The organism is Wolbachia endosymbiont (group B) of Eucosma cana, assembly GCF_947250645.1.
Taxonomy (GTDB): domain Bacteria; phylum Pseudomonadota; class Alphaproteobacteria; order Rickettsiales; family Anaplasmataceae; genus Wolbachia.
In genome coordinates this window covers 749,727-865,069 of record NZ_OX366334.1, presented here as the reverse complement: position 1 = coordinate 865,069, position 115,343 = coordinate 749,727, and the positions used below count along the sequence as shown (strand labels likewise).

Below are 115,343 nucleotides of genomic sequence, written 5' to 3'. Positions count from 1 at the left end.
ATTTACATTTTATGCATTTATCCGTAATAAAATGCGTCATAAAACACTGTATATTTGCATTATCTTGGGTACACTAAATTAATAAGAAATTCAAGCCTTTTATGAAGATAAATAAATTAAATAACGAAGAACTAGAAATATGGCTAAGCTTGGCTAGAACTGTGGGACCAGTAAAGTTCTTTAGTATACTTAGAGCATGTGGGTCGCTATATGAAGTGCTTAAATATCTTAATAAGTTGACTAACAAGGATTATGGAATTCAAAATGCACGAGAAGAAATTAAGAATGCAGAAAAAATTGGAGCCAAAATAACACCAGCATGTGATCCAGATTACCCTGACATTTATAATGCACCCCATAAACTAGACCAAAAAAAAATGGTTGATCCGAGTAGGAAGGTAAAGGGGTAAAAGTATGGCAACAAAAAAATATGAACCAGAGTTAAAAGCAAAGATAGCTTTGGAAGCAATAAAAAATCAAAAAAGCACAGCTGAGATATGTAGTGAATATAAAATACCATCAACAAATCTATATGATTGGCGTGATAGAGTATTGGCAAGGTTAAAAGACCTATTTGTTGAAGAAAGTGAAAGTGCGAGAAAACAAAGAATCTTAGCGCAAGAAATAGAAAGTTTACATAAAGTAATAGGAGAATTGACAGTGGAAAATAGCTATTTGAAAAAAAAATTACTGAAATAAGCAAAAAAGATAGAGTAAGGTTTATAGAAAAAGATTCTGATCTGTCAATTAGGAAACAGGCTGATTTATTGGGGATTTGCAGATCTAGCCTATATTATAGGCCTATAATTAATAACGAAAGTGAAGTAGCAAATTTGATTCAAGAAGTATATTTGGCTTCTGATTGCCGTTATGGATATCGTAAAATTACTGCTGAAATCATAGCGAGTGGAGTAGTAGTCAATCACAAAAAAATCTTAAGAATTATGAAAAAAATGAAGATTAGTGGGCTGTATTGTAGAAAAAGATGTAATACAAGTATTAAAGAAAAAAAGCATAAAATATATCCTTATTTACTCAAAGATTTGATTATTTGTAGAGTTAATCAGGTATGGGCTACTGATATAACATATATTATGGTAGAAGGTAAGTTTATCTATTTTGTGGCAATAATGGACTTGTATAGTCGCTATATTATTGCTCATTCATTATCACCATATCTCGATGCTGGATTTTGCCTTTATACTCTCAAAGAAGCTCTAAAACAAGGTAAACCTGAGATTTTTAATAGTGATCAGGGGGTGCAGTTTACTAGCTACAACTTTATTATGGAATTAGAGCGTGCTAATATTAAAATCAGTATGGACCATAAAGGACGTTGCTTCGACAATATATTTGTTGAGCGCTTATGGAGAACTTTAAAGCAAGAAGCTATATATTATTATAGACCAAATAGTATCAGAGATTTAAATCTTATAATAAATGATTTTGTTGCTTGGTATAACTATAGAAGGCGACATCAGACTCTACATTATAAAGTTCCTGCTGATCTTTATTATCATAAACAGTAAATGAATATATTGATAAATACTTTAAATGTGTGTCGACGTATTTATCAACATATTCATTTTAAAAATCGGATCACTTTGAAAAAAATGGTCTAGACAAATGGGTGCATTATAATTTTAAGAAATATACCGAGTTGTCCAGCTGTAATAACTGTACTTGGTGATGTATCATTATTAAGTCGTGAGATAATTGCAATAATCGGTGGACGTAATTCTTCAATGAATGGAAGAAATTTTGCCAGTAAGTTGGCGTTTGACTTAAGTGAAGCTGGTTTCATCGTAATTTCTGGACTTGCAAGAGGAATCGACACTGCAGCAAACAGTGTAATATACAAAAATTACCCCACTATTGCTGTTACAGCAAGCGGAATTGATGTGGTGTATCCAAAAGAGAATTTTGATCTATACAAAAAAATCACTGAAAATGGCGGATTAGTAATTACTGAGCTTCCATTTGCTACTAAACCAAAGCCTCAGTATTTTCCTCAAAGGAATCGAATTATATCTGGTCTATCGCTGGGTGTTGTAGTGATTGAAGCATCGAGACGTTCTGGCTCTCTAATAACAGCAGATTTTGCTTTAAATCAAGGAAGAGAGGTATTTGCAGTTTCTGGTTTCCCTCTAGATTCACGCTGTAGTGGTAGCAATTATCTAATTAAAAACGGCGCTAAACTTGTTGAATCCGCTGATGATATAATAGAGAGCGTGAGATTTAGTTTGCCTCTTCAGCAAAAAAGTCTATTTGATACCGTTGCTGACTATAATGCACCCATTTGTCTAGACCATTTTTTTCAAAGTGATCCGATTTTTAAAATGAATATGTTGATAAATACGTCGACACACATTTAAAGTATTTATCAATATATTCATTTACTGTTTATGATAATAAAGATCAGCAGGAACTTTATAATGTAGAGTCTGATGTCGCCTTCTATAGTTATACCAAGCAACAAAATCATTTATTATAAGATTTAAATCTCTGATACTATTTGGTCTATAATAATATATAGCTTCTTGCTTTAAAGTTCTCCATAAGCGCTCAACAAATATATTGTCGAAGCAACGTCCTTTATGGTCCATACTGATTTTAATATTAGCACGCTCTAATTCCATAATAAAGTTGTAGCTAGTAAACTGCACCCCCTGATCACTATTAAAAATCTCAGGTTTACCTTGTTTTAGAGCTTCTTTGAGAGTATAAAGGCAAAATCCAGCATCGAGATATGGTGATAATGAATGAGCAATAATATAGCGACTATACAAGTCCATTATTGCCACAAAATAGATAAACTTACCTTCTACCATAATATATGTTATATCAGTAGCCCATACCTGATTAACTCTACAAATAATCAAATCTTTGAGTAAATAAGGATATATTTTATGCTTTTTTTCTTTAATACTTGTATTACATCTTTTTCTACAATACAGCCCACTAATCTTCATTTTTTTCATAATTCTTAAGATTTTTTTGTGATTGACTACTACTCCACTCGCTATGATTTCAGCAGTAATTTTACGATATCCATAACGGCAATCAGAAGCCAAATATACTTCTTGAATCAAATTTGCTACTTCACTTTCGTTATTAATTATAGGCCTATAATATAGGCTAGATCTGCAAATCCCCAATAAATCAGCCTGTTTCCTAATTGACAGATCAGAATCTTTTTCTATAAACCTTACTCTATCTTTTTTGCTTATTTCAGTAATTTTTTTTTCAAATAGCTATTTTCCACTGTCAATTCTCCTATTACTTTATGTAAACTTTCTATTTCTTGCGCTAAGATTCTTTGTTTTCTCGCACTTTCACTTTCTTCAACAAATAGGTCTTTTAACCTTGCCAATACTCTATCACGCCAATCATATAGATTTGTTGATGGTATTTTATATTCACTACATATCTCAGCTGTGCTTTTTTGATTTTTTATTGCTTCCAAAGCTATCTTTGCTTTTAACTCTGGTTCATATTTTTTTGTTGCCATACTTTTACCCCTTTACCTTCCTACTCGGATCAACCATTTTTTTTTGGTCTAGTTTATGGGGTGCATTATAGTACCTGTTGATATAGATGAACTTATATTAGCAAGTGGACTTTCTACCAACATAGCTCTAATGGCTCTTTTGGAACTAGAGTTGGAAAACAAAATAGAGCGTTCACCGGGAAATAAAATATCGTTAATTTTCTAAGCTATAAGCCCACAACCGTACGAACATTGTGATTTGAGTTCACCAAGAAAGATGTCATTCCAGCGCGCGACGCTGGAATCCAGCCTTTATTATTTGGTTGAAATTAAGTCTTCTGGATCCCAGTGTCACTCTGACAACCGACATCTCGCTACGTGTTAGCGGATACCGTGACGTTATGACGAGGGATACGCGTTAGCGGAATCTGCTGAGACGCCCGTGATAGCCCTATTCCTATAGTAAGTAATTCCCTTTTATCTACTTTTAGAATTGATAAGAGAAAATTTTTTCTCAACTTGTTGTATAACTTTATAAAAGTGATCAAAATCTAAGCTTGCACTACCAATTAAAACTCCTAATAAATTTGGAATACTGAGCAAGTTTTCTATATTTTCTGAGCTGACTGAGCCACCATATATAATGTGTTTTTTACCAGTACAAAATTTTATTATCTCTATCACCTCAGCAATTGCGTCATTATTTGGCACATTTCCTGTTCCTATTGCCCATATCGGTTCGTATGCTATGGTATATTCACCTTGTGTTGGCAAACGGTTTTTGCATTGATATTCTATTACTTCTTTTGTTTTTTTATTTTTATAATCTTCTAAATTTTCACCTACACAGATGATTGGGTGTAATCCTGATTCTATTGCTGTTTTCGATTTGAGTTTTATTTCACTATCTTTTTCATGAGCCCTTTCAGAATGTCCAAGTATTACGTAACTACATCCTAGTTCCTTCAACATTCCTGCACTAATTTCACCTGTGTAAGAACCGAACTCTTTATGATGGCAATTCTGTCCTCCTATTTTAATATTATTGTTCAACTCTATACTGCTTGGAAATGATGTAAAAGGAGGGCAAATTACTAATTTAGAGGTAATTTCGTTGCTCTTGTTGTTAAGTTTGCCTATAAAGTCAACAAATGAAGAACGTGTTCCATTCATTTTCCAATTTGCTACTATTAAAAAGGACATCAACTTTACTTGTATGGATAAGAGTGCCGGCTGTCGGACTTGAACTGACAACCTACTGATTACAAGTCAGTTGCTCTACCAATTGAGCTAAGCCGGCATTAAATACACTAACAATATACAATTATTGATGAATTTTCGTCAACTAATTTTTAAAATACTGCATACTAAGATCATATGAAAAAATTTTCACTGAAGCCAAAAAAGAGTCTAGGGCAAAATTTTATTTTATCGAATGAGATAACAAAAAGAATAGTTGCCTTAGCTGGTAGCCTGAAAGATTTTAATGTTATTGAAATTGGTCCTGGGTATGGTGCGTTAACAAGAGAAATATTAGCGTATAATCCAAAGTTTCTACTTTCTATAGAAAAAGATAGTAGTTTAGTGAAACATCACGAACAATTGCTAAATGAGCATCAGGGAAAATATAGAATTATAGAAGCGGATGCACTTAATGTTGTAGAAAAAGAGCTGGTAGAATGTCCAGTCAAAGTCATTGCTAACTTGCCTTACAATATCTCAGTAGCGTTATTTTTAAAGTGGTTAAATAATATAAAATTTTTTACGAGTTTGACGTTAATGTTCCAAAAGGAGGTAGCAGAGCGTATTACAGCAGAACCTAGTTCTAAAGATTATGGTTCCCTATCAGTGCTAAGCCAGTTACTATGCGACATAAAAAAGGAATTTGATATTGAACCTAAGGAATTTTTTCCAAGACCAAAAGTATATTCTTCAGTAATTACAGTAAAACCTTTACCCACTCCAAGATTTGCAGTAAATTTAGAAACCTTAACAAAGCTAACACGTGCTGTGTTCGCTCAAAGAAGAAAGATGCTGAGAAATAGCTTGCAAAGTATAACTAGTGATGTCTCAACTACTCTTGAGAATGCTAAACTGAGTGGAGACGAACGTCCAGAAAGCTTAACTATTGAGCAGTTCTGTTTGCTAGCAAATAATGTAATTTTGCGATAAATATATTAGGAGCTACATACCTCTTCTATCCTATTTTGATCTAAAAATAGCTGTAGCCAGGCTAATTTTGCAAAAGCTCTATTGCAATTTCATTAATTGGCGTATAAGCTTTAAATAAAGCATATGAAAAAAATGGAAGCTTGTTATTCGTTTGACGATGTACTTCTCTTACCGGCCTATTCTGATGTATTGCCTCGTGATGCAGACACAAGAACTTATCTAACAAATAATATAGAACTAAATATCCCTCTCATATCCTCTGCAATGGACACTGTCACTGAATCAGGTTTTGCAATAGCTATTGCCCAACATGGTGGAATAGGTTGCATACATAAGAATTTATCAATAGATGAACAAGTGTTAGAAGTAAGAAGGGTGAAAAAATATGAAAGCTGGATCGTGTATAACCCAATTACAATTTCCCCAGATAAAACGGTTGCAGAAGCAGTTTCATTAATGAGAGAGTATAATTATTCCGGAATTCCTGTAGTTGATCAACGCAAGTTAGTGGGAATTTTAACTAATCGAGATGTGAGGTTTATTGAAGACCAGAACATGAATATAAAAGTTTCCGAGGTAATGACAAAAGATAAGTTAGTAACAGTTCGAGAGCAGGCAGTAAACAGCGCCTCAGCAATGAAATTGTTGCATGCAAATAGAATAGAGAAGCTTTTGGTTGTTGATGAAAATTCTTGTTGCATAGGTCTAATCACAGTTAAAGACATCGAAAAATACAATAGATATCCAAATTCATGTAAAGACAGTAAAGGTCGACTCAGAGTTGCCGCTGCAATTGGTACTGGTAAAAAAGACGGTATAGAAAGATGTGAAGCTTTGATCGAAGAAGAAGTTGATGTGGTTATTGTAGATACCGCTCACGGTCATTCCCAGAACGTTATCAGCACTATTAAGGAAATAAAAAAGATGTATCCGAATACTCAATTAATCGGTGGAAATATCACAACAAAAGAGGCTGCTGAAGCGTTGATTGATGCTGGTGTTGATGCAGTGAAGGTTGGAATAGGGCCAGGGTCAATTTGTACTACCAGAATAGTTACAGGTGTTGGTATGCCACAATTCTCTGCGATCAAGAATATTGCAGAGGTTTGTAAAGAAAAAGAAGTCAGACTAATTGCTGATGGTGGAATAAAATATTCGGGAGATGTTGCAAAAGCTATTGCAGCTGGTGCTGATACTGTGATGATAGGTTCAATCTTTGCTGGTACTGAGGAAAGCCCAGGTGAGATTATCATGTATAAGGGTAGAGCATATAAGGAATATCGAGGAATGGGATCTATTAGTGCAATGAAACGAGGGTCAGCTAGCCGTTATTTTCAAGATTCAAAACTTGATTTAGTCCCACAAGGAGTAGAAGCAAGAGTTCCTTTTAAAGGTCCAGCTTCAGGAGTGATCTGTCAGTTAATTGGTGGGTTGCAAGCTGCAATGGGCTACACTGGCAACCGTAATATAGAAGAGATGAAAAAAAACTGCAAATTTATCACTATTACTTCATCAGGATTAAGAGAAAGTCATGCTCATGATATAATCATTACACAGGAAGCTCCAAATTACGCTTACCAAGCATCTAATTTATCATCTGATTCAGAGTAGATACAATCCCCTTCTGAGGGTGTCATTTCAACACTGGTACACAATTGTATAAACATAGCTTTTTTGCTCCATCAGAATTGGCTTACTTTTAGTGATTCATGGAGTTAAAAAAGTCAGCATTGCTCTTTGTTAAAAGTAGTTTGTCACGTAAAAACTCCATTGCTTCAACAGACCCCATAGGATTAAGTATCCTACGCAATACCCATATTTTATTTAGTATGGCCTTATCAACTAATAGCTCTTCCTTCCTTGTTCCGGATTTTGTAATATCAATAGCAGGGAATATACGTTTATCAGCAAGTTTTCTATCTAGTATAATTTCAGCATTACCTGTGCCTTTAAACTCTTCAAAAATAACATCATCCATTTTTGAACCAGTTTCTATAAGGGCTGTAGCGATGATTGTCAAAGAACCACCATTTTCAATATTACGAGCTGCTCCAAAAAAGCGTTTTGGTCTTTGCAGCGCATTTGAATCTACACCGCCGGTTAGAACCTTTCCAGACGAAGGAATGACTGCATTATAAGCACGTGCAAGACGAGTTATAGAATCAAGCAAAATCACTACATCTTTTTTGTGTTCAACCATTCTTTTAGCTTTTTCTATTACTATTTCAGCAAGTTGGACATGACGGTAGGCAGGTTCATCAAATGTAGAGCTTACCACTTCACCCTTTACAGAGCGTATCATATCTGTCACCTCTTCGGGTCTTTCATCTATAAGTAATACTATTAGTTCTATTTCAGGATGATTTGTAGCTATAGAGTGAGCCATTTGCTGAAGCAATATCGTTTTTCCTGTACGAGGTGGAGCAACTATCAATGCTCTTTGTCCTTTTCCAAGAGGTGTAACTATATCTACAGCACGCATGTTTATATCTTTTTTATTATCTCCGCTACTGTTGTTTTCAAGGATGAGGCTTTTTTCAGGATAAAGTGGAAGCAAATTATCAAAATGTACGTACTTTCTTAATTCACTGATTTCAGTAGAGTTTATACTGTGAACCTTAGTTAAAGTAAAATATCTTTCCTTATCACCAGGTGGCCTTATTTCTCCACATGCCATATCTCCTGTACGTAAATTAAACTTCTTTATTTGGCCATTGGAAATATAAACATCATCGGTACTTGGAGCATAATTTGCACTTGATGAACGTAAGAAGCCAAAACCATCAGGCAATATTTCCACTACTCCACTTCCTGTGGTTATGCCTCCTTCTTCACTCATTTTCTTCATTAAACTGAATATCATTTCCTGTTTTAGCATCCTGCCATTGCCTTTACCACTAGTTGAAATTTTTCTTTCTTCAGCTAGCTCTAACAATTCTTCTGCTGTTTTTTCTTTCAATTCGCTCAGGTCCAATGTTTTCTTGTGTTTTTCAGCACCTTCACTGGTTATTTGTTTTACTGCGTTAGCATTATGAATTTGTTCACTTTTTTCAGGTTGATCTACAACCTTTTCTTTTGCTAAGACATCTTCATTGATTGTTGTCATAATCCTCCAAAAATTTTAATTGATGCTTACTAACCTAAAATGTGACTATAAAACAATAAATCAGGCTGAGCTAGTTTTTAGTGCGTATTTAGGTTTAATTATTAAACTAGATACTTTACTTACATTATACTGATAAAAACTAACAAGTCAAGTCAATTTAATGTTAACAAAGTACAAGAATTTGAGAATCATCAATAGCTATTATTTATATTTTTTAATCTTTGTTTCTTCTCTTCTTCTATTTCCGCTCTTTCTACTTCCACTTCTAAATTTTCCTGGCTACATAAACCAAGTAGTACAGGATCTTGAGGTTTGATATTGAGCATGTTATGATGAGATCTATCTCTTACCTGCTTAACTGTGTAATTTGTTGTACTAACTAGCTTAGCTATAACATGATTGTTCAAGATAGGAAATTTTCTTACCAAATAACAAATTGCATTAGGTTTATTTCTACGCCTTGCTGTAGAAGGAAAGCCAAGAATGCTAACCGTCTTTGCCCTTTTTTTTATATTTTTTATAATCAAATTTGGTACACGATTTGGATTTTTTTTGCAATCATCGATTTCTTTTTCAGTAATTATTTCAGAAATAATAGGGTCATACTTTTCAACTTCTATTTCCTCATCAGCTATGTCTTGTACTTTTTCAAGGGATAACTTGCAACATTTTGCTATTTGATCAAAAGTTAAGCTAGTGTTATCAACCAACCAAGCAGCTACTTGCATGAGAAATTGTTCATTTCTATCTTTATTGTCTTTAGAAGATTCCATTGACATCGAAAAAACATCTCCCATTTTAATATTCCTTTACTGTTATAGAAATAAAATATAAACCATTAAAACTAAAAAAGCATTAACTTTGTCATCCAATGGCTTTTTAGTTTATATTTCTCATCCCTTAGGTTAATATAAGCTCCCATTTAATTTAATATACTGCAATATTACACATATTAGCTAATTTGTTAATAGATTTACAAAGATTAAATTATTGCTATTCTAAATTTAAGTGTTAGTTAACTGAGTTTACAATGAGTATTAGAAATTTTTTTACCAAGGCAATCGTTCTCCTTTTAGTTTGCTTATTAATCTTTATGGGGATTGGCAATCTTTTATCAAATGATGATGAAAGGAAAGAATTAGCTAAAGTAGGAAAGGAAGTGATAACATCAGATGAATATAAATTACTATATCAAAATTATGAAAAGCAAATTTCTGGATCTGATATAAGTAAAGAACAAGTAAAAAAGCTGAAATATGATTTACTTAACGCACTTATAGAGCAAAAACTATTGTTTAACCTAATTAGCGAACTTGGATTAAAAGTTGGAGAAGAATCTATCAAAAGCCATATAAAAAATACCAAGTACTTTCAGGACGATAAAGGAGAATTTGACCATAATAAATTCCATCAAACTCTAAATAGCCTGCATATAACAGAAAAGGAATATATAGAAAAACTAGAGAAAATCCTGCCTGCAATGATGTTCATGACTTCGTTATTTAAAGATAATTATCCGATAACTTTTGGTGAGAGTGTTGATGAGCAGATATACAAAAATCGCTACCAAACTAGAGTAATTGATATTGTTAAAATAACTGGGGATGCAATTACAAACGTTCCTGAACCAGATGATCAAGCCTTACTTGATTTGTATGAAAGAAATAAGTCCAATTTTTATTACCCTGAGTATCGAACTGCGCAATACATTTCTCTGGATCAAAAATATTTTGAAGATCAAATCAGAATTTCAGATGAAGAGGTTGATAGTATAATAGAACATCAGGAACTTAAAAATCAAAGAGACATATTCAATGTGATATTTCCTACCAAAGAAAAAGCTGAAATAGCAAGAAGAGCGCTTGAAGAAAGTAAAGCAAGCTTTGAAGACATAATAGAAGAGTTCAGTAAAGTAAAACTTGAAGAAACCAGAGTAAATAATATAACTAAGGATTTCTTACCTGAAAATATGAGAGAAAAGGTATTTGCTCTCAAAACAGGTGAAGTAAGTGAAGTTTTAACAAGCAATTTTGGATGGCACGTAATAAAGGTAGAAAGCATACATCAAATCTCTGATGAAGACTTGGTTGATTTAAAAAAAGACATAAGGTCAGTTTTAACCAATCAAAAGTCTTTTGAAAAAGTCAATGATTTCATAAATCAAGTGAATTATAAGATATACAATGGTGCAACGATTGAAGAAATCTCCAATAATTACAATTTACCTATACAAACCATTGGTCCAGTAGATGCTAGTGGAAAAGACCAAAGTGGTAATGAAGTAGGAAATTTCAGTGATTTCATTTCTTTCATTTTTTCACGCGAGAAAGATCAGAAGAGTTATTTTAAGGGTGTTGGAGATACTGTTGTTGGTGTAAAAATCACTGATATTATTCCTCCTAAATTACAAAGTTTTGAAGAAAGTAGGGAATCAGCCATAAAGCTTTGGCATAGTGAATTTATAAAAGAAAAAATGTTTAAAATGGGACAAGAAGTAGCAGTTCAACTAAGAGAAAAGACAGATTTGGAAGAAATGCAAGGTATAAAATTGGTTAAAGGCCAGCAAATACAACGCAATGAACAAAACTACCCTTTTTCTTTCATAGAAGAAATTTTCAATATGAAAACAACTAATTCGGTAACAGATCCTATTCAATACAATAATGAAATTATAATAGGCGTTCTAAAAGAAATGCATTCATCAAATGGTAAATTAAACATGCTTGACACCGGAAAACGTGTGATGATATCGCTAAAGGAACAGTTAATTAGCTATCTAAAATCAAAGTATAGAGTAGAAGTTAATCATGCTATGATTGATGATATATAAAAAAGTTTATTATCTTCCTTTTATGAGTGATTGGAGGGGCTATATTGTATTTTTAGGTAAAAGAGGTACAATTAGTTTGACTTGAGCTGTTTATTGTATTTAAATTGTAATTAATATATGAACAAAGGTTGACATGGCAGTTAAAATAAGGTTAGCAAGGTTTGGGGCAAAGAAACGTCCTTTTTATAGGATAGTTGTAGCCGACTCACGAGCACCAAGAGATGGACGCTTTATTGAGAGAATAGGACAATATGATCCAATGTTGCCAAAAGACAATAAAAATCGTGTTGTGGTAAAAGCTGATAGATTAAAACATTGGCTAAGTGTAGGAGCGCAAGCAACTGAAAGGGTAATGTGGTTCATTAAAAAAGGCATAGTAGATTTAGAAACAGAATCGAAAAAAATAGAAAAGAAAAAAGTTGAGAAAGTACAAGGGCAAGAAGCATAAGTCCTCTTAAATGCTAAACACTGATTTAACAAAAAGTAGTAAATTAGATGATATTGTATCTTCTGATTTATTGGCTATGAATGACTTTATCTTCAAAAATGTCAATGATGAAGGTACTAAGCTTGCTACCGATATTACATCTCATCTTATTAATTCAGGAGGAAAAAAGATAAGGCCTAAGCTCATTTTTATTATATGTAAAATGCTGAATTACTCTGGAGAGAGTAGGGTCAACATTGCTGCATCGGTAGAATTTATACACAACGCTACTTTACTTCATGATGATGTGCTTGATGAAAGTAAGTCACGCCATGGAGTTGCAACAGCAAATAAAATTTGGGGGAATAAATCAAGCATTTTAGTTGGTGATCTATTATTGACCTTAGCATTTAGATGGCTTATAGAATGTGGGAATTTAAGTGTTCTCTCTATTTTATCTAAGGCATCTAATTTGCTTGTCAAGGGTGAGATAAAGCAGATGACAACGCGTTTTGACCCTAACACAATTAGGAAAAATTATTTTAATATCATTGGAGAAAAGACAGCATCTTTATTTTCTGCATGCTGCGAGGCTGCATCAGTAGTATCTGGAGCCACAAGTGATGAAACAGAGAGGCTAAGGAATTTCGGGTTTAATTTTGGCATGGCATTCCAAATAATTGATGACGTGCTAGATTATACTGCTAATCAATGCACTTTAGGAAAGCAACTTGGAAAAGATTTCTTTGAAGGTAAAGTCACTTTACCTTCTATTATAGCATATGAAAAAGGCAGCTCATCAGAACAAAAATTCTGGGAGAAATCTTTTTCTTCAGCTAGACACAATTTTGACCAAGCATTACAATATATTAATCATCATAATGCCATTCATGTTTCTATGGAAGAAGCTAAACACTATATTAATATGGCGCAAAGTAATATTGATACTTTTTCTGATTCTCTTTATAAAACTGCTTTGATTGACTTTTTAAATGCAAGCATAGAAAGACAAGGATAGCTAACGCTTGATATTTTTAGATTGATTGTTATATATTTATTAAGTTTGTAAGGGTGAATGATATGTCAGATAGTAATAAAGAGAAAAAAAAGAAATTTGCAGATATGGTCAGTAAACGAAAAGGGGATGACCAAGAAGATCAGCAAACAGGTGATTTAAGTGAAGAGCTTAATATATTAAAAGAACGTGCAGTTCAGCTTGAAGATCATTTACGCCGTGCTGTTGCAGATAATGAAAACGTTAAACGTATAATGCAAAAGCAAATTAGCGATGCAAGTGATTATGCAGTCACAAAATTTGCACGTGATATGATCGACTCTTGTGACAATTTAAAAAAAGCAATGGAAAACTTGAAAGATGATGATCCTATTCATGAGGGAATAAAAGTGGCGCACCAAAAGATTGTGAGTGATCTAAAAAAACATGGAATAGAAGAAATAGATCCAATAGGTAACTCTTTTGACAGCAATTTACATCAAGCTGTTGTGGAAAGAGAAGATAATGAAAAAGAGCCTGGCACTATTGTAGAAGTACTACAAACTGGTTATACCATTAAAAATAGGTTGCTTCGTCCTGCAATGGTTATTCTTTCTAAAAAATCTGCTGATTGCGAAAGTAACTAATAAAACACTCAAGGTATGGAAGAAGTTGTCTTCTCAGGTATTCAGCCAAGTGGAGTATTACACTTGGGCAATTATCTTGGTGCAATTAAGCAGTGGATAGGGTTGCAGGATAAATATAAATCTCTTTTTTGTGTTGTTGATCTGCATGCAATCACAGCAAATAAGCTTCCCGCAAATGAATTAAAAAATAATATTTTTAAAGCAGCAGCAACTTATATTGCATGTGGAATAGATCCGGAAAAGTCGATTATTTTCAATCAATCCGCAGTTAGTGGTCATGCAGAATTGGGCTGGCTGCTAGGGTGCTATACACCAATTGGTTGGCTTAATCGTATGACTCAATTTAAAGATAAGGCTGGAAGCGATAGACAAAAAGCTTCTCTTGGGTTATATAGCTACCCAGTACTTATGGCTGCGGATATATTGCTGTATCAAACTAAATATGTTCCTGTTGGCGATGATCAAAAACAGCATTTAGAACTTGCACGTGATATTGCATCAGCTTTTAACAATCATTATAAATGTAGTCATTTCATCATACCTGAAATCTTAACTTTGGATTGTACATCAAGGATAATGAGCTTAAGAGATGGAGCAAGCAAGATGAGCAAATCTGATTCTTCAGAATACTCATGCATTAACCTTGACGATACAGATGACTTGATTGTCAGGAAAATAGAAAAAGCAAAAACAGATTCAATTCTAGGCTTTGATTTTGCTACTTTAAAGTGCCGTCCAGAAGTAAACAATTTGGTAAACATTTATTCAGTGCTTAGTGATTTAAATGTGGAAAAAGTGTGTGAAGAAGTGAATAAACATGATATGAAACACTTTAAAAAAGAGTTAGCTGGCTTAATCATCAGTGTTATATCACCCATACGTGAGAAGATGAACGGTCTTTTGGCGGATCAGCTCCATTTACATAAAATATTAAAAGAAGGTGCAGAAAAAGCAGCAGAGATTGCAAATAACAATATAAAAGAGATCAAGGATATTATAGGGTTTGTTCAATAAGTTACAACTATTTCTTCCCATGGCTTTCAAATCGTGCAGCTATTTTCTTTACACTAACATGAGTGAGAAGAGGTTTTTTACTAACCGGAAGTTTACAATCGGACTTTGCTGTTATGGGGTTCATTTTAGATCTTTTATTTCCTACCGGAAATGAGTGAGATTGGGAGGATGTTTTTTGCGATGGTGCAGGATCTTTCTTCATACCAATATCTGCTTGTGTTGCAGGGGTGGCTTTGCTCTTAGCAATTTGATTTTGCTCAAATTTTTCTACCATTGACTTTACTCTACCGTCCTTCTTGCTATTTACTTTTTCTTTTATAATAACCGCTTTTACTTCTGATGCTGCTTTATCAGCAGATTTTTTCAGGATTGGTTTACTTTCAGCTGATTTTTGCGAAGTCACTTCTACTATTATTGGTTTCGTGCTCACTTGTTGATCAACAATATCTAGCCTTTTAGGATTTGACAGTATTTCAGATTTATCTTCTTTAGTTTCTTGCCTAATTTCTTGATTGGTAGCGTTTAGCGCTGGTGGCTCTGGAGCTTGTCTCTTTTTATATCCTCTTCTTGTTCCTGCATTTTTCTTAGGTTTCGTTTTGTGAATTGGCTCCTCTTTAGGCAACTTTGAGTGCCGCGAATCTTTCGTTGACGCTTTACTCTTTTTCTCTTGATAATTTGATATTTCCTCATGTCCAGACTCTTCACTTAATGAACTTTCATAGCCTGAATCTTCAGGAGATACATTCTCTATTTCTGTTTTAAAGTGTACCTTTTTTGAGTCAGTAGGAGGTGGTGGAGGTGCCGTTGTTGGCCGTTTTATTTTCTTTTTTCCTGCCGGCTGTTTTCCTTTTTGCAGCTTGAAAGTATCTTCCTTCTGCTTTGATGTTGTTTTATTTTTTGAGCTTACTTCATATGATTTATGTTCTTTATTGTTTTTTCCACTCTGCTTCGAATCTAAAATTTCTTTAAGTCCTTTCTTGAATAGATTAATTGTACTTAAAATATTTGAGTACTCGGCTGCTTTTTCTATAGTGAAACCTGATAATTCATCACCAACAAAATTTTTTATGTCATTATCATTAGTTGGAATATCTTTTCCCAAGACTCTATCTAATATTCCTTTTAATGTTCCAATAAAACCGAGTGGCTTTGTGCTCAAAGGTTCTACATAATTATTCAAGTCACTATATATAACAAACTTAGCTACATCTTTTGCGTTGTTTGTAAAATTCTTCAGAGCTTGAGATAAATCTTTCAGTGTTTCATCATATTGTTCATTAATTTTTTTTGTATCCTTCAGCTTTATGACTCTTATCAAAGAATTGAGATTTTTATCATAATTGTCACTTTTAAATAGATCACTCATACCAATTACTGTTTATCGTTTACTCAAATATAAATTCAAAGTATTAAGACCGAGTAAATGTTATATGACTTATCCTCTGACTCATAAACGCTTGCACTCCTAGGTTCTGTAAACAAAATATACTGTGAGAAAATAAAGTAAAGAAAAAGTAGGAGAAATAAGGAAAAAGAGACCGTGAATAATATAGAGAAACTATCAATGGAATATTACATAGAAAAAAGAAAATGGGAACAAACTTTTGAATTCTTAAAGGGAGTCAAAGGAATACACAGCAAAAATGAGAAGAGGTTGAGAATATTTATGGAAGCGGTTTGGTATATGGTTCGGAGTGGCTGTAAGTGGCGTCTTTTGCCAGAAATTTACGGCAATTACAGGAGTATACATAGGAGGTTTAAAAGGTGGTGTGAAAAGGAAGTTTTGGCAAAAATATATGCAACAAAATCCAGATTTAGAAGTTGCGGTAATCGATGGAACGATAGTTCGAGCTCATGCTTGCTCTGCCTGATACAAAAAGGATTCCAAAGCTCTTAGGAAGGAATAAAGGTGGCTTTACTACTAAAATTCATGCATTTGTTGATGCATTGGGAAATCCTTTAAAATTTATACTTATACCAATTCTCATTGTTGTGGAGTCAAATAGGAAACAGAGCAGAGTTGTTTAATTGTAGAAGTAGCAAGAGAGGTAAGAAATTTGCATAAAGTGCTCTCAAGCAAAGCAATAGTACTGTATATTTTATTGCGCAAAATGTTCTGTTTTATATATAACCAAAGCCTCTCAACAGGATTAAGTTCAGGTGAATATGGAGGTAGGTATATAATCTCAATGTTTTTAGGTACCTTTAAATTTTTTGACTTATGCCAACTAGCACAGTCCATAACAAGAACAGCTTCTCTTGTCCCTAGATATTGCAACATTTGCTCAAGAAATATATTCATGCAATCAGTGTTAACATTTGGTGCAAATAAGCTAAAACTCTCTCCATTTTTAGGATTAACTGCACTGTAGAGATAAAAATTATGCCTACCTAACTTTATTTTAACCCGAGTTCTAGTACCTTTTTTAAACCATCCATGCCCAACTTTCGAATGTGTGCCAAACCTTGATTCATCAAAGAAAAATAGCTCTTTTTCAGGATACTTTCCAATAACTTCATTGAGATTTTTTTTTGAATTCCTCTTGTTTACTTTTATCTTGTACGTTGTGTACTGGTCTTGGTGTAATATATGAAAATTTCATCTTTTGCATATGGCGGTGTACTGTAGATTTGCTAATATTTAAGTCGAACTTTTCCTGTATTCTTATTCTCATTTCTTTAATGGTAATATTAGGGTTTTCTTCTATCCATGCTTCAATTTGCTGTAGTTGAGCCTGATTTAATTTAGTTTTTCTTCGGCGTGATCGAGGAGCAAACAGTTTTTCTTCTCTGCCAAATTTCAAGAGTTTTATCCACGAAGTTAGTGCCTTTCTTGAAATGCAATATATTTTTGCTACAGACGTTATACTGTACTTTTTTGCTGCAATTACAGCGTTTAGTTTTTTTGAAACATATGCATTATTCCTTACTTTCTTCAGCATCTCTTTTGCTGATTTTACTACTTCTTCATCCAATAATTTTGATCTGAGTGCCATTTATACCTAAACTATTTCACTTATTTCATTATGGCTTTTCTTCCATTATTGTCTATCTGTTTCCCGTGTAACGGGAATTGGTATTACTCCTGGCCAGAGGAATGAAATTACACAAGTTAATGAAAAATATCTATAACTCCACTATAGTGGCTGATAAAGGATATATGCTTTTGTTTGAGAGCAAAGGATGTGAAGTTGTGATTCCATCGAAAAGTGAAGAGCTTCTATGATAAGCATATTTATAAAGAACGGGAATGTTTTTTCAGTAAAATCAAAAATTCTATAGCTAACCGAAGTAAGATTTCCCCGAGCACTGAAAGACAAAATCAATAGCCGAATTAATATTGGGCCAAAAGCTTGGCAGCACTTGGGAATATTCAAAAAAGCATAAGCATCAAGTTAAGAGATTGCGAGCAAATTTAGGGAAGTTAAAGTAGATACTCTAGTTTTTCTGTACTTGTCTTTTAATGAAAATCATGACCAAGTTATTGTAATCTTTTTAAGAAAAATTTTCAAACTATTAACTCTATTCTTTAGTGCTAAAAATAACTCTCTAATCCGCCTTTTTAGCTCAATAAATGCCTTTGTTAAACTGAGTTCTGTATTCTTTTTTAATTTTGTACAACTCATGAAATATGAGAATTGCACATAATTTAGCATATAATTCACACAATACTCTGTGTGGCTTCCCTTTTAAGTCTTATGTAGCTCTTGTATAGTTTAAAAACAACTCAATTTGCCACCTTACTCTGTAATACTTGCTCAGCACTAATTTTATCCTCTGGAATATTAGTTTTGACCAGTTCAACAATTTCTGATTCCTTTTGGAAGATCATGTGATTTTGCCAATTTATTAGCTTTTCTTCTTCTGGCTAGAGACTGCTCTTCAGTTAATTTATGACATATCATTCTTACTCTAATCTTTGCTTCTTTTCCCAACAACACCTTCATTTCTAAAAATAGCTTGTCTCCTAAACATTCCAATAATTCCATTTTTTGATTTGTTTCTATAGCATATACATTGGTATCAACGACTTATAAAATAAGCTCCCGTTCCATTGATCTGTTTAAAAGAACTTGAACCAAGGTCAGATATTAGCAACTTCTCCCTATAACCTTCTTACTCCCTCCGTTATGTTAAGTTGATCCAATGTCTGATTTAGGTAATCAAAAACTAATTTTAACTTTATTCCACACTTAGTGTTACTCTCATAACCTTTGTCCATAACCTTTATATAGATTTTCCATGCTGTTAGGCAAAGCTACTATCCAATGCTTTTAAATTGCTGCAAGATTCTACAATCAATTTGCAGGGTATTTTAAATAAAGCCATTGTACATTCTTTTCATAAATTCTACTGCTTCTTTAGTAAACCTGAAATCTAAACCCTGTTTCGTTATTATCACAGATTCTTCATTTAATAATTGGCACATTGTATCTATGATTCAGTTTGTAACCCCTATATTACCCAAAATTATAGCTTTTATGAATCATCAATTACTCAATTTTCTTTTCCTTTTCTGTTTCAATTATTTGCCATTTCATTGAAAAATTTGTTGAGGTAATTTGATAAGCAAGTTATTTTATTCATCATTAGTTCTCTCACTAAAATATATCCGAGAGAATTTTATATCTTCTTATCCTATCTTCTTCATACCTTTATTTCCTTAACTTGACCCTTATGCTTCAAAAAACTGCGTCAAAGCGAGAAGTAAAAATAAAATAGAAACAAAAAATGGAGATTTGACATGAGTCAAGTAAATGGAACTACTGGATTGGTAGACTATAAAGAATTAGAAACAAATATTCTATCATCTATACGGGACCATTGATGGGGAGAGATGGTAACAAGGCTACTGGAAGCGAGTCTGGAAGGTACCATTTACCCACTGAAAGAGAAGAGAAGAAACGGAAAAAACTTTGAGGACAAATATTTGAACTTTTGACACCAAGAGATAGAGAGCGAACCACAGATAGTGAAAAAAAAGGTAAACAACTGAACTTGAGGCAAAAAATATCTGCAGCAGAGATATCTGGAATTACAGATAAATTACTACCTATAATCAATGAATGGTGTAGTCGTCCACTACAATCAATATATCCGATAGTATTCATGATTTTTTAAGGTGAAAGAAGACGGTTGTTGTGTAAGTAAGTGCATGTATAACATATTGGGTATAGATCAAGAAGGCAAAAAGGATGTATTGGGTTTTTATTTGGCTGAAAGAGAAGTTCTGGTTGGGGGTATTAAATGAGCTAAAAGAAAGAGGAGTAGAGGATATTCTAATAGCTTGTATTAAAAAGTTTTCCTGCTGCTATAAATAGCTAAAGCAGAAATGTATAGTACATCAGATAAGAAATTTACTGAAGCAGCAAAAACTTTCATAAGTGATCTGAAGAAAGTATATCAGGCTTCAAGCAGAGAAATTGCTGAAAATTATTTACTCGAGCTGATGGAGCGAAAAATATCCTTTGGTCATAAAATCGTGGCAAAACAATTGGGAAAATTTATTTTAAGTATTTCGGGCCAGTTAGGCGGCTCCACTAATCCTATCGAGGAGACATTTACTAAAACCAAAGGTTCATTTACCAGCTTGTACAAGTTGGTATATTGTGCTATAAGGAAGGTGGAGGAAAAGTGCTGTACATATTAACTATATCTCAGCTCAACATTTTCTTTCTCCACAGATTGAAAATTGAGTTGAACTAAAAATTCGCTTTGACGCAGTTTTTTGAACATTACCAGCTCAAGAGGGCTTAGAGTGGAACTAAAATGCATGGGCTTGTTGACGCGCGTAATTAATTTCTTTTTTTTAAGTTAATTAATGTTAACAAGCCACGTCTGCCTGTAATCATGTTAATACCAAAATATAATGTAAGAGAAGAAATGAGCAGGGCTATGGTTAAATACAACAATTTTTGTTTCTTTCTAACCATGCTTCCATATGAAAAACATATGACATAAAAAGGCAAACAAAAAGCTAAGAACCTTGACGCGCTTTACATCTTGGCTTTACCTTATTTATAATATAAACTTTACCACCCCTTTTCACAACTTTACAATTTTTATCTCTGTTACGATGAGATTTTAGTGACCCTTTAACTTTCATATCTATAGTAAGAATAGAATTACCTTACATTATGATCACTGACAGAGAGTTAGTCAATTGATAAATTTTTCACATTTTATTAAAATATTGTATAATTGTTGCTGATACTTCTTCGATCGACCTTTGCGTAACATCAATAATTGGCCAGTTATTTTGCTTAAAGAACTCCTCTGCTTCTTTAATTTCCTTTTCTACTTTTTCAGAATCAGCATATATATTATTATCTTTGTTATTAATTGAAGTAAGTCTGTTTTTGCGTATTTCTACTAGTCTACTTGGGTTGATTGTTACTCCTATAGTCAGTTTATTTTTTAATTTTGCTAAGTCGATATAAAAGGGTACCTCACTAACAAAAGGAACATTCGCAACCTTGTAGCCTCTATAAGCTAAATACATACTAGTGGGAGATTTTGATGTGCGTGAAACTCCAACCAAAATTATATCTGCTTTATCGATTTGAATACCTTGTCCATCATCGTGATTGATGGTATAGTTTATTGCCTCAATACGCTGAAAATACTCGTTATTTATTTCAGTATACAGGTCAAGTTTTTCATCCTTTTCAATTTCAAGATAGGATGAGATTTCTCTAATAATATGTGATAGTATTGCTCGATATGGAATTTTTAACTTGATACAATTATCTTTTAGATATTTTCTGAGCCCATCATCAGTAATAGTGCATATAACAAAGTTATGCTCATCACTTTTTCTCTCAATTTCCTCCAGAATTTTATCGATCTGCTCTTCTCCTTTTACAAAAGACCAAACATATTCGATAGTTTCTACAGAACGAAAATGTTTCAGGGCTGATTTTGCAACTGATATAACAGTTTCACCACTTGAATCTGACACTAAGTGTAGATTAAGCTTTTTAATGGTCATATGGCAAATAAGCAATCTGTTACTCAAATTATGCTAATTTGTTGACCTACGTAAATACAGAAAAACTATCCTGTTGATAAAACTCAAACTAATTGGTAAATTTTTAATACAATTATTCTCAAAACAAATGTTTTTATTAAAGCCTACAAATTTCTCCCATTTTTCTAAGAAAGCCCTGCCTTGGCTTGGGGTTATTTGTCTTGCATATTTTTTAATTGGAATGTTCTTAGCATTATTCTTCTCCCCAGGAGATTATAAACAAGGAGAAATCGTACGAATTATGTATCTTCATGTGCCTTCTGCATGGCTTGCTCTTGGAATATACGGACTCATTGCATCACTTAGTTTCATTTCATTGGTATGGAACAATAGTATTGCCAGTGTCTTGGCACATGCTGCTGCTCCTGCAGGGACAGTTTTTTCGGCAATATGCTTAATCACAGGTAGCATCTGGGGAAAAGGGACATGGGGTACTTGGTGGGTATGGGATGCAAGGCTTACTTCAATGCTGATTTTGTTTTTTCTGTATGTTGGTTATCTTTCATTGTGGAGTGCTTTTGATAATCAAGCAAGAGCAGAGAAATCATCAGCAGTATTTGCCATTTTTAGTGCTATAAATATTCCCATAGTAAAATTTTCTGTGAATTTATGGTCTACTCTTCATCAGCCAGCAAGTATTTTTAGAAAAGGTGGAGTAGCAATAGAAGGTTCTTTACTGCTGCCACTCATTGCAATGTTTATATTTTGTACCACACTTTTTTTAGTAGTGTGGATACTTAATGCCCTTCATTTAATTAATTTGCAGAAGATAAAGAGAGAAATCAGCATGCGATATTAGGCATATAATTCCAGAGTGTAATGTTGTGAACAGCGACAGAGATTAAAATGTAGAGCAATCATCCATTGGCAAGTTCCAGAACTAATTACGTACAAACCACACTTCAAGATTATAGTGATTAATCACATGCAAGTAGAAGAATCATGATTCTCTAGTGAATAAAGATGTGCTCTATGTAAAGCTGGTGAAGATAAGATAGAAATTGAAAGAAAATCTAATTATTGGTTATTATGCTATATTTATAATGCAAGTTATTAAATTTTTAATTACTTTAGCTTATAATAATTTCTGAGTTAACCTGAGATTTCTTGAACTGTGGTTTCTTTATATTCAGGTAGATACTTATACTTTTATGTAATTCCAGTTTTGACTGTAGAGGAGGTTCCTATGTCAAAAAACACCTATAGTGACCAAATTAATAATAGTTATTTATATAACAACAAACTTTTTTATGGTAAAGAGGATATAGATGAGATGACTGAGGGTGAAACTACGACTGAGAAGCGATTTACAAATCCAGTTCCAATAGTAATAGAAGCTTTTGAACTCGCAGTATAATGCACCCCATAAACTAGACCAAAAAAAAATGGTTGATCCGAGTAGGAAGGTAAAGGGGTAAAAGTATGGCAACAAAAAAATATGAACCAGAGTTAAAAGCAAAGATAGCTTTGGAAGCAATAAAAAATCAAAAAAGCACAGCTGAGATATGTAGTGAATATAAAATACCATCAACAAATCTATATGATTGGCGTGATAGAGTATTGGCAAGGTTAAAAGACCTATTTGTTGAAGAAAGTGAAAGTGCGAGAAAACAAAGAATCTTAGCGCAAGAAATAGAAAGTTTACATAAAGTAATAGGAGAATTGACAGTGGAAAATAGCTATTTGAAAAAAAAATTACTGAAATAAGCAAAAAAGATAGAGTAAGGTTTATAGAAAAAGATTCTGATCTGTCAATTAGGAAACAGGCTGATTTATTGGGGATTTGCAGATCTAGCCTATATTATAGGCCTATAATTAATAACGAAAGTGAAGTAGCAAATTTGATTCAAGAAGTATATTTGGCTTCTGATTGCCGTTATGGATATCGTAAAATTACTGCTGAAATCATAGCGAGTGGAGTAGTAGTCAATCACAAAAAAATCTTAAGAATTATGAAAAAAATGAAGATTAGTGGGCTGTATTGTAGAAAAAGATGTAATACAAGTATTAAAGAAAAAAAGCATAAAATATATCCTTATTTACTCAAAGATTTGATTATTTGTAGAGTTAATCAGGTATGGGCTACTGATATAACATATATTATGGTAGAAGGTAAGTTTATCTATTTTGTGGCAATAATGGACTTGTATAGTCGCTATATTATTGCTCATTCATTATCACCATATCTCGATGCTGGATTTTGCCTTTATACTCTCAAAGAAGCTCTAAAACAAGGTAAACCTGAGATTTTTAATAGTGATCAGGGGGTGCAGTTTACTAGCTACAACTTTATTATGGAATTAGAGCGTGCTAATATTAAAATCAGTATGGACCATAAAGGACGTTGCTTCGACAATATATTTGTTGAGCGCTTATGGAGAACTTTAAAGCAAGAAGCTATATATTATTATAGACCAAATAGTATCAGAGATTTAAATCTTATAATAAATGATTTTGTTGCTTGGTATAACTATAGAAGGCGACATCAGACTCTACATTATAAAGTTCCTGCTGATCTTTATTATCATAAACAGTAAATGAATATATTGATAAATACTTTAAATGTGTGTCGACGTATTTATCAACATATTCATTTTAAAAATCGGATCACTTTGAAAAAAATGGTCTAGACAAATGGGTGCATTATATTTTGCGCAATAAAATATACAGTACTATTGCTTTGCTTGAGAGCACTTTATGCAAATTTCTTACCTCTCTTGCTACTTCTACAATTAAACAACTCTGCTCTGTTTCCTATTTGACTCCACAACAATGAGAATTGGTATAAGCACTGGGATGATATCGAAGGGGCTACTCGGATGACACCATCTGTTGTATCTGCTATTGAATGACAAACAGGAACTACAAAACAACCTTTGGTTCGCGAAATGGAGAATACACCTTCTTTACCTCAGATAAATGGCTACTTACTTCTGATTCACGATTTTTATAGAGAGCAGAAACATGCTGCATAATACCTAGCTTTATTTGCTCAGGAACGCTGTCATAGCCAGCTTCGTATACAACATCAGCCCTTATTATGTTCAAATAATTGAAAAATTCAATATAGCTTCCTATATCACTAAAATAATAACTAAGTTTTCTATTCTTATCAGTAGCCAATATTATTTTATTCACAGGACCATAGCTTAAATATATTCTACGAGGTATATAACCTTCATATGAAACTTGCCACGTTTGCTTTACTAGAGACTTTTCCATATGCCACTGAGCATAATCAGTTGCCATAAAAATAAAACTTGAAATCAACTTATCATCTTGATCATTTTCAATTCGTAAAAAAGATTTAACCTCTCCTAAAGTTACTGGAAAAGATTTAGGCTTAGACTTACGTTGTATATTTATGATTGGATACTTTAGTCTTGTTGACATAACAACCCTCCTTTTCTATATATAGCTAAAATAAGTAAGACTTATCTATAAAAAATCTTACTTATTTTAGTTATCACTTAATATTAAATTGCAGCAGCAACTCTATCGTACAAGTATATTGAGAAGAGAACGTATTAACGCTGTTTCTCCTTTTTTTAGGCCGGATTTTAGTAGATTGACATTCTGAGAATGAATGTTATTGAAAGTGAAGTTTAGCTCTTTAGCAAGTAGACTGCGAAATTTCTGCACACTTTCATATGCGATGTTTTCAAGTTCATGCGCAAACTTATCTTGAGCCGCAGCTGCTATGTCTTCTATTTCTTCATTGAACTCTTCTAGCTTTCTTTCCTTACCTTTAAAATTTTTTGCAAAAGTTTTCATATTAATTGGCCTCAACTATTCTTGTAATTATAATGACAATAAAAAAACTACCGAAGTAAAAAATTCGTACTATGAAACTGCAAACAAAATCAGCACACCAAATCGGTTCGCTTTATAGCGTAAATCCTATCATCCTGATACTCTTTACTGTCATTCAAGTACCCCTTTTTTGTCATCCCAGTGCCCAGACACTGGGATCCATGTTGCTCACAAGCAAACTAGCATAGAAAGGTGGTACAACGTTTTCGATGAGATTGCAGAAAGGCTGGATTCCAGCATCAAGTGCTATCTCTATAGGACTCCTCACTAATCCAAAATATTAATAAATTTACTAATTATAAAAAAGGCAAAAGGATCCCCACTTAGTGAGTTTGACCCTATAATAATTTAAACTGGCGCTGTAATAATGTGCTAACGCTTAAAATAAGCGCGTTTTGGCTGAATGTAGAAAAAATAAAAAAGACATGCAGCCGCTATAATTTTATGTAATCCGCCAATAAGTACCTTAAGTTTTTTACTGAATTTTTGTTATTGAGCCTGCAGGTCAAAAACAAGTTTTGAGTCATAAATACCCTCAGTGTCATAATAAGGAAAGTTGGCAATATTTGTCAAGTAGTTTTCTTATCTTTTACAGGCATAATTTACATGCTACAATCAAATTTTCATAACTGGTGAATAAAAATGCAAAGAGACAAAATTAAAGTAGAAATAAAAAAGTTATCACACGGAGAAGACTTGTCTCTTCCATGTTATGCAACTACGCAGAGTGCTGGTATGGATCTTTATGCTGCATTGAATGACTCTGCTGTTTTAAATCCACTTGAGAGATTACTTGTTCCAACTGGAATTGTGATTGCAATACCAAACGGTTTTGAGGGGCAAATCCGCCCACGTTCTGGGCTTGCTGCAAAACATGGAATCACTGTCTTAAATTCTCCGGGCACTATAGACTCCGATTATCGAGGTGAAGTTAAAGTTTGCCTAATCAATCTAAGTAATCAGCCATATGAAATAAAAAGAGGAGATAGAATTGCACAAATTCTTATCACTCCTGTACCTGAGATAATTTGGAACAACATAGAAGAATTCTATGCAAAAGAAACTGCTCGCAATGAAGGAGGCTTTGGCTCAAGTGGTAGATAATTTATTGTTTATAAGTTGACAATAATAATTCTTTACATACAACTTTAATTAATTTAAATGAGGCAATTATGTTAATTTTTAAAAACCACCGTGGCCAGCTCCACAAAACAAATACTGCACTTTTAGTACTTACTTCTCTGTATGTTATAGGCGCAGCAGTAGCACTTTCATCACCATATTTGATGTCTTCAACTTATATACTTGCTCCACTTGCAGCTTTTGCAGCTACACCACTTGGAATGAGTGTTTTAGCATTTGTTACTGTTGCACTGATTAGTTTAGCAATATATTCCTTCATGAAAAATAATGAAATATCTGAACTTAAAGCTCCGAGAATTGTTGCTGGTAGCTTTCAAAGATACCTGATGTTGCAGGTAACAAATAAAGATCTTGAATTTATTGAAAAGAACTATAAGAACGAAAATGGTGAATATACTATAGATTTTACTAACTCAAAAGGCGAAGTATTCAAAGCTGAGAGTTATGGTCAGATCAGATATATTGGTAATCCTGATCCAATCTTGCTTGGCAACACTAAACTCCTTGATCTATATCAGCTATACAAGAAGAATAGTGATGGTATATTTGAAGAGATAAATTGCGGACAGGAGTTAGAAACGTTAGGTTTAGGAGTTGAGGAAAATGATGCTAAAGAAGTAACCATCAAATTTGTGCCAAGCTCAATTATTAATTCACCAAAAGTTGAACACGAAAAGTCAGAAAGATTATTAATCAGCCAAGTATAAAAGGAATAAGTCTTCCCTTCATTTTTTTTACTGTTAATGACTTAAACTTATTGTAGAAACTGTCTCAAAAAATAGATATTCACATACTTGTAAGAAATTTGCTAAGGATTTTTATTTAATTTAACTGCATCTTTTGCCTTATCCAATAACCCATTAATAAAACCAATTTCGCTTGGTTTATCAAGTAAATCAGATGCAATGTTAGTATACTCATTGATAACAACTGGAACTGGTATATCGCAATTAATCAACTCACATATTGCAACGCGCAAGATAGATAAGCTTATAAGATTCAACCGTGGGAGGGACCAACTTGGGTGTAAATAAGACTCTATTATTTTATCATATTCTTCACTGCTCTTTATAACCTTATATAACAAGTTTTCTAAGAACTGATGGTCAAATTCTTCACATTCAAATATATCTCTCAACTTATTTATGTAGTCCTTAAGCTCACAATTTTCCAGTTTAAAAGTGCTTTTGTTGTAACCTACGAAAATATTTGAATAAGCAATTTGTACAGCAAGAAATCTTGCCGTGCTTCTTTTGATGCGCCACTTTTTATCTACTGGTTTTTCTTCCATTATTTTAATTTATTGTGTAGATCTATCATATGCAAAACAGTTGAGGCTGCATGGCCACCAACGTTCTTTTTACTTTTGTCAGCTCTAATTAGTGCTTTATCTTTGCTGTCAGCGGTAATTACGCCCATACCAAGAGGTATTGCATAATGCATAATAACTTCATTTAAGCCTTCGATTACTCCTTTACAAACATATTGATAGTGATCGGTTTCACCGCGAATCACGCACCCAAGAGCTAAATAACCGTCATAATTAGCATTCTTGCTTTTTACTGCAAAGAGAATTGTAGCTGGTATCTCAAATGCACCAGGAACTTCAATTATGTCATAGCTTGCATGACTTTCTTTTAATCTATCGACTGCACCTTCAAGCAAAAGGTTTGCTATTTCAGCATAATAAATTGAATTAACTATTAGTATTTTCGACATTTACTACCACTTTTTTCGTTAAAAACAACTTTATTAATGATTGTTGAATTAAAGTTATAATATTACTAAATATCCAATATATTACCAGGCCGGCAGGAAAAGAAGAAAAAATAAAGACAGAAATGTAAGGTAAAAACTTCATAACATTTACTTGAATATCATCTTTACTGGTTTGATCGTTCTCACTTAGCTTCTGCTGAATTATCATGGTAGCGCCAAAAATTATAGGTAAAATGCCTATAGAAATAGGAAAGTTATAATTAAACAACCCAAATAATGTAAAAATGTTTGTTGGATCAGAAGCTGAAAGATCCTTAATCCATAAATAAAAAGGGGCGTGTCTCATCTCTATAGTAACAAATAATACTTTATACAGAGCAAAAAATACTGGTATTTGTATGAGCATAGGGAAAATGCTCGAAATTGGATTTACATTGTTTCTCTTGAACAACGCAATTGTCTCTTTGTGCTGCTTTAAGCTGTCATTTTTGTACAACTCTTTTATACGAGTTAATTCAGGCTGCAGGCTTTTCACCTTGAACATCGAAATATATGATCTATTAGATAAGGGAAGCATCAAAAGTTTGATTACTAAAGTTAGCAATAATATTGCTAAGCCAAAATTTTTCAAAACAAAGTTAAAATATTCAAGCAGTAAAAACACCGGCTTGGTTATAAAATAAAGAACACCAAAATCTACAGCCTTATCAAACAAAGGTATATTGAGAGTGTCTTTATAATAATCAAGTAAATTCAATTTCTTTGCCCCAGCAAAAAAGTAGTTCAGAGTAGAAGCACTTGTACCAGGGAGTATGTGTGTGTACGGTCTAACAAAATCTGCTTGAAACTTATCAATGTTATTAACATTCGTGTGTTTAATGCTCACATTTATTTTATCTGATTTCTCAGGTATGATGGCTGTAAGCCAGTATTTATCAGCAAAACCAAACCAATTTTTTTCACTCGTGCTTGCCTTTATTAAACGCTTCTTAGAAATATCTTTATATGTCCACTCCTCTAGCTTATTGTTAAATGCACCTAGTACTCCTTCATGTGATATCCAATAGGATTCATTAATATTATCACGTTTACGATTGATTTTACCATAGGGAACTAAAACTACATTATCTTTTGTATTGTTTTCAATAATTTGCTCAACTTTAAACATGTAGTTATCGTCAAGGCTAATTTTCATTCTAAATAAAATGCCATTTTCATTATCCCAAAATAAATTGACCTCTTTTTGATTGAGTTTATTTGCTTTCCATACTGTTTTAGAATCTGGAACTTTAATCTTTTCATTCGGATCGAGCCACCCAAATTCTGCAAAATATACATCTTTTGATTCTGCAGGTGACAGTAACACCACTTGTGGAGAAGAAGAACTCGGTTCTAAGTGGTAGTTAGTTAGGATTAAGTCATCAAACCTTGCACCTTTCAGAGAAATTGATCCTTCAAGCATGTTATTGGTTAAATTAACTCTCTGTTGTCTAGTAGAATTAATAATTTCAGAACGATTTTGGTATATCATAGGAGCAAGGTCGTTAGAAGATTCGATATGTTCAATATTTTCAATCGATGGTTGGCTTTGGCTCGTGTTAAGAAAATTATCATAAATAATATGCCATAATACTATAATCAATATAGAAAGAATTGTTGCTAAAATTAAATTTTTTGCTTCTGACATGAAATTAAATCGAACATACCTCCTTAAAGTATATATTAAATATTGTACTAAAACAATAAAATTTACTTATTTTTAATAATAGCTTTTAACGCTAATCTTAAAAATTTACTCTTATGGCTTCAAATTTTAATAATATGAATGCAGCAAAAAATCTAGTTATTTGGCTACTGATAATAGTCATTACTGCAATGTTTATTGATTCACAAGGGGATAAACTAAGCAATAGGTTTCTGAGCACTTTTCTACCGTACAAAGGAAGGGTTCAAAATGGCGGAAGTATTGAATTTACAAAGTCATACGATGGACACTTTTATATTCAAGCTCAAGTCAATGATCGTAATATAACGTTTTTGCTTGATACCGGAGCAACTATAATGCACCCCATAAACTAGACCAAAAAAAAATGGTTGATCCGAGTAGGAAGGTAAAGGGGTAAAAGTATGGCAACAAAAAAATATGAACCAGAGTTAAAAGCAAAGATAGCTTTGGAAGCAATAAAAAATCAAAAAAGCACAGCTGAGATATGTAGTGAATATAAAATACCATCAACAAATCTATATGATTGGCGTGATAGAGTATTGGCAAGGTTAAAAGACCTATTTGTTGAAGAAAGTGAAAGTGCGAGAAAACAAAGAATCTTAGCGCAAGAAATAGAAAGTTTACATAAAGTAATAGGAGAATTGACAGTGGAAAATAGCTATTTGAAAAAAAAATTACTGAAATAAGCAAAAAAGATAGAGTAAGGTTTATAGAAAAAGATTCTGATCTGTCAATTAGGAAACAGGCTGATTTATTGGGGATTTGCAGATCTAGCCTATATTATAGGCCTATAATTAATAACGAAAGTGAAGTAGCAAATTTGATTCAAGAAGTATATTTGGCTTCTGATTGCCGTTATGGATATCGTAAAATTACTGCTGAAATCATAGCGAGTGGAGTAGTAGTCAATCACAAAAAAATCTTAAGAATTATGAAAAAAATGAAGATTAGTGGGCTGTATTGTAGAAAAAGATGTAATACAAGTATTAAAGAAAAAAAGCATAAAATATATCCTTATTTACTCAAAGATTTGATTATTTGTAGAGTTAATCAGGTATGGGCTACTGATATAACATATATTATGGTAGAAGGTAAGTTTATCTATTTTGTGGCAATAATGGACTTGTATAGTCGCTATATTATTGCTCATTCATTATCACCATATCTCGATGCTGGATTTTGCCTTTATACTCTCAAAGAAGCTCTAAAACAAGGTAAACCTGAGATTTTTAATAGTGATCAGGGGGTGCAGTTTACTAGCTACAACTTTATTATGGAATTAGAGCGTGCTAATATTAAAATCAGTATGGACCATAAAGGACGTTGCTTCGACAATATATTTGTTGAGCGCTTATGGAGAACTTTAAAGCAAGAAGCTATATATTATTATAGACCAAATAGTATCAGAGATTTAAATCTTATAATAAATGATTTTGTTGCTTGGTATAACTATAGAAGGCGACATCAGACTCTACATTATAAAGTTCCTGCTGATCTTTATTATCATAAACAGTAAATGAATATATTGATAAATACTTTAAATGTGTGTCGACGTATTTATCAACATATTCATTTTAAAAATCGGATCACTTTGAAAAAAATGGTCTAGACAAATGGGTGCATTATACTTCTCCCAATAAACCCTTATATAAATCTTTTAGATCACCTTCTGATAAATGGCCTATTGCCAATTTAGCTAACTGTTCTTGGTTTAAGTCTTTTAAAATTCCTTTTTTATGATAGTTGATAGACCAATCATCCTTCTTAGTTATTGCTTCCTTGAGTCTCTTAGCATGATATGTATCTAGGTTAATTAGATCTCCATATATGCCTTGATTATTACTCGAGAACAATTTCTTTTTTACAAGCTCTAATTCTTCTAATGGTTGACTACTTATATAGTCTGAAAGCTTACTCTTAAGATCTTCTACAGATAAATTGCCTGAGCGATCTAAATTTCCTAATTTTACTTTGTACTTATTTTCGTAACAAAAATCTTGTAGTGCTCTTAATGGATGTTCTCTTTCATTACAAGAATACGAAGGTGTGGGCCACCAATCATAAACCAACTCACTACCATTTTCTAATGTCATTCCAAGCACTGCCCCAAGATCTTCAAGTAGCTTTTTCTCATTTTCTCCTAGGGATGTAGATTTTTTGCGCTCACTTTGTTCTTCATCACTCAACCCTCTTAAAGAAGAGATAAAATCTATTCTTTCAGCAGCTACTTTTTTTGATAGCTGGCAGAACTCATCTATTTCACTTTCTTCTACTCCATAATATTCAAGGTAGTCTCTTACTACAGCATCATTGCCGTTACTGAGTAAATCTACTAGCTTTTTAGGAACTCTTTCTAATTCTTTATACCAATTCCCGTTACACGGGAAACAGATAGACAATAATGGAAGAAAAGCCATAATGAAATAAGTGAAATAGTTTAGGTATAAATGGCACTCAGATCAAAATTATTGGATGAAGAAGTAGTAAAATCAGCAAAAGAGATGCTGAAGAAAGTAAGGAATAATGCATATGTTTCAAAAAAACTAAACGCTGTAATTGCAGCAAAAAAGTACAGTATAACGTCTGTAGCAAAAATATATTGCATTTCAAGAAAGGCACTAACTTCGTGGATAAAACTCTTGAAATTTGGCAGAGAAGAAAAACTGTTTGCTCCTCGATCACGCCGAAGAAAAACTAAATTAAATCAGGCTCAACTACAGCAAATTGAAGCATGGATAGAAGAAAACCCTAATATTACCATTAAAGAAATGAGAATAAGAATACAGGAAAAGTTCGACTTAAATATTAGCAAATCTACAGTACACCGCCATATGCAAAAGATGAAATTTTCATATATTACACCAAGACCAGTACACAACGTACAAGATAAAAGTAAACAAGAGGAATTCAAAAAAAAATCTCAATGAAGTTATTGGAAAGTATCCTGAAAAAGAGCTATTTTTCTTTGATGAATCAAGGTTTGGCACACATTCGAAAGTTGGGCATGGATGGTTTAAAAAAGGTACTAGAACTCGGGTTAAAATAAAGTTAGGTAGGCATAATTTTTATCTCTACAGTGCAGTTAATCCTAAAAATGGAGAGAGTTTTAGCTTATTTGCACCAAATGTTAACACTGATTGCATGAATATATTTCTTGAGCAAATGTTGCAATATCTAGGGACAAGAGAAGCTGTTCTTGTTATGGACTGTGCTAGTTGGCATAAGTCAAAAAATTTAAAGGTACCTAAAAACATTGAGATTATATACCTACCTCCATATTCACCTGAACTTAATCCTGTTGAGAGGCTTTGGTTATATATAAAACAGAACATTTTGCGCAATAAAATATACAGTACTATTGCTTTGCTTGAGAGCACTTTATGCAAATTTCTTACCTCTCTTGCTACTTCTACAATTAAACAACTCTGCTCTGTTTCCTATTTGACTCCACAACAATGAGAATTGGTATAACTACATGGAAAGATGGTCCTGGCAACAAAATTCATAAGAGTGATGTGAGTACTGCAAAAAACTACTTGACTGAAAAAGAGTTGAGTGCATATTGTTTCGATGTATCTAGATTATGCGGAACTTCAAGCAAGAAAGCATCGGCTAATGAAAATGCAGAATTGGGTTGAAAAGTTGGATGCATTTCTATTGTTCAATGATTATGAAGTGCTTAAAGATGCTGGTAAAGTTAGTGCTGAAGTTGCAAAAGCTCTAGCTGAAGGAGAATACGAAAAGTACAGAGTTGTACAGGACAAATTACATGAATCTGATTTTGATGAATTAATTAAAGCAAGTAAAGAAAGTGAGAAAATAACTACAACAAAAACCAGCTTGTAGTTGAGCTATCTGTGTTTGACATCTTGTCTACCACCTTTTGTTTTAATTTCAAGGGGGGTGAAAAATTGTCCCCACCCTTTAGAAAGCCCTACCTGCCAATAAATAGTGGAAACATAAATCTTTATCTCTATCATACATGATAAAATTGGAGACGTAAATAAATAAATTTAGATCTTTGTCTCCATTTTAAGCGGTACATAAACTTTAGATGCAGAAAAAGCTCAATAGAAAAAAATGATCCATTTCTGCAATTTTAGACACCTATGCTTAAAGAACAAACAAATCGTATCCTCTTTTTCCGGAATACTCCCAAATTGGCTAAAATCTTGAACGGAATACATATTGTAATTTAATTGTTAGGACATTTATATTATAAGTAAAACAGAAATTTAATAACTAAAGGAGAAAACCTACGTTTTAAAGCTAGCTACAATTTTTAAGTAAAGCAAGTAGCCACCTGATTAAAGATCGCTTATAAAACAACTCTAGACTCAACTAAAAGGTATTTTCAGTAGTCTTACTATCACGAAAGAAACTTATACATAAGTTTAACACGATTTTCATGCCTTGTAAAGAAAATTTTTTAAAAAGAATTTAACCTTTCCTGTCTCAAATCCTTTTTTTAGAGAGCTATCTATAAGGGTTAAAAAATTAAAGAATAAATAAGAATGAAAAATATAAAATATAAATAGGGTATTATCATATACCTTATTTTTATTATTTATAATAATAGTTTTTTTCTCTAAACTAAGAAACACTCAAAATCAGCCAAGGAGCAACCTTTTATGATATTATAGTAGTTTGCTTGACTTGTATAACCTTGAATTATGTTAAACTCCTCTACAGTAGCCCACTTCTCAGCTTAATGATGTATTTGCGAAGGTCCTACATTAAGCTTTTTCGCTAATTCTTCTTGAGTATAGCCTCTGATTATTCTCCACTTTTTTATCTCTTGTCCTCCGTTTTGCTCGTATCTCTCTTTATCAGCATATTCTTCAGCTGATAAGCCCGTTGCTCGATAGATAACGTCAGTAGCAAACCCTGACTTAACTAGATTCTTTGCAATTTTTATTCTTGCTGCTTTTATATTACTTTCTTCTTCAGCTCGGATAGATTTGGTTAATGCATAAATTGCTTTGTGTCCTCCTGTTTTTTCTATGAAATTATACATTTCCTGGGTCTTAGCTTTGTCAAAACAACTATCTTCTTTTAGTACTTTTTGTCTTGGAAAGAGATTTCTAATAGGAATTGATAACGCTTCTGCTATCACTTTTAGCCTTTCAATTGGAATGCCACATGTTCCTTGCTCATATCTTAGCAGCGTATGATAGTTTATGCCTGTTTTGCCTACTAAATCCTTCAGGGTATATTTTCTCTTTAATCTCCAGCTTCTTGCTCTTTGTGCTATTTGGTACCTTATGGAAACAGTAGTATACTTTGCCATACAGAAATAGATATTATATAGGTTAATACTACCAAATAAAGATATACAAAAACTTTTATGTTCGCATTTTAGTTGAATATTTCTTCAGAATTGTGTATAATCATTAATGCTTTTTATCTTACTTTCTCATGGCTCTTTCCAAGTTTCTCGATCCTAAGAATGATATATCGTTCAAGCGCATCTTCGGCACTGAAAAAAATAAGGACATTCTTATTCACTTCCTCAATGACATTCTTGGCTTCACTGGCAAAAGTGCAATAAAGGATATAGAGTTTTTAAGTACTATTCAAGACCCTGATATCGCCGCTAAAAAGCAAAGTATTGTTGATGTTCTCTGCAGAGATGAAAATGGGGTGCAAGTGATCGTCGAAATGCAGGTCGCTAAAACTAAAGGCTTTGAAAAACGTGCCCAATACTATGCTGCTAAAGCCTATTCAAGACAGGCTGATAAAGGTGATCAATATCATGACCTTAAGGAAATTATCTTTATTGCTATAGCAGATTGTATACTGTTTCCTGATAAGTCTGAGTACAAATCAAAGCATACTATTCGCGATGAAAATACTAATGAACATGATTTAAAAGATTTTTACTTTATATTTATTGAGTTGCCTAAATTTCCCAAAACAAAAGAAGATCAGCTTTCAAGTATAGTTGAAAAATGGGTCTACTTCTTTAGATATGCAGATGAAACTAGTGAAGAAGAGCTAGAGAGAATAATAGGAAGTGATCTAATAATTAAAAGAGCATATGAAGAACTAAATAGATTCAACTGGTCAGAAAAAGAATTTATTGCCTATGAACAAGAGATCAAACGTATTCGTGATGAACAGGCTGTCCTTGCTCAAAAACTCGATGATGCTACTCAAAAAGGTAGACAAGAAGGCATCCAAATCGGCCAGGAAAAAGGTAAAATTGAAGTTGCCAAAAACTCACTCAAGGCCGGTGTATCTATTGATGTTATAGCTGAAATTACAGGACTTTCTCTTGATGAAATTAAACAACTTCAGGAAGAGATAGCATGAAGCTGTCTTTTTGATTGGTTACCTATTGCTACATTACTCAGATAAGACTCAGGTTTATTATCTGCTCTGCTAGTAATTCCTGGTTGCTAAAATTACAGTTTTTGATTAAACAGAGTGGAAAGATATAGAAATATTTTTTAACATAAAAACTTATTGATTATATAGTCTTTTATAAATATAATCCCCTATGTTATTTTTAGCTTTGAGGGGTTATGAAAAAATTGGATTATAATCAAGCTTCTGTACCTACAACAGAAACAAATACTGCTGAAGTTGAAGCGAGTAATATAGATACAGTTGGTGCAATCTCAACACAAACTACTGTAAACTTTGAGCATTCGAAAAGTGAGTTGTTTAGTGCTATAGAAGAAAATATAGCCTTTCTCATAATAGTGGGAACAAATGAAGAAAAGCAGAGTCAACAGCCTGGCGAAAAGATTTAAAAAGAGGAATGTTTTTCCTGATTCTGTTTTTGATAGCAAACCAATGGTGCTCAATTTTGTTGAAATCTGGAGAATATGGCGGCAGATACAGAATATCTATACCAATGCTTTTGGCAAATTCAACAGTCTTTTTAGACTTATGAAAAGTTGCATTATCCAAAATCACGGTTTGTCCAGGCTGTAAAATTGGTGCAAGAAATTGCTCAAACCAGCCATTAAAAACCTCTGTATCACAATAGCCTTCGAAGGTCATAGGTGCAACGATTTTTTCCTTATTTAAAGCTGCAATCATGCTAACTCTCTGAGTTTTCTTACCTGATTTTAGTGCATGAAATCTCTCTCCTTTTCTGCAATATCCATATGGGTAATCTTCTGTATTGTCTATACCAGATTCATCAATATATACCAAATTTTTAGGGGACTTTGCCGATATGATTTTCAAAAATTGAGCTAGTTTTTCTTCGTTTCTTTCTTTATATCCATAAGTCTTTTTTTGCGTGTAAATCCAATTTTTTTTAGAGCTCTATGAATCGTTTGACGACTTATATTGCCCCAGAGTTTGGCTACCTCTGATTGTGTTTTAGCGCCGTATTTTTTTATAAATTCTGCAAATGCATTCCAATCGGTGATTTTATGATTATAGCCTCTATTCCCCAGTTTCTTCGATTCCTGTTTCTTTCCGCCTTTTTTCTCATTTGTACAATGTTACTCTACCGATTTTGAACCTCTTTGCTACTGCTGTTTTACTCTCTCCTTCATCTAATGCCTGAATGGCTTTTTTCCTTAAGTCATAACTGTACGCTGTTGGCACTTTTACCTTCTGATTGCCCTAAGTCTCTATTTTATCCTGTTCCCACTATTATGAGAAGAGCTATAACACTCATCTTGCATGGTCTTATGAAATCTCTCGCATATGCAATTGGTCTGTGGTGAGTTGGCTTTGGTTCGAGAATGATCAATGTTTTCTATTCCCAAATAAAGCTGATAAGCATGATTTTCTGGCTTACCACAGTATTCTGTGCCACGATCAGTAAGAATGCGTAATAGCGGTACATTTTGTCCATCAAAGAATGGTATTACTTTATCATTTAGCAAGTCAGCAGCAGTAATTGCTGTTTTATCTAAATAAAGTTTGGCAAATGCAACGCGAGAATAAGTATAAATAAAAGTTTGCTGATACAACACCCTTAATATTACCAACGTAATAAGTATCCTGAGATCCTAAATAACCAGGGTGTTCTGTATCAATTTCCCCGTGAGCTTCTCTTTGTTCTTTTACTTTTTCTAACGCTGCAAGCTGTTCTTCTGTTAGAATTATTCCATCTTGCATAACTTTTTGTTTCAAGAGCTTTAAGTCTTTTTTTAAAGGTTTCAAGATCATTTCTCACCCATACCGATCTTACTCCACCTTCTGAGATTATTATGCCCCTTTTTCTAAGTTCATTTGCAGCTCTTTGTTGTCCATATGCTGGAAATTCTGTTGCAATATTTACTATTGCTCTTTCTATATCTTCGGAAACTCTGTTTGCTAATAGGGGTTTTTTCTTACTTATTTCATGTAATGCTCCTTCTCCCCCACTTTCATATAACTCCTTAAATCGATAAAATGTATCACGCGAATAACCCATCACCTTACACGCTTGTGATACGTTACCTAATTGCTTTGCTAGTTATAATGCACCCATTTGTCTAGACCATTTTTTTCAAAGTGATCCGATTTTTAAAATGAATATGTTGATAAATACGTCGACACACATTTAAAGTATTTATCAATATATTCATTTACTGTTTATGATAATAAAGATCAGCAGGAACTTTATAATGTAGAGTCTGATGTCGCCTTCTATAGTTATACCAAGCAACAAAATCATTTATTATAAGATTTAAATCTCTGATACTATTTGGTCTATAATAATATATAGCTTCTTGCTTTAAAGTTCTCCATAAGCGCTCAACAAATATATTGTCGAAGCAACGTCCTTTATGGTCCATACTGATTTTAATATTAGCACGCTCTAATTCCATAATAAAGTTGTAGCTAGTAAACTGCACCCCCTGATCACTATTAAAAATCTCAGGTTTACCTTGTTTTAGAGCTTCTTTGAGAGTATAAAGGCAAAATCCAGCATCGAGATATGGTGATAATGAATGAGCAATAATATAGCGACTATACAAGTCCATTATTGCCACAAAATAGATAAACTTACCTTCTACCATAATATATGTTATATCAGTAGCCCATACCTGATTAACTCTACAAATAATCAAATCTTTGAGTAAATAAGGATATATTTTATGCTTTTTTTCTTTAATACTTGTATTACATCTTTTTCTACAATACAGCCCACTAATCTTCATTTTTTTCATAATTCTTAAGATTTTTTTGTGATTGATACCAATTCTCATTGTTGTGGAGTCAAATAGGAAACAGAGCAGAGTTGTTTAATTGTAGAAGTAGCAAGAGAGGTAAGAAATTTGCATAAAGTGCTCTCAAGCAAAGCAATAGTACTGTATATTTTATTGCGCAAAATGTTCTGTTTTATATATAACCAAAGCCTCTCAACAGGATTAAGTTCAGGTGAATATGGAGGTAGGTATATAATCTCAATGTTTTTAGGTACCTTTAAATTTTTTGACTTATGCCAACTAGCACAGTCCATAACAAGAACAGCTTCTCTTGTCCCTAGATATTGCAACATTTGCTCAAGAAATATATTCATGCAATCAGTGTTAACATTTGGTGCAAATAAGCTAAAACTCTCTCCATTTTTAGGATTAACTGCACTGTAGAGATAAAAATTATGCCTACCTAACTTTATTTTAACCCGAGTTCTAGTACCTTTTTTAAACCATCCATGCCCAACTTTCGAATGTGTGCCAAACCTTGATTCATCAAAGAAAAATAGCTCTTTTTCAGGATACTTTCCAATAACTTCATTGAGATTTTTTTTTGAATTCCTCTTGTTTACTTTTATCTTGTACGTTGTGTACTGGTCTTGGTGTAATATATGAAAATTTCATCTTTTGCATATGGCGGTGTACTGTAGATTTGCTAATATTTAAGTCGAACTTTTCCTGTATTCTTATTCTCATTTCTTTAATGGTAATATTAGGGTTTTCTTCTATCCATGCTTCAATTTGCTGTAGTTGAGCCTGATTTAATTTAGTTTTTCTTCGGCGTGATCGAGGAGCAAACAGTTTTTCTTCTCTGCCAAATTTCAAGAGTTTTATCCACGAAGTTAGTGCCTTTCTTGAAATGCAATATATTTTTGCTACAGACGTTATACTGTACTTTTTTGCTGCAATTACAGCGTTTAGTTTTTTTGAAACATATGCATTATTCCTTACTTTCTTCAGCATCTCTTTTGCTGATTTTACTACTTCTTCATCCAATAATTTTGATCTGAGTGCCATTTATACCTAAACTATTTCACTTATTTCATTATGGCTTTTCTTCCATTATTGTCTATCTGTTTCCCGTGTAACGGGAATTGGTATGACTACTACTCCACTCGCTATGATTTCAGCAGTAATTTTACGATATCCATAACGGCAATCAGAAGCCAAATATACTTCTTGAATCAAATTTGCTACTTCACTTTCGTTATTAATTATAGGCCTATAATATAGGCTAGATCTGCAAATCCCCAATAAATCAGCCTGTTTCCTAATTGACAGATCAGAATCTTTTTCTATAAACCTTACTCTATCTTTTTTGCTTATTTCAGTAATTTTTTTTTCAAATAGCTATTTTCCACTGTCAATTCTCCTATTACTTTATGTAAACTTTCTATTTCTTGCGCTAAGATTCTTTGTTTTCTCGCACTTTCACTTTCTTCAACAAATAGGTCTTTTAACCTTGCCAATACTCTATCACGCCAATCATATAGATTTGTTGATGGTATTTTATATTCACTACATATCTCAGCTGTGCTTTTTTGATTTTTTATTGCTTCCAAAGCTATCTTTGCTTTTAACTCTGGTTCATATTTTTTTGTTGCCATACTTTTACCCCTTTACCTTCCTACTCGGATCAACCATTTTTTTTTGGTCTAGTTTATGGGGTGCATTATAAGTTCTAATAACCCTAACTTTGGTTTTAGTATTTTTGTTTGTATCGTACTCATATCTAACACTCCTTTCTTTTATTATTTTATAACTTACTTTTTTAAAGTGTCAGATCAAGTCTTGTTTAATACAATTAATGATTTTGTTTTAGTGGTCTTATGAAATGTAGCATTATCCATAACTATGGTTGTGCCAAGTGGCAATTTAGGTAATAACATCTTCTCCAGCCATATATTGAATACCTCTTTGTCACACCCACCTTTGAAAGTCATTGGTGCAATAAATCTCATTCCAATCCACCCGGCTACTATACTGATTCTCTCTCGAGTTCTCCCTGGAATATCTGCATAAATTTTCTTTCCTCTTGGAGCACGTCCATATTCTCGGTATAACTTATTATCAACTCCTGCTTCATCTATATATAAGATGCTGGAATGTTCTATTTTTGAGATTTTATCAATAAATTGCTGCCTATCTTCTTGATTGCGCTCTTGATATAGTGTGACTTTTTTTTAAAGTAATTTTTAGCTGTTTTAGTCTATACCAAATTGAATTTATTCCAAATCCAAGATTTTGTTTCATCTCTGCCAGAGTATGATCTGGATTCTTTGTAACATATTCTTCGAGTATTTTTGGGTCTATTTTTCGAATAAAGCTACCGTTTTTAGATGGCTTTAGGCTTTCACCAGCAGCTTTCTTTTTTAACCAGCGGTACAGAGTTGCTATTCCTATCTCCATGAGCTCTGCTATCTCAACCTTTGTCTTCCCTTTTTCTATCATCAATACTGCCTTTTCCCTTAAATCCACACTATATGCCATTATAACTTAAATACCTTATTATATCTTTATCATTTACTTTAGGAAATACTATAAATAGGTTCAACTGGTCTGAAAAAGAATTTATTGCTTATGAACAGGAAATAAAACGTATTCTTGATGAAAAGGCTGTCCTTGATCAAAAACTCGATGATGCCACTCAAAAAGGTAGACAAGAAGAAAAAATCGAAGTAGCCAAAAACTCACTCAAGGCCGGTGTCTCTATTGATGTTATCGCTAAAATCACTGGCCTTTCGGTAGATGAAATTAAGAAATTAATTTAACCTTACCCTGAGTCAAATGACCTTGAATAGAAGTATTACTTAAATAACTTTGTGACCACTAACTTTTATCTTTTGTGCTCTCTAAAATATTTATTTTTTAACTACTCCTTTTTAGCTTTCCTCCCTTTTTCTTACCTCCTATAAACCTCTCGAAGTGTCTTTCAATTTTGCTATAGGATTAATAAACTCAGTGCTTGGTGAAATAATTTCTTCAGTAGTAAAAGGCTTGACGTTTTTCTCAAGATCATTTTTAACTTCATTTGCTTTAGCAACAACACTATTGATAACTGCTTTATCTTCTTCTGAGTTTTGCTTATTTTTTGCTGCACGAGAAGAGTCACCAAGCAGTGGAGAGATAACATAATCTGCAGCTTCTTTTGCCAATTTTATATTTTCCCTTTGTGACAAAATCTCTAGCTCATTTAAGTCACTTTCACATGTAATTCCAGCTTTAGTTTGTTGTAATTTTATGTATTGTTGTCTACGCTCACCTAGTTCTTTACTCTCTTTAACATCAGATGCACTATTCACCTTACACTTCAATAACTCATTAGGAATAATAATAGAATCGTCACGCTCTTGTACTCTATAATAATGACTGTTATAAATGTTAATCTTTTCAATTATATTCTGCAAATAAGATTGTACCTGCTCTATGTTTTGTAAGTCATCTTTTGTGAATTGAAAAGATTTGTCTTTTAAATTTTTCCTGAATTCCCTCAAATTCTCTACTTTATCTTGATTGTTTTTTTCTGGATAAATCTGATCAAGTACCTTGAGCAAATAATCGCCTTTCATCAATGGTAATGTTATTTTATCAAACAATTTAAGATGCACTGGATGTTTTAAACATGCACTCATATGCTCTAAATAATTATTGAAGTTTTTAGTGTCAGTTTCGTCTTGTGGTTTTTCTTTTTGTTGATAAACTTCATTAAATTTCTGATTTAACAAATTTATCTCTTGAACATTTTTAACGCTATATTCTGCTATAACATGAGCATAAGTATTCGCATTTAGATCATTCTTCAATTCATTAACTTTCTTCAAAAAGTCATTATAAGTATTTCTTGTTTCTAGGTAATACGTGAAGCAATCAAGAAGATACATAACTGTTATTACAGCCTTATATAGCATTTTAAGTATTTTAATACCCAAACCGCCATTATCTCTTAATTCTTTTTCATAACTATTAAGCTTTCTTCGTGCATGTTTTAATACATCAATAAATTCCTTCTTACTTCTATTGAAGTCATGCCCATTGGTATTGTAAATTTCTATAAACGAATTTAAGGCAATTTCAATACTTTGGTCAGCCAAATCGTCAATTCTTTTCAGGCTCTTTATTTCCTGATTAATATAATCTATTATCTCTGTTGCAAGCTTGTTTCCATAAGCTTGTTGATTTGATAATCTTACTACTGATTTATTATAGGCATCAATATAATCTCCTTCTTTGAGTAGGTTTATGTCAAGGCTCAATTCACCACTCGAATAGCAAAAGAATGTAGAGTGCCTATTAGAATTTAGGCATCTAAGTCTACCTGGAGCTTGAATAAGTTGTGCAGGCTTGTTGAGATCAGTGGATATTGGGTCTATTAGCATTCCAACATGTTGTAAATTGATGTCATTGTATCCCTGTACTTTGGTAGGATCTATATCATTACCAACTAATCCCATGCGGCACAGATATTGTTCTATCGCAAAAAGATGCGTTACATGCTGGTATTAACTTACAAAACATTCAAGACTTTAAAATATATGAAACTGCAAAAGGTCAAGTAAAAGCTGGAGTGGTTCAAATACCTCAAGTTAAAATAGGAAATTTTTTAATTAATGATGTGCACGCTAGTGTTAATACTCATTCTATGTCCCATTCATTACTTGGCATGAGTTTTTTGAGGTATTTTCATTTCACTATTAGAGACAATAAGTTGATATTATATCGTGACTAGAAAATGCTGCTTACATAAGCAGCATTCTGGTATTGATCTTTAAAATACATTAATCTCTAAATTGTGATCACCATATGGCTCCGTGTAGTACCTTATCTGGTAAGTACCATTATATTCAAGCGTTCCACTTTTGCTTTCTAAATCAATTCCTCTTGAAGTTTGATCTATACTCTCGATCTCAAGCCTGCTGCCTAAATTACCTAATCCTTTGTTCTCAACCTTAAAAGAGTCTTCTTCAAATTTTACTAACGCCTGTGTTCCCCCTTTATAAATATCGGTAAAATAAACATTACCAATTTTTTCATTATACCCAGAAAACCCTTTTATATTTACAATAGATTCTCCATCTTTGCTGGCAATATTTATATTTCTTTCCATATCCAAATCTGAGTATACCGGATACTCTGCGACATAATTTCCTTCCGTATCATCATTAACTTTAAAACTAAATAACTTATTAATTTCATTATCAATTGTACTTTTGCTAGAATCAAACTGAATATTCCCTATTTTTATCTGTTCTGTAAATCTGTAATCTGTATCTGGATTATGAACAGGCTGGCTAAACGGATTATGGCTTTTGGCGTTATACCTACACTTTAAATCATTTCCATCAAAATTGCACTCTGCACCATTCTTTAATTTAACATCGAAACTATCTCCTGATGAATTGAAATCGTCAATATCTTTCAATTGCAATTTCAGAGTATCTACCATAAAAAACTTCTTTATAATATGAATAATGAAAGCTATATACCAATTTTATTATAAATATATTAACATTTGTGCTTCATCTGCTTATTAAAGCTCTGCAGGTCAATATAGGAGCAGAAATAAATATTGCAGAGCAAGTGCCAACTGCAATGCCAAAAGAAATAACTAAGCTGAAGTCTCTGACCACACCTGTACAAATCAGCACTAAAGGAAGAGCGGCAAGAAGAGTAGTACCTGAAGTTAACATAGTGCGAAATAGGGTCGAATTAATGCTGGAATCAACTATTTCATCCATTTCTACATCTTTTCTATTTTTTTGATACTCTCGAATCCGATCGTATATAACCACTGAATTATTGATTGAATAGCCAATCACGGTAAGTAGAGCTGCAACTGATGAAATATTAAACTCAATACTCGTTAAGCTGATAAAGCCAAGAGTTAAAATTACATCATGAACCAGTGCCGTTATTCCACCAAGTCCACATTGCCAATTAAACCTAAGCCAAACGTAAAAAAATATTCCAATAATTGCAATTAACATGGCTGATATCCCTTCAAATATCTGTGTTGAACCTATTTGTGGACCAACATAGTCTATTTTGCGGTAAATTATTGCATTACCGAATTTTTCTTCCAGTATACTTTTGACCTTTTTAATTTTATCTTCATCTCCCTCATCTTTAAACCGCACAACTAAGTTATCACCAGCTTTTGAACTCTGTATCGTAAATCCATTCTCTTTTAATATATTAAGAATAGCATTATCCTCACTTGAGGATTTTATCTCTATTAAAACTCCACCTGTGAAGTCTATTCCTAAATTCACTCCATGTAGTACAACAGTAAGCACCGAAAAAACGACGAGAATAATGCTAATAAATGCTGTCATTTTTCCATATTTACTAAATTTGATATCAATATTGTCCGGAATAAGTCTAACTGCCATATTTCCTACTTAAATTTTGATTTTATATACTTTTTAAGCAATAGACTAGCTATTTTCTCTAGTTTTTTTAACCATTACTAATACTGACACCTGGCTCACCTAATCTAATGAAATAGAAAGAAAAGGATATTTGATCAAAGAAATTAAAATAGCCTGGTTATCATTAATAAAATACTACTTAAATATCTTTTTTAATAGATTGATTTCATCAGCAAATTTTGAGTCAGTTCTTATAAAATTTTCTACTTGTTTGACTGCATGTATAACAGTCGCATGATCTCTGCCACCAAAGTTTCTTCCAATATCTGGCAGGCTCTTTTGTGTAAACTTCTTAGCAAAATACATAGCTATTTGTCTTGGTCTTGCAAGACTACGGAGCCTTCTATTAGATTGCATATCTGCAACCTTTATGTTAAAAAATTCAGCTACTTTCTTTTGTATCTCTTCTATTGTGATTGACCTATGATTCGATCTAAGAAGATCTATTAGGGTCTCGCTAGCTGATTCTACTGTCATACTTCTTCCAATTAACGAAGTATGAGCAACCTTATTTAATGCTCCTTCTAGTTCTCTTATATTGGATTTTATATTCCTTGCTAAAAATTCTAGGACATCTTTTGGAACATAAATATTCATTCGCTCCACTTTGGCCTGCAATATACCAAGTCTTAATTCAAAAGTTGTTTCATTGATATCTGCAACTAATCCCCAACCAAGTCGTGATTTTATTCTCTCCTCTACTCCATCAAGATCACTAGGAGATCTATCAGCTGATATAACCAATTGTTTATTTTGATCTATCAATGCATTGAAAGTGTGAAAAAATTCTTCTTGTGTACTATCTTTACCACTGATAAATTGTACATCATCTACCATCAATACATCTACTGATCTAAATTGTTCTTTAAATAACATAATATCTTTACTTCGCAGCGCTGTAATATATTGATACATGAATTTCTCTGCCGATAAATATACTACTTTTCTCTTTGCTGATAGAGAATTAACTATATCCCAAGCTATAGCATGCATTAAATGTGTTTTACCAAGTCCCACTCCACCATATAGAAATAAAGGATTGCTGCCTGATATTGGATCTATAGATTCCGCTACACGCTTTGCCGCTGTAAATGCTAATTCATTTGACTTTCCTACCACAAAATTATCAAAACTGAATCTGGGATCCAGTGGTGAACCAAGATTATGATTATTTTCCTCTCTATTTTTTAGTATCGTATTAGAATTTGAATTTCTTTCTTCAATTAATTGAATATCAATAGAACATACACTTTGATCTTCGCTTTGCCATAATGACAATATTTTTTCCATGTAGTGAACTGTAATCCACTCCTTTATAAATCTTGTTGGTACAGACAACAAAACTTCTCCATTTCTGTTGCTGATAAATCTTAGTGAACTCAGCCAGCTGTTATATGTTGCCTCTCCATAAAGATTATGGAGATAATTTTGGATTTTTTCCCAAGTAACATTGTGGTCCGTTACTGTAATAATCTGATCAAAAAACATAGTAGAAACCTTAGGGTTAGTTAAGTTCATATACCACACCAAGAAAGAACAATAATCAGAAAGATGCAAGATAATCAATAGCTTACTGTAAGATAAAAAGCTAACACTACTTAATACATACCTAAAATTATGAGGATTTTTTGACGAGTTGTAAAGAGTATAAAAGCACTAAAATTGATCATTTTTTTGAAATAAAAACAATCAATTTGTAAATGTCGCTTGTACCGAGGATTAGAAGTATGTTATTAAAAAATAGTAATATATTATGTATAAATAAGATATTAAATTTACTGATAAATAAGTAAAGTACTTGTATAAATATAGCTGATTTAATATAAATTTATTGAAGTAAATTTGTGATTATATTAAGTAATTTGAGTCATAATACTGTATTCGGTATTGAACTGGAGTTTTACACTGAGGGAATAAAAAAAGAATATTTATTTCTGAATAGCATCAAAAATAAAATAGCTTCTCTTGGATTTTTTTGTAAGAAAGAGAGTTCTTTAAACCAATATGAAATAAAAAGTGACTGTTATACGAGCTCTGATAATTTAATTATGCATTTTGAGTTGGCAAAACAATTACTGATTGGAACAGCACAAGAGTTCGATGGTAATGTTTCTTTTAAAGCAAAACCTTATTTGGATAGAGCAGGCAGCGCACTAAATGTACATGTTAGCCTCATGGATTCAAATAATAATAACTTATTTTATAGCAATAAGCAAAAATATAGTGACCACCTGATTCACAGCATAGGTGGATTATGTGCAATGATGAAAAAACATATGTTGTTTTTTGCTCCAAATGATGATTCATATTTAAGATTTCAGTACCCAGATATTCATACTCCAACGACGATTAGTTGGGGAGTGAATAACAGAACTGCTGCAATAAGAATCCCCTATTTTGGCAACGATTCCAAAAGATGCCGCCTAGAGCACCGTGTTCCTGGAGCAGATTGTAACCTTGAAAAAGTACTCACAGCAATAATTGAAGGTATAGTTTTTGGTATAGAGAACAAAATTGCTCCGCCAAATAGAGTGTATGGTATTGCATCTGATCCTCAATATAAGATGGAGAGTTTGATATAGCAACTACCTGTTAAACCCTAACCCATTAAACTCCTTTGAGGTAATTGGCCATTCTAGCACTTTCCTCACATCATTATTTACATTCCCATACCGTAATAGCAAGTCTGCAGCAGATAGTTTCTGCGTACTTTTAGACTTAGGCCCTATATTGGGAAGTTTGCTTGGTGGCTGCTCAGGAAGTGGATTACCAAATACATCCATGTGTTCAGGAAGAGATTTCATCTGATTCTTTACAGAGCTAGAGCTATTTTGTGTAAGAGTTTTATCATTTGGCATGCCAAGAATAATTTTCTCAGGCACTACCATAGTTTTTGTATAATCAACAGGATTGCTATTTTCAGCATCTATAGTCACATGAATTGGTTCGCCAAACGCATTTATCGGGCCACCAAGTGATCCTTTCTCCATGCGTTCTTGTGCTCTTTTCCTTATTATTTCTTCTTCTAACTCAGTTTCAGCTCTTTCTGGTTCTTTTGCGGATATTTCTGTATCTTTTTCTTCACCTTCATCAACACTGCTATACCCTTCATCTCCTGAAACACCAGTAATTTCAGCAGGCTGTTCTTTTTTAGTTCTTATTTTATGAATCAACAAAAGTAATAAGTAAGTAACTGCAGCAGCAGTAACTATAATGGCTATCTTTGCAGCAATGTGAATCACTGTTAAAAATACTAAAGTTGATGAAACACCAACCAACCCAGATACGATCACTTTATTCTTGCCTTCTGTCACACTTAGAACTGCTACCATAATAATCCCTCAAATACCATACTAAAGTTATATTATATAGAAATTTTCTTACGCTTGCAAAATTGTAAAAATTTTAATCATTTACATAAAGCTATATAAGGATTAATTAATATATAATTTATCTTAGCTATAATATGATGTAATACCAATTCCCGTTACACGGGAAACAGATAGACAATAATGGAAGAAAAGCCATAATGAAATAAGTGAAATAGTTTAGGTATAAATGGCACTCAGATCAAAATTATTGGATGAAGAAGTAGTAAAATCAGCAAAAGAGATGCTGAAGAAAGTAAGGAATAATGCATATGTTTCAAAAAAACTAAACGCTGTAATTGCAGCAAAAAAGTACAGTATAACGTCTGTAGCAAAAATATATTGCATTTCAAGAAAGGCACTAACTTCGTGGATAAAACTCTTGAAATTTGGCAGAGAAGAAAAACTGTTTGCTCCTCGATCACGCCGAAGAAAAACTAAATTAAATCAGGCTCAACTACAGCAAATTGAAGCATGGATAGAAGAAAACCCTAATATTACCATTAAAGAAATGAGAATAAGAATACAGGAAAAGTTCGACTTAAATATTAGCAAATCTACAGTACACCGCCATATGCAAAAGATGAAATTTTCATATATTACACCAAGACCAGTACACAACGTACAAGATAAAAGTAAACAAGAGGAATTCAAAAAAAAATCTCAATGAAGTTATTGGAAAGTATCCTGAAAAAGAGCTATTTTTCTTTGATGAATCAAGGTTTGGCACACATTCGAAAGTTGGGCATGGATGGTTTAAAAAAGGTACTAGAACTCGGGTTAAAATAAAGTTAGGTAGGCATAATTTTTATCTCTACAGTGCAGTTAATCCTAAAAATGGAGAGAGTTTTAGCTTATTTGCACCAAATGTTAACACTGATTGCATGAATATATTTCTTGAGCAAATGTTGCAATATCTAGGGACAAGAGAAGCTGTTCTTGTTATGGACTGTGCTAGTTGGCATAAGTCAAAAAATTTAAAGGTACCTAAAAACATTGAGATTATATACCTACCTCCATATTCACCTGAACTTAATCCTGTTGAGAGGCTTTGGTTATATATAAAACAGAACATTTTGCGCAATAAAATATACAGTACTATTGCTTTGCTTGAGAGCACTTTATGCAAATTTCTTACCTCTCTTGCTACTTCTACAATTAAACAACTCTGCTCTGTTTCCTATTTGACTCCACAACAATGAGAATTGGTATTAATGGACAAAGCAAAAGATCAATTACCTGAAAATTTAAAAGTAGTTTATTTGAATGACCAGTCAAAAAATGTACGTGATGTGCTTGACGACTTGGAAAATGGTATAATATTTGCCGTATTACTAATATTAACCATAATAATGCTCTTTATGGGAACAAGGGCTGCTATTCTTGTTGCACTATCAATACCTGGCTCCTTTCTCATAGGAATAATGGCTCTTTACCTAATGGGTATTACTCTAAATATAGTTGTGCTCTTCAGTTTAATTATGGCAGTTGGCATGCTGGTTGATGATGCAATTGTAATCAGCGAATATGCTGATAGAAAGATGATTTGTGGCATGGATAAAGTAGAAGCCTTTTGCACCTCAGTTCATGATATGTTCTATCCAGTTTTATCATCAACATTGACTAAATTAGCAGTGTTTTTCCCTCTGTTACTCTGGCCCGATACAGTCGGTAAATTTATGCAGTACATACCAATTACAATAATTCTAACTTTAACTGGATCGCTAATTATGGCTTTAGTTTTTATACCAACACTTGGTGCAATATTTGGTAAACCTTCAATAACTTCAAAAAAAGAAATAATAAGAATGAGTGCTATAGAAAGTGGTAAGGTAAAAAATACTGGGCTTATAATAAGAACTTATGTACGTATGTTAGAGAAAGTCTTAGATCACCCCAAAAAATTTGTATGTGTTGTTGTATTTGTTTTATTTTTGTCTAGTATATTATATTTTACTTTTGGTCCTGGATTAAAGTTCTTTCCGAATGTAGATTCAGATAACATTTTAATCAGCGTTAAAGTAAAAGAAAGCTTATCAGCCAAAGAACGAGATTTGATACTTAAGAAAGTAGAAGAACGTATTTTGGGTGTTGAAAAAGAAATTTATGTTTTTTATGCTCGGTCAGGAAAATTTTCAGACAACGTTATTGCCAAAATTCAATTGGAACTTGTAGATTGGCGCTGCAGGCGCAAAGCCAAGCAAATACTAAATGATATAAGGAGCAGTGTGCAAAACATAAAAGGAGTAATAATTGATGTACAGGAACAAAAGTCAGGACCATCAGCTGACAAGCCAATACAAATTAACTTAAGCGGAAGTGCATCCAACTTGAATTCAGTAGCAGAGAAAATCCTAAAAATTATGGACCAACCTTCATCTGGATTTATAAATATTCAAGATAGTAGATCAGCACCTGAAATAGAGTGGAATATTAGTATTGATAAGAGTAAGGCTACAAGCTCTGGAGTAAGTGTTGCAACCATCGGTGATTTTATAAAGATGGTTACAAATGGAGTATTAATTGGAAAATATAGACCAAATAACGCAGATGAAGAAATTGATATTGTACTACGCTTTCCCAGAAAGAATCGCAACATGAAAACTATAGATAACCTTTTTATTAATACAGCAAATGGACCATATTCTATGAGTAGCATAGTGAAATACGTTCCCGAAAAAAAGGCAAATAAACTAAGTAGGATTGATGGATCACGCACAGTAACAATCTCTGCTGACGTTGATACTGGCTATCTTGTTGATGAAAGAGTTAAGTTCATTCAAAATTCGATTACTCAAGACTGTAGTAAAGGAGTAAAGATTGATTTCAAAGGTGACAAGGAAGATCAACAAAAATCAGGAGCATTTTTATTAAAGGCTTTTATATTAGCAATTACATTGATGATATTGGTGCTAGTGGCACAGTTTAACAACATATACTATACATTTATCGTAATGACAGCAGTGTTTTTATCAACAACATGTGTATTTTTCATTTTCTTTCTTATTCAGAAAGTTTTTGTAGTTGTCATGTGTGGAGTGGGGATAATTGCTTTAGCAGGAATTATAGTGAATAATAATATACTATTGCTTGATGCCTTTCATCAGCAAATTAAGGTGCGCAAAAATAACATTAAGCAATGTATAATAAACGCTTCAATTTCTCGCATCAGGCCAATACTACTTACCGTTGCAACTATAGTTCTTGGTTTAATACCGATGATTACTAGGTTAAATATCAGTTTTTTTACGCTACAAATCACATATGATGCTCCATCAAGTCAGTGGTGGGTTGATATTTCAGCAACCATAGCAAGTGGAATATTGACTGCAACGGTCTTAACTTTATTCTTTACTCCGGCATTGCTTATCATACAAAGACATGAAAAAACTTGACTTAAATTAGCAATCATTTAACATTTAAGATAGCGTTTTTTACCTGTTGAAGCTATAATTATAACTAATTAAATTGGATTTATTTATATGATTGCTAATCGTAAAAGCAGTGTTAAGCAGAAAAGCAACAAGAATAACATAGTTGGAAGCCTTGATGTAATAAAAACAGCGGGAGAGCTCTCACTTCAAAAAGGTTTGGATTTTAATATTATAATAAATGCACTTAAAAGTGCTATCGAAGCAGTAGCTCAACAAAAGTATGGTAGCAAAAGTAAAATTGTAGTTAATATAGATAAAAACACAGGCAAAGTTACCTCATATAGACAACTAAAAGTCATTAATGATGAATCAAATGAAAATGAGTGTGACTTAATTAAGTTGACACAAGCTAAGTTAATAAAAGAAGATGCAAAAGTTGGAGATACTATTAGTGAGTTGATTTCTCTTAACACTGATCTTGTTTCAGCAAGAATTGCCCAGCAAAAGATTTCTGAAATAATCAAAGATGAAGAGTTAAAAAAGCAATATGAGGAATTTAAAGATAAGGTAGGAGAAATGAGGTATGGCATCGTTAAACAAGTAGAATATTCAGATCTTATTATAGACATAAACGGAATTGGAGCATACCTCCCTTTACGAAACTTAATTGGTGGTGAGTCATTTCGTGAAGGCGATAAGGTTAAAGCTTACATACAGGCTGTTAAGCGCTCTGACGATGGACGTCAAATCATTCTTTCTAGGGCTCATGAAGGCTTTTTAGAGGCATTGTTGAATCAAGAAGTACCAGAAGTTGCTGACGGATTGATAACAATTAAGGGTATAGCTAGAGACGCTGGTTCAAGATCTAAAGTTGCTGTTTTTTCATCTGATAAGAATATCGATCCAGTAGGTGCTTGCGTTGGAGTTAAAGGAGATAGAATAAAAACTATTATACACGAATTAAACGGTGAAAAAATCGACGTCATACATTACTCATCAGATTTGGGTCAATTTGTTATTAAAGCCATTACTCCTGCAGAAGTATCAAAGGTCATTATTGACGAAAATGAAAATTGTATAGAGTTAATAGTTGCTGAAGATCAATTGAGTTTAGCTATAGGAAAAAAGGGTCAGAATGTAAGATTAGCTTCAGAGCTTGTTGGATGGAAAATTGAGATATTAAGCACTCAACAAGAATCAGAAAGAAGAAATAAAGAATTTAGTCAATGTTCAGTTTTATTTGCTGAAGCTTTAAATTTAGAAGAGATTATGGGCCAATTATTGGTAACAGAAGGTTTTTCAAGTGTAGAAGATATATCTAACACTTCAATTAAGGAACTTGCTTCAATAGAGGGCTTCAATGAAGATATTGCAAATGAACTTCATAATAGAGCAAACAATTACCTGAGAGCAGAGAATGATAGAAAAATAGAAGAGCTAAAAAATTTAGGTATGGAAGACGATGTAATCAACTTAGCCTTATCAATAGATAATAAAATTGCTCTTAGTAAACATAATATTAAAACTTTAGAGGACATAGCAGATTTATCAAATTATGAGTTTTATAGCATACTCTCTTCCTCAACTAATAATAAAAATAATCTAAAAGATACAGCAGATTTAATAATCATAGAAGCACGTAAAAAGCTTGGATTAATATAAAAACAATATGAATAATGAAGATATCAGTAATAAAAAATTAACCCTACAAGGCTTAAGCAAGCTTAAATTAGACATTAATTTAAACTCTTTAGATAGTCAAAGTACTGGTACTACAATAGTAAAAAAAAGAAGAAAAATTCATTCTGCAGAAGAATATAGTTTATTTGACGAGAGTAAATCAGGCTCTTTAACTGAAAAAGAACAAATTTCCCGCATTAATGCTGTACAGAATGCTACTTTGCTGAAAGAAAGGAATCAGAGAGAACAAGAAGAGAAAATAAAAAAAGAAGAAAGCAATCAAGAAGCTGAAGATAAAAATGAATCACACTCTGTACCTAAAGAAATAAATAAGGAAGTTTTAAGTAATACTAACTCAGTTGAACAAAAAGAAGATAGTATTGAATATGAGAACAATAATAAAAAGTCTTTTAAAGCTAGCAAAGATATATACTCTAAGCATTCTAAGCTAGTAATTACACAGGCAATAGATGAAAGAAATGAACACCTCCCTGTATTTAAGCAAAAATTTGGTATAAGAAGTAAACAATCAAAGTTTACTAAGGGTAAAAATATAGCAAGAGAAGTTATTATACCAGACAAAATAACTATCAGGGAGTTATCTATTCGTATGGCAGAAGATAGCAAGAGTGTGCTAAAAATGCTCAAAGAAGAAGTTGGGGAGAGCTATAGAGTAGATGATCTAGTAGATCCAGATATAGCATGCGAAATAGCAAAAAAATTTAATCATACGGCTAAACGAGTAAGTGATGCTGATAAAGAAAAGAATTTACTCTTCATAAGCAACAGAGAAAACTTACCTAAAAGACCAAAACCACCTATCGTTACTTTTATGGGACATGTGGATCATGGTAAAACATCATTGCTTGATGCATTTCGTGAATCCAATGTTGCAGAAAGAGAGTCAGGTGGCATCACTCAACATATAGGTGCTTATCAATTAACGACAAAAAATAAGCAAAAAATTACTTTCATTGATACACCAGGGCATGAGGCGTTTACTGCAATGCGTGCACGTGGTGCCAATATTACTAATATAGTTGTGATAGTAGTTGCAGCTGATGATGGAATCATGAAACAAACAGTTGAAGCAATAAACCATGCAAAAGCAGCAAATGTCTCTATTATAGTTGCCATTAATAAAATTGATAAATCACAACCTGGCGATGTAGAAAGAATAATTAATAGTTTGCCTCAGTATGACCTCATCCCCGAAGAACTTGGTGGTGATGTTATAATTGTGCCAGTATCAGCAAAAAAGAAAATCAACTTAGATAAACTAGAAGAGGCAATTTTATTAATTGCTGAATTAATGACGCTAGAAGGAATAGAGGATTGTCGAGCACTTGGATGGGTAATAGAGTCCAAAATAGATAAAGCTAAAGGAATATCAGCTACATTAATAGTTGAAGAAGGGACATTAAAGATTGGTGACATATTGGTAGTTGGTACAACATACAGCAAAGTACGCAGTATGGTTAATCACCTTGGTCAAAGAGAAAAAGCGGCACTACCTTCTACTCCAGTTGAAGTTACTGGTTTAAATGGTGTACCAAATGCTGGAGATAAATTTGTTGTTGTAAACTCTGAAAGGCAGGCTCGTGAAATTGTTGAATACAGGTTAGAATTAATCAAGAAAAAGCAAGAAGATTTAGACGACAGTAATTTAGATATATTCAGTCGTAATGATAGTGAAACAGAAGAACTATCTGTAGTTTTAAAGTGCGATGTCACTGGTTCTATTGAAGCAATATCAAGCTCAATTGATAAGCTTGGTAAAGAGCAAGTGAAATTAAATATTCTACACAAAGCAGTAGGAGGAGTAACAGATTCAGATGTGCTGCTTGCAGAAGCATCAAGCGCAGTAATTTTAGCTTTTAATGTAAAAGTGGATTCAAAAATAAGAGAATTAGCAAAACAAAAAGGTATAGAAATACATACTTACAATATAATATATGAGCTTATTGAAGACATGAGGATGTATCTAACTAAAATGTTAAAGCCTGTTACACGAGAGGTTCGTGTTGGTTCTGCATCTGTAAGGCAAATATTTAATGCATCCAAAGCCGGTAATATAATCGGATGTTATGTCACTGATGGAGTTATAAAAAAAGATTCTTTAATTAAGGTAGTACGTGGCAGCAAATTGGTGCATGAAGGAAAGTTAAAAGCACTACGTAGATTTAAAGATGATGTTAAAGAAGTGGGTGTAAATTTTGAATGCGGAATATCGCTAGAGGGTAATATCGATATTAAAGTTGGAGACATTTTGGAAGCTTATCAATTAGTGCAAGAAGAAAGGACGTTATAGTAGTTGAATATGAAAAAGGAAATTAGAAACCTAAAAGTAGCATCGGTATTACACAGGGCAATATCAAAAGTCTTAATGGAAGGTAATGTTCTTAATGAAAAAGTAGTAGTATCTGATGTAAAGCTAAGCAAAGATTTGAAGAAAGCAGATGTATATATTGTGTTATCTTCATTAAACATCCAAAATGATAATGATGATATCAGCACTGTTGTTAATGAAATGAACCAATCTGCATGGTCAATACGTAAATCTATATTGTGTTATGTTGATTTGCGATTTATACCTGAGTTAGTTTTTAAGCCTGATTTAGCATTCGATAATTTTGTCAATGTAAGCAAAATATTACATAATCACACTTAATTAATGTATTTCAACCATTATTTCTCATTAATGAGAATACACAGTTTAACAGGTTTATGGCTTGTGCTATTTTCTAGCTTAAGCGGCATTCTTTTAGCCTCAACTTCTCTATCGTATCAGGCTCTTTTTCTCCTTGTTTTGTTTACTATAGGTGCATTTTTAATGAGACCCGCAGGGTGCATAATCAATGATATCTTCGATAGAGAAATAGATGCGCACGTTGAACGAACAAAATATAGGCCACTTGCAAGTGGTGCATTAAACATAAAGCAGGCTTTGGCTTTACTTTCACTGTTACTGTCTATTGCCCTGGTAATCTTATTATTAACCAATAAAACTACTCTTATACTTGGAATAATTTCAATGTGCATGATAGTTATCTATCCCTTGCTAAAGCGTTACGTTTGGTGGCCACAATTATTTTTAGGGTTTACTTTCAACATGGGATCACTCATGGGTTCAGCAGCAATAACAAACCAGATTAGCATAGAATCCTTGCTATTTTATATAGGATGCGTCTTTTGGACGCTTAGTTATGATACTATATACGCTCATCAAGATAAAAAAGATGATGAGAAATTAGGAATGAAATCTACTGCATTATATTTTGGCAATACAACAAAATCTTGGTTGAAAAGATTTTATTTAATATCCTTAATGGCATGGTTGTACGCTGGTATACTATCATCATTAAATAACATCTTTTATATTGCTTTACTTGCCATAGGATTCATATTTCACCACCAACACAAAAATTTCAATCCAGACGATTCTAATCAATGCATGTCCATATTTAAAAATAATTCCCAGATAGGACTCTTGCTCTTTTTCGGTATCCTTTTAGATAGAATTGTAAATTCTACTTTTGTATCCGTTCAGATGCATGGCTAATGTGTAAATATCGAAGCAAAAATGTTGTCATTCCAGTGTCAAGTACTGGGATGACAGAGAAAGCATCATATTGAAATGACACCATTTATTTCTATGGCTGTCTTTTCTATCTTATTTTGTCACCCTGCTGAACGGATTCTACTTTTTAGAACATATCTTGAAAGGAAATCAGGAAGATAATATGATAGGATCAGTAAAAAATATATCCAGGTGATGTAAGTGACAAAGAATGGAAATTTCTTGAGCCAAGAGTTGCACAAGGTGTGGCCAAGAAAGCACAAAATAAGAACGATTATTAATGTTATACAATACATAATGAAAGGTATTTGCCAGTAGAGCAAAAGATTTTCCTCTATGGAAGACAGTGTATGATTATTTTTTTAGGTGGCGTAATAGTCACACATTGCTTGAATGCATACAAAACAAAGGCTGGTGTGCCCATTGATGTTATAAGATCAAATTACCAACCTTTTACTAGATGAAATCAAAAAGCTAAGGAATTAAGCCTTACCTTGATTTATTAAACCTCTATCCTGAATTAAATGACCTTGAACAGAAGTATTACTTAAATAACTTTGAGGCTCTAAGTTTATTTGCTGTTCTTCAACTTCTAATGTACTATCTCTATTGTGTAATATCTGCTCTATTGATTGATTTACTATTAAATCTAGTTCCTTATTAAATATAACCATAAATTTGTTAAACTTCTTTGGACTTAACTTACCTGCTTCTCTATCGTGGCATGCTTGCTCTACATATGAGTTTAAAACTCCTGAAATGTCATTAAACTTACCACCCGTGATTTTTGCAGTAACCTCTTTCTGCATTTCTACACAATCAATATTTAACCGATGCATTGATATCCCAATTTTTAATGCAGCTTGCTCTACTACTTTCTCAAATTCCTCTATAATATTTAATGCATAGCCCTGTGCTTCTAATGGTGATATAGACTGAACTACTGTGGAAATATACTTCTGACCTGTGATTTTCCTTATAAATACATCTAATAAAAGAAGTATACCGTTGTTATCAATACCTTGAACTGTAATAGCTTTAGAAGGTTCCATACTTATAGCTGCCTTAAAAGGAGAAGAAACAAACTGAAAAATACCTTTAATAGTATCTACCGTAGTGTAAGCAAAAATATTGATAAATGAAGATGGCTTACTTGTTCCGCTTGTAACTCCTATTTTATCAGGACCTATCTTATCATTTTGCAACGAATTTTCATCTTCTTGTGCAATACTGAGGCGATTATGGACACGTGTTGATAGGGAGCTGCTTTCTTCTTGCAAGTTAAGATGTTGGGTGATTTCTTCATTTCTTCTTATTCTTTCTTCTAGAAGGTTTCGTATTTCTAAGCTGTTTTCTTCATTAAGCGTATTTGCTACGGCTAAAGCTCCTCTAGCATCAACATAATCACTTTTATCAAGAATGAGCTTAACTACACCCAAATTGCCACGAGCAGCTGCAGTATGCAAAGGTGTCCAACCATTCTCATCTTTAGCGTTAACATTAGCACGCTTATTTATAAAAAGACCAGCTACTTGTAAATTATCATGAAGAGCAGCCCAGTGCAGAGGAGTAGCGCCATCATTGTTCTTAGCATTAACATTGGCTCCTTTCTCTATAAGCTTTTCTGCTGTACCTAAGCAACCATTAAAAAAAGCAGCATAGTGCAGAGGGACATTGTCATATTTATTCTTCTCATTAACATTAGCCCCTTTCTCTATAAGCTTTTCTACTATACTGACATTCTGATTAAGAGCAGCCCAGTGCAGAGGAGTAGCGCCATGATTATTCTTAGCATTAATATCAGCTCCTCTCTCTATAAGCTTTTCTACTACCTGTAATTTATCTGCAAGAACAGCTAAATGTAGAGGAGTATTGCCTCTATTGTCCCTGGCATTAACATCATCCCCTTTATTGATAAGATCCGCAACTTGATTAGCATCTCCACTACGTACAGCAGCAAATAATTCATTAATCATTTAACCCTCGATAAAAACCACTCAATTTCAAAGTAAGAAAAAAATCTTTTTCTGAATAAAACAGCTACCTCATAATATAAAGAAAAATATTTTCACTATCATATTTATTATACATAAAAAATTAATAGCTCAATATACTTTTCATAAAATACTCCATCTCTAAAACTTGTCAATCCCTATTTAGAAGTTTTTTTGATAATCTTTAATGAAAGTTCTTAACGAATTAATACTGACTTAATAGTATATATTACTAATAACTTAGACAACACAATCACTTCCGCAACCAAAACCAGCTATTGTAAGAAGATTTTATTTTGAGATCGTATGTTCTACCGCTTGATTCGTGCGAACTTTTGTTTGTATGAATTCATTATTTTATTTCTTGGCTTAACATACTTTTCTGAACATTTCTCAGCATTTCGTTGCTTTGTCTCTTTTTCCATTTCCTGATTCAATATTTACACATGAAATTTTTCTCCGAGGATGCTTTGATGGTGGTTCATATCCAGAAGGTCCTGGCTGTGATTTTGATAAATCTTCTGTTGCCTCAAATTTTCGCTTCTTTACTTGATAAGATTCATCTGTTTCTTGACAGGTACTATAAGAAATAAGGTTTGATTCCACTTTATCAAGCATTTCCTTACTACTATAACTTATCACAGTTTCAAGACATATCTTCTTGAATTCCTCAGAAGAAGATGCATGGCTCCCAGTTATATGGTAAATCATTTTATGATTGTAAGTAAGCTGCTAACATTGCATATTGTTCTTCTGGCGATCCTGCTCTATCCAATAGAAACTCCAATACTTCAATATCAACTTCAGCGGCAGCTTCTCTAAATGCTTCATAATTATTAGCCGCCAACATTGCATGTCGTTCTTCTGGTGGTCCTGCTCTATCCAATAAAAATTCCAACACTTTAATATCAACGTGAACAGCATTTACCCTAAATGCTTCATAATTATTAGCCGCCAACATTGCATGTCGTTCTTCTGGTGATCCTGCTTTATTTAATAGCAGCTCCAACACTTCAATATTCCCTTCACTGGTAGCTATTCTGAACGCCTGACAATTATTAGCCACCAACATTGCATGTCGTTCTTCTGGTGATCCTGCTCTATCCAGTAAAAACTCCAATGCTTTAATATTACTTTCAGCAGCAGTTTCTCTAAATGCTTCATAATTATTAGCCGCCAACATTGCGTGTTGTTCTTTTGGTAATTTTGCTCTATCCAGCAGCAACTTCAATACTTTAATGTTATCTTCACTGATAGCTTCCCAAAACGCTTCATAATCATTAGCCGCCAACATTTTATGCTGTACATCTAGTAATTTTGCTTTGTCCAACAGAAACTCCAACGTTTCAATATCACCACCATCATTTGCAGCTTCTCTAAATGCTTCACAATTATTAGCTACCAACATTTTACGCTATACATCTGATGATTCCGTTCTATTTAATAGAAGTTCCAGTACTTCAGTGTGCCCGGCATAAGCAGCTTTTCTAAATCCTTCATAATTATTAGCTGCCAACATTTTATGCTGTACATCTAGTAATTTTGCTCTGTCCAACAGAAACTCCAATACTTTAATATTACTTTCAGCAGCAGCTTCTCTAAATGCTTCATAATTCTTCATTGCTAACATTTCATGTAGCTCTTCTGGTAATTCTGCTCTATTCAGCAGAAGCTCTAATACTTCAGCATTATCATTACCGGCAGCTTCTCTAAATGCTTCATAATCATTAACTGCCAACATTTTATTCTGCACACCTAGTAATTTCGCCCTGTCCAATAGAAATTTCAACGTTTCAATATTACCTTCAGCAGCAGCTTCTCTAAATGCTTTATAATTATCAGCCGCCATTAACATTTTATATTGAATATTTTTCTGTGATTGTTGTGTTTCATTCATAAATTACGTCTAACCTATAGATACATTATGCAGCATAAATAATTAATATTCTTTAACTGTAATAGTTTAGACTTGATCTGACAGGCATGAATTAACTGACAGAAGAATCGACGAAGTCAAAACCGATATCAGAATCTATTTTAATGTTATCAATATTTTTTTGGTAAGCAATATGCATACTATCAAAAAAGGTCTGCATAGCAGTACTTACCGGAATGAGGTCTAGTTCTGTTGTAAGAATGCAGCCAATCTAACTGAAGCTCCTCCAAAGTACTATAAATCTTTTTCCTGAAGATAATATTGTAACATTCATCTTGCATAGTTCTATGAAACCTTTCACATATACCATTAGTCTGTGGAGAATAAGCTTTGGTTCTAGAATGATCAATATTTTCTACTCCCAAATATAACTGGTACGCATGATTCCCTGGTTTGCCACAATACTCTGTACCCCTATCAGTTAAAATGCGTAGCAATGGAACTTTCTGTTCATCAAAAAATGGTATATTGAGAAGATCTGCAGCTGTGATAGCAGTTTTCTCCGTATAAAGCTTAGCGAAAGCCACTCTAGAGTAGGTGTCAATAAAAGTTTGTTGATACAATACCTTTGATATTGCCTACATAATAGGTATCTTGACTACCTAAGTATCCAGGGTGTTGTGTCTCAATTTCGCCATTGGCTTCTTTTTGTTCCTTAGTTTTTTCTAAAGCAGCAACTTGCTCCTCTGTTAAAATTATACCGTCTTGGACCACCTTTGCTTCCAGGGCTTTCAATCTCTTTTTAAAATTTTCGAGTTTGCCATATTGACCTTATGCCGCTAGCAGATATTAGAATTCCTTTTTTCTTTAATTCATTAGCTGCTCTTTCTTGTCCATATGCTGGAAACTCTACTAACTACTGCTTCTTCTGTATCCTTTGGTACTCTATTGGCAAGTAATGGTTTGCTTTTGTTTATCTCGTATAATGCTTTTTCCCCTCCTGTTTCATACAGCTCTTTGAAGCGGTAAAATGTATCCCTTCATTACTCTACACGCCTGTGATACATTTCCTAATTGCTTTGCAAGTTCTAGCAACCCCAACTTTGGTTTTAGTATTTTTTCTTGTGTTTTACTCATATCTGACACTCCTTTAAAATTTATTTATATTTTTATCTTACTTTGTTAATCTGTCAGATCAAGTCTAAACTATTACAACTAAATTATAAGACTGAAAATAATCCAGAGTCAAAATTATTGCTAGGAGTACAAGGATTAGTCTCAGAATACGAATGTGCAAAGATTATAATGCACCCATTTGTCTAGACCATTTTTTTCAAAGTGATCCGATTTTTAAAATGAATATGTTGATAAATACTTTAAATGTGTGTCGACGTATTTATCAACATATTCATTTTAAAAATCGGATCACTTTGAAAAAAATGGTCTAGACAAATGGGTGCATTATAGAAACTACAAGAAGGCATATTACTGCTCCAAAGGGCAGAAGAAATTGGCATTCAGGTACAGTGTGTAGAATGTTGAGGAATCCAGCATACAAAGGACAAGCAGCATTTGGTAAAACGAATCAATAAAAAAAGAAGTGAGAGCAATATGGAAAGTGAGGAAAAAAAGTTATTCCATTTATCAAACTGAGAAAAAGAATTGGATTCATATAGAAATACCAAATATAGTTGAAATTTGATATAGTACAAGAGCAACTATCTGAAAATAGAAAAAGAGCAAGAATGCAACGAAGTGGGAGAAGGTACCTATTACAAGGGCTAATGGTGTGTCAGTGTTGTAAATACATTTATTATGGAATGAGTAATGTTAAAGGAGGAAGAAGTTACTATCGATGCCCTGGAACGGATGCAAATCGTTTTGGTGGGAATAGAGTGTGTAACAGCAAATCAATACAAGTTGATATACTAGAAGAAGCAGTATGGGAAGAAGTAAAGATGGTACTCAAAGAACCAGAAGCAATGACTAAGGAATATCAGCTCAGACTCGTGAAACATGAAAGTACAGAGGCAAAGGATGAACTTGAAAAGCGTGCAAATAAAATAGAACAAGGTATAGAAAGATTAGCTTATGTATATGCAAGAGGTCATATAACGAAGGAAAAATATGACTTAGAAGTTGAGAGCATGGCAAAGGAGTTAAAAGGAATTAGAGATCAAAGGGAAGAAATGGTCGATGAAAAGAGGCTACAGAGGGAATTAGATTTTATCACAAGTAGTGTAGAAAGTTTTTCCTCTGAGGTTGAGTTGGAACTTAATCAGGCGGATTGGGAAACTAAACTTGATATAATAAGAAAATTAGTTCAACGCATTGAAGTTGATGATGATAACGTGCATGTAGTGTTTCGGCTGAAAGAACTCGCTCTCGAAAGGCAAAAAAAAAGTGTTCAACATTGTATCGGGAGTCCAGTGTCAAGTACTGGAATGACACCATCTGCTACCTACAAACCCAATGTTCGTACAGTTGTATGTCAAACACTGACTGTTTGTTGTGCAAGCTATCCAATGTTCATACACTGAAGTGTTTAGGCTCCAAGTTCTCTTTAAAGGTCCAATAGATGCTTGAATGTAAAAATCTATCCTGTGCTCGTAATAACAAAGTATTATTTAAAAACCTCAATTTTAAAGCTGAACCAAAATCAAAAATCTTAATCACTGGTCCAAATGGTAGCGGCAAAACCAGCTTAATCAGAAGTTTATCTGGACTTTTGCCGCCAGTGTCAGGTAATATAATGTACTGTGGAAAAGACATATATGATGACCTAAAATCCTATATACCTTCCATGGTCTATATAGGCCATAAAAATGCCTGTAAAGATAGCTCAACAGTTGGTGAAAACATACAATTCTGGGCAAGAATACGGAATACTAGAGAATTAATTATGGCAGCCGTTTGTTGCTTACAGTTGCAACCTGTACTTAATATCAAATATAGTGAACTTTCTGCAGGTTGGAAAAGAAGAGTTGCGCTTGCTCGCCTCTTAATTTCTAATGCAAACGTTTGGCTGATAGACGAACCATTTTGTAATCTCGACAGTGCAACGTGTGAATTAATATTAAATCTAATCTCAATACGCTCTGAGCAAAACGGTATAGTAATTATTACAGGACATAGCTCTACAGAACAACTGTGTGACTTCAAGACAATCGATATACGTGATTTTAACAGACCTCTTGTATAATTTTTGGCCTTAAAATTAACTGTAATAGTTTAGACTTGATCTGACAGGCATGAATTAACTGACAGAAGAATCGACGAAGTCAAAACCGATATCAGAATCTATTTTAATGTTATCAATATTTTTTTGGTAAGCAATATGCATACTATCAAAAAAGGTCTGCATAGCAGTACTTACCGGAATGAGGTCTAGTTCTGTTGTAAGAATGCAGCCAATCTAACTGAAGCTCCTCCAAAGTACTATAAATCTTTTTCCTGAAGATAATATTGTAACATTCATCTTGCATAGTTCTATGAAACCTTTCACATATACCATTAGTCTGTGGAGAATAAGCTTTGGTTCTAGAATGATCAATATTTTCTACTCCCAAATATAACTGGTACGCATGATTCCCTGGTTTGCCACAATTATAATGCACCCCATAAACTAGACCAAAAAAAAATGGTTGATCCGAGTAGGAAGGTAAAGGGGTAAAAGTATGGCAACAAAAAAATATGAACCAGAGTTAAAAGCAAAGATAGCTTTGGAAGCAATAAAAAATCAAAAAAGCACAGCTGAGATATGTAGTGAATATAAAATACCATCAACAAATCTATATGATTGGCGTGATAGAGTATTGGCAAGGTTAAAAGACCTATTTGTTGAAGAAAGTGAAAGTGCGAGAAAACAAAGAATCTTAGCGCAAGAAATAGAAAGTTTACATAAAGTAATAGGAGAATTGACAGTGGAAAATAGCTATTTGAAAAAAAAATTACTGAAATAAGCAAAAAAGATAGAGTAAGGTTTATAGAAAAAGATTCTGATCTGTCAATTAGGAAACAGGCTGATTTATTGGGGATTTGCAGATCTAGCCTATATTATAGGCCTATAATTAATAACGAAAGTGAAGTAGCAAATTTGATTCAAGAAGTATATTTGGCTTCTGATTGCCGTTATGGATATCGTAAAATTACTGCTGAAATCATAGCGAGTGGAGTAGTAGTCAATCACAAAAAAATCTTAAGAATTATGAAAAAAATGAAGATTAGTGGGCTGTATTGTAGAAAAAGATGTAATACAAGTATTAAAGAAAAAAAGCATAAAATATATCCTTATTTACTCAAAGATTTGATTATTTGTAGAGTTAATCAGGTATGGGCTACTGATATAACATATATTATGGTAGAAGGTAAGTTTATCTATTTTGTGGCAATAATGGACTTGTATAGTCGCTATATTATTGCTCATTCATTATCACCATATCTCGATGCTGGATTTTGCCTTTATACTCTCAAAGAAGCTCTAAAACAAGGTAAACCTGAGATTTTTAATAGTGATCAGGGGGTGCAGTTTACTAGCTACAACTTTATTATGGAATTAGAGCGTGCTAATATTAAAATCAGTATGGACCATAAAGGACGTTGCTTCGACAATATATTTGTTGAGCGCTTATGGAGAACTTTAAAGCAAGAAGCTATATATTATTATAGACCAAATAGTATCAGAGATTTAAATCTTATAATAAATGATTTTGTTGCTTGGTATAACTATAGAAGGCGACATCAGACTCTACATTATAAAGTTCCTGCTGATCTTTATTATCATAAACAGTAAATGAATATATTGATAAATACTTTAAATGTGTGTCGACGTATTTATCAACATATTCATTTTAAAAATCGGATCACTTTGAAAAAAATGGTCTAGACAAATGGGTGCATTATAAGCTTTAGTAAAACTTAATCTATATAGATTCGGTGGAATAAGATTATTCACAATTGATGCAAACTGACCTGCTATTTTGCCCACTTTTCGTGTTTTTGAATCTGGTTTTGCTTCTTCAGAATATTCAAATATCTTTTTCTCAAATTCTTTAACAAAAGTCTTAACAAAAAAAGTTGCTTTTTTCACTATTTCATCACTTGTAATGCTTATACAGCTAAACATTTCTTCATCATCAGTCGATGTACTACTGCTGCCTATAGATGAAGATCTTGTTACTCTAGGGCTCTCCTGACTTCGTCCACACTGAAGTTCTTCACTAGATAATATATTTTCATAATCAACTATTGCTGATCCAGCATCTACATAATCCATTTGATTATCTGCTACTTGTTCTCCTATATTTTCTTTACCTAACATAAAACCGCCTATATTTTAATATTCATATTTTGATTGTTTTGTCGTAAACCTCTTTTCTGAAGATTGATTTCAACATTTGATTCTTATGCAGCTGTACCAAACCAATTTGCTGTAGAAACCTTACAGTAATCCTAAGTAACTTTAATTGCTGAGTAACAGTGTGCTTTTCTTTTGACTTCTGACTAAAATAGATATATTCTTAAAAAATCGAGAATTGCTTTCTGAGTGATATACATAATACAATGCATCTAACTCACACCCCATGTTTTCATTACGTTAGACTGCATTGTAGCTAAAAAGATCTAGCAAAGCAAGAATTTTTTTGCATACTTTAGCATCTTATTTTAGTTTTTATTTTAAAACTAAAGCAGCTCAGTTTCATGTACTTTTATTTCTTTATCGACTGTTATTTTTCTTCTTCAATGCATCTATGAGTAATGATAACGTGGACGGTAAAGCTTGTAAAGCAATTTTTTTATATAGCAAGATTCAGCTATTTAATAAAAAGATCGTGGCTAGACCAAAAAATATAAGAGCTGAGAGAATATCAGTTGTTGCTGATGTTAAGATTGAAGACGAAACAGCAGGATCGGATCTAAAACGATGAAGCATTATAGGAATGAAAGTTCCGATGAACGTTGCAATAATTGACATCATAATCATGGAGACCACAAAAATCATCTCCACTTTGACATTGTGAAACCTTATTGCTAACACTACTAATGAAATAGTAGATAAGATCACCCCGTTTATAAGACCTATTAAAAATTCTTTCATCAGTATTCTTTTTGCATTTTGCTCAGTTAGATATTTTGTTGCGATTGCCCGGATAGTTAGTGTTACTGTTTGGGATCCTGCATTTCCGCTCATCGATGCAATGATTGGCATAATTATTGGCAGTACTATAAAACTTTGTATTACGTTATCGAAAAAGCCAACTACTATAGAACATATTGTTGCAGCTAAGAGGTTAAACAGTAACCAAGGTAGTCTTTTAATTATAGTTTTATGTATAGGGGCATTTATATCAGATTTAGAAGATACACCGCTTATTTTAAGCACATCCTCTTCTGCTTCTTGTTGAACAATTTTGATTACATCTTCAATAAGGATTACACCTATAATTTTACCATTCTTATTTACTACTGGAGCTGATAATAGAGCGTAATCTTTAAATACTCTTGCTACTTCTTCTTGGTCCATTCCAGTTTTAATTATTTTTATATCTTGACTCATTATCTCTTTTATTATTGTTTCTCCTGAGTGAGATATTACCTTATTTAAGTTGAAAATGCCTATGGGTTCTAATTTTGAGTTAATGATGAAAATTTGATAAAATGTTTCTGGTATTTTTTTATAGTTGCGCAAGAATTCCATTAGCTGATTTATCGTCCAATAATATGGAGCTATAACCATATTTTTATGTATCAACCTTCCTGCACTTTCTTCTGGGTATGATAACAATTCCTCTACTAATTTTTGAGTTGCATTGGGTAAGTAGTTAAGTATATTTTCTATAGACTTTCTATCTAAATCTTTCACTATAGCTACTATGTCTTCTATATCAAGAAGCATTAGTAACTTTGCTGTATTTTCTATTCCCAATATTTCTATGATCTCTACTTGTAAATCTGGTACTACATGTACTAAGGCATCACTTAACAAATGTTGATCGAGGATATTAACTAATTTCTCCCTGTGATCACTGATCGAAGTAGATAAAAAATAAGCTAACTGAACGCTATCTATCGTTTTTACAATATTACGAACATTCTCTAATTCTTGATTATCGAGAGACTCTATTAAATCATCAATAGCCTTTTTGTCTAAACCATAATGAGAACTTGTTTTAATATTCATTACTTTACCTTATTTTTTTAATAAATATACACACTTGATTTTATTGAACATTCAAGTATAATAAAATTATTTTGAATTAACTATTATATGGTTAAATTTCTATTTTGTTTGCTGTTATTGTTAGTGATAATAAATATATTAAAGTCTAAAGTATAATGAAAACCCATCCAGAAATCCTTGAATACTTTCAAGGCTTAAATAAAAGTATTTCTCTTATCAGGAGGTGTCTTTGACATAGAAAAATTGAAGTTGCGTCTTGAAGAGCTGGATTCTCAAGCATCGAATGATAATCTGTGGCAAGACAATCAAAAAGCACAAGAAATTTTAAAAGAACGCTCTAAAATTAAGCATGACATAGAATCGTTTTCAAAGCTAGAAAGCGATTACAACGATGCTATCAGCTTGATGAAATCTGCTATTGATGAGAATGATGAAGAATTTTTTTCTGAAGTTAAAGGTGAGTTAGTAAAGCTAGAGAAATTAATCAAACTTAAAGAGACAGAATCTTTATTTACTGGTGAAGCAGATAACAATAACTGCTTTTTAGAAATCCACTCAGGAGCTGGTGGAACAGAGAGCAATGATTGGGCTGAGATGCTCATGCGCATGTATACAAGATGGGCAGAAATTTATCACAATTTTAAAGTTGAAGTTGTAGAAAAATTAGATGGTGATGCAGTTGGTATAAAATCTACAACAATAAAGATCATCGGAGAAAAAGCTTACGGGTGGGCAAAAAGCGAAAGTGGAGTTCATAGATTGGTTAGAATATCACCATTTGATGCAAATGGTAAACGTCATACCAGTTTTGCAAGTGTAGGAGTAACTCCAGTGATTGAAGATTCAATAGATATTGTTGTGGATGAAAAGGATTTAAAGATCGACACTTACCGTGCTTCTGGAGCAGGTGGTCAGCATGTAAATAAGACTGAAAGCGCGGTACGTATTACGCATATTCCAACAGGCGTTGTAGCTCAATGCCAAAATGGTCGTTCTCAACATAAAAATAAAGATGAAGCACTTAAACTACTTAAAGGACGTTTATATCAAATTGAATTGGAAAAAAAAGAACAGAAAATGGCCGAAGAATATGGCAAGAAATGCGATATAGGTTGGGGCAGTCAGATCAGATCGTATGTTATGCATCCATATCAAATGGTAAAGGATTTAAGGACTGGACATGAAGTTGGCAATATAAATTCCGTTTTTGATGGCAATATAGATTGTTTCATAGTTAGTGTATTGGAGTTAAAATGAGATTTATTAAAAAGCTAAGTTTTATGCTCTGCTAATAAGGGGAAAAGAAAACCAAAACCTATTGAGAAAAATGGAACAATTTTGTGAATATATCTATTATCCAAGTAGCTGATGAAAATGGCAACTCGTTTCTTATGGGCACAAAAATGTAATATGAAGAGAAATCTTCGTACATTAAGTTGTAGCCGCGCAACGTCTGCCATTGATGATTATTTCACCTACTGTAACTGCTGCTAAAATAAAGCAGTAATAAACTTGTGTTAACAAAGAAATAGGTGAGACAGAAGCAATGCTACCTGCTAGCAGCAGCTGGGAACCATAAGGCAAAATGCCTTTTGTAACGCAAGCAAAAATGTCTAACAAGTATGCACTACGGTATGACGGAATATTATGCTTTTGCGCGAGCCTTTTTGCAATATCGCCACTTAATAAAATAGCAATGGTATTATTAGCAACTAAAACAGTAAACATAGATGCTATGCCCGCTATTACAAATTCAGCTTTAGTTTTTGTGATATTGCTTTCATCGATAAGTTTGTGTAATGCCTTTTGACCCTGCTTGTACATTATATGACTCAATCCGCCAATAAATAGAGCAAATATTACTATCTCGTTTACTTTTTTGAAACCGTCATATATGTCATGAGAGAGTTGAATGATAGTATAGTCAAAAAAAGTCATCCCTAATACACTAGCAACAATTATATTTATAGTTATTGTTACTAAAGTAGTAACTTCAAATAACCCCATGATTATTAAAGAAATATAAGGAATAATCTTTATTACTGATAAATAATCTAAATTTGATGTAGGAATAATTTTTGTACTATCTGCCATAATTGCCAGATAGACAAGCGTTATAATGCTGGCAACAAATGCTACTTTAGAATTCACTTTAAGTTTATCCTTTATCGTGGCCCCCTGTGAAGAAATAGATGCAATAGTAGTGTCAGATATCATTGAAAGATTATCACCAAATACGGCACCTCCAACTACAGTTGCAGTTCCTATTTCAAGACCAAAAGCCCCACTTTTCGCTAAGTTAACAGCTATTGGTACCATTAGTACAACAACTCCCATAGACGTACCAATTGCAGTTGATATAAAAGCGGAAGCCAAAAATACTCCAGGCAGTAGTAATTTTGCTGGAAGGAAATTGAGAATTAAATCAGCAACAGTATCTGCACTACCAATTGATTGAGTCACCACAGAAAATGCTCCAGAAAATAGAAAAATTAAACACATAGTAAGGGTGTTTTTATCACCCATACCCTCAATGACAGTATCGATGTTACGTTGAATTTTATCTGCATTGCGTGCAACAGCAAAAAATAGCGCCGGTAGTAGGCAATTTATCGGTGAAACTTGGCGAAGCGGATTATCAATTCCAATAAAGGAAAAATAGATACCACTTCCAAGGTATAAGATTAAAAAAATAACCAAAGGAAAAAAAGCTGTCATTTTACTGCCTTAAAACTCATAACTATAACTATAGTAGTTTCGAAAATGAATGATAAATTTTCATTACGAGATTACCCCCTAAAAGCTGCGAGTTTGTATGTTAGTGCACTATCATTTATTTTAGAAAACACTATAGTTAAGTAGTTTTAAGCAAGTTTGGTTTTCTGTAAGTTAATACCAGTTTTTTAGACTCTCAAGTATTACGCTATGGAAAATGCGTTGACTATTGTACCATAACATATAGTATCAAAATGTTTTATAGTATGAGGTAAAGCTATGGTAATGACATATGAACAGTGGAACGTAACATTAGGTGTAATTGATCAAGAGGTAAATTTAAGTAAAGATAATGTAATTGAAAGAATAAAAGAGCTATTAAAGAAAGTAAATATACTAGAGCAAGCAGAAATATTAAGGATGTCAGAAGAGCGATCGCATGAACTAGAAACATCAAGCAAGACTCCAAGAGTACAAGAGACACAAGAGCCATTAAAAAAGAGACTAAAGGTGGTAAATGTACCGCAGACAATAGAAGAAGCAAAAAAAATACTAAAGGAGTCAAGGATATCAAACGCACAAAAAATATTAAAACGAATACTAGAAAGGTTAAGTGTACAAGAGACATCAGAAGAGCCAAAAGCAGTGGCGCTAGAGGATGTGCTAAATGCACGAAAGATCTCAAAAAAGGTACCAGTGATGCTAGATACACAAAAGATACTAGAAACACTAGAGATACTAAAGAGAGCAAGTGGAAATGTGTATAAAGAGTGGGAAGAAAATAAGTTTGATATAAATTATTGGTTTGAAGTAGATTGTCTCCATGAACGCTATTCATACACGTTATTGTATTTAGCTATTGATTTTAAGCTGGACAGTTTAATAGATGCTTTGCTTGAAGTAAAAGAAATTGATATTAACGCAAGAGGTCCATTTTCTCAATGGGATGCTTTACATTGGGCTGCTGAAACAAGCAATATAAGAGTAGTATTAGAGCTAATAAAAAGAGGGGCAGATGTTAATCAGGTGGATTCATATCAACAGACTAGTTTACATCAGCCAGCTGCAAATGGCGATGTAGAAATAACAAAAATCTTAATAAAAAATAATGCAGATGTTAATTCAGAGGATCTAGGGAGATTGACTGCTTTATATAAGGCTGCCAGTCATAGCCATACAGAAGCAGTAAAGATCTTAATGGATAGTGGAGCAAAAGTTAAAGGCAATGGAGCACTTAAGCTTACTCCTTTACATATTGCTGTCGCAAATGGCGACAAAGGAATGGTGGAAGTCATAACACAAAATGATAATAATATTGGCGAAACTATTGAGAAAGTGGATGTATTTGGATGGACTCCTTCATATTGGGCTGCTGCAAGGAATGATACATTAATATTAGAGATCCTATTAAAGAAGATATCACAATGTGGAGCAAGTGTTGATATAGAGGATATGTTAGTGGGGCGAACTCCCTTACATATTGCTGCTGCGCTTGGTAATTTGGAAGCAGTAAAGCTCTTAATACACTATAGAGCAAATGTTAACTATAAGGATACATGGGGATGGACTCCTTTTGATTGTGCTGCTGCAAGAGGCAATAAAAAAGTAATAAATTATCTAATAGCCCATGGAGCAAGTATTGAGACGAATGATTCATATAAAATACTTCTCTTTACTTCTCCACATAATCTTCGAGGGACAATAGGTACCCTAATACAACTTGAAGTGTGGAATGATGTGATGAAATTGATGGGAGCTGAGTTTTTACGTCGTGCTGCCAGACATGGTGATACACTAATGGTACATTTTCTATTAGAAGCTGGAGTAAATGCTAATGCAGGTGATGATTTAGGATCAACTGCTTTACATAAAGCTGCCAAAGGTGGCCATGCGGAAGTAGTAAGGACCTTAATTTTATATGGAGCAAATATTAATGCACAGGATAGCTCAGGGCAATCTCCTTTAGCTTATGCTTTCGAACATAGACACTGGATAGTAGTAATGACTTTACTATGTTATAACGCAAGTACTTTATTGCCTGATCACTGCGGTGAAACTATAAGAGATTTAGCTGAACGTCAAGGCATAAGTAATCTTCTAGTGGAAGCAGAACAAAGAGCACTAGATATACTTACGCGGCTTAACTTAGAATCAAGTATACTCAGAAACAAAGCATTAATGAAAGTGCAACACACAGCTTCACATATGGTGCAACACATAGCATCATATATGTTGAGAGAAATAAAATCACGTCTATCTATCAGCTTTGAATTTATGATAAGAGATCAAGCTAACCAAATTGAACAATTACAGTATAACGCTAAACTTAATGAAAAAAGAGTAGCATTTATAAATGACCAAATTAAATGTATGCAGTTAGGAACTAATACTAAAGCGTGTCCAGCTGAAATAGATGAAGTAAAAGAACAAATATTACATAGTCCTTGCAGGTGGTCATATCGCACTACAAATGTTAATGTAGGAAGAGTAACATCTTTAGCTAACGGCATTAAGTGTATGAAGTTAGGGCCTAACACTGAAGCGTGTCCAGGCCCTAGTACTAAAATGAATGGAATAAAAGAACAAAGATATAGTCCTTACAGGCGGAAATGTAACACTACAAATGTTAATGTAGGAAGAGTAACATCTTTAGCTAACGGCATTGAGTGTATGAAGTTAGGCCCTAGTACTCACCTTTCTAAGATGAAAGAAATATCATTAAAATCTTCCTCGATTATAGCAAAGTATTCGGATATTATAGGATTTTCTTTAGATCGATTTTAACCAATTACGCTCGAATGATAGATGTAGAGGTAACAGACACTGAAAGTACATTAGGTCTGATTGTGTGCTATTAGATTTCAGTGTACGCTACTTTCATTATAAGATTTCTGTAGGTAAGATGTCATACGATACCAAAACCATATTAGTAGAAGATAATAATGTTAGGCTTGATAGGTACATTAGAAGAATTTTTCCCAATTTGAAACAATCTACAATCGAAAAGTCTTTAAGGAAAGGATTAATCAAAGTCGATAATTGCAAGGCAAAATCTAGCGATAAAGTGAATTCTGGACAAACTATAACAATAAGATACTTAGATTATATTGAAAATACTAACTCTGAACGTAAATATAATGAAAAGCTAGTAAATTTGCTGAGAGAGAACATATTATATGAAGACGAATATATACTAGCTATAAACAAACCCGCAGGGGTCATTGTTCAAGGCGGCATAAAGGTAAAAATTAGCATTAGTGATTTACTTGACCAAATAAGAGAGAGAGAAATATTTAAAATTGTTCACAGGCTGGATAGGGATACAAGCGGAGTAATAATATTCGCACGCAATGCCAGCGTTGCCAAATACCTTATGGAAGAATTTAAAGGACGGAGGATAAAAAAAACTTACCTAGCATTAACTTTTGGTATACCGAGCAAAGATAATGGAACAATAGACTATCCGTTGGTGAAAAAATATATTTCAGGGCAAGAAAAAGTAGTCGTTGATGAAGATTCACCTCAAAATGCCACTACGCATTTTTCAATTATAGCAAGGTTAAAACATAATGTTGCTTATTTAAAATTACAACCAATTACTGGCAGAACTCATCAATTACGTGCACATTTAGCTCATATAAATTGTCCTATTCTTGGTGACGGTAAATATGGCGGTAAAAAAGCTTTTATTGATGGAGTAGCAAATCAGATTCACCTACATTCATATTCTTTGTCTTTAAAATTGCCAAATAATAAAGAAGTCACTATTACTGCTCCTGTCCCTAAACATATCGAAAAATCTATTGAAGCGCTATCTTTTGACTAAAGCGATTTCACCAATCAATTTTTTTGTCTTTGGCTTTAATTTGAAGTACAGATATTAGGCTAATCAATGCACAAACAGTAAGGTAAATCCCTGCAGCAAGTTTTGTTTCGGTTTTTTCTATAAGCCACATGCATACCGATGGAGAAAGGCCGCCAAAAATACCTGCAGATATGTTATGTGCGAGGCTAAAGCCGGTGCACCTAACTTTTGTTGGAAATAACTCGCAGGCAAGAGAATTATATATTCCAAAAGATGCACCTATCGGCACACTTATCAACAGAAAAGAGAGCGTGACAATATAGTGGTTATCATTTGATAATAGCGAAAGTACCGGCAAACCAGCGCAAGCTAGAGCTACTAATGTAGGAATCATTACATTTTTTCTTCCAACTTTATCAGACAGTATTGCAAATAGCACTGCGGACGTTCCAAATGTAATTTCAACTATAATCCTTACTACATTTTTAATATCAATACCTGACAGAGTAAGCGCTTTTACAGATATGTTATAAAACATTATTACCGAATAAACGATTGCATTTTGAGCGATACCAAGCCCAATTGCTAATATAAATGCTTTTTTGTAGGTTTTGATTAATTCTAAAAATGGAGAATCAGATAAGCTTCTATTTTGATCATGAATTTTATATGCTAAGCTCTCTTCCATTATATATCTTGTTAAAAAGCCTATTATGCCCATAATGAAGCAGAAATAGAAGGGCAACCTCCAGCCCCAAATTTCATAATTTTCACCTGTAAACTTTTTGCAAATAGCTATCATTACAAAGCATGTGATAGAACCGAGAGCACCACTAAACGCTTTCATGCTCCCTAAGAATCCTAGATTTTTTTTATCGCTTGAATGCTCTATTAAAAAAGCAGAGTTAACACTTGTTTCTCCACCTGCTGCCATTCCTTGTACTATCCTACAAAACAGAAGCAGTATAGGAGAAAATATTCCTATTTCTCTAAAGCTAGGTATAACCGCAATTGCAGTAGACGATATCGAAGCTAATATTACGGAAGTCAGTAAAATTTTCCTCCTGCCATACTTATCTCCAATGTAACCAAAAATAAACGCACCAAGTGGTCTAAATCCAAAGCCAATTGCAAAACTGCCAAGGAATTTGATTTTTTTTATGTAGTCGCTTTCTGATGAAAAAAAAACGTCACTTATTATATGCGTCAAAACTCCAAACAGAGTTATTTCATACCATATAATCATATTGCAGATTATACTTGATAGTATTGCTTTTTGAATATCGCTCATAATTTTTAACTCACTATAATTTAACTTACTAATAACAAGTATTTTTGTCTATAGATTGTAGTTTAGAACTTTGTAACTGTTTTAGTATAAAATTGTTTACAATATGCTCACAAGATATTCATTAAATTTTCACTATTATATTCTATATTCAACATTTATTGTAATTATGAGGTTAGTATGAGTGAAAAAGGTATAGACGTATCTCATTGGAATGGAGAGATTGATTGGTTGAAAGTTGCAAAGGATGAGGTAAGGTTTGCATTTGCCAAAGCAACTGAGGGAGAAACTTTTCAAGACACTAAATTTGGACAAAATTTTCAAAGTATGAAAGATAATAATGTGCAAGCTGGGGCATATCACGTATTTAGGATGACCTCAACACCTGAAGGTCAGTTGAATAACATAGTTAACGAACTTAAAAAAGCTAATTTTGAGCCAGGTACAAATAAGTTAGCTGTTAGTGCTACAACTGGTATTTGCGAAGGAAGAACAACAAAATGTGATGATCCTACAAAACACACTAACACACAGAGAGCCGAAAAACTTCATTCTTTATTGACTCAATTGAATGAAAAAGGATACAGTCCAATTGTATATGCTTCACCAAAAACGTGGAATGATTACTATACACAAGAAGAACATAATTTTTCTCACTACCCATTATGGGTTGCTGATTGGAGAGGAAGATCGGAGCCTGAATTACCTAAAGATTGGAAGGATGCGGGTAAAAACTATACTTATTGGAATTACACCTCTCAAGGAGAAGTAAACGGAATAGAGGGCCAAGTCCCGCTAGACCAAACTTTTTGATATCCTAAAACTATAAAGTAGTGCTAGGGCCTAGCACTACTTTAACAGAATTCAATATTCTTGTTTTTTCCCCACCTAAACTCAAGTTATATACAACTTTATTCAACAACCTTTAAAGACAACTCACGTAAATGCTTATCATCTACTTTAGAAGGAGCGCCCATTAGAACATCTTCTCCTTGCTGATTCATAGGAAAACAGATTACTTCACGAATATTCGGCTCATCTGCAAGTAGCATAACCATTCTATCAACCCCTGGCGCTATTCCACCATGAGGTGGCGCTCCAAACCTGAATGCACGCACAAGCGCGCCAAATTTTGTATCAACTTCCTCTTTACTGTAGCCTGCAATGGCAAAAGCTCTGTACATAATATCTAGTTTGTTATTACGAATCGCCCCACTTGAAAGCTCTATTCCATTGCAAACGAGATCATATTGATAAGCAAGGATATCTAGTGGATCTTTGTCTTCTAAATCCTTCAAGCCACCATGTGGCATGGAAAATGGGTTATGAAAGAAATCTATTTTTTTGCTTTTATCATCATATACAAAATATGGAAAATCGATGACCCAGCAAAACTTAAAGATATTGTCATCTATAAGACCTAGTTGTGATCCTAAGAGAGAGCGAACTTTCCCTGCAATTATTGCTGCTTCATTTTCCTTATCAGAAGCAAAAAATACACTATCTCCAGGCTTTACATTTGTTATTTCTTTTATAGAATTTAACCTATTGTCATCAAGAAATTTAGCAATTGGTCCTTTTGCAATGCCGTCCTTATCAAATGTTATATACCCAAGACCTTTAGCACCTAATTCTTTTTGCGCATGTTCTATTTTTTTATCAAAAAAGCTGCGTGGTTCCTCCGCTGTTTTGGGAGCAGGAATGGCTCTGACTACCATACCTCGCTCAATATTGCTTTTGAAAATATTGAACTCTGAATTACGGAAAATTTCTGTTACATCGCTGATCAATAGTGGATTGCGCAGATCTGGTTTATCAGAACCGTATTTGAGCATTGCGTCTTTGTATGTAATACGTGGAAAATCTTTATCAACTGATTTGCGAGAAAATTTGGCAAACACTTTATATAAGGTAGATTCAATAACCTGAAATATATCTTCTTGAGTTACAAAAGACATTTCAAGATCTAGCTGATAAAACTCCCCAGGAGAACGGTCAGCCCTTGCGTCCTCATCACGAAAACAAGGTGCAATTTGAAAATATTTATCAAACCCTGAAACCATAAGCAACTGCTTAAAAATCTGTGGAGCTTGTGGTAATGCATAGAATTTACCAGGATTTAGTCTGCTTGGCACTAAATAATCACGTGCTCCTTCAGGAGAAGAGGCAGTAAGTATGGGAGTTTGAATATCTAAGAATCCTTGCTCTATCATGAGCCTCCTGAGCTCTGAAATGATCTGTGAACGTAGAATAATGTTATTACGAACCTTTTCACGTCTTAAATCAAGAAAACGATATTTAAATCTCATGTTTTCTGGGTATTCTTGCTCACCGGCGATACTTGCTAATATACTCCTTTCTTCTTTTGCTATTTCTTCATCACAGTGGAACTCAACTTCAGATTCAACTTGTAAATTACTAACTATAACTTCAATTTCTCCTGTGGAAATAGAGCTATTTACCGTATCTTCAGTTCTAGCTTTGACTATTCCTGTGACAGTAATCACACTTTCTGATTTTAAATTCGAAATTTCATCAAAAAAATCTTTATCGTTATTGAATACCAACTGAGTAATCCCATGAAAATCTCTTAAATCAACAAAGATTAGGTTACCATGGTCACGTTTGCGATACAGCCAACCAGAGAGAATAACTTCCTTTTCTACATCATTCTTCCTTAATTCATTACACTCGTGAGTTTTATAACAGTTCATTTAATTGAAATTTCTAGAATACAAAAAGATTATAAAATAAATTAACCTTTGGGCAAGATAATATCTAAAGATCCTTTACAAGCAATTCTGATTTAGATATACTTTTTTATTATGTGTGTTGAGGTGTATTTATGAACCCTGAAGAATTAAAAGAAATTTTAGCTAAAAAAGAGAGGGTGAATGCTGTAATAAAAGATCTTGTTGATACTGTTACCAAAAATGATTTAGAAAAAGTAAAATCAATTTTTGAGAAAAACAGCTCTATTATTAAAGATGTTGTTGCTGAGATTAATTCCCAAAATGGTACAAATTTATTAGGTTATGCTATTGATAGTAAAATGGCTAAATATCTAATAGAGCAAGGTGTAAAATTCGTCACTGCAGTCGGAAAGGCAGTTATGAAAAAAGATTTAGAGTTAGTCAAATCAATCTGTCAGATGAATAAATCAATAGCTAAAAATGAGTTATCGCAAAATCCTGAGCCACTAGAATCTGCAACTTATGATCACAAATTTAATGATAAAATTGCAAGGTATTTGATTGAACAAGGTGCAAATCCTAATGCAACTGATCATCTTGGTCGTTACTTACTTCATCTGCAAACTGCAAAAGGCAATTTCGAAGGAGCTAAGGCTTTAATAGAAAACGGTGCGGATGTAAACATAGTAAATCAAGAACAGGATGGCTATTGGAGACCAGGCATAGACGCTAATGCGCTGAAGGGTCAAACTGCATTGCACTTTGCAATTAGAGTATACAGAAATAATAAAGACCTAAATCCTGAAAAAGCTAATAGAGCTTTAGGATTTATAAGTTATTTAATAGAAAAAAAAGCAAACTCAAATATCAAAGATTGTAATGAAAAAACTCCTCTAGATACTGCTATATTTTTTGACACTCCAGAGATAGTAGAATTATTAATAAAAGCTGGTGCTGATCTTAATGTTGGAAGGGAAAAAGCAGAAGGTGTTTTAAAGTATGCAATTACTGAAGGGCATATAGATATAGGGAAAGCTACAATTCGATATATTTTGGAACATGACTCACACTGGTTAACAACTTCAAATAAACCAGATCTTCTCAATGACCAACAAGAGTTATCAAACTATTGGGATGAATATAAAGCTCAAGTTAAAGAGCTTCATGATATAGTGGGAGATAGAATTTACTTAACTGGTGACCGCTCTACCCGTCCTATAATGAGAACAGTGAGTGGCTTTTTAGATCATGAAAGTAGAAAAAATCTAGTAAAATCATCATTCATATCTAGTGCTGAGGCACCAGAAAATTTTTGTCCGAGAAAGCTGGCTGTTATAAGTGTAGCTGCAATAACTTGCGCTTTAGCATTATATTTTCTTGCTCCATTAATCATTGGGTCTTCTGCTGGAATTGGTACTCAACTAGCATTAGGAGCTGTAGGTGCAGTTGTAGGTGGTGGAATTGGAATCTTGACCAATGTGGCAATAGATCAATGCTACGTTAATTCAGCTACTCAGAAAGCTGACTAAAATTAAAGCGCCATAGATTGCTAAAACTCCATAATTGTGGAGTAATATAATGTTACTTTCCTCAAGCCTTTAGCTCCTCAAATACTTCTCTTGCTCTGTTTAAAACAGAATCAGGAAAACCAGCAAGTTTTGCTACATGTATTCCATATGACTCATCTGCAACGCCCTCAATTACTTCATGTAAAAAGATGACTTCTCCTTTCCATTCTTTTATTTTCATACAAAAACATTTCACATTTTCTAAGTATTCACCTACTTTAGTCAATTCATGATAATGAGTTGCAAAAATGGCGCGGCACTTATTTATGTTGTGAATGTGTTCAATCACCGCCTGTGCAATAGATAATCCATCATATACCCCTGTGCCCCTACCAATTTCATCAAGTATCACCAAGGAACGATCTGTTGCCTGATTTACTATCGTTGCTGTTTCGATCATCTCTACCATGAAGGTAGAATAACCAGCTGTTATATTATCCGTTGCGCCAACCCTGCTGAATATCTTGTCAATCACTCCAATATGCGCACTCTCTGCTGGCACAAATGACCCCATATGAGCTAAAACTGCAATGAGAGCGTTTTGCCTCAAGAAAGTGCTTTTTCCAGCCATATTAGGACCAGTAATTAGATGTATACCAGCTAAATTGATGCTATTTGCAATGAATTTATCGTTAACTTCAACCACTGGATGTCTTCCGCTACAGATATTGAACTCTTTGCTGTCATCAATGATGGGTTTTACGTAATTATTTTGCACTGCAAGCTCTGCAAACGCGGTTCTAATATCAAGTTTTGCCAAAGCATTTGCAGCAAGAGCAATTTTTTCAGATTCTTTAGCGACTTCACTACACAGTTCACTAAAAATTTTCATTTCTAAGCCGATTGCAGCATCACGTGCCGTAAGAATTTTATTTTCTAGTTCTTTCAACTCATTAGTAGTGTAGCGCATGCTATTTGCTAAGCTTTGTCTATGAATAAATATATCCGAAGTTATTTTGTGATTTGCCGACACTTCAACGTAATAACCGAGTATGTTGTTATGTAATATTTTAAGTGCGGCAATACCAGTTAGGTCGCGATAAGATTCACGGAGTTTGGTTATTAGTTTATTACTATTATTTAATATGTAGGATAACTCAGATAATTCTGAGTTGTATTTTGAGTGAATAAATCCTCCTTCTTTCACGGAACTGAGGTTATTATCAAGTATAGCACTATTTAACAGTTCAAATAGGTCTTTATGATTGCCAAGGCTTTTATGTATTGTGCTTAGTTCACTTTCGTCACTACTTATCACCTGAGTAGTAGACACTGGTTCCTTTTCTCTGGTCAAGCACTGGAATGACATCTGAGAGTTAATTTCTGATTTTTCACTTAAACAATAATTATGCAAGGTAGACAGAAACTCAGACAATTCTAAAGTCTTTCCTAGGCCTATTTTCAATAGGTTCATATCCTTTGGTGAACCACGCCCTAGTATTAAGCGCGATAAAGACCTTTCAATATCCGGAATGTTAGATAATATCTCTCGTATTTTTCTGCGTGAATCATGATTATTTACAAAAAATTGAGCGGTGCTGAGCCTCAAATTAATTGCCTTAGAGCAAGCAAGGGGTGAAGCGAGCATTTGTTTGAGCAGGCGTCCACCAGAAGCTGTAACTGTATGATCAATAACTGAAATTAGTGAACCTTTCTTTTCACCAAATTGAGTTGAAAACAACTCAAGATTTCTCCTTGCTGAAGCATCAATAAGCATGAAATTTTGTTGCTTATAGGTTTTTGGGAATTCAAGCCTTGGAATGGAGCCCCTTTGCGTTACTCTGACATATTCAAGCAGTGCACCACACGCCATGATTTCTACTTTGCTGAAATTTCCTATACTCCCAAGTTCCCTGATTTTATAAAACTCGCATAATGTTCTGTGAGATTTACTATACTCAAAAAAGCTCTGTGCGTGTTGCGTAATTGATATTTTATAATTTTTTAAAATCGATCTAATTTTTTCATCCTCAGTGAATTTTTCAGAAATTAATAATTCTCTTGGTGATATACGCAATAAATCACTATCTAGAGCTTTCAAACTCGTTAAAGTGTGAAAAAATTTTCCCGTCGATAATTCAAGCCAACTAATAGCATATTCGTCATTTTGTTCAACTATGGATGCGAGATAATTATTGCTTTTATCCTCCAGTAGTGAATCTTCTATAATTGTACCTGGAGTTACAACTCGCACTACATCACGCTTTACTATGGATTTATAGCCCCTCTTTTTTGCTTCATCAGCAGTTTCTAATTGGTCAGAGATTGCTACTTTGAATCCTAAATCTATTAGCTTGTGTAGGTAAGATTCGCTACTGTGTGCTGGCACTCCACACATTGGTATTTCTTGCCCATTTGAATTGCCCCTCTTGGTTAGCACTATATTCAGCAATTTCGCAGCTTTAATAGCATCATCGAAAAACAACTCATAAAAATCTCCTAGCCTATAAAATAACAGATGATCCTTGTATTGAGCTTTCAGGTTCAAATATTGTTCCATCACAGGGGTATTTTTTTCTCTTATTAAGTTCATAATATTTTTAAATATGTTAGCAGCAAACCACTTACTCTGGCATTGGTTATTTTATTATGGATCAATAATTTTTTTTAGCTATAGTACAAAACAAATAGTTTTGAGGTAGAACTATGGAACATGAACAGTTATTAAAAATATTAAGGACAATAAGTGATTTAAATGAGAATAATATAATCGAAAGAGTAAAAGAGGAATTGGAAAAAGAAGACCCAGACACGTATAAAAAGTGGCAAGATAATGGATTTAACATAAATTATACATTCGATGATCAAAGTACATTGTTACATATAGCTGCTAGAAATGATCTTGTAAAGATAGCAGAGCTTTTAATAAAAAAAGGGGGTAATGTTAATACAGCAGATCAAGATGGATGGACTCCTTTACACTTTGCTGCTGCAAGTGGCAGTATAGGAGTGGTAGAGATTCTCATAGCACACAAGGCTAGTGTTGTAGTAGTAGATAAAGAGGAGTACACCCCTTTGCATTGTGCTGCTCACAATGGACATAAAGAGATAGTAGAACTCTTGTTAGACAAAGGGGCTAATATTGATGCAGTAGATCAAAATGGGTATACTCCTTTGCATTATGCTGCTCTCAATGGACATGAAGAAATAGTAGAACTACTATTAAACAAGGGGGCTAATGTTAATTCAGTAGGTTGCGCTGGGAGTACTATATTACATCATGCTGTTTCTGCTGAAAATTGCAAAACGGAAATAGTAAAAAAACTCATAGAAAAGGAAGCTGATGTTGACATAGCGGATAAATACGGGCGTACTCCGTTATGCTGGGCTATTAGAAATGGCTATTCAGAAGTAGCAAGAATTCTACTTGAAAACAAGGCAGATCCTTTATTGGGACATAAAAGTTTTAACACATTAAAGCTTTTGATTGAATTAATAAAAAATGATTTTAAGCACTCTAAGAAAGCAGAAGAAACACAGCAACAAGAAGATGATGAATATGAATTGATTAAATACTCGTTGCTACTTCGCAATGACTGCTCCTTAACGGATGTTGTCGAAAGAAGTGCATTTGGCAAGCTGATATCTACTGGCTTGTTGACATGTCCAACTTAACAGAGAGTCAGAAGGAGTTGAATAAAAAATTCTTAAGTACTTTTAAAGACTTTCCACATGTTACTTATAAGGATTATAAGAACGATGTTGAAAAAATTAAAAAATTTTTACTAGATCATAAAAGTAATCAAGATCTAAAAACCATTCTCAACCTTAAAAGAGGAGAATCTAAACTGACAATACTGCATATTCTATCAAGTATGGAATGTAGCAATTCAGAAGAATGCATAGATTTACTGTTGAATTCAGGTGCTGATCCTAATGAAAAGGACGACACAGGAAGAACACCTTTGCATTATGCTACTCGTTCTGGTCATTGTGATACAATTATCAAATTGCTTCTAAGGAAAGGAGCTAATCTTGATATAAAGGATAAAAAAGGTAAAACCCCAATAGAATTTGCAGTTAATAATCCCAACCTTAATATTAAAGAGTACTTTTTAACTGATGACGTTATTTATGGAACTTTTCGTAAAAAAACACAAACTGACTATAATGGAAAAAAGTATTTGTGCAAAAGTGCAAATCTATGGGGGGAGGATTTTCTACTAGATGGGCAAAATCCAGATGAATATTTTTGTGAATTAGATGAAGTTCAAGACATAAATCAGCTAGAACAGGTTGTGAATGAAGCTATAGAATCTGGGGTAAGGTTCAATCTTACTTGTGAGGGAAATATATATGAAAATACTTATGAGAATAAGTATAATTTTACAGATTATGTAATAAAAAGAATTAGTGAATTAAAGATTTTTCAAGTTGAAAGGGACATAGAAGTTGCTAGTCGCATAGTATGTAATTTGGTAAAAAGAGGTGCAGTACTTGAAACTCTAAGTAGTATAATTGTAATTGATAAACTAGAGAAGTTTAAATACCACAAAGCTAATCTGAAAGAAGCACATAAAAGCTGTATATATTATTCTCTAAGGTTTTTGGAAGCTGCAAAAAACGCAACTACTGGTAAGGTAAAAGAGGCAAAAATGGACAACTTGACTTTCTACTGGAAATACTCAAGTGGTAGTATAGTCGTGGTTCCAATAATCACAAATAGTGATGAAAGCACAGAATTTCGAAGAGACGTGATAGCAATCGGTGAAAGCGAGATAGAAATTTTAACGGAAGGTGGGATAAGAAATTATACTGACATTATAGGTAATATAGTACTGACTTTTGATACTGATTTGGGAAAAGTAGATGCTAGATTGTATCCTGATGTCCAAGATGAAGGAAAAATTATAGTAGAAGTGAGTAACAAGGAGGAAATATTGGAAAAGTTTAAAAATTATAAAGAAGAGTTAGGTGAGAACTGCTTGCTTTATAATGCACCCATTTGTCTAGACCATTTTTTTCAAAGTGATCCGATTTTTAAAATGAATATGTTGATAAATACGTCGACACACATTTAAAGTATTTATCAATATATTCATTTACTGTTTATGATAATAAAGATCAGCAGGAACTTTATAATGTAGAGTCTGATGTCGCCTTCTATAGTTATACCAAGCAACAAAATCATTTATTATAAGATTTAAATCTCTGATACTATTTGGTCTATAATAATATATAGCTTCTTGCTTTAAAGTTCTCCATAAGCGCTCAACAAATATATTGTCGAAGCAACGTCCTTTATGGTCCATACTGATTTTAATATTAGCACGCTCTAATTCCATAATAAAGTTGTAGCTAGTAAACTGCACCCCCTGATCACTATTAAAAATCTCAGGTTTACCTTGTTTTAGAGCTTCTTTGAGAGTATAAAGGCAAAATCCAGCATCGAGATATGGTGATAATGAATGAGCAATAATATAGCGACTATACAAGTCCATTATTGCCACAAAATAGATAAACTTACCTTCTACCATAATATATGTTATATCAGTAGCCCATACCTGATTAACTCTACAAATAATCAAATCTTTGAGTAAATAAGGATATATTTTATGCTTTTTTTCTTTAATACTTGTATTACATCTTTTTCTACAATACAGCCCACTAATCTTCATTTTTTTCATAATTCTTAAGATTTTTTTGTGATTGACTACTACTCCACTCGCTATGATTTCAGCAGTAATTTTACGATATCCATAACGGCAATCAGAAGCCAAATATACTTCTTGAATCAAATTTGCTACTTCACTTTCGTTATTAATTATAGGCCTATAATATAGGCTAGATCTGCAAATCCCCAATAAATCAGCCTGTTTCCTAATTGACAGATCAGAATCTTTTTCTATAAACCTTACTCTATCTTTTTTGCTTATTTCAGTAATTTTTTTTTCAAATAGCTATTTTCCACTGTCAATTCTCCTATTACTTTATGTAAACTTTCTATTTCTTGCGCTAAGATTCTTTGTTTTCTCGCACTTTCACTTTCTTCAACAAATAGGTCTTTTAACCTTGCCAATACTCTATCACGCCAATCATATAGATTTGTTGATGGTATTTTATATTCACTACATATCTCAGCTGTGCTTTTTTGATTTTTTATTGCTTCCAAAGCTATCTTTGCTTTTAACTCTGGTTCATATTTTTTTGTTGCCATACTTTTACCCCTTTACCTTCCTACTCGGATCAACCATTTTTTTTTGGTCTAGTTTATGGGGTGCATTATACTTGGTGGTTCTTCTGTCTACGACGCTATTAAGCAGGGATATTTTAAAAGGCCTGAGAAAGTTTTAGAAAAAGATTCCATATATCATGTAAGTTCTTCATTAGAAAATATATCTTTATCTCCTATTGTACAACAAGAGAAAATTCCCTCGCGAGGTTGTGTTGCTTAGCTTAAGTTTAAATTACCAAAAAATGCAAATTTTATCATACTGAAGGAGCTACTTTTTTACTAGAAGAAAAAGCAGCAAGTAGTGAACCAAAGGCGATGAGAAAAGATCCAAGCCAAATTATAGACATTCCTGGTTTATAATGCACTTTAGCTGCGATTTTGCTCTTACTCTTATCAATCTCTCCAATTACAACATAAATATCAGAAAATAAATTGTGGTAGATACTGCTTTCAGCATTTTTCTGACCTTCCGCAAGGTAAAATCTATATTCAGGAGTTACTTCACCTAATATCTTATTATTCAGCAAATTCCTGATATCCATTGTACCCCTCACTGCATGGAAATTTTTTTCTTTTATTAGCTCAATATTTCGTAAAGTAACTTTAAATTTATTGACTGTTATGCTGTCTCCTATTCCCAAGTAGTTTTCTTTTTTCTCCTGCCAACCAACTGAATAAGATATACCAAGCACTAGAATTGCCACTCCAGCATGAGCAAGCATCATTGCATAGTAGGACTTAGAAACTCTTCTTGCTAATAAAATTGATCCACCAAATGCTACCTTAAATAAACAAATTCTTTTACTATATGCTTCTAAAACAAAGATTAATAATGCTATGGAGATGGTAATTGATAGCACAATCATTAGCTCCATGTGAAAGATAAACGGCAAAATAGCTGCAGCACTACAAAATGAAAATCTATATTCACGGAATATTGGCAATAGACTATTTCCCTGCCAACTGCAGTATTGCCCTATCATGGTGAGCACTAGAATAGCTAGTGCAATAGAGTTAAATAAAGAATTGTAATATGGTGCTCCAACTGAAATTAATTCACCGGTTAAATACTCAAGCACTGTAGGGTATAAAGTGCCAATGAACACGATGAAAAAGGTAGTGATGAATAATAAATTGTTCATCAGCATCATCGTAAGGCGTGAAAAGAATCTTCTACCCGCTGTCACTTGAGTAGCAGATTTCTTTTCAGATTCCAATATCGAATACTGGAAAGATGTGTGATTCTTTCTCGTAAACACTACAAATATTACTAAACTACTGACTGTAATTACACCAAGTAGAGCTAATATATACAATCCATATCTTGGGTCATCTGCAAACGTGTGCACTGAGGTAAGTATTCCTGAGCGGACTAGAAATGTTCCAGTCACACTCAATATAAAAGTTATGAGCGTAAGTAAAATAGCAAAATTCCTTAAAGTATTGAAATTTCGTACAACGAGCAACAAATGTGTCAGCGCCACTGCAATTAGCCACGGCATCAAAGAAACGTTTTCCACTGGATCCCAAAACCAAAATCCACCCCAACCGAGTTCACGATATGCCCACCAGCTACCCAAGCTGATGCCCAAAGTGAGCAGCGACCAAGAAATAAGTACCCAAGACCTGACAATTTTAGCCCAAACATTTCCTTCAGTATTTAAAATTAATCCAGCTATAGAGAGCGAAAAAGGAACGCTAAATCCAAGGTACCCCAAATATAATACCGGTGGATGAATAGCAAGTCCTATATCCTGCAATATCGGATTAAAACCAAGACCATTTGTTTCGATGCCTGGCATTTTAGTGAAGGGATTTGATTCAAGTAAAGTGAAGAGTAAAAAACAAAAGCAAATCAGTCCATGAATGATAAGAGATATTTTTTTTAATTTACTACCATTAGTTCGTTCTGGTGTCATTCCAGTACTTGACACTGGACTCCCGATACAATGTTGAACACTTTTTTTTTGCCTTTCGAGAGCGAGTTCTTTCAGCCGAAACACTACATGCACGTTATCATCATCAACTTCAATGCGTTGAACTAATTTTCTTATTATATCAAGTTTAGTTTCCCAATCCGCCTGATTAAGTTCCAACTCAACCTCAGAGGAAAAACTTTCTACACTACTTGTGATAAAATCTAATTCCCTCTGTAGCCTCTTTTCATCGACCATTTCTTCCCTTTGATCTCTAATTCCTTTTAACTCCTTTGCCATGCTCTCAACTTCTAAGTCATATTTTTCCTTCGTTATATGACCTCTTGCATATACATAAGCTAATCTTTCTATACCTTGTTCTATTTTATTTGCACGCTTTTCAAGTTCATCCTTTGCCTCTGTACTTTCATGTTTCACGAGTCTGAGCTGATATTCCTTAGTCATTGCTTCTGGTTCTTTGAGTACCATCTTTACTTCTTCCCATACTGCTTCTTCTAGTATATCAACTTGTATTGATTTGCTGTTACACACTCTATTCCCACCAAAACGATTTGCATCCGTTCCAGGGCATCGATAGTAACTTCTTCCTCCTTTAACATTACTCATTCCATAATAAATGTATTTACAACACTGACACACCATTAGCCCTTGTAATAGGTACCTTCTCCCACTTCGTTGCATTCTTGCTCTTTTTCTATTTTCAGATAGTTGCTCTTGTACTATATCAAATTTCAACTATATTTGGTATTTCTATATGAATCCAATTCTTTTTCTCAGTTTGATAAATGGAATAACTTTTTTTCCTCACTTTCCATATTGCTCTCACTTCTTTTTTTATTGATTCGTTTTACCAAATGCTGCTTGTCCTTTGTATGCTGGATTCCTCAACATTCTACACACTGTACCTGAATGCCAATTTCTTCTGCCCTTTGGAGCAGTAATATGCCTTCTTGTAGTTTCTTTTAAGCTCTGACCTATCCACTCAAACAGTTTACGCACTACTTTTGCTTCCTCTTCTTCAACTTCAAACTTTGCTTCTTCTCTGACTACATGCTTTATATAGCGGTATCCATAAGCCCATTACACTTATACACCCTTTCCTTGCTGCATGGAGTTTTCCCCTTCGACTTCTTTCCATTATCTTTGCACATTCGTATTCTGAGATTAATCCTTGTACTCCTAGCAATAATTTTGACTCTGGATTATTTTCAGTCTTATAATTTAGTTGTAATAGTTTAGACTTGATCTGACAGGCATGAATTAACTGACAGAAGAATCGACGAAGTCAAAACCGATATCAGAATCTATTTTAATGTTATCAATATTTTTTTGGTAAGCAATATGCATACTATCAAAAAAGGTCTGCATAGCAGTACTTACCGGAATGAGGTCTAGTTCTGTTGTAAGAATGCAGCCAATCTAACTGAAGCTCCTCCAAAGTACTATAAATCTTTTTCCTGAAGATAATATTGTAACATTCATCTTGCATAGTTCTATGAAACCTTTCACATATACCATTAGTCTGTGGAGAATAAGCTTTGGTTCTAGAATGATCAATATTTTCTACTCCCAAATATAACTGGTACGCATGATTCCCTGGTTTGCCACAATACTCTGTACCCCTATCAGTTAAAATGCGTAGCAATGGAACTTTCTGTTCATCAAAAAATGGTATATTGAGAAGATCTGCAGCTGTGATAGCAGTTTTCTCCGTATAAAGCTTAGCGAAAGCCACTCTAGAGTAGGTGTCAATAAAAGTTTGTTGATACAATACCTTTGATATTGCCTACATAATAGGTATCTTGACTACCTAAGTATCCAGGGTGTTGTGTCTCAATTTCGCCATTGGCTTCTTTTTGTTCCTTAGTTTTTTCTAAAGCAGCAACTTGCTCCTCTGTTAAAATTATACCGTCTTGGACCACCTTTGCTTCCAGGGCTTTCAATCTCTTTTTAAAATTTTCGAGTTTGCCATATTGACCTTATGCCGCTAGCAGATATTAGAATTCCTTTTTTCTTTAATTCATTAGCTGCTCTTTCTTGTCCATATGCTGGAAACTCTACTAACTACTGCTTCTTCTGTATCCTTTGGTACTCTATTGGCAAGTAATGGTTTGCTTTTGTTTATCTCGTATAATGCTTTTTCCCCTCCTGTTTCATACAGCTCTTTGAAGCGGTAAAATGTATCCCTTCATTACTCTACACGCCTGTGATACATTTCCTAATTGCTTTGCAAGTTCTAGCAACCCCAACTTTGGTTTTAGTATTTTTTCTTGTGTTTTACTCATATCTGACACTCCTTTAAAATTTATTTATATTTTTATCTTACTTTGTTAATCTGTCAGATCAAGTCTAAACTATTACAACCTTAATAAGTTAAAGACCTTGCTTGAGACTACAGAGGTATAATATTGGCTCCAACCCCTAATTATTGGATTAAGCTCTTTTATTACAGCTTCTTGTGGTGCTGCTTGCAACTCTTTAAGCTTATGTTTAATAGATAACAAGTGTTGACTTATAGATTTACGACTTGGTTTACTTGTAACCTCTCTTATTTTGACGTGTTTGATAATGCCTTATTGAAAATCCAAGAAAATCAAATCCTGGCTTTTCCCCATTTAGGGATTTCAGTGTATGTACAATTCTTGTCTTTGATGACTTTAATTCTAATCCAACGGGTTTTAGCCATTTTTCAATTAGAACCTGTGAAGTTGCCAATTTCACAAAATGTGGATAACGATTTCAGCCAGATGTTATGGCGGATGGGATTGAACCATCACGATTTCATGACTTTCAGGTCGCACGAGAAGAGTTTGTTTGGAATTTTGCTATCATTTTGCACTACTTTGTGTTTATTGTATCATAACTATCATCCTCCAATGAATTGAATTCAAGTAAAGAAATATTAGCGTTAGATTATTAGGTAGATTTATCAGCTTGTTTTTTGTTGGACCCAAATAACTATGAAAAGAACTTACCAAAAGTGATGCAACCAATACAAAAGACTTTATAATTATACCTAAAAATCATCAAGAAAAGAGCCTGCTGTTTGTACAAATTCTGTAATGAGAATGCTCAAAAAAGCGTATCAAACCGAAAAAGAAAGTAATAAATTGATATAAAATGGAGACTTGACAATGAGTTAAGTGAATAAAAACGTTATATATATCTTATGAAACCTATCAATGTACATGTTAGTTTAACGCCCCCTGCCAGAATTTTGGCTTTTGCTACCATTTTGCAGTGAATCTCTTGTTACAATATTCCTTAATGCTTTCTTTATTATCTCTATACAACATCTCATAGGGTAATAATGGATCTATAATTATGGATGTAATCTATGTAACTGTTTTGCTGATCTTTCTTATTCAAATCTGCAACTTACATAGTAAGGTGAATAAATTACAAGACCAACTGTTCAAATTACTGAAAAAAAATGTTATACCCAACTTAAAAAGTAGCATAGTACTAGATAAAAATCCATGGCAACATACTAATGATACAACACTTGACGAAAAAAACACTTTTGCTACTAAAAATGGAGAATCAGAGCAATCTACTCAATCTAAAAAGCAATCGAACTTTGAGCGACAGTTTGGCATTCGCTTGCCTGTGTGGATAGGTGCTATCGCTTTAGCGCTTGCTGGCTTTTTTATGGTTAAGTATTCTATTGAAATAGGGCTACTTGGGCCAAATGTACGTATTATTCTAGGTCTGATATTTGGCATTAGTTTACTTTATGCTGCAAATTGGGTGCATACTAGGCCTAAGTTTGCTAACGGTATGCGAATTGTGCAGGCACTATCTGGTGCAGGTATTGCTGATTTATACATTTGCATCTTTGCAGCTCCTGCCTTTACTAGATCTTTTATTATTTCAACTCCTGCTCCTCCTATCTTGCATGCAGATTGCAGTGGCGTACATCCAGTAACATATTGAGTGGCATTTACTTCTGCTCCTTCCCTTAGTAGCACTTTTACATTTTCTAAACTTTTTGCGAATACTGCACAGTGTAGTGGTGTATAACCATTTTTATCTCTTGCATTAACCTCTGCCCCTTTTTTTATTAATAACCTCACTGTTTTGTAATCAGAGATTTCTACTGCTTGATGTAATATCGTCTCTCCTTCTTCATTTTTTTTGTTAATATTTTTAAATCCGTTACTTGATACTTCTTTAAAAAACTTACTCTTGCTAAAACTCATTTCATACCTCACAAACCTAGCGCCAGACAAATTTCTTATATTTACCTGCTGCTATTCAAGTCATGTCTTTTTTAGCATGAGAAAGCAAGTCCTTTTCTTTTTATTTCATACATTTTAACCTATTATCAATATAATACATGATGATCTAAATATAAGTACTTAACTTATTAGAGATATTATTTGACTATCTTTCCAACTTCTGTGCAAATGTCGATGTTCGTGCCATTTCAGTACTCCTGGATAAAACACTAAAATGTGATTTTCTAATTCGTGTATTGAGTCTTTCTGCTCTAAATCATTTTTATAGTAAATGTTGTGTTCTGCTAAAACATATTTTGTGATCTTTTGATCAGTATAATTTTCTACTTTGTAATCATGGGTAACGCTAAACCTTTCTAAAATTGGTTTGTGTTTTAAATTCCAACGTTGCCCTGAAGGCTTATCGTTTTCCAATAGAAATTTATTTCCTCTTTCCTCTATACTACTAACTGAAAAGCACGAATTTATTTCTCCTAATCTTCAACTATTGTAAGTTAAAAATATGATATAAAGAAGATAAGAGGGAAGATAGTCCTATCTTTATAAGAAAATAGGGCTATCACGGGCGTGTGCGACTGACCAACTATTGGTATTATAACCGTTCGGATCAAGGTACACTAGCCCATCTCTCGATATGTTTGAATAGTTGTGTGGGACATAAATATGCACCCGTTTACAATCTTAAATCAATTAAAACTATCGAAGTTATTATGATTACGTCTTATCAAAATTTTATTGGCATTGACATCGGAAAATTTAAAAATGTTGTTGCAGTTCACAAACAGAAAAGCGCTGTCGAATTTGACAATGATACTTCTGATTGGCAACAAATGTTTCAAAAATTTTCAGATACAAATGCAATTGCCTACTTGATGCCTTGCCATCGTGTAATCTGCCGTTGGGGAGTAGAACGCAAAAATTGCTTATGAAGCGCTACCTTATAAGGCATAATATCGATTAATCTTTTCTTTAATTTATTTTTCCAACCTTTCAATCATTATCTTTAATCAATTATATTTTTCCATTTTATAGATTAAAAAATTTAGCTTATCCTTTTCAAATAACATTAACATGACTTACCTTTTTTTGGGTCTAGGAACTTTCTGGAAATTGTCTTCTTGAATTCTATAGTACTTTGTTTAACATTGGCGCATGATTCTGGAATCTAGCTTTTTATCAGAAACGTTGTATTACTTTTATACTTATAAGTTTCTAGGCACTGGGTTTGTTGTAGACTTACTTTTACTTTACCCCCCTTATTTTACCACTCCGCCTGTATATTTTTATATGAAGCTTTTTGCGAAAATTTTTCATTTTGTGTAACATGATATATATGAAAATTGATCACGAAGTTAGTATAATTATTGAGGCAATAGAGAAATTTGGTGGTGAGGCAAGGCTTGTTGGTGGATGTGTTAGAGATTCAATTTTACAGCGTGACATTCACGACATCGATCTTGCTACTAATCTGCTGCCTAATCAAGCAGTTAAAGCGTTAAAACTCCGTAATATAAAAACTATTCCAACTGGCTTAAAACATGGAACTATTACTGCGATTTTAAATAAAAGATCCTTTGAGATTACAACGCTAAGGCATGATGTAAAGTGTGACGGTAGACATGCGAAGGTAGAATTTACTAATGATTGGCAAGCTGATGCTTCAAGGCGCGACTTTACGTTTAATGCTCTTTATGCAGACAAATATGGCCATATATACGACTACTTTGGTGGCATTCAGGACTTAAAAGCACGAAAGTTAAACTTTATAGGTAACGCTGAAGATAGGATTAAGGAAGACTATCTACGTATTTTAAGAGCGTTTCGTTTTCACGCTAAAATATGCATAGGAGATTTAAGTGATGAAATATTGGATGTGTGCAAAAAGCATTCACACATGATTCAAAACCTCTCTGGAGAGAGAATAAGAGAAGAAATATTTAAACTCTTGGAATGCAATGATCCTGCTCCAACACTTAAGAGCATGCAAAAATCTGATGTTTTACAAAAAATTATTCCAAAAGAAGTAAAATGCGAAATTTTATCTTCACCACTTCTTATCAACACTAAACCTCCTACAAAACCCTCAGCGTATGTCCATACGCCTTTCCTAGATGATTCACTAACAAAATTAGCGTTGCTTATTAGGACTGCTGAAGATAGAGTTAGTCTTGGAGAAGAAGTGAGCAAGTTTTTACGTCTTTCAAATAAGCAAAAGAAAAAGCTATTATTTTTATTATCAAACGATATCAAAACAGAGCTTTCAGAAAAAGAACAAAAGAAATACATATCTTTATTTGGTAAGGAATTATATTGTGACTTAATGAAGATTTGTGGTATTGAGTCTGGAATAAATGTTGATGAGTATATTTCATTTGCTAAGATGTTTAACATTCCAAAATTTCCTTTATCTGGTGATGATTTAATAACTATAGGTCATCAACCAGGAAAAAATTTAGGTAGAAACTTGGAATTGCTACGACAACATTGGGAAGACAGCTCCTACACTTTAACAAAGGAGGAGCTGATACTTTATGCTAAAAGTTTTATCTAGACCTTGCTTCTTGCTTCACACTTACCGGAGTGCTATTAGTGTGACTCATGGAAGAGTTAGGTGTGTATTCTTTTTTAGCTTTATCTGTTAATTCATATTCATTGTTTTCTTTTGAAGTTTGAACGCACATTTTCTGATCTGGAGATAAAAATTTATCTCGTATGCTTGATGCTAGTTGTAATCCTTGAATCTTATCTGAAAAACATTTCATTTCAGCTTCCGTTAACTTCTGCACAACAAATTTTTTGACTGAATCATTATTGCTATTATTTTTGTGAGCTAAAAATTCCATTAAGGAACTTATTATTGCTTGACTATCTTCTTCATTTAAATATAACCCTTTTGCACACTCTTGAACAAAAATTACCTGTTCGATAGAATGCTTTTTACCAACTTTTTCAACAACTGTGTTAACCTTAATTTCTATAATCGCTCTTCCAGATTTCATCAAATTACTTTTCAATAACTCAAGTAATTTATCACTTTCAAATTTACCATCACCTTGATTTGATAAAGATTTTATAGTTTCATCAAGCACGTTATGGCAAAAGTGTTTTCCTTCAAATTCAGGAAAACTTTTTTTCAACTTTGTATTTTGATCAGATAAAAATTTATCGAGACTGTCATTCCCGCGAAGCTTAGATAAAGTATTTGAAAATTTTGACTTCACAGAACCAGAAGTAGAAAAAATACTCTTTGTATCTGCTTTAGTTTTTTTATTAATATCTTCTGGCTTTTTACTAGCGTCTTTTTGCTTGTTTTGTAACTTTTGTTGTTCTTGATTATTTGACAATTGCTGTTGTTCCAACTGCTTTGGCGTGCTTGATAAGCTTCTCTTTAATTGATCTATTTCAGCTAACAGACCTTTATTTTCTTCCTGTAGTTTTGTAATATCAATTTTCGATCGATTTTCTGCTTGCTTATGTTCCTCTTGTAACTGCTTAATCTGCTTCTCTTGCTTTGCAAGTTCTTCTTTTAACATTTCTGTCAGATTCGAATGAGTTTCCTTTAAGCTATCATCTATTCCCGCTGATTCCCACTCTTTACTTTTTTCTAATGCCTGTACTTGTTCTTGTAGACTAGTAATCTTACTTTCTAATTCTTTTTTCTCTGTTTCAGTAGCATTTAGTTTACTAATTGAATCACTTTTGTCTTTCTCTAATTGTTGTTTAAGATTCTCTACTTCAGCATCTTTTCCCTTAGCTTTTTCTTTCAATTCGTTAACTTCATCTTCTAATTCTTTTTTCTTTATTTCAGCAGCATGTAGTTTACTAATTGAATCTTTTAATTGATTTGTTAGATCAGTATTTTTTTGCTCTAATTGTTGCTGAGCACTTTCCAATTTTTTTTCTAAATTTAGTATTTTTTCCTCAGCTTGTGTGAATTCTGCTTGTTTCTCCTTAAGTTGATTTTCTAATTGCTTTATTTTAGTATCAGACTCGTTGTTTAACTTACTAAATTTACTCTTAAGTTCTGTGTTTTGCGCTCTTAGGCTTTCATTATCTTTCTTCACAGTTTCATTTATATCTTTATTTTCACGAAATGAATTTATCAAATCGTCTTGCTCTTTTATTTTTTGGTCTTTTGTAAATATAGTTTGCTGTTGTGCATTATTTTTATTCTCCATTTCCTTTTTCTCTTGTTCTAATGTTTTATTTAATTCCGTTAATCTACCTATTTTCCCATCTTTTTCTTCTACCCTTACTGAGAGCATTTCTATTTTATTTGCAAATTCTTTGCTGCACTCAATTAATTCTTTCTGCAAATGTAATATCTCCTCAGACTTTTTCTTGAACTGTGCTAAAAATTCTTCTCCTCGTTTTTGTGCAATTTCTGCCAATTCTCTATAGTCCTTTTTCAGGTCTTTAATTATGGAGTTTAATTGTTCTTTTTCCTCTTTTAAAACATTACTCTCTAATTCTAAATCTTCAATCTGCTGTGCTTGTTCTGCAAAAAATTTAGCAAATATTTCTTTTTCCTCTCCTAATGATTTTACTTGTTCTTTAAGTTTAGTAATTTCTTTCTCTTTTTTAGTTAATTCCTGATTTAAATTTGACTGATTTTCCTCCTTCTTACTACCTTCTTTCAACTTTTCTTTTAATCTCTCATTTTCATCCTTCAATTCCTTTTCTCTGTTAGAATTTAAAAGATCATCAGTCTGAACTCCACTATCCACAATAACCTTATTGTGGTGTAGAATATTCTCTGCCCATTTATTCCATCTCTCTGGCAATATTCGTCCAATTGTTTTTAGATATAGCCAAGCAAGCACAGTGGATAAGCTGTATTTTTTTTCCTTTTGTTTAGGTTCGTAATTAACCTTATTGTTAGCATTTAGCATAAAATTACCTAATTTTTAAAGTATTGAAGTTATATATATTAATATAATTATTAAATAAATAATAATATAAATGTTAAATTGTATGAAAATTTTTATAGATTTTAAGTAGAAATACACATGTTCGTAAGCACAGAATTTGCTTTTTCTATTGCTCTTGCTAACATTTCTTGTTCATTGTGCTGATTTTTCACGTTGATTACCTGAGCTGCCAAATTTGCAGGGAAAGTGACCAAACTAACTTCCCATAGCTCCACTTGTTTTAACACTCGAGCTCCGCTTTCATGATCAACATCATACTCTATTGGTATATAGCCAATCGAAAGCCCGTTAATAGTTCCAGTTTTTAGCATTAAATATGCTTCCTCTGCTTTTTGAATACCAAAAAGCAAATGTGCAGTTATATATAGGCCAACATCATTTTCGCAAATATCCGTAATATTACCTATAGGCTCGCTCGGATTGTGCTGCCAAAGAAGTTTTATCTGACTTTTATTTAAGTTATTCTTAAATGCTCCTGGTAATATCAGATCATTTTGCTTATCAACTATATTAAAAACGCTCGCATAGCCAGAAAATACTCCGCTTTCTTCTATGCTTTTTATTGATAATGGTGAATAGAGAAATTTCTTATTCATAAGTCCTCCTTGTAAATTATGGTATTGGGTTTGCCAGCGCTCTGAGCCATCTTAAAATGTTGTATAGATTGTTTTCCTATATCTCAGGATGAGTATAAGGCACTGTAATATAATTCTATTATATGCAGTGCTTTGAAAATTGGGAAGTACTTTTTTTAGTTATAAAATTTGTCGTTTTGTATACAGAAGGGTAGGGTTTGTTGCACATTGAGTTGTTCAACAGCAGCGTTTTCTAAGTTTGCGGGAACAGCTCCTCTATTTGTGAAAATAGTTTTTCCTGCTAGCAAGCCAGATCCTACAGAGACAGCACCAATCAGGCCATGCATTAACGCTTCTGTTCATTTGAATTCTTCTCCTCTCTCGTATTCTTGATAGATTTTAGAATATATCATTATTGGCTTCATTCGGGTTTAAATTTCTTTCCAACTCTTCTGATGTTTTTTCCCCAGCATCTTGGGATTTTGTTGATGAACTTTTCTGTAAGTTTTCTAATTCTTGTGCGTCCATCAACACCTCACTATTAAAGCTTAAGTACAAATCATACAGCACTATAATTGTTTAGTCAAGGTAAATATTAGTATATTAAGTAAATATTTACTATATTAATATGATTGATTAAATTCACAGCTAATTGTTTGGGGGAATAAAAAGATTGTGTTTTGTAGGTGATTTGCGTAGCGGAAGGTGTTACCCCAGTTTTACAACACCCGGGGTAACGATAAAGAAGGAAGTAGAGAAAGTTATATGTAATAGTTTAAAACTATTACAAGTTTATATGCTCTGTCCTTGAATATTTTGTTGTTCAGTGGCAACATTTTCCAAATTTGTAGAGATAGGAGCAAACATTCTTCTCGCTAAAGCCGTTGACAATGCAGCGCCAGCTCCAGCTCCAATTGTAGCTGCAGTTGTAGTCATAAGACCAGACCTTAATGATTCTCCAAATACCATATTTGTTTCAGCTGTGCTTCTAACTATTCTGCTAATTAACATTATTGTGCCTACTCCTAAAGCTGCTGATAACCCAGCCGTTGATTCACTTATTGAGTCTACTACTCTTTGTCTTATTTCTCTTGATGTAGTATTGCTTACGTATGTCAGTGGTGCTAATAATATAATGGCTGGTATGGATAGCAATCCTCCAAGTGTACAACCAATAATTTCACCTACTTCTGATTCTCCAAGACGAGTGCTTGAGATTATCAATTTGGATATTCCAAGTGTTCTCAAAAATATACTTTCTCTTGATTCTTCTATTAATCTTCTACGTTGTGTTTCTTCCATAGATGCTATAAATTCTGCCCTAGACTGCATAATTTGTTCAAACATCGTCCTAATTTGTAATATATGTGCTATGTATTCATCATCGATTTCCTGTTGCGTTATTGAACTTCTTCGTCCTAACTCTTGTGAGGTTTTCCCTCCGATACTTTTGACAGCATCTTCTAAGTCTAACAATGATCTGTTGTTTAACCTTACGTTACCTTGACTATCACAAAGGACAATGCAGTCTAAAATTGTCATTCTCCGATTACTTATTTCTATACAATCATTAATATGATCTTTTAATTCATCAATAATCTTTAATGCTCGATCTTTCATATCTTTTTCCTCTTCTGCACTAGCTGGTGCAAGTATGAGAAAAATTATTCCAAGCAACTCTAGTTGTAATTTTTTTAATTGTTCTAAGTTCATAATAATTAACATTAATATATATAATTAAATAATATAGTAATATAATTAATTAATCAAGATATATATTAAGAAATAAGTACTAAAAAATAATATCCTTTCCTTAGTCGTAAAATACAAAAATAGCGGAGCACCCAGTGCCACAACACTGGGTAATGATAAAGAAGGAAATAGGGAAAGTTATTTATAATAGTTTGAAGCTATTACAAGTTTATATGCTCTGTCCTTGAATATTTTGTTGTTCAGTGGCAACACTTTCCAAATTTGTAGAGATAGTAGCAAACATCCTTCTCGCTAAAGCCGTTGACAATGCAGCACCAATTCCAGCTCCAGTTGCAGCTATAAAACCAGGGCCTAATAATTCCATATTTGTTTCAGTGCTGCTGCTAGTTATATTGTTAATTAACATCATCGCGCCTGCTCCTAAAGCTGCTACTAACCCAATCCTTGACGGTTTACTTGTTGCATCAAGAGAATATTGTACTACTTCTCTAAGCTCTGAATTCCTGTTTTTTAACGCTACTGCTATTGATGCTGGTAACATGACCATTATTGGCATGGATAATAGTCCTCCAAGTGTTGTACCAATAATTTCACTCACTTTTGATTTTCCAAGATTAACTCCTAAGGCTGTTATACCTAATACTCCAATTGAGGTGATAATCCTTACATTTCTCTCTTCCATTTCTCTCACATGCGCCTCATATTGTATTGTAGCTTCTGCTAACGCTAACCCAATACTATTTGGTTGCTGTGGAATCTGATTTACTCGCCCTAACTCTTGTGAAGTTTTCCCTCCAATACTTTTGACGGCATCTTCTAAGTCTAATAACGATCTGTTGTTTAACCTTACGTTACCTTGACTATCACACAGGATAATGCAGTCTAAAATTGTCATTCTCCGATTACTTATTTCTATACAATCATTAATATGATCTTTTAATATACCTATAATCTCTAATGCTCGCTCCTTCATATCTCTTTCTTCTTCTGCACTAGCTGGTGCAAGTATGAGAAAAATTATTCCAAGCAACTCTAGTTGTAATTTTTTTAATTGTTCTAAGTTCATAATAATTATCATTAATATTGAGTTAAATAATATAGTACTATAATTACTTAATCAAGATTTATATTAATATATTAAGAAATAAGCACTAAAAAATGATATCCTTAGTCGTAAAATACAAAAAGAGCGGAGCACCCAGTGCCACAACACTGGATAACGATAAAGAAGGAAGTAGAGAAAGTTATATGTAATAGTTTGAAACTATTACAAGTTTATATGCTCTGTCCTTGAATATTTGTTTGTTCAATAGTAGTACTTTCCAAATTTTGTAAAGATTTAAATTCTTCTTGCATATCCAGTATGTCTTCTATTACTTGCTGATCTTCATCTCTTTCTTCTAATTGAAATGCTGCTGCTTCTTGAGGTGCTTCTAGCAGTTTTTTTAATATTTCTGTGCGCAGTTTCTCTGTTATTGATTTCCACTTTAGCATTACTAGCATTTCATTTTGCAGCACTGACATTTTCTGTAGTGTTTTCACTTTTTCTGACAGTCCTTTATTTTCTTTTTGCAATGCTTCTATTTTTCTTTGCTGATACTGATTATCTGAATTTGTCATTGGTAATCCATGCATAACCTACTCCAAGTTAAAATTTAGACATTATTAATTAAGTGATACAGTTTCTTTAGTCAATCAATATATTATAAAATTAGGATTAACAACTAAAAGAATAGAATGAAATATCAGGCAATATCCTCTATAATTAAACTTTTAAGATGGAAAAATGACAATTCGTGTAGGAATTAATGGTCTTGGTAGAATAGGCAGAAGTGTATTGCGTGCTATTTTTGAAGTAGAAAACTATAGCGAGCAAATAGAAGTTGTGGCGGTAAATGGGTCGCTCAGTGCTGAGCAGCATGCACATTTGATTAAATATGACTCTGTTCATAGCAAATTTAACGGCGATATTGATTTTAACGAGTCTGAAAATTGGCTATCTATAAATAGCAGGAAATTTTCTTTATATAGAGAATGTAGCCCTGAAAATATTCCTTGGAATGTTGATGTAGTACTTGAATGCACTGGTGCATTCAACAAGCGTGCGGAAGCAGCAAAGCATAATGCAGAGAGAGTAATTGTCTCTGCTCCAGTTTCAGATGCTGACGTAACTATAGTTTACGGCGTAAATAACGATATGCTAAAAAAGGAGCATACAGTGATCTCAGCAGGTTCTTGTACTACAAACTGTCTGGCTCCGATTGTACACATTTTACACTCCAATTTAGGTATAAAAAGCGGTTTTATGACCACTATACATGCCTATACGAATGATCAAAATATTCTTGATGGCAACCATAGAGACTTACGCAGGGCAAGAGCTTGTGGCCTTTCTATGGTGCCAACTACAACTGGAGCAGCAAAAACAATTGGTTCTGTTATTCCTGAGTTAAAGGGTAAGCTAGATGGTACTGCTATTAGAGTTCCGGTTAGCAACGTTTCTATGGTTGATTTTAAATTTTTAGCTGATAAGAGAGCAACAACTAAGGAAATAAACGAAATATTTAAAAATTCAGCAAATCATGTGCTTTCCGTATGTAACGAGCCTTTAGTTTCAATAGACTTTGTCCATAACCCTTATAGTGCAATTGTGGATTTAGCTGGTACATATGTCACAGGTGATATCTGTAGAGTTGCAGCATGGTATGACAATGAATGGGCTTTTTCACTGAGAATGTTAGATATAGCGTTATTGTAAAGTATGAACGAAAACTCACAAAAATATGCTTCATTTTATGAGCACTTTGCGGAACTTAGAAAAAGGGTTATTTTTTGCTTTCTATTTTTTTGTGTTACCTTCGGGTTTTGTTACTACTTTAAAGAAAATATATACCGCTTTTTACTTGCACCTTTAATAGAAGTTACAAAAGATAGTGATGATTTTTCTCTAATCTATACAGACTTAACAGAAGCGTTTTTTGTATATCTCAGGGTTGCAATAATGAGTGCACTGTTGTTTTCTTTTCCTGTGTTTGCATGGCAATTCTATATGTTTCTAGCACCTGGCTTATATAAAAGAGAAAGGGCGGTGTTATTGCCATACTTAATTGCAACACCGGTTTTGTTTGTAACGGGAGCCGCTGTAGTTTACTACTACATATTTCCCTTAGCCTGGAAATTTTTTATTGCTTTTGAACATAGCGGTAAATCTTTCGGTATACCAATAGAGTTTATGCCATCAGTTAGTGAATATTTAGACCTTGTTCTTCAATTCGCGTTCGCTTTTGGTACTGCATTTCAAATTCCAGTCATACTAACCTTAATGGTGAAAGTAGGGCTAATCACTGCACAAAGTTTGTCAAATAAACGGAGAATTGCGATAGTGGTAATTTTCATTATTGCTGCAATCTTAACTCCACCTGATGTACTAAGCCAAGTAGGGCTTGCAATTCCAATGTTGGTATTATATGAGCTGTCTATTCTGATATGTAGATATATTGAGAAGAAAGCAAAGGATTGAATCAAGAATATTATTTATAAACAAAGAATGAGCACCAGAGCACTTTTTCTTGTTTGAGTGTTTTTGGCACCACAGTATTTTATTAATTTATTGACTTGTTTGCTTAAATATATAATAATTAAAGTATATTATTATTTTGAATAGGAGAATTTTATATGCCAAAATATGAAGAATTAAACGAAACACAACAAAGATTATATGATTGTTTAATTTCTGAAATAGAAAAAGGGAAAGAGGATAAGATTACTGATATTCTCAAAAATTTAGAAAAAGAAGGGGTATTAGAAAAAGCACTTACTATTGCGAGTATAACTAAAGAGTTACGAGATTGTGAAAATCATACTCTAACACCTTTTGCCTATGCTATGGGTTTTAGTAACCAGAAAGTTATTAAAAATATTTTAGATGTAATTAAAGATAAAGCGATATTAGAAGCAGTACTTACTACTGCAAATATAAGTTTGAAGTTCAAAAACGGTGCGGAACATGATATAACACTGCTTGCCCATGCTACAATTCTTTATAATCAGGAAGCTATTAAAAATATTCTAGATGTAGCTGAAAAGAATAATATGTTAGAAAAAGTTTTCGCTAGTGTAAGAAAAGATTATCTTAACGAAACCAGTAAGATTTTAGAAATATTAAAAAATCAAGAACAAGATGAAAAGGAAAAAACTAAAATTAGTGGTTGGCTAGATATACTTAAAAAGAGCATAAGTTCTAGTGATGATGTTCTAACAACACTTAAAAGGGTCGTACCTAATTGGGAAAGTAAAGATAGTAACAGCATAATTGGAGCGATTTTATACTCAATATCAAAAAATCCACAGCACAATGCTGATGTGGTACAAATATTTAAAAGTATTATGCCCGATTGTGAAAGTAATGAACAGTCTTCAATGGCTGAAAGCATCGTTCCTAAAACTGAAGGAAATATAACTGATGAAAGTAGTACATCTGAAATAAGTATTATGTCCGATTGTGAAAGTAATGAACAGTCTTCAATGGCTGAAAGCATCGTTCCTAAAACTGAAGGAAATATAACTGATGAAAGTAGTACATCTGAAATAAGTATTATGTCCGATTGTGAAAGTAATGAACAGTCTTCAATGGCTGAAAGCATCGTTCCTAAAACTGAAGGAAATATAACTGATGAAAGTAGTACATCTGAAATAGAGAGTAGTAAACAAAAAGACAAAGTAAAAACTACTAATAAACCAATAATAATTGGCTGTGTTTATGGTGCTATAGCTGCATTGGCAACTGGTGGTGGATGTTTTGCTGCTGGTGTTGCATTACCGATATTGGCTTTAATTGGTATAGCTATAGCTGCTGCTCTAGTAACAGGACTTGTTGCTGGTGGTATTACATATGTAATTTCAAAGCCTAGTGAGAATCTAGATAGAGTTAATGTAGGACAAGGAGTTGTTGATACAGGGGTAAATATAACAGCGTAGTTAAGTGAAAGGAAGAAGTCTATTCTTCCTTTTTCTCCAAGTTTTTTTATTGATCATATATTCACAGAATTAAGTTCGATAGGTTGCTGTGTAAAAGATTGGGAAGTAGTTTTGTTAGTATTGAAAATTATAGCTCTTTTCCTAATAGTCGGAACATGATAGAACAGGTAAAGTAGTGAGGAGATGTGAATGCCAGCAGCATATAGTTATGATTTAAGGAAAAAAGCATTGGATGTAGGAGAAAGTAGAGCATTTGTAGCCAAGAGGTTCAAAGTTAACATTCTATGAATGGCAAAAAGGTGCAAGAAAATAGGCGATTTTAAATCAAAATGTAGATCCAATAGAGCGTGATTGATATCTTGCTAGTAATAGTGTAACAGCTTTTATTAAGATATTTTTTTACCATACGACAGCAATAACAAATGAGTTTGCTGAAGTTATTACTGAAAGAGTTGTTAGACCAAATATTGCGGAAAATTCTCAAAAAAGCAGGAGTGCGTGAGTTTAAATCACAGCTGCATGAGCATTGTTACTTAATAGCAATCTCCATCAATAAGCTACCTTCATTTGTAATAGTTTAGACTTGATCTGACACTCCTTTAAAACTTGTTTATATTTTTATCTTATACCAATTCCCGTTACACGGGAAACAGATAGACAATAATGGAAGAAAAGCCATAATGAAATAAGTGAAATAGTTTAGGTATAAATGGCACTCAGATCAAAATTATTGGATGAAGAAGTAGTAAAATCAGCAAAAGAGATGCTGAAGAAAGTAAGGAATAATGCATATGTTTCAAAAAAACTAAACGCTGTAATTGCAGCAAAAAAGTACAGTATAACGTCTGTAGCAAAAATATATTGCATTTCAAGAAAGGCACTAACTTCGTGGATAAAACTCTTGAAATTTGGCAGAGAAGAAAAACTGTTTGCTCCTCGATCACGCCGAAGAAAAACTAAATTAAATCAGGCTCAACTACAGCAAATTGAAGCATGGATAGAAGAAAACCCTAATATTACCATTAAAGAAATGAGAATAAGAATACAGGAAAAGTTCGACTTAAATATTAGCAAATCTACAGTACACCGCCATATGCAAAAGATGAAATTTTCATATATTACACCAAGACCAGTACACAACGTACAAGATAAAAGTAAACAAGAGGAATTCAAAAAAAAATCTCAATGAAGTTATTGGAAAGTATCCTGAAAAAGAGCTATTTTTCTTTGATGAATCAAGGTTTGGCACACATTCGAAAGTTGGGCATGGATGGTTTAAAAAAGGTACTAGAACTCGGGTTAAAATAAAGTTAGGTAGGCATAATTTTTATCTCTACAGTGCAGTTAATCCTAAAAATGGAGAGAGTTTTAGCTTATTTGCACCAAATGTTAACACTGATTGCATGAATATATTTCTTGAGCAAATGTTGCAATATCTAGGGACAAGAGAAGCTGTTCTTGTTATGGACTGTGCTAGTTGGCATAAGTCAAAAAATTTAAAGGTACCTAAAAACATTGAGATTATATACCTACCTCCATATTCACCTGAACTTAATCCTGTTGAGAGGCTTTGGTTATATATAAAACAGAACATTTTGCGCAATAAAATATACAGTACTATTGCTTTGCTTGAGAGCACTTTATGCAAATTTCTTACCTCTCTTGCTACTTCTACAATTAAACAACTCTGCTCTGTTTCCTATTTGACTCCACAACAATGAGAATTGGTATTACTTTGTTCGTCTGTCAGATTAAGTCTAAACTATTACACTCTCCGTGGTGGTGAGATCATAGCTGACATTTTACTGAATGCCCCGTCCAGGTTACTTGGCTGTTGTACGTTGCTCCCTTGCTTTCCATGAAGGCCTGCCCTTCGTTTCTGAAGTACTTTATTCAAATCAGCTATATGATCTTCTTTTTTTTCTTGTTGCCCACCTCCTTTATTGCTTGACTTCTTTGCTTCCTGTTCTTTTAACCTCTTCTTCTCAATCTTGTCACGCTCTTCCTTGCTCATGAGGTTTTTTCCTTTTTTTATTTCTGCAAACAAAGCATAAGTTTCGTTATGACCCCCAGGTTTACCTGCAAAAGAATCAGTTTTCTTTAGTGTCTTACTCTTCATCTCTGCAAACATACCAGCATCCGTTGCAGGCCCAGAAGGGAAATTATTCCCTAAAGATGGAGGAGGAGGTTAGTGGTACAATGGGTGTTTCAGCTATTACTGAAAGTGATGATGTAGGAGTATTGCTATGTCCCAAGCTTTCTGTTTCTTTCTGCAATTCACTATATTGTGATTGTTTTCTACCAGGATCAACTCCTTTCTCGCTGTTTATTGCAGAAAGGTGTGAATTGATAAGATATGCAGCTAAGCTCAACATAACCGATGCAGAAACAAAAGCAATAACTGTGAAAAGTACTGGATCACTTAGTGTTACTGAAATCGAAAGATATGTATATATACCAGCTGTAACACTAGATATACATAGCAACAAAGTAGCAATTGAATATTTTAAGGCAGTTGCCTTGCTTATGCCAACTGAAGTATTAACCAAAATGGGAGTATCGATTTTTTGTTCTGTTGGAAGTTGAATAGGATTCTCAGATAGCCCTTTTTCTGATTGAGTACTATTGTTAGTTCCTGAAGGTTTGTTACTATTACCATTATCTTGTTGAGGACTCAAAACTCTAGGTGATACAGGCTTGGGAGTTAATCCTCTATTTGGCTCACTCTGTCTAATATTGCTTCCTTCATCTGCAGTTTCGCTATTTACATTATGTTCTTCTTGTTTTTTCTTAAATAGTGGATTTTCTGCAAAATTAAGAGATGATTGTTGAACAGGACTCTTAGATTGATCTCTTCTTGGCTTATTGCCACTGCTACTTTTTTCTGCAGTAACACTAGGAGATTTTCCATTTTTATTGTTATGCTTACAAGTGTTTTTCCAATGATGGTGTGTTATTATTATTAGTAAGCATTTCTCTTCCTTATTATTAATATAGTACTAATGATAACTAAATTATTAATGATTGTCAAAAATTTATGAGTAAGTTAATACTAAGATAATATATAATGAAAATGAAAGAGAGAGGAGCAGTCTTCTAAGAAGAAATAGAAGCTGTCTTAAACCTCAAGTCATCACTTTGTTACTACAGCACATCATCGATGTTTTGGTATAGAGTAAATGCCTTTTTTCATTTAGTAAATTTCTTAAATATTTCTAGTTAAAAGAGCCTGTCAGTTATTTTTGGCATTTCATTCTTTAATATATTAATAATTATCTTGATTAAACATTAATTACAGTATATTATTTAACTATAATTAATTAATGGATAATGACTATGAATTTAGAACACTTACGACGAGAAGGGTTAGATAACAGATCGTTAGAATTAAAACAAAAGTTAAAACAAGATGTGTGTAAACCAATACTTGGAGTTGGATTATCAGTAGCTGCAACAGTGTTGTTTAACGAAATAAGTAAGGAATTTGGAGAATCATCTGTACCTAGTTTCATAATTGGAGCTGGAGTTGGTGCGTTATCAATGGCTTATGCAAGAAGAGCATCTTCTCATGTTTCTACAAATGTGGAAAATGTTGCCACTGAACAACCAAATATTCTAGGACCGAATACTATTCATGCTTCCACAAATGTGCAAAATGTTGTCATTAAACAACTAAATATTCTAGGACCGTGTACTATTCATACTTCCACAAATGTGCAAAATGTTGTCATTCAACAACTAAATATTCTAGGATCGGATACTATTCGTGCTTCCACAAATATGCAAAATGTTGCCATTGAACAACCAAATATTCAAGTATGGGATACTATACTTGCTGCCTAATTTTTAGAGTCATCAAAATAGCTGACACTCAGCTTTTTGATGACCCTCTTTTAAAATAATTGATATTTTACAGTGTTTTTGGTAAAATAATAGCTTAAGGCTTAGAATAAAAGTTTATGAGTGAAGCACAAGGTCCAAATATTGCAGAATGGCAGGCACAGCAGCAACATCAGGAAGCCGCTAGTGAGAAAAGTGGTTTCGGTCTTGGTCATAGCGACTCTGTTGCAACAATTGTGGATGGAATGAAGTGGATGTTCAACTTTCATGAAGGAGCAATTGCTGCTTATAATAATGTGTTCGAAGGTTTGGTCAGTGGTAGCAGTCTAGTAACGTTATTTGGAAAATCAGGTAATATGTTTGGCATAAAATTTCTTGAAAGCCTTGCTGAATATTTTTCAGGTGGTGGTGGAGAAGATATGCCATCAGAAGGAATGGATATGGATCATGGTGATGGAGGGCCTCATCCAGATGATTATCCCCATGCTAGCAATGAAATGGCTCAAAGTGCTGATGGTTTGCATGATATGCATGATGCAGGTGATCATCATGGCCAATCTTTTTCACCTGGTCCTTCACCATCTGTTGGTGATGATCATGAGCTTGGTTACTAAATAACTAAGAAGATTTTATTGTAATTAGTGAAAAAAGTTTCAGTTTTAGGATCAACAGGAAGCATTGGAAAAAAGACTGTAGATTTGCTCTCAAAGAGAAAGGAAGAATATCAGGTGGAAGCACTAAGTGCCAATTCTAACTTTGCTCTACTAGCACACCAAGCAAAACTGCTTAATGCAAAATATGCTGCCATTTCTGATGAAAGGTTCTACAAAGATTTAAAAGAAGATCTACTTGGTACAAACGTCAAAGTAGAAGTTGGTGCTCCAGGTCTAGCAAATGTTGCTTCTCTACCCGTTGATCTCTCAGTTATTGCAATAGTTGGCATCGCAGGCCTTGAGCCAGTTATAAAGGTTATAGAAAGCGGTACTAAAGTTATTGCTCTAGCAAACAAAGAGAGTATTGTTTGCGGTGGTAAGTTACTACTTAAAAAAGCTAAAGAAAGGAGCGTACAAATAATTCCCATCGACTCTGAACACAACGCAATTTTTCAAGTTTTGCAAAATGATGATAAATGTGTAGAAAAGATTATACTCACTGCCTCTGGTGGACCATTTTTAAATTATAGCCTTGAACAATTAAGAAATATCACAGTAAATCAGGCACTAAGTCACCCTACTTGGAAAATGGGAAAGAAAATCTCAGTTGATAGTGCAACAATGATGAATAAAGCACTAGAAATAATAGAAGCACATCATTTGTTTAATATTAGTCCAAATAGAATTGAAGCAGTAGTGCACCCTGAATCGATAGTACATGGAATTGTCGTTTATCACGATGGATTCAGCTTTGCTGTGCTTGCAGAAACTGATATGGAAATTCCCATTGCATATGCTTTGTCTTGGCCAGAAAGATCAACTTTAAATCATAAATTAGATTTAACAAAGCAAGGAAAATTGACCTTTCAAGAACCAGGTCATAAACGTTTTCCTGCACTAAAGCTAAGCATGGAAGTGTTAAATTCCTCTTCTCCACATACAAATAGTATTGTTTTGAACGCTGCAAATGAGATAGCTGTTAATGAATTCTTGAAATCACGAATCGGCTTTTTAGAAGTAGTAGAGGTAGTAAAATCAACAATAGAAAACTTTGACAAGTACTCTGATATTAACTCACTATCTGACATAATAAGTGTCGATTTTGAAAGCCGTATTATTGCTAACAAAATTATTGAAAATAAAGGTATCCGTTCAGCAGAGTGATAAAATAAGGTAGACGAGAAAAGACAACTATAGTGTTTTCTAAAATAAATGATAGTGCACTAACATACAAACTCGCAGCTTTTAGGGGGTAATCTCGTAATGAAAATTTATCATTCATTTTCGAAACTACTATAAATGGTCAAGTAGCCCCATTTCATACTCCTGTCATCTCAATACCTTGCCTTTTTGTCATCCTAGTAGCTGACAACGTGATCCAGATTTCCATAATGTCATCCTAGTAGCTGACACTGGGATCCAGATTCCATAATGTCATCCCAGTGCTTGACACTGGGATCTAGAAAAATTTACAAAGCTTATGCTAAATTCAATGAGATTAAATGAAAACCAGCATCAAGTGCTGGAATGACACCTTACCTGAACAGATAAATCACTTAGCATGTTCGAAATCAACCTGAGAGAAATTTACATCGTTAAGAACTGTATTTGCTCTATACAGACAACCACACCCTATTGCAAAGAACAGCAATGCAGCTGCAGCAAACGGAACTGGGTTATAAACTGTGAAACATAGACCAACAGCAAGTACTCCAGATAACAAAAAAGCACAAGCATAATTAGTTTGTTTCCTTTTTTGAGCGACTGCTTCTATCTTTAGGAATTCTGGTTCTATTACTTCCTTAACATGTCCTGCAATACAATCTTTTGGATTTTTGTTTTCATAGTTTGTAATATTAGTTTTGATCTTTGGATGTATAAGTAATATTTTTACCATGTCTACATTTCCCAACTTGCAAGCAATGTGTAGAGCTGTATTTTTTTCCTTCTTGCCGGTCTTAATTTCCTCCTCTGCACGAGCATAATTTTGAGGTATAAATCCTTCATTAACAGGTTGTGAATTTTCAAGATATACACAACCCCTTGTACCCTGATCTACTACTTCTTTACCTAAAAAGGTGTACACTGGATAACCATCATGTTCCTTTGGTCTTCTCTCAATAACAGCTTGCTTGCTTTTAATATTTACATCAATTTTTTTATGCTGTACAAGCAACTTAGCCATAAGCTCTAAAGATTGCTGTTCTTCGTTACTACTAGTAACAAAAGCTGAAGCAATGCACATCAAAGGTGTCACCCCATCTTCAAAAGCGTTAACATTCGCTCCTTCTTTCAATGCTTGCTGAAAATGATTCCAAGCTTCCTCAGGTGTTATTCTTTCACCACTAGCATTTTGAAATTCAATAGCTTTAAACAACTTTTTTGTTGCTTCACTTGTACTAAACATTTTAACCCCCTATCACAACAAACTTGATAAAATTATACATAGAAAAAATTAAAATATCAATTATTAAGCTAATGATCCAGAATATACTCCTTCGTTAAAGGAGACTGAGCATTTTCAAAGATTTCTTGAGTACTTCCGAATTCAACAATCTTGCCATTGCAAAAGAAAACTATGCTGTCAGATAATTTTTTAGCTTGCTTCATCGAATGAGTTACCATAATTATGGTGAACCTCAATTTCAATTCTTGTATAAGATTTTCGATTGCATTGGTTGCCATTGGATCAAGAGCAGAGCATGGTTCATCCATTAATAAAATAGTTGGCTTTACTGCAATTGCACGAGCAATGCATAATCTTTGTTGCTGGCCACCAGATAAATTTAGTGCACTATCTTGCAATCTATCTTTCAACTCTTCCCATAAACCAACCTTAGTTAAACTACTCTCTACTATTTCATCTAATTTTTGCTTATTTTTCACCATGCCATGCAATTTAGGCCCATAAGCAACATTATCATATATTGATTTTGGAAAAGGATTGGGTTTTTGAAATACCATACCAACTTTTGCTCTGAGCAATACAACATCCATATCACGTGAATATATATTACCCAGCCCATCGATTACCAGTTCACCAGTCGCTCTACATCCAGGTACGTAATCATTCATACGATTAAAACAACGCAAAAATGTCGATTTACCGCACCCAGAAGGTCCGATAAAAGTTGTGACTTTCTTTTTGCAAATATTCAAATTTATATCGAATAAAACTTGTTTAGAGCCATACCAAAGATTTAAATTTTTAACGAAAGCGTATTTATCGTTCATACTAAATCCTGCATTGAATAAAGTCCTGGTATTTCCTGTTTATTCTCGCACAACCATATTGCTGCTTGAACCGCCCCTCTAGCAAACGTTGTGCGATCAATTGCTTTGTGATTTAATTCTACTCGTTCATCGGAATTGACAAACATGACACTGTGATCTCCTATTACTCCACCTCCACGAGATACTGCAAAGCCTATTCCTCCTTTCCCTCTTATATTTGAATTATTATGTGAATATTGATTGAGCTCAAAATCCACTTTTGCAGCGTTAGCAACTGCTTTACCAAACTCTATAGCTGTTCCAGATGGTGAATCCTTTTTTAAATTGTGATGCATTTCCCAAATTTCAACGTCATACTCATTACCTAAAAGCTTGGCAGCTTCTTTTACCAATTTCAGCAACACATTAACTCCTATACTCATATTTGCTGACCATAATATTGGAACTTTAGCAGCATAGTCTTTTAAATTTAGACCTTCTATTCCAGTTGTGCCACTAACTAGCGGCTTTTTAAATTTTACAGCTGCCTTAAGACAGTCTAGCATACATTCTTTAGTTGTAAAATCTATTACAACATCGGACGATTCAAATACCTCACTAATAGAACTTGTAACTTTGATTTCTAAATTGCAATTATTGCCTACAATAGGCCCAATATCTAAGCCTATATACTCACTGCCCAAGCGAGCAACAGCACCTGCTATTTCCACTTTGGTATTCGTAATTAATTCATTGAGTATTTTCTTACCCATTCTGCCTAAGCAGCCTATTACTCCAACTTTGATTTTCATAAAGCTTTTTCCACTATGTTAGGCTTTTTTTGAAGCTTTGTCATCTTTATAAGCTTAGCATATTTAGCCTTACACTGATAAAACTATAGCTATACATCGATGAATCTATTGAAAATTGATACGAGGAAGATACAAATTGTAATTAGTCAATTTTCTCCTATGGAGAAAACTTATAAAGAAAAAAGAGCACCAAAGGAGGTGCTCTTTTGTGAAATTAACTAGCAAGAACGATTATTACTAGCAAACTATAATGCACCCCATAAACTAGACCAAAAAAAAATGGTTGATCCGAGTAGGAAGGTAAAGGGGTAAAAGTATGGCAACAAAAAAATATGAACCAGAGTTAAAAGCAAAGATAGCTTTGGAAGCAATAAAAAATCAAAAAAGCACAGCTGAGATATGTAGTGAATATAAAATACCATCAACAAATCTATATGATTGGCGTGATAGAGTATTGGCAAGGTTAAAAGACCTATTTGTTGAAGAAAGTGAAAGTGCGAGAAAACAAAGAATCTTAGCGCAAGAAATAGAAAGTTTACATAAAGTAATAGGAGAATTGACAGTGGAAAATAGCTATTTGAAAAAAAAATTACTGAAATAAGCAAAAAAGATAGAGTAAGGTTTATAGAAAAAGATTCTGATCTGTCAATTAGGAAACAGGCTGATTTATTGGGGATTTGCAGATCTAGCCTATATTATAGGCCTATAATTAATAACGAAAGTGAAGTAGCAAATTTGATTCAAGAAGTATATTTGGCTTCTGATTGCCGTTATGGATATCGTAAAATTACTGCTGAAATCATAGCGAGTGGAGTAGTAGTCAATCACAAAAAAATCTTAAGAATTATGAAAAAAATGAAGATTAGTGGGCTGTATTGTAGAAAAAGATGTAATACAAGTATTAAAGAAAAAAAGCATAAAATATATCCTTATTTACTCAAAGATTTGATTATTTGTAGAGTTAATCAGGTATGGGCTACTGATATAACATATATTATGGTAGAAGGTAAGTTTATCTATTTTGTGGCAATAATGGACTTGTATAGTCGCTATATTATTGCTCATTCATTATCACCATATCTCGATGCTGGATTTTGCCTTTATACTCTCAAAGAAGCTCTAAAACAAGGTAAACCTGAGATTTTTAATAGTGATCAGGGGGTGCAGTTTACTAGCTACAACTTTATTATGGAATTAGAGCGTGCTAATATTAAAATCAGTATGGACCATAAAGGACGTTGCTTCGACAATATATTTGTTGAGCGCTTATGGAGAACTTTAAAGCAAGAAGCTATATATTATTATAGACCAAATAGTATCAGAGATTTAAATCTTATAATAAATGATTTTGTTGCTTGGTATAACTATAGAAGGCGACATCAGACTCTACATTATAAAGTTCCTGCTGATCTTTATTATCATAAACAGTAAATGAATATATTGATAAATACTTTAAATGTG

At 33.4% G+C, this 115,343-nt stretch carries 98 protein-coding genes, 1 tRNA gene and 23 pseudogenes (1 of these 122 only partly in view); 59 read left to right on the top strand and 63 right to left on the bottom strand.

Annotation, left to right across the window (positions count from 1 at the left end; all coding sequences use genetic code 11):
- Nucleotides 1-40, bottom strand: partial view of a ferredoxin family protein gene (locus OOK99_RS04250; protein WP_264337178.1) — the start only. The gene continues 338 nt to the left of window position 1, outside the view; only the first 40 of its 378 coding nucleotides appear in the window; the start codon lies at nucleotides 38-40; the stop codon falls past the left edge of the window.
- A gap of 61 nt (nucleotides 41-101) precedes the next feature.
- On the opposite strand from OOK99_RS04250, the pseudogene OOK99_RS04245 reads away from it, so the two are divergent.
- The 3 genes and pseudogenes from OOK99_RS04245 to dprA form a co-directional block, all read left to right on the top strand.
- A pseudogene (locus OOK99_RS04245) lies at nucleotides 102-344 on the top strand (DNA-processing protein DprA); the annotation flags it as partial.
- 70 nt (nucleotides 345-414) lie between these two features.
- Nucleotides 415-1,529 (top strand): IS3-like element ISWpi17 family transposase gene (locus OOK99_RS04240; RefSeq protein WP_214303219.1). Its coding sequence is split into 2 segments (ribosomal slippage): nucleotides 415-688 and nucleotides 688-1,529, totalling 1,116 coding nucleotides; the frame shifts between segments, so codons are not numbered across the junction.
- 111 nt (nucleotides 1,530-1,640) lie between these two features.
- Nucleotides 1,641-2,273, top strand: a pseudogene (gene dprA, locus OOK99_RS04235) (DNA-processing protein DprA); the annotation flags it as partial.
- A gap of 123 nt (nucleotides 2,274-2,396) precedes the next feature.
- Here dprA and OOK99_RS04230 read toward each other — a convergent pair.
- Nucleotides 2,397-3,511 (bottom strand): IS3-like element ISWpi17 family transposase gene (locus OOK99_RS04230; protein WP_214303219.1). Its coding sequence is split into 2 segments (ribosomal slippage): nucleotides 2,397-3,238 and nucleotides 3,238-3,511, totalling 1,116 coding nucleotides; the frame shifts between segments, so codons are not numbered across the junction.
- A gap of 70 nt (nucleotides 3,512-3,581) precedes the next feature.
- On the opposite strand from OOK99_RS04230, the pseudogene OOK99_RS04225 reads away from it, so the two are divergent.
- Nucleotides 3,582-3,716, top strand: a pseudogene (locus OOK99_RS04225) (DprA-like winged helix domain-containing protein); the annotation flags it as partial.
- A 251-nt stretch (nucleotides 3,717-3,967) separates the two neighbouring features.
- On the opposite strand, the gene OOK99_RS04220 reads toward OOK99_RS04225, so the two are convergent.
- Entirely contained in the window at nucleotides 3,968-4,693 is a 726-nt protein-coding gene (locus tag OOK99_RS04220; RefSeq protein ID WP_143689714.1) for a triosephosphate isomerase, read from the bottom strand.
- A 24-nt stretch (nucleotides 4,694-4,717) separates the two neighbouring features.
- Nucleotides 4,718-4,790 (bottom strand) — tRNA-Thr (locus OOK99_RS04215).
- A 77-nt stretch (nucleotides 4,791-4,867) separates the two neighbouring features.
- Between OOK99_RS04215 and rsmA the strand changes: the two genes are divergently transcribed.
- Nucleotides 4,868-5,662, top strand: a complete 795-nt coding sequence (gene rsmA / locus OOK99_RS04210) for a 16S rRNA (adenine(1518)-N(6)/adenine(1519)-N(6))-dimethyltransferase RsmA (protein WP_264331263.1) — start codon at nucleotides 4,868-4,870, stop codon at nucleotides 5,660-5,662.
- A 123-nt stretch (nucleotides 5,663-5,785) separates the two neighbouring features.
- Nucleotides 5,786-7,273 carry an IMP dehydrogenase gene (gene guaB, locus OOK99_RS04205; RefSeq protein WP_264337181.1) on the top strand — a complete coding sequence of 496 codons (1,488 nt, stop codon included), beginning with the start codon at nucleotides 5,786-5,788 and terminating at the stop codon, nucleotides 7,271-7,273.
- Nucleotides 7,274-7,361: 88 nt separating this feature from the next.
- On the opposite strand, the gene rho is transcribed toward guaB, so the two are convergent.
- Together rho and OOK99_RS04195 are read right to left on the bottom strand one after the other, a co-directional pair.
- Nucleotides 7,362-8,768, bottom strand: a complete 1,407-nt coding sequence (rho, locus tag OOK99_RS04200) for a transcription termination factor Rho (protein ID WP_264719480.1) — start codon at nucleotides 8,766-8,768, stop codon at nucleotides 7,362-7,364.
- A gap of 191 nt (nucleotides 8,769-8,959) precedes the next feature.
- Nucleotides 8,960-9,565: a cell cycle transcriptional regulator TrcR gene (locus OOK99_RS04195; RefSeq protein ID WP_264719479.1), complete on the bottom strand. Its 606-nt coding sequence runs from the start codon at nucleotides 9,563-9,565 to the stop codon at nucleotides 8,960-8,962.
- A gap of 233 nt (nucleotides 9,566-9,798) precedes the next feature.
- Here OOK99_RS04195 and OOK99_RS04190 point away from each other — a divergent pair, with 233 nt between their 5' ends.
- The 5 genes from OOK99_RS04190 to trpS all read left to right on the top strand — a co-directional run bounded on the left by OOK99_RS04190 (nucleotide 9,799) and on the right by trpS (nucleotide 14,680).
- Nucleotides 9,799-11,598, top strand: coding sequence for a peptidylprolyl isomerase (locus tag OOK99_RS04190; RefSeq protein WP_264719478.1), 1,800 nt, complete (start codon nucleotides 9,799-9,801; stop codon nucleotides 11,596-11,598).
- 133 nt (nucleotides 11,599-11,731) lie between these two features.
- On the top strand, nucleotides 11,732-12,046 hold the full coding sequence (gene rpsP, locus OOK99_RS04185) for a 30S ribosomal protein S16 (RefSeq protein WP_006015540.1): 315 nt from the start codon (nucleotides 11,732-11,734) through the stop codon (nucleotides 12,044-12,046).
- A 10-nt stretch (nucleotides 12,047-12,056) separates the two neighbouring features.
- Complete coding sequence (locus OOK99_RS04180; RefSeq protein ID WP_264719476.1) at nucleotides 12,057-13,043, top strand: polyprenyl synthetase family protein; 987 nt, start codon at nucleotides 12,057-12,059, stop codon at nucleotides 13,041-13,043.
- A gap of 62 nt (nucleotides 13,044-13,105) precedes the next feature.
- A complete protein-coding gene (locus tag OOK99_RS04175) occupies nucleotides 13,106-13,666 on the top strand; it encodes a nucleotide exchange factor GrpE (RefSeq protein WP_010402249.1) in 561 nt (186 codons plus the stop codon).
- A gap of 15 nt (nucleotides 13,667-13,681) precedes the next feature.
- Nucleotides 13,682-14,680, top strand: coding sequence for a tryptophan--tRNA ligase (gene trpS / locus OOK99_RS04170; protein WP_264719474.1), 999 nt, complete (start codon nucleotides 13,682-13,684; stop codon nucleotides 14,678-14,680).
- A 7-nt stretch (nucleotides 14,681-14,687) separates the two neighbouring features.
- Here trpS and OOK99_RS04165 read toward each other — a convergent pair whose 3' ends face one another.
- Nucleotides 14,688-16,046, bottom strand: coding sequence for a hypothetical protein (locus tag OOK99_RS04165; protein ID WP_264719473.1), 1,359 nt, complete (start codon nucleotides 16,044-16,046; stop codon nucleotides 14,688-14,690).
- A gap of 198 nt (nucleotides 16,047-16,244) precedes the next feature.
- Between OOK99_RS04165 and OOK99_RS07095 the strand changes: the two genes are divergently transcribed.
- Entirely contained in the window at nucleotides 16,245-16,577 is a 333-nt protein-coding gene (locus OOK99_RS07095; RefSeq protein WP_406719261.1) for a transposase, read from the top strand.
- Between the two features lie 87 nt (nucleotides 16,578-16,664).
- Here the strand turns inward: OOK99_RS07095 and OOK99_RS04160 are convergent.
- Together OOK99_RS04160 and OOK99_RS04155 are read right to left on the bottom strand one after the other, a co-directional pair.
- Nucleotides 16,665-17,676, bottom strand: a protein-coding gene (locus tag OOK99_RS04160; RefSeq protein ID WP_264719384.1) for an IS630 family transposase whose coding sequence is annotated in 2 segments (ribosomal slippage) — nucleotides 16,665-17,213 and nucleotides 17,215-17,676 — 1,011 coding nt in all. Because the reading frame shifts where the segments join, the coding sequence is not laid out codon by codon here.
- Between the two features lie 399 nt (nucleotides 17,677-18,075).
- Nucleotides 18,076-19,267, bottom strand: a pseudogene (locus tag OOK99_RS04155) (IS4 family transposase).
- Nucleotides 19,268-19,424: 157 nt separating this feature from the next.
- Between OOK99_RS04155 and OOK99_RS04150 the strand changes: the two are divergent.
- Nucleotides 19,425-20,386 (top strand): annotated as a pseudogene (locus OOK99_RS04150) (IS256 family transposase).
- A gap of 271 nt (nucleotides 20,387-20,657) precedes the next feature.
- Here the strand turns inward: OOK99_RS04150 and ykgO are convergent.
- On the bottom strand, nucleotides 20,658-20,786 hold the full coding sequence (ykgO, locus tag OOK99_RS04145) for a type B 50S ribosomal protein L36 (protein ID WP_006015378.1): 129 nt from the start codon (nucleotides 20,784-20,786) through the stop codon (nucleotides 20,658-20,660).
- Between the two features lie 69 nt (nucleotides 20,787-20,855).
- Complete coding sequence (locus OOK99_RS04140) at nucleotides 20,856-21,671, bottom strand: pyruvate, water dikinase regulatory protein (protein WP_264720239.1); 816 nt, start codon at nucleotides 21,669-21,671, stop codon at nucleotides 20,856-20,858.
- 127 nt (nucleotides 21,672-21,798) lie between these two features.
- Between OOK99_RS04140 and ccmC the strand changes: the two genes are divergently transcribed.
- The 4 genes from ccmC (at nucleotide 21,799) to OOK99_RS04120 (ending at nucleotide 24,486) form a co-directional block, all read left to right on the top strand.
- Nucleotides 21,799-22,509 (top strand): heme ABC transporter permease CcmC, encoded by a 711-nt coding sequence (gene ccmC, locus OOK99_RS04135; RefSeq protein ID WP_264720238.1) that lies wholly within the window; start codon nucleotides 21,799-21,801, stop codon nucleotides 22,507-22,509.
- A 387-nt stretch (nucleotides 22,510-22,896) separates the two neighbouring features.
- On the top strand, nucleotides 22,897-23,067 hold the full coding sequence (locus OOK99_RS04130; RefSeq protein ID WP_264719472.1) for a hypothetical protein: 171 nt from the start codon (nucleotides 22,897-22,899) through the stop codon (nucleotides 23,065-23,067).
- 65 nt (nucleotides 23,068-23,132) lie between these two features.
- Nucleotides 23,133-24,247, top strand: a protein-coding gene (locus tag OOK99_RS04125; protein WP_214303219.1) for an IS3-like element ISWpi17 family transposase whose coding sequence is annotated in 2 segments (ribosomal slippage) — nucleotides 23,133-23,406 and nucleotides 23,406-24,247 — 1,116 coding nt in all. Because the reading frame shifts where the segments join, the coding sequence is not laid out codon by codon here.
- Nucleotides 24,248-24,348: 101 nt separating this feature from the next.
- Nucleotides 24,349-24,486: a hypothetical protein gene (locus tag OOK99_RS04120; protein WP_264719471.1), complete on the top strand. Its 138-nt coding sequence runs from the start codon at nucleotides 24,349-24,351 to the stop codon at nucleotides 24,484-24,486.
- Nucleotides 24,487-24,572: 86 nt separating this feature from the next.
- Here the strand turns inward: OOK99_RS04120 and OOK99_RS04115 are convergent, their stop codons facing one another.
- On the bottom strand, nucleotides 24,573-25,103 hold the full coding sequence (locus OOK99_RS04115) for a head-tail connector protein (RefSeq protein ID WP_010401151.1): 531 nt from the start codon (nucleotides 25,101-25,103) through the stop codon (nucleotides 24,573-24,575).
- Nucleotides 25,104-25,205: 102 nt separating this feature from the next.
- Complete coding sequence (locus OOK99_RS04110; protein ID WP_017532302.1) at nucleotides 25,206-25,484, bottom strand: hypothetical protein; 279 nt, start codon at nucleotides 25,482-25,484, stop codon at nucleotides 25,206-25,208.
- Between the two features lie 681 nt (nucleotides 25,485-26,165).
- On the opposite strand from OOK99_RS04110, the gene dut reads away from it, so the two are divergent.
- Both dut and OOK99_RS04100 read left to right on the top strand, forming a co-directional pair.
- Nucleotides 26,166-26,627, top strand: coding sequence for a dUTP diphosphatase (gene dut / locus OOK99_RS04105; RefSeq protein ID WP_264719470.1), 462 nt, complete (start codon nucleotides 26,166-26,168; stop codon nucleotides 26,625-26,627).
- Between the two features lie 68 nt (nucleotides 26,628-26,695).
- A complete protein-coding gene (locus OOK99_RS04100) occupies nucleotides 26,696-27,373 on the top strand; it encodes a hypothetical protein (RefSeq protein ID WP_264336687.1) in 678 nt (225 codons plus the stop codon).
- 101 nt (nucleotides 27,374-27,474) lie between these two features.
- Here the strand turns inward: OOK99_RS04100 and nusB are convergent, their stop codons facing one another.
- The 3 genes from nusB to yidC are packed head-to-tail and all read right to left on the bottom strand — an operon-like array spanning nucleotide 27,475 to nucleotide 30,072.
- The gene (gene nusB, locus OOK99_RS04095) at nucleotides 27,475-27,957 is read right to left on the bottom strand and encodes a transcription antitermination factor NusB (protein WP_264719469.1); all 483 of its coding nucleotides are present in this window, start codon (nucleotides 27,955-27,957) and stop codon (nucleotides 27,475-27,477) included.
- Entirely contained in the window at nucleotides 27,957-28,385 is a 429-nt protein-coding gene (locus tag OOK99_RS04090) for a 6,7-dimethyl-8-ribityllumazine synthase (RefSeq protein WP_264719468.1), read from the bottom strand. The genes nusB and OOK99_RS04090 overlap by 1 nt, the downstream gene beginning before the upstream one ends.
- Nucleotides 28,363-30,072: a membrane protein insertase YidC gene (gene yidC / locus OOK99_RS04085; RefSeq protein WP_264719467.1), complete on the bottom strand. Its 1,710-nt coding sequence runs from the start codon at nucleotides 30,070-30,072 to the stop codon at nucleotides 28,363-28,365. The genes OOK99_RS04090 and yidC overlap by 23 nt, the downstream gene beginning before the upstream one ends.
- Before the next feature lie 113 nt (nucleotides 30,073-30,185).
- On the opposite strand from yidC, the pseudogene OOK99_RS04080 reads away from it, so the two are divergent.
- Nucleotides 30,186-30,443 (top strand): annotated as a pseudogene (locus tag OOK99_RS04080) (TIGR02281 family clan AA aspartic protease); the annotation flags it as partial.
- A gap of 69 nt (nucleotides 30,444-30,512) precedes the next feature.
- Nucleotides 30,513-31,627 (top strand): IS3-like element ISWpi17 family transposase gene (locus OOK99_RS04075; RefSeq protein ID WP_214303219.1). Its coding sequence is split into 2 segments (ribosomal slippage): nucleotides 30,513-30,786 and nucleotides 30,786-31,627, totalling 1,116 coding nucleotides; the frame shifts between segments, so codons are not numbered across the junction.
- A gap of 106 nt (nucleotides 31,628-31,733) precedes the next feature.
- Here OOK99_RS04075 and OOK99_RS04070 read toward each other — a convergent pair.
- On the bottom strand, nucleotides 31,734-32,528 hold the full coding sequence (locus OOK99_RS04070) for a hypothetical protein (protein ID WP_264719464.1): 795 nt from the start codon (nucleotides 32,526-32,528) through the stop codon (nucleotides 31,734-31,736).
- Nucleotides 32,529-32,558: 30 nt separating this feature from the next.
- On the opposite strand from OOK99_RS04070, the gene OOK99_RS04065 reads away from it, so the two are divergent.
- The 3 genes from OOK99_RS04065 to rhuM all read left to right on the top strand — a co-directional run bounded on the left by OOK99_RS04065 (nucleotide 32,559) and on the right by rhuM (nucleotide 33,957).
- A protein-coding gene (locus OOK99_RS04065) for an IS630 family transposase (RefSeq protein WP_264719384.1) occupies nucleotides 32,559-33,570 on the top strand; the annotation gives its coding sequence in 2 pieces (ribosomal slippage) (nucleotides 32,559-33,020 and nucleotides 33,022-33,570; 1,011 coding nt in all).
- Nucleotides 33,567-33,749: a virulence RhuM family protein gene (locus OOK99_RS04060; protein WP_264719463.1), complete on the top strand. Its 183-nt coding sequence runs from the start codon at nucleotides 33,567-33,569 to the stop codon at nucleotides 33,747-33,749. Before OOK99_RS04065 ends, OOK99_RS04060 begins: the two co-directional genes overlap by 4 nt.
- Nucleotides 33,682-33,957, top strand: coding sequence for a RhuM family protein (gene rhuM, locus OOK99_RS04055; protein WP_319803425.1), 276 nt, complete (start codon nucleotides 33,682-33,684; stop codon nucleotides 33,955-33,957). The genes OOK99_RS04060 and rhuM overlap by 68 nt, the downstream gene beginning before the upstream one ends.
- Before the next feature lie 862 nt (nucleotides 33,958-34,819).
- Here rhuM and OOK99_RS04050 read toward each other — a convergent pair.
- Nucleotides 34,820-35,401 carry a helix-turn-helix domain-containing protein gene (locus OOK99_RS04050; RefSeq protein WP_264719461.1) on the bottom strand — a complete coding sequence of 194 codons (582 nt, stop codon included), beginning with the start codon at nucleotides 35,399-35,401 and terminating at the stop codon, nucleotides 34,820-34,822.
- A gap of 128 nt (nucleotides 35,402-35,529) precedes the next feature.
- Here OOK99_RS04050 and OOK99_RS04045 point away from each other — a divergent pair, with 128 nt between their 5' ends.
- Both OOK99_RS04045 and OOK99_RS04040 read left to right on the top strand, forming a co-directional pair.
- Nucleotides 35,530-36,426, top strand: a complete 897-nt coding sequence (locus tag OOK99_RS04045) for an Rpn family recombination-promoting nuclease/putative transposase (protein ID WP_264719460.1) — start codon at nucleotides 35,530-35,532, stop codon at nucleotides 36,424-36,426.
- A 212-nt stretch (nucleotides 36,427-36,638) separates the two neighbouring features.
- On the top strand, nucleotides 36,639-36,869 hold the full coding sequence (locus OOK99_RS04040; RefSeq protein ID WP_264719459.1) for a hypothetical protein: 231 nt from the start codon (nucleotides 36,639-36,641) through the stop codon (nucleotides 36,867-36,869).
- Here OOK99_RS04040 and OOK99_RS04035 read toward each other — a convergent pair.
- The 7 genes and pseudogenes from OOK99_RS04035 to OOK99_RS04010 all read right to left on the bottom strand — a co-directional run bounded on the left by OOK99_RS04035 (nucleotide 36,811) and on the right by OOK99_RS04010 (nucleotide 41,756).
- A pseudogene (locus OOK99_RS04035) lies at nucleotides 36,811-37,680 on the bottom strand (IS630 family transposase). The gene OOK99_RS04040 and the pseudogene OOK99_RS04035 overlap by 59 nt on opposite strands.
- 62 nt (nucleotides 37,681-37,742) lie before the next feature.
- Nucleotides 37,743-38,539, bottom strand: a pseudogene (locus OOK99_RS04030) (helix-turn-helix domain-containing protein); the annotation flags it as partial.
- Between the two features lie 112 nt (nucleotides 38,540-38,651).
- Nucleotides 38,652-39,263: pseudogene (locus tag OOK99_RS04025) on the bottom strand (IS3-like element ISWpi17 family transposase); the annotation flags it as partial.
- A gap of 8 nt (nucleotides 39,264-39,271) precedes the next feature.
- Nucleotides 39,272-40,283 (bottom strand): IS630 family transposase gene (locus OOK99_RS04020; protein WP_264719384.1). Its coding sequence is split into 2 segments (ribosomal slippage): nucleotides 39,272-39,820 and nucleotides 39,822-40,283, totalling 1,011 coding nucleotides; the frame shifts between segments, so codons are not numbered across the junction.
- Between the two features lie 84 nt (nucleotides 40,284-40,367).
- Nucleotides 40,368-40,873 (bottom strand): annotated as a pseudogene (locus OOK99_RS04015) (transposase); the annotation flags it as partial.
- A gap of 177 nt (nucleotides 40,874-41,050) precedes the next feature.
- Nucleotides 41,051-41,356, bottom strand: coding sequence for a transposase (locus OOK99_RS07090; protein ID WP_406719369.1), 306 nt, complete (start codon nucleotides 41,354-41,356; stop codon nucleotides 41,051-41,053).
- Between the two features lie 52 nt (nucleotides 41,357-41,408).
- Entirely contained in the window at nucleotides 41,409-41,756 is a 348-nt protein-coding gene (locus OOK99_RS04010; RefSeq protein ID WP_264336399.1) for a transposase, read from the bottom strand.
- 50 nt (nucleotides 41,757-41,806) lie between these two features.
- Between OOK99_RS04010 and OOK99_RS04005 the strand changes: the two are divergent.
- Nucleotides 41,807-42,037, top strand: a pseudogene (locus tag OOK99_RS04005) (Rpn family recombination-promoting nuclease/putative transposase); the annotation flags it as partial.
- A 138-nt stretch (nucleotides 42,038-42,175) separates the two neighbouring features.
- Here the strand turns inward: OOK99_RS04005 and OOK99_RS04000 are convergent.
- On the bottom strand, nucleotides 42,176-43,717 hold the full coding sequence (locus OOK99_RS04000) for a hypothetical protein (RefSeq protein ID WP_264719458.1): 1,542 nt from the start codon (nucleotides 43,715-43,717) through the stop codon (nucleotides 42,176-42,178).
- Nucleotides 43,718-43,722: 5 nt separating this feature from the next.
- Between OOK99_RS04000 and OOK99_RS03995 the strand changes: the two are divergent.
- Nucleotides 43,723-43,992, top strand: a pseudogene (locus OOK99_RS03995) (TIGR02281 family clan AA aspartic protease); the annotation flags it as partial.
- 39 nt (nucleotides 43,993-44,031) lie between these two features.
- Here OOK99_RS03995 and OOK99_RS03990 read toward each other — a convergent pair.
- The 3 genes from OOK99_RS03990 to dnaA all read right to left on the bottom strand — a co-directional run bounded on the left by OOK99_RS03990 (nucleotide 44,032) and on the right by dnaA (nucleotide 47,212).
- Nucleotides 44,032-44,709 carry a hypothetical protein gene (locus OOK99_RS03990; RefSeq protein ID WP_264719457.1) on the bottom strand — a complete coding sequence of 226 codons (678 nt, stop codon included), beginning with the start codon at nucleotides 44,707-44,709 and terminating at the stop codon, nucleotides 44,032-44,034.
- Nucleotides 44,710-44,782: 73 nt separating this feature from the next.
- Nucleotides 44,783-45,655: a protein translocase subunit SecF gene (gene secF, locus OOK99_RS03985; protein WP_264336681.1), complete on the bottom strand. Its 873-nt coding sequence runs from the start codon at nucleotides 45,653-45,655 to the stop codon at nucleotides 44,783-44,785.
- Between the two features lie 174 nt (nucleotides 45,656-45,829).
- Nucleotides 45,830-47,212 carry a chromosomal replication initiator protein DnaA gene (dnaA, locus tag OOK99_RS03980; protein ID WP_264336680.1) on the bottom strand — a complete coding sequence of 461 codons (1,383 nt, stop codon included), beginning with the start codon at nucleotides 47,210-47,212 and terminating at the stop codon, nucleotides 45,830-45,832.
- A gap of 326 nt (nucleotides 47,213-47,538) precedes the next feature.
- Here dnaA and OOK99_RS03975 point away from each other — a divergent pair, with 326 nt between their 5' ends.
- Complete coding sequence (locus OOK99_RS03975) at nucleotides 47,539-48,276, top strand: type I glutamate--ammonia ligase (RefSeq protein WP_264719456.1); 738 nt, start codon at nucleotides 47,539-47,541, stop codon at nucleotides 48,274-48,276.
- 3 nt (nucleotides 48,277-48,279) lie between these two features.
- On the opposite strand, the gene OOK99_RS03970 is transcribed toward OOK99_RS03975, so the two are convergent.
- The gene (locus OOK99_RS03970; protein WP_264719455.1) at nucleotides 48,280-49,026 is read right to left on the bottom strand and encodes a hypothetical protein; all 747 of its coding nucleotides are present in this window, start codon (nucleotides 49,024-49,026) and stop codon (nucleotides 48,280-48,282) included.
- A 226-nt stretch (nucleotides 49,027-49,252) separates the two neighbouring features.
- On the opposite strand from OOK99_RS03970, the gene OOK99_RS03965 reads away from it, so the two are divergent.
- The 6 genes and pseudogenes from OOK99_RS03965 to ubiA all read left to right on the top strand — a co-directional run bounded on the left by OOK99_RS03965 (nucleotide 49,253) and on the right by ubiA (nucleotide 57,678).
- Nucleotides 49,253-50,264, top strand: a protein-coding gene (locus OOK99_RS03965) for an IS630 family transposase (protein WP_264719384.1) whose coding sequence is annotated in 2 segments (ribosomal slippage) — nucleotides 49,253-49,714 and nucleotides 49,716-50,264 — 1,011 coding nt in all. Because the reading frame shifts where the segments join, the coding sequence is not laid out codon by codon here.
- 9 nt (nucleotides 50,265-50,273) lie between these two features.
- A pseudogene (locus OOK99_RS03960) lies at nucleotides 50,274-52,457 on the top strand (efflux RND transporter permease subunit); the annotation flags it as partial.
- An 87-nt stretch (nucleotides 52,458-52,544) separates the two neighbouring features.
- A complete protein-coding gene (gene nusA, locus OOK99_RS03955; RefSeq protein WP_264719453.1) occupies nucleotides 52,545-54,098 on the top strand; it encodes a transcription termination factor NusA in 1,554 nt (517 codons plus the stop codon).
- Nucleotides 54,099-54,105: 7 nt separating this feature from the next.
- Nucleotides 54,106-56,427, top strand: coding sequence for a translation initiation factor IF-2 (gene infB / locus OOK99_RS03950; RefSeq protein WP_264719452.1), 2,322 nt, complete (start codon nucleotides 54,106-54,108; stop codon nucleotides 56,425-56,427).
- Nucleotides 56,428-56,436: 9 nt separating this feature from the next.
- Nucleotides 56,437-56,787: a ribosome-binding factor A gene (locus OOK99_RS03945; RefSeq protein ID WP_006015187.1), complete on the top strand. Its 351-nt coding sequence runs from the start codon at nucleotides 56,437-56,439 to the stop codon at nucleotides 56,785-56,787.
- A gap of 3 nt (nucleotides 56,788-56,790) precedes the next feature.
- Complete coding sequence (gene ubiA / locus OOK99_RS03940; protein WP_108784240.1) at nucleotides 56,791-57,678, top strand: 4-hydroxybenzoate octaprenyltransferase; 888 nt, start codon at nucleotides 56,791-56,793, stop codon at nucleotides 57,676-57,678.
- A gap of 500 nt (nucleotides 57,679-58,178) precedes the next feature.
- Here ubiA and OOK99_RS03935 read toward each other — a convergent pair whose 3' ends face one another.
- The 5 genes and pseudogenes from OOK99_RS03935 to OOK99_RS03915 all read right to left on the bottom strand — a co-directional run bounded on the left by OOK99_RS03935 (nucleotide 58,179) and on the right by OOK99_RS03915 (nucleotide 62,703).
- Nucleotides 58,179-59,672 carry an ankyrin repeat domain-containing protein gene (locus OOK99_RS03935; RefSeq protein WP_264719450.1) on the bottom strand — a complete coding sequence of 498 codons (1,494 nt, stop codon included), beginning with the start codon at nucleotides 59,670-59,672 and terminating at the stop codon, nucleotides 58,179-58,181.
- Between the two features lie 411 nt (nucleotides 59,673-60,083).
- Nucleotides 60,084-60,401 (bottom strand): hypothetical protein, encoded by a 318-nt coding sequence (locus tag OOK99_RS03930; protein ID WP_264719448.1) that lies wholly within the window; start codon nucleotides 60,399-60,401, stop codon nucleotides 60,084-60,086.
- 1 nt (nucleotide 60,402) lies between these two features.
- Complete coding sequence (locus tag OOK99_RS03925; protein ID WP_264719447.1) at nucleotides 60,403-61,098, bottom strand: hypothetical protein; 696 nt, start codon at nucleotides 61,096-61,098, stop codon at nucleotides 60,403-60,405.
- Nucleotides 61,099-61,104: 6 nt separating this feature from the next.
- Entirely contained in the window at nucleotides 61,105-61,587 is a 483-nt protein-coding gene (locus tag OOK99_RS03920; protein ID WP_264719446.1) for an ankyrin repeat domain-containing protein, read from the bottom strand.
- Between the two features lie 91 nt (nucleotides 61,588-61,678).
- Nucleotides 61,679-62,703: pseudogene (locus OOK99_RS03915) on the bottom strand (IS481 family transposase).
- Nucleotides 62,704-63,026: 323 nt separating this feature from the next.
- On the opposite strand from OOK99_RS03915, the gene OOK99_RS07085 reads away from it, so the two are divergent.
- From OOK99_RS07085 to ccmA, 3 genes are all read left to right on the top strand, one after another.
- A complete protein-coding gene (locus OOK99_RS07085; protein WP_406719367.1) occupies nucleotides 63,027-63,158 on the top strand; it encodes a recombinase family protein in 132 nt (43 codons plus the stop codon).
- A gap of 99 nt (nucleotides 63,159-63,257) precedes the next feature.
- Nucleotides 63,258-64,106 carry a recombinase zinc ribbon domain-containing protein gene (locus OOK99_RS03910; RefSeq protein WP_264336692.1) on the top strand — a complete coding sequence of 283 codons (849 nt, stop codon included), beginning with the start codon at nucleotides 63,258-63,260 and terminating at the stop codon, nucleotides 64,104-64,106.
- 38 nt (nucleotides 64,107-64,144) lie between these two features.
- The gene (gene ccmA, locus OOK99_RS03905) at nucleotides 64,145-64,768 is read left to right on the top strand and encodes a heme ABC exporter ATP-binding protein CcmA (RefSeq protein ID WP_264330546.1); all 624 of its coding nucleotides are present in this window, start codon (nucleotides 64,145-64,147) and stop codon (nucleotides 64,766-64,768) included.
- A 54-nt stretch (nucleotides 64,769-64,822) separates the two neighbouring features.
- Here the strand turns inward: ccmA and OOK99_RS03900 are convergent.
- A pseudogene (locus tag OOK99_RS03900) lies at nucleotides 64,823-65,186 on the bottom strand (integrase core domain-containing protein); the annotation flags it as partial.
- 57 nt (nucleotides 65,187-65,243) lie between these two features.
- Here OOK99_RS03900 and OOK99_RS03895 point away from each other — a divergent pair.
- Nucleotides 65,244-66,358, top strand: a protein-coding gene (locus OOK99_RS03895) for an IS3-like element ISWpi17 family transposase (protein ID WP_214303219.1) whose coding sequence is annotated in 2 segments (ribosomal slippage) — nucleotides 65,244-65,517 and nucleotides 65,517-66,358 — 1,116 coding nt in all. Because the reading frame shifts where the segments join, the coding sequence is not laid out codon by codon here.
- A gap of 21 nt (nucleotides 66,359-66,379) precedes the next feature.
- Here the strand turns inward: OOK99_RS03895 and OOK99_RS03890 are convergent.
- Together OOK99_RS03890 and mgtE are read right to left on the bottom strand one after the other, a co-directional pair.
- Complete coding sequence (locus OOK99_RS03890; RefSeq protein ID WP_264719444.1) at nucleotides 66,380-66,886, bottom strand: hypothetical protein; 507 nt, start codon at nucleotides 66,884-66,886, stop codon at nucleotides 66,380-66,382.
- A 489-nt stretch (nucleotides 66,887-67,375) separates the two neighbouring features.
- A complete protein-coding gene (gene mgtE, locus OOK99_RS03885; protein ID WP_264719443.1) occupies nucleotides 67,376-68,746 on the bottom strand; it encodes a magnesium transporter in 1,371 nt (456 codons plus the stop codon).
- Nucleotides 68,747-68,901: 155 nt separating this feature from the next.
- On the opposite strand from mgtE, the gene prfB reads away from it, so the two are divergent.
- A protein-coding gene (gene prfB / locus OOK99_RS03880; protein WP_264330491.1) for a peptide chain release factor 2 occupies nucleotides 68,902-70,003 on the top strand; the annotation gives its coding sequence in 2 pieces (ribosomal slippage) (nucleotides 68,902-68,967 and nucleotides 68,969-70,003; 1,101 coding nt in all).
- Nucleotides 70,004-70,177: 174 nt separating this feature from the next.
- Here the strand turns inward: prfB and OOK99_RS03875 are convergent.
- Nucleotides 70,178-71,464 (bottom strand): Na+/H+ antiporter NhaC family protein, encoded by a 1,287-nt coding sequence (locus OOK99_RS03875; protein WP_264719441.1) that lies wholly within the window; start codon nucleotides 71,462-71,464, stop codon nucleotides 70,178-70,180.
- Between the two features lie 276 nt (nucleotides 71,465-71,740).
- Here OOK99_RS03875 and OOK99_RS03870 point away from each other — a divergent pair, with 276 nt between their 5' ends.
- A complete protein-coding gene (locus OOK99_RS03870; protein WP_264719440.1) occupies nucleotides 71,741-74,245 on the top strand; it encodes an ankyrin repeat domain-containing protein in 2,505 nt (834 codons plus the stop codon).
- Nucleotides 74,246-74,363: 118 nt separating this feature from the next.
- On the top strand, nucleotides 74,364-75,287 hold the full coding sequence (locus tag OOK99_RS03865) for an RluA family pseudouridine synthase (protein ID WP_264719439.1): 924 nt from the start codon (nucleotides 74,364-74,366) through the stop codon (nucleotides 75,285-75,287).
- 7 nt (nucleotides 75,288-75,294) lie between these two features.
- Here the strand turns inward: OOK99_RS03865 and OOK99_RS03860 are convergent, their stop codons facing one another.
- A complete protein-coding gene (locus OOK99_RS03860) occupies nucleotides 75,295-76,557 on the bottom strand; it encodes an MFS transporter (RefSeq protein WP_264719438.1) in 1,263 nt (420 codons plus the stop codon).
- Nucleotides 76,558-76,734: 177 nt separating this feature from the next.
- On the opposite strand from OOK99_RS03860, the gene OOK99_RS03855 reads away from it, so the two are divergent.
- On the top strand, nucleotides 76,735-77,367 hold the full coding sequence (locus tag OOK99_RS03855; RefSeq protein ID WP_007302899.1) for a glycoside hydrolase family 25 protein: 633 nt from the start codon (nucleotides 76,735-76,737) through the stop codon (nucleotides 77,365-77,367).
- Nucleotides 77,368-77,465: 98 nt separating this feature from the next.
- Here OOK99_RS03855 and aspS read toward each other — a convergent pair whose 3' ends face one another.
- Entirely contained in the window at nucleotides 77,466-79,268 is a 1,803-nt protein-coding gene (gene aspS, locus OOK99_RS03850) for an aspartate--tRNA ligase (protein ID WP_264719437.1), read from the bottom strand.
- Nucleotides 79,269-79,399: 131 nt separating this feature from the next.
- Between aspS and OOK99_RS03845 the strand changes: the two genes are divergently transcribed.
- Nucleotides 79,400-80,776 carry an ankyrin repeat domain-containing protein gene (locus tag OOK99_RS03845; RefSeq protein ID WP_264719436.1) on the top strand — a complete coding sequence of 459 codons (1,377 nt, stop codon included), beginning with the start codon at nucleotides 79,400-79,402 and terminating at the stop codon, nucleotides 80,774-80,776.
- 61 nt (nucleotides 80,777-80,837) lie between these two features.
- On the opposite strand, the gene mutS is transcribed toward OOK99_RS03845, so the two are convergent.
- Entirely contained in the window at nucleotides 80,838-83,348 is a 2,511-nt protein-coding gene (gene mutS, locus OOK99_RS03840) for a DNA mismatch repair protein MutS (RefSeq protein ID WP_264719435.1), read from the bottom strand.
- Nucleotides 83,349-83,461: 113 nt separating this feature from the next.
- On the opposite strand from mutS, the pseudogene OOK99_RS07170 reads away from it, so the two are divergent.
- A pseudogene (locus OOK99_RS07170) lies at nucleotides 83,462-85,836 on the top strand (ankyrin repeat domain-containing protein).
- A 21-nt stretch (nucleotides 85,837-85,857) separates the two neighbouring features.
- Here the strand turns inward: OOK99_RS07170 and OOK99_RS03825 are convergent.
- A protein-coding gene (locus OOK99_RS03825) for an IS3-like element ISWpi17 family transposase (RefSeq protein WP_214303219.1) occupies nucleotides 85,858-86,972 on the bottom strand; the annotation gives its coding sequence in 2 pieces (ribosomal slippage) (nucleotides 85,858-86,699 and nucleotides 86,699-86,972; 1,116 coding nt in all).
- Nucleotides 86,973-87,027: 55 nt separating this feature from the next.
- On the opposite strand from OOK99_RS03825, the gene OOK99_RS03820 reads away from it, so the two are divergent.
- Nucleotides 87,028-87,210 (top strand): hypothetical protein, encoded by a 183-nt coding sequence (locus tag OOK99_RS03820; RefSeq protein ID WP_264719432.1) that lies wholly within the window; start codon nucleotides 87,028-87,030, stop codon nucleotides 87,208-87,210.
- A gap of 34 nt (nucleotides 87,211-87,244) precedes the next feature.
- On the opposite strand, the gene OOK99_RS07165 is transcribed toward OOK99_RS03820, so the two are convergent.
- The 7 genes and pseudogenes from OOK99_RS07165 to OOK99_RS07075 all read right to left on the bottom strand — a co-directional run bounded on the left by OOK99_RS07165 (nucleotide 87,245) and on the right by OOK99_RS07075 (nucleotide 91,401).
- Nucleotides 87,245-88,177 carry a cytochrome c-type biogenesis CcmF C-terminal domain-containing protein gene (locus OOK99_RS07165; RefSeq protein WP_458694690.1) on the bottom strand — a complete coding sequence of 311 codons (933 nt, stop codon included), beginning with the start codon at nucleotides 88,175-88,177 and terminating at the stop codon, nucleotides 87,245-87,247.
- A 71-nt stretch (nucleotides 88,178-88,248) separates the two neighbouring features.
- Nucleotides 88,249-88,927 (bottom strand): annotated as a pseudogene (ccsA, locus tag OOK99_RS07160) (cytochrome c biogenesis protein CcsA); the annotation flags it as partial.
- Nucleotides 88,928-89,407: 480 nt separating this feature from the next.
- Nucleotides 89,408-89,608 (bottom strand): annotated as a pseudogene (locus tag OOK99_RS07155) (recombinase zinc ribbon domain-containing protein); the annotation flags it as partial.
- Nucleotides 89,609-89,761: 153 nt separating this feature from the next.
- Nucleotides 89,762-89,986 (bottom strand): recombinase family protein, encoded by a 225-nt coding sequence (locus tag OOK99_RS03810; RefSeq protein ID WP_143689015.1) that lies wholly within the window; start codon nucleotides 89,984-89,986, stop codon nucleotides 89,762-89,764.
- On the bottom strand, nucleotides 89,952-90,113 hold the full coding sequence (locus tag OOK99_RS07080) for a recombinase family protein (protein ID WP_406719255.1): 162 nt from the start codon (nucleotides 90,111-90,113) through the stop codon (nucleotides 89,952-89,954). The genes OOK99_RS03810 and OOK99_RS07080 overlap by 35 nt, the downstream gene beginning before the upstream one ends.
- Before the next feature lie 74 nt (nucleotides 90,114-90,187).
- Nucleotides 90,188-91,212 (bottom strand): annotated as a pseudogene (locus tag OOK99_RS03805) (IS481 family transposase).
- Between the two features lie 72 nt (nucleotides 91,213-91,284).
- Nucleotides 91,285-91,401 carry a group II intron maturase-specific domain-containing protein gene (locus tag OOK99_RS07075; RefSeq protein ID WP_406719366.1) on the bottom strand — a complete coding sequence of 39 codons (117 nt, stop codon included), beginning with the start codon at nucleotides 91,399-91,401 and terminating at the stop codon, nucleotides 91,285-91,287.
- An 850-nt stretch (nucleotides 91,402-92,251) separates the two neighbouring features.
- On the opposite strand from OOK99_RS07075, the gene OOK99_RS07070 reads away from it, so the two are divergent.
- Entirely contained in the window at nucleotides 92,252-92,863 is a 612-nt protein-coding gene (locus OOK99_RS07070) for a DUF2339 domain-containing protein (protein WP_406719254.1), read from the top strand.
- Here the strand turns inward: OOK99_RS07070 and OOK99_RS03800 are convergent.
- Both OOK99_RS03800 and OOK99_RS03795 read right to left on the bottom strand, forming a co-directional pair.
- A pseudogene (locus tag OOK99_RS03800) lies at nucleotides 92,749-93,129 on the bottom strand (ankyrin repeat domain-containing protein); the annotation flags it as partial. The gene OOK99_RS07070 and the pseudogene OOK99_RS03800 overlap by 115 nt on opposite strands.
- A gap of 159 nt (nucleotides 93,130-93,288) precedes the next feature.
- A pseudogene (locus OOK99_RS03795) lies at nucleotides 93,289-93,645 on the bottom strand (phage tail protein); the annotation flags it as partial.
- A gap of 233 nt (nucleotides 93,646-93,878) precedes the next feature.
- Here OOK99_RS03795 and OOK99_RS03790 point away from each other — a divergent pair.
- Together OOK99_RS03790 and OOK99_RS03785 are read left to right on the top strand one after the other, a co-directional pair.
- Nucleotides 93,879-94,019 (top strand): annotated as a pseudogene (locus OOK99_RS03790) (IS110 family transposase); the annotation flags it as partial.
- A 482-nt stretch (nucleotides 94,020-94,501) separates the two neighbouring features.
- Nucleotides 94,502-95,719, top strand: coding sequence for a CCA tRNA nucleotidyltransferase (locus OOK99_RS03785; protein ID WP_264720235.1), 1,218 nt, complete (start codon nucleotides 94,502-94,504; stop codon nucleotides 95,717-95,719).
- On the opposite strand, the gene OOK99_RS03780 is transcribed toward OOK99_RS03785, so the two are convergent.
- The 7 genes from OOK99_RS03780 to OOK99_RS03750 all read right to left on the bottom strand — a co-directional run bounded on the left by OOK99_RS03780 (nucleotide 95,712) and on the right by OOK99_RS03750 (nucleotide 102,022).
- Nucleotides 95,712-98,060: a coiled-coil domain-containing protein gene (locus OOK99_RS03780; RefSeq protein WP_264719430.1), complete on the bottom strand. Its 2,349-nt coding sequence runs from the start codon at nucleotides 98,058-98,060 to the stop codon at nucleotides 95,712-95,714. The two genes, OOK99_RS03785 and OOK99_RS03780, sit on opposite strands and share 8 nt — an antisense overlap.
- A 101-nt stretch (nucleotides 98,061-98,161) precedes the next feature.
- Entirely contained in the window at nucleotides 98,162-98,695 is a 534-nt protein-coding gene (locus OOK99_RS03775; RefSeq protein WP_264719429.1) for an HK97 family phage prohead protease, read from the bottom strand.
- A gap of 155 nt (nucleotides 98,696-98,850) precedes the next feature.
- A complete protein-coding gene (locus OOK99_RS03770) occupies nucleotides 98,851-99,021 on the bottom strand; it encodes a hypothetical protein (protein ID WP_264719428.1) in 171 nt (56 codons plus the stop codon).
- 52 nt (nucleotides 99,022-99,073) lie between these two features.
- Complete coding sequence (locus tag OOK99_RS03765; RefSeq protein ID WP_006013643.1) at nucleotides 99,074-99,202, bottom strand: hypothetical protein; 129 nt, start codon at nucleotides 99,200-99,202, stop codon at nucleotides 99,074-99,076.
- A gap of 264 nt (nucleotides 99,203-99,466) precedes the next feature.
- The gene (locus OOK99_RS03760; protein WP_264719427.1) at nucleotides 99,467-100,387 is read right to left on the bottom strand and encodes a hypothetical protein; all 921 of its coding nucleotides are present in this window, start codon (nucleotides 100,385-100,387) and stop codon (nucleotides 99,467-99,469) included.
- Nucleotides 100,388-100,595: 208 nt separating this feature from the next.
- Complete coding sequence (locus OOK99_RS03755; protein WP_264719426.1) at nucleotides 100,596-101,453, bottom strand: hypothetical protein; 858 nt, start codon at nucleotides 101,451-101,453, stop codon at nucleotides 100,596-100,598.
- A 209-nt stretch (nucleotides 101,454-101,662) separates the two neighbouring features.
- Nucleotides 101,663-102,022, bottom strand: a complete 360-nt coding sequence (locus tag OOK99_RS03750) for a hypothetical protein (protein ID WP_264719425.1) — start codon at nucleotides 102,020-102,022, stop codon at nucleotides 101,663-101,665.
- 151 nt (nucleotides 102,023-102,173) lie between these two features.
- Here OOK99_RS03750 and gap point away from each other — a divergent pair, with 151 nt between their 5' ends.
- The 5 genes and pseudogenes from gap (at nucleotide 102,174) to OOK99_RS03725 (ending at nucleotide 107,085) form a co-directional block, all read left to right on the top strand.
- Nucleotides 102,174-103,145, top strand: a complete 972-nt coding sequence (gene gap / locus OOK99_RS03745; RefSeq protein ID WP_264719422.1) for a type I glyceraldehyde-3-phosphate dehydrogenase — start codon at nucleotides 102,174-102,176, stop codon at nucleotides 103,143-103,145.
- Between the two features lie 3 nt (nucleotides 103,146-103,148).
- Nucleotides 103,149-103,907 carry a twin-arginine translocase subunit TatC gene (gene tatC, locus OOK99_RS03740; RefSeq protein WP_264719420.1) on the top strand — a complete coding sequence of 253 codons (759 nt, stop codon included), beginning with the start codon at nucleotides 103,149-103,151 and terminating at the stop codon, nucleotides 103,905-103,907.
- Between the two features lie 155 nt (nucleotides 103,908-104,062).
- The gene (locus tag OOK99_RS03735) at nucleotides 104,063-105,364 is read left to right on the top strand and encodes a magnesium transporter (protein WP_264719419.1); all 1,302 of its coding nucleotides are present in this window, start codon (nucleotides 104,063-104,065) and stop codon (nucleotides 105,362-105,364) included.
- A 189-nt stretch (nucleotides 105,365-105,553) separates the two neighbouring features.
- A pseudogene (locus OOK99_RS07065) lies at nucleotides 105,554-105,706 on the top strand (IS630-like element ISWpi11 family transposase); the annotation flags it as partial.
- Between the two features lie 367 nt (nucleotides 105,707-106,073).
- A protein-coding gene (locus tag OOK99_RS03725) for an IS630 family transposase (protein ID WP_264719384.1) occupies nucleotides 106,074-107,085 on the top strand; the annotation gives its coding sequence in 2 pieces (ribosomal slippage) (nucleotides 106,074-106,535 and nucleotides 106,537-107,085; 1,011 coding nt in all).
- 44 nt (nucleotides 107,086-107,129) lie between these two features.
- On the opposite strand, the gene OOK99_RS03720 is transcribed toward OOK99_RS03725, so the two are convergent.
- Nucleotides 107,130-107,483, bottom strand: a complete 354-nt coding sequence (locus OOK99_RS03720) for a hypothetical protein (protein ID WP_264719418.1) — start codon at nucleotides 107,481-107,483, stop codon at nucleotides 107,130-107,132.
- 23 nt (nucleotides 107,484-107,506) lie between these two features.
- Between OOK99_RS03720 and OOK99_RS03715 the strand changes: the two genes are divergently transcribed.
- From OOK99_RS03715 to dxr, 4 genes are all read left to right on the top strand, one after another.
- Nucleotides 107,507-107,950 (top strand): hypothetical protein, encoded by a 444-nt coding sequence (locus tag OOK99_RS03715; protein WP_264719417.1) that lies wholly within the window; start codon nucleotides 107,507-107,509, stop codon nucleotides 107,948-107,950.
- A 750-nt stretch (nucleotides 107,951-108,700) separates the two neighbouring features.
- Nucleotides 108,701-109,207, top strand: a complete 507-nt coding sequence (locus OOK99_RS03710) for a hypothetical protein (RefSeq protein WP_264719416.1) — start codon at nucleotides 108,701-108,703, stop codon at nucleotides 109,205-109,207.
- 116 nt (nucleotides 109,208-109,323) lie between these two features.
- Nucleotides 109,324-109,818: a hypothetical protein gene (locus OOK99_RS03705; RefSeq protein ID WP_264719415.1), complete on the top strand. Its 495-nt coding sequence runs from the start codon at nucleotides 109,324-109,326 to the stop codon at nucleotides 109,816-109,818.
- A gap of 27 nt (nucleotides 109,819-109,845) precedes the next feature.
- A complete protein-coding gene (gene dxr, locus OOK99_RS03700; protein ID WP_264719414.1) occupies nucleotides 109,846-111,021 on the top strand; it encodes a 1-deoxy-D-xylulose-5-phosphate reductoisomerase in 1,176 nt (391 codons plus the stop codon).
- A 388-nt stretch (nucleotides 111,022-111,409) separates the two neighbouring features.
- Here the strand turns inward: dxr and OOK99_RS03695 are convergent, their stop codons facing one another.
- From OOK99_RS03695 to dapB, 3 genes are all read right to left on the bottom strand, one after another.
- Complete coding sequence (locus OOK99_RS03695) at nucleotides 111,410-112,264, bottom strand: ankyrin repeat domain-containing protein (RefSeq protein ID WP_264719413.1); 855 nt, start codon at nucleotides 112,262-112,264, stop codon at nucleotides 111,410-111,412.
- 68 nt (nucleotides 112,265-112,332) lie between these two features.
- Entirely contained in the window at nucleotides 112,333-113,091 is a 759-nt protein-coding gene (gene pstB / locus OOK99_RS03690) for a phosphate ABC transporter ATP-binding protein PstB (RefSeq protein ID WP_019236313.1), read from the bottom strand.
- On the bottom strand, nucleotides 113,088-113,882 hold the full coding sequence (gene dapB / locus OOK99_RS03685; protein WP_264719411.1) for a 4-hydroxy-tetrahydrodipicolinate reductase: 795 nt from the start codon (nucleotides 113,880-113,882) through the stop codon (nucleotides 113,088-113,090). Before dapB ends, pstB begins: the two co-directional genes overlap by 4 nt.
- 316 nt (nucleotides 113,883-114,198) lie before the next feature.
- On the opposite strand from dapB, the gene OOK99_RS03680 reads away from it, so the two are divergent.
- Nucleotides 114,199-115,313, top strand: a protein-coding gene (locus OOK99_RS03680) for an IS3-like element ISWpi17 family transposase (RefSeq protein WP_214303219.1) whose coding sequence is annotated in 2 segments (ribosomal slippage) — nucleotides 114,199-114,472 and nucleotides 114,472-115,313 — 1,116 coding nt in all. Because the reading frame shifts where the segments join, the coding sequence is not laid out codon by codon here.
- The last annotated feature ends 30 nt before the right edge of the window (nucleotides 115,314-115,343 follow it).

What these genes read in the sequence shown, in the direction of transcription:
- OOK99_RS04070 (WP_264719464.1), bottom strand. Translation starts at nt 32,528, where the DNA reads ATGGCTTTTCTTCCATTATTGTCTATCTGTTTCCCGTGTAACGGGAAT.
- OOK99_RS03990 (WP_264719457.1), bottom strand. Translation starts at nt 44,709, where the DNA reads ATGGTAGATACTCTGAAATTGCAATTGAAAGATATTGACGATTTCAAT.
- OOK99_RS03875 (WP_264719441.1), bottom strand. Translation starts at nt 71,464, where the DNA reads ATGACAGCTTTTTTTCCTTTGGTTATTTTTTTAATCTTATACCTTGGA.
- OOK99_RS03770 (WP_264719428.1), bottom strand. Translation starts at nt 99,021, where the DNA reads ATGCATGGCCTGATTGGTGCTGTCTCTGTAGGATCTGGCTTGCTAGCA.
- OOK99_RS04000 (WP_264719458.1), bottom strand. Translation starts at nt 43,717, where the DNA reads ATGGGATTAGTTGGTAATGATATAGATCCTACCAAAGTACAGGGATAC.
- ykgO (WP_006015378.1), bottom strand. Translation starts at nt 20,786, where the DNA reads ATGAAAGTTAAAGGGTCACTAAAATCTCATCGTAACAGAGATAAAAAT.
- OOK99_RS03920 (WP_264719446.1), bottom strand. Translation starts at nt 61,587, where the DNA reads ATGAATGAAACACAACAATCACAGAAAAATATTCAATATAAAATGTTA.
- dut (WP_264719470.1), top strand. Translation starts at nt 26,166, where the DNA reads ATGCAAAGAGACAAAATTAAAGTAGAAATAAAAAAGTTATCACACGGA.
- rpsP (WP_006015540.1), top strand. Translation starts at nt 11,732, where the DNA reads ATGGCAGTTAAAATAAGGTTAGCAAGGTTTGGGGCAAAGAAACGTCCT.
- OOK99_RS03820 (WP_264719432.1), top strand. Translation starts at nt 87,028, where the DNA reads ATGGGGTGCATTATACTTGGTGGTTCTTCTGTCTACGACGCTATTAAG.
- OOK99_RS03970 (WP_264719455.1), bottom strand. Translation starts at nt 49,026, where the DNA reads ATGGTAGCAGTTCTAAGTGTGACAGAAGGCAAGAATAAAGTGATCGTA.
- rho (WP_264719480.1), bottom strand. Translation starts at nt 8,768, where the DNA reads ATGACAACAATCAATGAAGATGTCTTAGCAAAAGAAAAGGTTGTAGAT.
- OOK99_RS03720 (WP_264719418.1), bottom strand. Translation starts at nt 107,483, where the DNA reads ATGAAGAGTAAGACACTAAAGAAAACTGATTCTTTTGCAGGTAAACCT.
- aspS (WP_264719437.1), bottom strand. Translation starts at nt 79,268, where the DNA reads ATGAACTGTTATAAAACTCACGAGTGTAATGAATTAAGGAAGAATGAT.
- OOK99_RS03755 (WP_264719426.1), bottom strand. Translation starts at nt 101,453, where the DNA reads ATGAACTTAGAACAATTAAAAAAATTACAACTAGAGTTGCTTGGAATA.
- OOK99_RS04050 (WP_264719461.1), bottom strand. Translation starts at nt 35,401, where the DNA reads ATGGCAAAGTATACTACTGTTTCCATAAGGTACCAAATAGCACAAAGA.
- nusA (WP_264719453.1), top strand. Translation starts at nt 52,545, where the DNA reads ATGATTGCTAATCGTAAAAGCAGTGTTAAGCAGAAAAGCAACAAGAAT.
- OOK99_RS04190 (WP_264719478.1), top strand. Translation starts at nt 9,799, where the DNA reads ATGAGTATTAGAAATTTTTTTACCAAGGCAATCGTTCTCCTTTTAGTT.
- OOK99_RS03930 (WP_264719448.1), bottom strand. Translation starts at nt 60,401, where the DNA reads ATGATTTACCATATAACTGGGAGCCATGCATCTTCTTCTGAGGAATTC.
- OOK99_RS03890 (WP_264719444.1), bottom strand. Translation starts at nt 66,886, where the DNA reads ATGTTAGGTAAAGAAAATATAGGAGAACAAGTAGCAGATAATCAAATG.
- OOK99_RS04130 (WP_264719472.1), top strand. Translation starts at nt 22,897, where the DNA reads ATGTCAAAAAACACCTATAGTGACCAAATTAATAATAGTTATTTATAT.
- yidC (WP_264719467.1), bottom strand. Translation starts at nt 30,072, where the DNA reads ATGTCAGAAGCAAAAAATTTAATTTTAGCAACAATTCTTTCTATATTG.
- gap (WP_264719422.1), top strand. Translation starts at nt 102,174, where the DNA reads ATGACAATTCGTGTAGGAATTAATGGTCTTGGTAGAATAGGCAGAAGT.
- OOK99_RS04180 (WP_264719476.1), top strand. Translation starts at nt 12,057, where the DNA reads ATGCTAAACACTGATTTAACAAAAAGTAGTAAATTAGATGATATTGTA.
- rsmA (WP_264331263.1), top strand. Translation starts at nt 4,868, where the DNA reads ATGAAAAAATTTTCACTGAAGCCAAAAAAGAGTCTAGGGCAAAATTTT.
- trpS (WP_264719474.1), top strand. Translation starts at nt 13,682, where the DNA reads ATGGAAGAAGTTGTCTTCTCAGGTATTCAGCCAAGTGGAGTATTACAC.
- OOK99_RS07070 (WP_406719254.1), top strand. Translation starts at nt 92,252, where the DNA reads ATGGATGTAATCTATGTAACTGTTTTGCTGATCTTTCTTATTCAAATC.
- nusB (WP_264719469.1), bottom strand. Translation starts at nt 27,957, where the DNA reads ATGGAAGAAAAACCAGTAGATAAAAAGTGGCGCATCAAAAGAAGCACG.
- OOK99_RS04175 (WP_010402249.1), top strand. Translation starts at nt 13,106, where the DNA reads ATGTCAGATAGTAATAAAGAGAAAAAAAAGAAATTTGCAGATATGGTC.
- infB (WP_264719452.1), top strand. Translation starts at nt 54,106, where the DNA reads ATGAATAATGAAGATATCAGTAATAAAAAATTAACCCTACAAGGCTTA.
- tatC (WP_264719420.1), top strand. Translation starts at nt 103,149, where the DNA reads ATGAACGAAAACTCACAAAAATATGCTTCATTTTATGAGCACTTTGCG.
- OOK99_RS03710 (WP_264719416.1), top strand. Translation starts at nt 108,701, where the DNA reads ATGAATTTAGAACACTTACGACGAGAAGGGTTAGATAACAGATCGTTA.
- OOK99_RS03750 (WP_264719425.1), bottom strand. Translation starts at nt 102,022, where the DNA reads ATGCATGGATTACCAATGACAAATTCAGATAATCAGTATCAGCAAAGA.
- mgtE (WP_264719443.1), bottom strand. Translation starts at nt 68,746, where the DNA reads ATGAATATTAAAACAAGTTCTCATTATGGTTTAGACAAAAAGGCTATT.
- OOK99_RS03775 (WP_264719429.1), bottom strand. Translation starts at nt 98,695, where the DNA reads ATGAATAAGAAATTTCTCTATTCACCATTATCAATAAAAAGCATAGAA.
- ubiA (WP_108784240.1), top strand. Translation starts at nt 56,791, where the DNA reads ATGTATTTCAACCATTATTTCTCATTAATGAGAATACACAGTTTAACA.
- mutS (WP_264719435.1), bottom strand. Translation starts at nt 83,348, where the DNA reads ATGAACTTAATAAGAGAAAAAAATACCCCTGTGATGGAACAATATTTG.
- OOK99_RS07095 (WP_406719261.1), top strand. Translation starts at nt 16,245, where the DNA reads ATGGAATATTACATAGAAAAAAGAAAATGGGAACAAACTTTTGAATTC.
- OOK99_RS03785 (WP_264720235.1), top strand. Translation starts at nt 94,502, where the DNA reads ATGAAAATTGATCACGAAGTTAGTATAATTATTGAGGCAATAGAGAAA.
- OOK99_RS04110 (WP_017532302.1), bottom strand. Translation starts at nt 25,484, where the DNA reads ATGAAAACTTTTGCAAAAAATTTTAAAGGTAAGGAAAGAAAGCTAGAA.
- OOK99_RS04195 (WP_264719479.1), bottom strand. Translation starts at nt 9,565, where the DNA reads ATGGGAGATGTTTTTTCGATGTCAATGGAATCTTCTAAAGACAATAAA.
- OOK99_RS04040 (WP_264719459.1), top strand. Translation starts at nt 36,639, where the DNA reads ATGAAAAAATTGGATTATAATCAAGCTTCTGTACCTACAACAGAAACA.
- OOK99_RS04060 (WP_264719463.1), top strand. Translation starts at nt 33,567, where the DNA reads ATGAGAATTGGTATAACTACATGGAAAGATGGTCCTGGCAACAAAATT.
- OOK99_RS03855 (WP_007302899.1), top strand. Translation starts at nt 76,735, where the DNA reads ATGAGTGAAAAAGGTATAGACGTATCTCATTGGAATGGAGAGATTGAT.
- ccmA (WP_264330546.1), top strand. Translation starts at nt 64,145, where the DNA reads ATGCTTGAATGTAAAAATCTATCCTGTGCTCGTAATAACAAAGTATTA.
- OOK99_RS04010 (WP_264336399.1), bottom strand. Translation starts at nt 41,756, where the DNA reads ATGGCATATAGTGTGGATTTAAGGGAAAAGGCAGTATTGATGATAGAA.
- OOK99_RS03705 (WP_264719415.1), top strand. Translation starts at nt 109,324, where the DNA reads ATGAGTGAAGCACAAGGTCCAAATATTGCAGAATGGCAGGCACAGCAG.
- dapB (WP_264719411.1), bottom strand. Translation starts at nt 113,882, where the DNA reads ATGAAAATCAAAGTTGGAGTAATAGGCTGCTTAGGCAGAATGGGTAAG.
- OOK99_RS03760 (WP_264719427.1), bottom strand. Translation starts at nt 100,387, where the DNA reads ATGAACTTAGAACAATTAAAAAAATTACAACTAGAGTTGCTTGGAATA.
- OOK99_RS04220 (WP_143689714.1), bottom strand. Translation starts at nt 4,693, where the DNA reads ATGTCCTTTTTAATAGTAGCAAATTGGAAAATGAATGGAACACGTTCT.
- OOK99_RS03925 (WP_264719447.1), bottom strand. Translation starts at nt 61,098, where the DNA reads ATGTTGGTAGCTAATAATTGTGAAGCATTTAGAGAAGCTGCAAATGAT.
- OOK99_RS03765 (WP_006013643.1), bottom strand. Translation starts at nt 99,202, where the DNA reads ATGGACGCACAAGAATTAGAAAACTTACAGAAAAGTTCATCAACAAAA.
- OOK99_RS04045 (WP_264719460.1), top strand. Translation starts at nt 35,530, where the DNA reads ATGGCTCTTTCCAAGTTTCTCGATCCTAAGAATGATATATCGTTCAAG.
- OOK99_RS03695 (WP_264719413.1), bottom strand. Translation starts at nt 112,264, where the DNA reads ATGTTTAGTACAAGTGAAGCAACAAAAAAGTTGTTTAAAGCTATTGAA.
- OOK99_RS03780 (WP_264719430.1), bottom strand. Translation starts at nt 98,060, where the DNA reads ATGCTAAATGCTAACAATAAGGTTAATTACGAACCTAAACAAAAGGAA.
- rhuM (WP_319803425.1), top strand. Translation starts at nt 33,682, where the DNA reads ATGTATCTAGATTATGCGGAACTTCAAGCAAGAAAGCATCGGCTAATG.
- OOK99_RS03945 (WP_006015187.1), top strand. Translation starts at nt 56,437, where the DNA reads ATGAAAAAGGAAATTAGAAACCTAAAAGTAGCATCGGTATTACACAGG.
- secF (WP_264336681.1), bottom strand. Translation starts at nt 45,655, where the DNA reads ATGGCAGTTAGACTTATTCCGGACAATATTGATATCAAATTTAGTAAA.
- dnaA (WP_264336680.1), bottom strand. Translation starts at nt 47,212, where the DNA reads ATGAACTTAACTAACCCTAAGGTTTCTACTATGTTTTTTGATCAGATT.
- ccmC (WP_264720238.1), top strand. Translation starts at nt 21,799, where the DNA reads ATGTTTTTATTAAAGCCTACAAATTTCTCCCATTTTTCTAAGAAAGCC.
- OOK99_RS04090 (WP_264719468.1), bottom strand. Translation starts at nt 28,385, where the DNA reads ATGTCGAAAATACTAATAGTTAATTCAATTTATTATGCTGAAATAGCA.
- OOK99_RS03860 (WP_264719438.1), bottom strand. Translation starts at nt 76,557, where the DNA reads ATGAGCGATATTCAAAAAGCAATACTATCAAGTATAATCTGCAATATG.
- OOK99_RS04165 (WP_264719473.1), bottom strand. Translation starts at nt 16,046, where the DNA reads ATGAGTGATCTATTTAAAAGTGACAATTATGATAAAAATCTCAATTCT.
- OOK99_RS03845 (WP_264719436.1), top strand. Translation starts at nt 79,400, where the DNA reads ATGAACCCTGAAGAATTAAAAGAAATTTTAGCTAAAAAAGAGAGGGTG.
- guaB (WP_264337181.1), top strand. Translation starts at nt 5,786, where the DNA reads ATGAAAAAAATGGAAGCTTGTTATTCGTTTGACGATGTACTTCTCTTA.
- OOK99_RS04100 (WP_264336687.1), top strand. Translation starts at nt 26,696, where the DNA reads ATGTTAATTTTTAAAAACCACCGTGGCCAGCTCCACAAAACAAATACT.
- pstB (WP_019236313.1), bottom strand. Translation starts at nt 113,091, where the DNA reads ATGAACGATAAATACGCTTTCGTTAAAAATTTAAATCTTTGGTATGGC.
- OOK99_RS04115 (WP_010401151.1), bottom strand. Translation starts at nt 25,103, where the DNA reads ATGTCAACAAGACTAAAGTATCCAATCATAAATATACAACGTAAGTCT.
- OOK99_RS03865 (WP_264719439.1), top strand. Translation starts at nt 74,364, where the DNA reads ATGTCATACGATACCAAAACCATATTAGTAGAAGATAATAATGTTAGG.
- OOK99_RS03870 (WP_264719440.1), top strand. Translation starts at nt 71,741, where the DNA reads ATGGTAATGACATATGAACAGTGGAACGTAACATTAGGTGTAATTGAT.
- OOK99_RS03735 (WP_264719419.1), top strand. Translation starts at nt 104,063, where the DNA reads ATGCCAAAATATGAAGAATTAAACGAAACACAACAAAGATTATATGAT.
- OOK99_RS03935 (WP_264719450.1), bottom strand. Translation starts at nt 59,672, where the DNA reads ATGATTAATGAATTATTTGCTGCTGTACGTAGTGGAGATGCTAATCAA.
- OOK99_RS04140 (WP_264720239.1), bottom strand. Translation starts at nt 21,671, where the DNA reads ATGACCATTAAAAAGCTTAATCTACACTTAGTGTCAGATTCAAGTGGT.